The organism is Amycolatopsis sp. WAC 04197 (genome assembly GCF_003947475.1).
Classification (GTDB): Bacteria; Actinomycetota; Actinomycetes; order Mycobacteriales; family Pseudonocardiaceae; genus Amycolatopsis; species Amycolatopsis japonica.
The window spans coordinates 280,795-396,137 of record NZ_QHJK01000008.1; the positions used below are offsets into that span (position 1 = coordinate 280,795).

The 115,343-nt window shown below is 69.5% G+C and carries 96 protein-coding genes and 2 tRNA genes (1 of these 98 running past the window's edge); 36 read left to right on the forward strand and 62 right to left on the reverse strand.

The features are described 5' to 3' along the window. Positions 1-998, reverse strand: the 5' portion of a protein-coding gene (locus DMC64_RS28360; RefSeq protein ID WP_199755143.1) for an amino acid permease. 379 nt of this gene lie to the left of the window's left edge; the window shows 998 of its 1,377 coding nt (coding positions 1-998); its start codon is at positions 996-998; the stop codon falls past the left edge of the window. Positions 999-1,192: 194 nt separating this feature from the next. Further along, on the reverse strand, positions 1,193-2,080 hold the full coding sequence (locus DMC64_RS28365) for a LysR family transcriptional regulator (RefSeq protein ID WP_125735995.1): 888 nt from the start codon (positions 2,078-2,080) through the stop codon (positions 1,193-1,195). 72 nt (positions 2,081-2,152) lie between these two features. Here DMC64_RS28365 and DMC64_RS28370 point away from each other — a divergent pair, with 72 nt between their 5' ends. Further along, positions 2,153-3,148, forward strand: coding sequence for a YeiH family protein (locus DMC64_RS28370; protein ID WP_125735996.1), 996 nt, complete (start codon positions 2,153-2,155; stop codon positions 3,146-3,148). On the opposite strand, the gene DMC64_RS28375 is transcribed toward DMC64_RS28370, so the two are convergent. From DMC64_RS28375 to xsc, 3 genes are all read right to left on the reverse strand, one after another. After that, positions 3,126-4,118, reverse strand: a complete 993-nt coding sequence (locus tag DMC64_RS28375; RefSeq protein WP_125735997.1) for a phosphotransacetylase — start codon at positions 4,116-4,118, stop codon at positions 3,126-3,128. The two genes, DMC64_RS28370 and DMC64_RS28375, sit on opposite strands and share 23 nt — an antisense overlap. Before the next feature lie 70 nt (positions 4,119-4,188). After that, a complete protein-coding gene (locus DMC64_RS28380) occupies positions 4,189-5,553 on the reverse strand; it encodes an aspartate aminotransferase family protein (RefSeq protein ID WP_125735998.1) in 1,365 nt (454 codons plus the stop codon). A gap of 313 nt (positions 5,554-5,866) precedes the next feature. Further along, positions 5,867-7,675, reverse strand: a complete 1,809-nt coding sequence (gene xsc, locus DMC64_RS28385; protein WP_125735999.1) for a sulfoacetaldehyde acetyltransferase — start codon at positions 7,673-7,675, stop codon at positions 5,867-5,869. A gap of 144 nt (positions 7,676-7,819) precedes the next feature. Here xsc and DMC64_RS28390 point away from each other — a divergent pair, with 144 nt between their 5' ends. Genes DMC64_RS28390 through DMC64_RS28400 form a run of 3 tightly spaced genes read left to right on the forward strand, consistent with a single transcriptional unit; the run spans position 7,820 to position 11,247 of the window. Next, the gene (locus tag DMC64_RS28390; protein ID WP_125736000.1) at positions 7,820-8,620 is read left to right on the forward strand and encodes an IclR family transcriptional regulator; all 801 of its coding nucleotides are present in this window, start codon (positions 7,820-7,822) and stop codon (positions 8,618-8,620) included. A 9-nt stretch (positions 8,621-8,629) separates the two neighbouring features. Continuing rightward, positions 8,630-9,562: an AAA family ATPase gene (locus tag DMC64_RS28395; RefSeq protein WP_125736001.1), complete on the forward strand. Its 933-nt coding sequence runs from the start codon at positions 8,630-8,632 to the stop codon at positions 9,560-9,562. Then, entirely contained in the window at positions 9,559-11,247 is a 1,689-nt protein-coding gene (locus tag DMC64_RS28400) for a cobalt chelatase (RefSeq protein ID WP_125736002.1), read from the forward strand. Before DMC64_RS28395 ends, DMC64_RS28400 begins: the two co-directional genes overlap by 4 nt. Here the strand turns inward: DMC64_RS28400 and DMC64_RS28405 are convergent. Beyond that, positions 11,230-11,427 carry an Rv0909 family putative TA system antitoxin gene (locus DMC64_RS28405; protein ID WP_125736003.1) on the reverse strand — a complete coding sequence of 66 codons (198 nt, stop codon included), beginning with the start codon at positions 11,425-11,427 and terminating at the stop codon, positions 11,230-11,232. The two genes, DMC64_RS28400 and DMC64_RS28405, sit on opposite strands and share 18 nt — an antisense overlap. Before the next feature lie 309 nt (positions 11,428-11,736). Between DMC64_RS28405 and DMC64_RS28410 the strand changes: the two genes are divergently transcribed. Continuing rightward, positions 11,737-12,342 (forward strand): OmpA family protein, encoded by a 606-nt coding sequence (locus DMC64_RS28410; protein WP_233629843.1) that lies wholly within the window; start codon positions 11,737-11,739, stop codon positions 12,340-12,342. After that, a complete protein-coding gene (locus tag DMC64_RS28415) occupies positions 12,339-13,577 on the forward strand; it encodes a polysaccharide pyruvyl transferase family protein (protein WP_125736004.1) in 1,239 nt (412 codons plus the stop codon). The genes DMC64_RS28410 and DMC64_RS28415 overlap by 4 nt, the downstream gene beginning before the upstream one ends. Positions 13,578-13,717: 140 nt before the next feature. Here DMC64_RS28415 and DMC64_RS28420 read toward each other — a convergent pair whose 3' ends face one another. The 5 genes from DMC64_RS28420 to ald form a co-directional block, all read right to left on the reverse strand. Continuing rightward, a complete protein-coding gene (locus tag DMC64_RS28420; RefSeq protein ID WP_125736005.1) occupies positions 13,718-15,157 on the reverse strand; it encodes a sodium:solute symporter in 1,440 nt (479 codons plus the stop codon). Further along, positions 15,157-15,369: a DUF3311 domain-containing protein gene (locus tag DMC64_RS28425; protein WP_125736006.1), complete on the reverse strand. Its 213-nt coding sequence runs from the start codon at positions 15,367-15,369 to the stop codon at positions 15,157-15,159. The genes DMC64_RS28420 and DMC64_RS28425 overlap by 1 nt, the downstream gene beginning before the upstream one ends. Beyond that, complete coding sequence (locus DMC64_RS28430) at positions 15,366-17,012, reverse strand: amidohydrolase (protein ID WP_125736007.1); 1,647 nt, start codon at positions 17,010-17,012, stop codon at positions 15,366-15,368. The genes DMC64_RS28425 and DMC64_RS28430 overlap by 4 nt, the downstream gene beginning before the upstream one ends. A 104-nt stretch (positions 17,013-17,116) precedes the next feature. Next, positions 17,117-18,577, reverse strand: a complete 1,461-nt coding sequence (locus DMC64_RS28435; RefSeq protein WP_125736008.1) for a PLP-dependent aminotransferase family protein — start codon at positions 18,575-18,577, stop codon at positions 17,117-17,119. 64 nt (positions 18,578-18,641) lie between these two features. Continuing rightward, complete coding sequence (ald, locus tag DMC64_RS28440) at positions 18,642-19,757, reverse strand: alanine dehydrogenase (protein WP_125736009.1); 1,116 nt, start codon at positions 19,755-19,757, stop codon at positions 18,642-18,644. Positions 19,758-19,935: 178 nt separating this feature from the next. On the opposite strand from ald, the gene DMC64_RS28445 reads away from it, so the two are divergent. Genes DMC64_RS28445 through DMC64_RS28455 form a run of 3 tightly spaced genes read left to right on the forward strand, consistent with a single transcriptional unit; the run spans position 19,936 to position 22,226 of the window. Continuing rightward, a complete protein-coding gene (locus tag DMC64_RS28445) occupies positions 19,936-20,646 on the forward strand; it encodes a sulfite exporter TauE/SafE family protein (protein ID WP_233629844.1) in 711 nt (236 codons plus the stop codon). Between the two features lie 27 nt (positions 20,647-20,673). Then, positions 20,674-21,534, forward strand: coding sequence for a sensor histidine kinase (locus DMC64_RS28450; RefSeq protein WP_233629845.1), 861 nt, complete (start codon positions 20,674-20,676; stop codon positions 21,532-21,534). Beyond that, positions 21,531-22,226, forward strand: a complete 696-nt coding sequence (locus DMC64_RS28455; protein WP_125736011.1) for a response regulator transcription factor — start codon at positions 21,531-21,533, stop codon at positions 22,224-22,226. Before DMC64_RS28450 ends, DMC64_RS28455 begins: the two co-directional genes overlap by 4 nt. On the opposite strand, the gene DMC64_RS28460 is transcribed toward DMC64_RS28455, so the two are convergent. From DMC64_RS28460 to DMC64_RS28470, 3 genes are read right to left on the reverse strand one after another with little or no spacing between them, the layout of a single operon-like run. Beyond that, positions 22,201-22,806 (reverse strand): hypothetical protein, encoded by a 606-nt coding sequence (locus DMC64_RS28460; protein ID WP_125736012.1) that lies wholly within the window; start codon positions 22,804-22,806, stop codon positions 22,201-22,203. The genes DMC64_RS28455 and DMC64_RS28460 overlap by 26 nt on opposite strands. Then, positions 22,803-23,519 carry an ABC transporter permease gene (locus DMC64_RS28465; RefSeq protein ID WP_125736013.1) on the reverse strand — a complete coding sequence of 239 codons (717 nt, stop codon included), beginning with the start codon at positions 23,517-23,519 and terminating at the stop codon, positions 22,803-22,805. The genes DMC64_RS28460 and DMC64_RS28465 overlap by 4 nt, the downstream gene beginning before the upstream one ends. After that, the gene (locus DMC64_RS28470; RefSeq protein WP_125736014.1) at positions 23,516-24,220 is read right to left on the reverse strand and encodes an ABC transporter ATP-binding protein; all 705 of its coding nucleotides are present in this window, start codon (positions 24,218-24,220) and stop codon (positions 23,516-23,518) included. The genes DMC64_RS28465 and DMC64_RS28470 overlap by 4 nt, the downstream gene beginning before the upstream one ends. A 229-nt stretch (positions 24,221-24,449) precedes the next feature. On the opposite strand from DMC64_RS28470, the gene eno reads away from it, so the two are divergent. The 3 genes from eno to DMC64_RS28485 all read left to right on the forward strand — a co-directional run bounded on the left by eno (position 24,450) and on the right by DMC64_RS28485 (position 27,449). Next, positions 24,450-25,733: a phosphopyruvate hydratase gene (gene eno / locus DMC64_RS28475; RefSeq protein WP_125736015.1), complete on the forward strand. Its 1,284-nt coding sequence runs from the start codon at positions 24,450-24,452 to the stop codon at positions 25,731-25,733. Positions 25,734-25,815: 82 nt separating this feature from the next. Continuing rightward, positions 25,816-26,337, forward strand: coding sequence for a MarR family winged helix-turn-helix transcriptional regulator (locus tag DMC64_RS28480; protein ID WP_125736016.1), 522 nt, complete (start codon positions 25,816-25,818; stop codon positions 26,335-26,337). Positions 26,338-26,348: 11 nt separating this feature from the next. Then, positions 26,349-27,449: a cytochrome P450 gene (locus tag DMC64_RS28485; protein WP_125736017.1), complete on the forward strand. Its 1,101-nt coding sequence runs from the start codon at positions 26,349-26,351 to the stop codon at positions 27,447-27,449. A gap of 205 nt (positions 27,450-27,654) precedes the next feature. Here the strand turns inward: DMC64_RS28485 and DMC64_RS28490 are convergent, their stop codons facing one another. From DMC64_RS28490 to DMC64_RS28530, 9 genes are read right to left on the reverse strand one after another with little or no spacing between them, the layout of a single operon-like run. Continuing rightward, a complete protein-coding gene (locus DMC64_RS28490) occupies positions 27,655-29,124 on the reverse strand; it encodes an isochorismatase family protein (protein WP_125736018.1) in 1,470 nt (489 codons plus the stop codon). Continuing rightward, positions 29,111-29,743, reverse strand: coding sequence for an SRPBCC family protein (locus DMC64_RS28495; RefSeq protein ID WP_125736019.1), 633 nt, complete (start codon positions 29,741-29,743; stop codon positions 29,111-29,113). Before DMC64_RS28495 ends, DMC64_RS28490 begins: the two co-directional genes overlap by 14 nt. After that, on the reverse strand, positions 29,740-30,240 hold the full coding sequence (locus tag DMC64_RS28500; RefSeq protein WP_038512183.1) for a (2Fe-2S)-binding protein: 501 nt from the start codon (positions 30,238-30,240) through the stop codon (positions 29,740-29,742). Before DMC64_RS28500 ends, DMC64_RS28495 begins: the two co-directional genes overlap by 4 nt. Next, entirely contained in the window at positions 30,237-32,642 is a 2,406-nt protein-coding gene (locus DMC64_RS28505; protein ID WP_125736020.1) for a xanthine dehydrogenase family protein molybdopterin-binding subunit, read from the reverse strand. The genes DMC64_RS28500 and DMC64_RS28505 overlap by 4 nt, the downstream gene beginning before the upstream one ends. After that, entirely contained in the window at positions 32,639-33,505 is an 867-nt protein-coding gene (locus tag DMC64_RS28510) for a xanthine dehydrogenase family protein subunit M (RefSeq protein ID WP_125736021.1), read from the reverse strand. Before DMC64_RS28510 ends, DMC64_RS28505 begins: the two co-directional genes overlap by 4 nt. Further along, a complete protein-coding gene (locus tag DMC64_RS28515) occupies positions 33,502-34,890 on the reverse strand; it encodes an MFS transporter (protein ID WP_125736022.1) in 1,389 nt (462 codons plus the stop codon). The genes DMC64_RS28510 and DMC64_RS28515 overlap by 4 nt, the downstream gene beginning before the upstream one ends. A 34-nt stretch (positions 34,891-34,924) precedes the next feature. Further along, positions 34,925-36,196, reverse strand: a complete 1,272-nt coding sequence (locus DMC64_RS28520; RefSeq protein WP_125736023.1) for an FAD-dependent monooxygenase — start codon at positions 36,194-36,196, stop codon at positions 34,925-34,927. After that, positions 36,174-36,971, reverse strand: coding sequence for an aspartate/glutamate racemase family protein (locus DMC64_RS28525; RefSeq protein ID WP_125736024.1), 798 nt, complete (start codon positions 36,969-36,971; stop codon positions 36,174-36,176). The genes DMC64_RS28520 and DMC64_RS28525 overlap by 23 nt, the downstream gene beginning before the upstream one ends. Next, positions 36,968-38,014: a hypothetical protein gene (locus DMC64_RS28530; RefSeq protein WP_016335108.1), complete on the reverse strand. Its 1,047-nt coding sequence runs from the start codon at positions 38,012-38,014 to the stop codon at positions 36,968-36,970. The genes DMC64_RS28525 and DMC64_RS28530 overlap by 4 nt, the downstream gene beginning before the upstream one ends. A gap of 196 nt (positions 38,015-38,210) precedes the next feature. Here DMC64_RS28530 and DMC64_RS28535 point away from each other — a divergent pair, with 196 nt between their 5' ends. Beyond that, positions 38,211-38,711 carry a MarR family winged helix-turn-helix transcriptional regulator gene (locus tag DMC64_RS28535; protein ID WP_125736025.1) on the forward strand — a complete coding sequence of 167 codons (501 nt, stop codon included), beginning with the start codon at positions 38,211-38,213 and terminating at the stop codon, positions 38,709-38,711. 78 nt (positions 38,712-38,789) lie between these two features. Here DMC64_RS28535 and bluB read toward each other — a convergent pair whose 3' ends face one another. Further along, on the reverse strand, positions 38,790-39,449 hold the full coding sequence (gene bluB, locus DMC64_RS28540) for a 5,6-dimethylbenzimidazole synthase (protein WP_125736026.1): 660 nt from the start codon (positions 39,447-39,449) through the stop codon (positions 38,790-38,792). A gap of 172 nt (positions 39,450-39,621) precedes the next feature. On the opposite strand from bluB, the gene DMC64_RS28545 reads away from it, so the two are divergent. Further along, the gene (locus DMC64_RS28545; protein ID WP_125736027.1) at positions 39,622-42,564 is read left to right on the forward strand and encodes a BTAD domain-containing putative transcriptional regulator; all 2,943 of its coding nucleotides are present in this window, start codon (positions 39,622-39,624) and stop codon (positions 42,562-42,564) included. Here DMC64_RS28545 and DMC64_RS43690 read toward each other — a convergent pair whose 3' ends face one another. The 3 genes from DMC64_RS43690 to DMC64_RS28560 all read right to left on the reverse strand — a co-directional run bounded on the left by DMC64_RS43690 (position 42,565) and on the right by DMC64_RS28560 (position 45,281). Then, positions 42,565-43,983, reverse strand: a complete 1,419-nt coding sequence (locus DMC64_RS43690; protein WP_158634268.1) for a hypothetical protein — start codon at positions 43,981-43,983, stop codon at positions 42,565-42,567. It abuts the gene before it with no gap. After that, positions 43,980-44,318, reverse strand: a complete 339-nt coding sequence (locus DMC64_RS28555) for a type VII secretion target (protein ID WP_125736028.1) — start codon at positions 44,316-44,318, stop codon at positions 43,980-43,982. Before DMC64_RS28555 ends, DMC64_RS43690 begins: the two co-directional genes overlap by 4 nt. Positions 44,319-44,417: 99 nt before the next feature. Further along, positions 44,418-45,281, reverse strand: coding sequence for an alpha/beta fold hydrolase (locus DMC64_RS28560; RefSeq protein ID WP_125736029.1), 864 nt, complete (start codon positions 45,279-45,281; stop codon positions 44,418-44,420). A 98-nt stretch (positions 45,282-45,379) separates the two neighbouring features. Between DMC64_RS28560 and DMC64_RS28565 the strand changes: the two genes are divergently transcribed. Then, the gene (locus DMC64_RS28565) at positions 45,380-45,781 is read left to right on the forward strand and encodes a helix-turn-helix domain-containing protein (RefSeq protein ID WP_125736030.1); all 402 of its coding nucleotides are present in this window, start codon (positions 45,380-45,382) and stop codon (positions 45,779-45,781) included. Here DMC64_RS28565 and DMC64_RS28570 read toward each other — a convergent pair. Both DMC64_RS28570 and DMC64_RS28575 read right to left on the reverse strand, forming a co-directional pair. Beyond that, positions 45,763-46,188: a hypothetical protein gene (locus DMC64_RS28570; protein ID WP_233629846.1), complete on the reverse strand. Its 426-nt coding sequence runs from the start codon at positions 46,186-46,188 to the stop codon at positions 45,763-45,765. The genes DMC64_RS28565 and DMC64_RS28570 overlap by 19 nt on opposite strands. After that, positions 46,185-47,408, reverse strand: a complete 1,224-nt coding sequence (locus DMC64_RS28575) for a hypothetical protein (protein ID WP_125736031.1) — start codon at positions 47,406-47,408, stop codon at positions 46,185-46,187. The genes DMC64_RS28570 and DMC64_RS28575 overlap by 4 nt, the downstream gene beginning before the upstream one ends. A 208-nt stretch (positions 47,409-47,616) precedes the next feature. On the opposite strand from DMC64_RS28575, the gene DMC64_RS28580 reads away from it, so the two are divergent. After that, complete coding sequence (locus tag DMC64_RS28580) at positions 47,617-48,252, forward strand: DUF1345 domain-containing protein (protein ID WP_125736032.1); 636 nt, start codon at positions 47,617-47,619, stop codon at positions 48,250-48,252. 226 nt (positions 48,253-48,478) lie between these two features. Here the strand turns inward: DMC64_RS28580 and DMC64_RS28585 are convergent, their stop codons facing one another. Continuing rightward, a complete protein-coding gene (locus tag DMC64_RS28585; protein ID WP_125736033.1) occupies positions 48,479-50,902 on the reverse strand; it encodes a glucan 1,4-alpha-glucosidase in 2,424 nt (807 codons plus the stop codon). Positions 50,903-51,008: 106 nt separating this feature from the next. Continuing rightward, positions 51,009-51,599, reverse strand: coding sequence for a TetR/AcrR family transcriptional regulator (locus tag DMC64_RS28590; protein WP_199755127.1), 591 nt, complete (start codon positions 51,597-51,599; stop codon positions 51,009-51,011). 99 nt (positions 51,600-51,698) lie between these two features. Here DMC64_RS28590 and DMC64_RS28595 point away from each other — a divergent pair, with 99 nt between their 5' ends. Further along, positions 51,699-52,139 (forward strand): DUF6463 family protein, encoded by a 441-nt coding sequence (locus DMC64_RS28595; protein ID WP_125736035.1) that lies wholly within the window; start codon positions 51,699-51,701, stop codon positions 52,137-52,139. Here DMC64_RS28595 and DMC64_RS28600 read toward each other — a convergent pair. Together DMC64_RS28600 and DMC64_RS28605 are read right to left on the reverse strand one after the other, a co-directional pair. Then, positions 52,117-55,431 (reverse strand): DUF6801 domain-containing protein, encoded by a 3,315-nt coding sequence (locus DMC64_RS28600; RefSeq protein WP_233629847.1) that lies wholly within the window; start codon positions 55,429-55,431, stop codon positions 52,117-52,119. The two genes, DMC64_RS28595 and DMC64_RS28600, sit on opposite strands and share 23 nt — an antisense overlap. 566 nt (positions 55,432-55,997) lie before the next feature. After that, on the reverse strand, positions 55,998-56,873 hold the full coding sequence (locus tag DMC64_RS28605; RefSeq protein WP_125736259.1) for an aminoglycoside phosphotransferase family protein: 876 nt from the start codon (positions 56,871-56,873) through the stop codon (positions 55,998-56,000). A gap of 214 nt (positions 56,874-57,087) precedes the next feature. Between DMC64_RS28605 and DMC64_RS28610 the strand changes: the two genes are divergently transcribed. After that, positions 57,088-57,861, forward strand: coding sequence for a hypothetical protein (locus DMC64_RS28610; RefSeq protein WP_125736036.1), 774 nt, complete (start codon positions 57,088-57,090; stop codon positions 57,859-57,861). 89 nt (positions 57,862-57,950) lie between these two features. On the opposite strand, the gene DMC64_RS28615 is transcribed toward DMC64_RS28610, so the two are convergent. Next, on the reverse strand, positions 57,951-59,075 hold the full coding sequence (locus DMC64_RS28615; RefSeq protein WP_125736260.1) for an HAF repeat-containing protein: 1,125 nt from the start codon (positions 59,073-59,075) through the stop codon (positions 57,951-57,953). A gap of 457 nt (positions 59,076-59,532) precedes the next feature. Continuing rightward, on the reverse strand, positions 59,533-62,982 hold the full coding sequence (locus DMC64_RS28620) for an indolepyruvate ferredoxin oxidoreductase family protein (protein WP_125736037.1): 3,450 nt from the start codon (positions 62,980-62,982) through the stop codon (positions 59,533-59,535). Positions 62,983-63,144: 162 nt separating this feature from the next. On the opposite strand from DMC64_RS28620, the gene DMC64_RS28625 reads away from it, so the two are divergent. Beyond that, positions 63,145-63,609: an Lrp/AsnC family transcriptional regulator gene (locus DMC64_RS28625; protein ID WP_125736038.1), complete on the forward strand. Its 465-nt coding sequence runs from the start codon at positions 63,145-63,147 to the stop codon at positions 63,607-63,609. 61 nt (positions 63,610-63,670) lie between these two features. On the opposite strand, the gene DMC64_RS28630 is transcribed toward DMC64_RS28625, so the two are convergent. Then, positions 63,671-64,639 carry a YafY family protein gene (locus tag DMC64_RS28630; protein WP_233629848.1) on the reverse strand — a complete coding sequence of 323 codons (969 nt, stop codon included), beginning with the start codon at positions 64,637-64,639 and terminating at the stop codon, positions 63,671-63,673. 57 nt (positions 64,640-64,696) lie between these two features. On the opposite strand from DMC64_RS28630, the gene DMC64_RS28635 reads away from it, so the two are divergent. Beyond that, the gene (locus tag DMC64_RS28635) at positions 64,697-67,045 is read left to right on the forward strand and encodes an excinuclease ABC subunit UvrA (RefSeq protein ID WP_233629849.1); all 2,349 of its coding nucleotides are present in this window, start codon (positions 64,697-64,699) and stop codon (positions 67,043-67,045) included. Between the two features lie 63 nt (positions 67,046-67,108). Here the strand turns inward: DMC64_RS28635 and DMC64_RS28640 are convergent, their stop codons facing one another. The 3 genes from DMC64_RS28640 to DMC64_RS28650 form a co-directional block, all read right to left on the reverse strand. Further along, a complete protein-coding gene (locus tag DMC64_RS28640) occupies positions 67,109-67,483 on the reverse strand; it encodes a hypothetical protein (RefSeq protein ID WP_125736039.1) in 375 nt (124 codons plus the stop codon). 225 nt (positions 67,484-67,708) lie between these two features. After that, on the reverse strand, positions 67,709-68,491 hold the full coding sequence (yidC, locus tag DMC64_RS28645) for a membrane protein insertase YidC (RefSeq protein WP_125736040.1): 783 nt from the start codon (positions 68,489-68,491) through the stop codon (positions 67,709-67,711). Positions 68,492-68,559: 68 nt separating this feature from the next. Further along, on the reverse strand, positions 68,560-68,916 hold the full coding sequence (locus tag DMC64_RS28650; RefSeq protein ID WP_016335128.1) for a DUF6412 domain-containing protein: 357 nt from the start codon (positions 68,914-68,916) through the stop codon (positions 68,560-68,562). A gap of 63 nt (positions 68,917-68,979) precedes the next feature. Between DMC64_RS28650 and DMC64_RS28655 the strand changes: the two genes are divergently transcribed. The 3 genes from DMC64_RS28655 (at position 68,980) to DMC64_RS28665 (ending at position 72,812) form a co-directional block, all read left to right on the forward strand. Continuing rightward, positions 68,980-70,599 (forward strand): ABC-F family ATP-binding cassette domain-containing protein, encoded by a 1,620-nt coding sequence (locus DMC64_RS28655; protein ID WP_125736041.1) that lies wholly within the window; start codon positions 68,980-68,982, stop codon positions 70,597-70,599. A gap of 108 nt (positions 70,600-70,707) precedes the next feature. Beyond that, positions 70,708-71,721: a YdcF family protein gene (locus tag DMC64_RS28660; RefSeq protein ID WP_081975836.1), complete on the forward strand. Its 1,014-nt coding sequence runs from the start codon at positions 70,708-70,710 to the stop codon at positions 71,719-71,721. A 272-nt stretch (positions 71,722-71,993) separates the two neighbouring features. Continuing rightward, complete coding sequence (locus DMC64_RS28665; protein ID WP_125736042.1) at positions 71,994-72,812, forward strand: class I SAM-dependent methyltransferase; 819 nt, start codon at positions 71,994-71,996, stop codon at positions 72,810-72,812. A gap of 4 nt (positions 72,813-72,816) precedes the next feature. Here DMC64_RS28665 and DMC64_RS28670 read toward each other — a convergent pair whose 3' ends face one another. Next, on the reverse strand, positions 72,817-74,418 hold the full coding sequence (locus DMC64_RS28670) for an ABC-F family ATP-binding cassette domain-containing protein (protein ID WP_125736043.1): 1,602 nt from the start codon (positions 74,416-74,418) through the stop codon (positions 72,817-72,819). Between the two features lie 370 nt (positions 74,419-74,788). On the opposite strand from DMC64_RS28670, the gene DMC64_RS28675 reads away from it, so the two are divergent. Then, a complete protein-coding gene (locus DMC64_RS28675) occupies positions 74,789-75,592 on the forward strand; it encodes a DUF2382 domain-containing protein (protein WP_125736044.1) in 804 nt (267 codons plus the stop codon). 21 nt (positions 75,593-75,613) lie between these two features. Here the strand turns inward: DMC64_RS28675 and DMC64_RS28680 are convergent, their stop codons facing one another. From DMC64_RS28680 to DMC64_RS28720, 8 genes are all read right to left on the reverse strand, one after another. Continuing rightward, on the reverse strand, positions 75,614-77,281 hold the full coding sequence (locus DMC64_RS28680) for a serine/threonine-protein kinase (RefSeq protein ID WP_125736045.1): 1,668 nt from the start codon (positions 77,279-77,281) through the stop codon (positions 75,614-75,616). Then, positions 77,278-78,066 (reverse strand): hypothetical protein, encoded by a 789-nt coding sequence (locus DMC64_RS28685; protein ID WP_125736046.1) that lies wholly within the window; start codon positions 78,064-78,066, stop codon positions 77,278-77,280. Before DMC64_RS28685 ends, DMC64_RS28680 begins: the two co-directional genes overlap by 4 nt. A gap of 171 nt (positions 78,067-78,237) precedes the next feature. Next, on the reverse strand, positions 78,238-78,900 hold the full coding sequence (locus tag DMC64_RS28690) for a hypothetical protein (RefSeq protein WP_233629850.1): 663 nt from the start codon (positions 78,898-78,900) through the stop codon (positions 78,238-78,240). 143 nt (positions 78,901-79,043) lie between these two features. Then, entirely contained in the window at positions 79,044-79,481 is a 438-nt protein-coding gene (locus DMC64_RS28700) for a response regulator (RefSeq protein WP_038512078.1), read from the reverse strand. Continuing rightward, entirely contained in the window at positions 79,478-81,004 is a 1,527-nt protein-coding gene (locus DMC64_RS28705) for an ATP-binding protein (protein WP_125736047.1), read from the reverse strand. Before DMC64_RS28705 ends, DMC64_RS28700 begins: the two co-directional genes overlap by 4 nt. Then, positions 81,001-82,224 (reverse strand): PP2C family protein-serine/threonine phosphatase, encoded by a 1,224-nt coding sequence (locus DMC64_RS28710; protein WP_125736048.1) that lies wholly within the window; start codon positions 82,222-82,224, stop codon positions 81,001-81,003. Before DMC64_RS28710 ends, DMC64_RS28705 begins: the two co-directional genes overlap by 4 nt. A gap of 256 nt (positions 82,225-82,480) precedes the next feature. Next, on the reverse strand, positions 82,481-83,464 hold the full coding sequence (locus tag DMC64_RS28715) for a TerC/Alx family metal homeostasis membrane protein (protein ID WP_125736049.1): 984 nt from the start codon (positions 83,462-83,464) through the stop codon (positions 82,481-82,483). Between the two features lie 159 nt (positions 83,465-83,623). Then, the gene (locus DMC64_RS28720; RefSeq protein WP_125736050.1) at positions 83,624-84,427 is read right to left on the reverse strand and encodes an LLM class flavin-dependent oxidoreductase; all 804 of its coding nucleotides are present in this window, start codon (positions 84,425-84,427) and stop codon (positions 83,624-83,626) included. A 136-nt stretch (positions 84,428-84,563) separates the two neighbouring features. Here DMC64_RS28720 and DMC64_RS28725 point away from each other — a divergent pair, with 136 nt between their 5' ends. Together DMC64_RS28725 and DMC64_RS28730 are read left to right on the forward strand one after the other, a co-directional pair. Then, positions 84,564-85,118: a hypothetical protein gene (locus DMC64_RS28725; protein ID WP_125736051.1), complete on the forward strand. Its 555-nt coding sequence runs from the start codon at positions 84,564-84,566 to the stop codon at positions 85,116-85,118. Between the two features lie 122 nt (positions 85,119-85,240). Next, positions 85,241-85,681, forward strand: coding sequence for an SRPBCC domain-containing protein (locus tag DMC64_RS28730; protein WP_125736052.1), 441 nt, complete (start codon positions 85,241-85,243; stop codon positions 85,679-85,681). Here the strand turns inward: DMC64_RS28730 and DMC64_RS28735 are convergent. The 5 genes from DMC64_RS28735 to DMC64_RS28755 are packed head-to-tail and all read right to left on the reverse strand — an operon-like array spanning position 85,647 to position 89,568. Continuing rightward, positions 85,647-86,078, reverse strand: a complete 432-nt coding sequence (locus DMC64_RS28735; protein ID WP_125736053.1) for a MarR family winged helix-turn-helix transcriptional regulator — start codon at positions 86,076-86,078, stop codon at positions 85,647-85,649. The genes DMC64_RS28730 and DMC64_RS28735 overlap by 35 nt on opposite strands. Then, positions 86,075-86,449, reverse strand: coding sequence for a hypothetical protein (locus DMC64_RS28740; RefSeq protein ID WP_125736054.1), 375 nt, complete (start codon positions 86,447-86,449; stop codon positions 86,075-86,077). Before DMC64_RS28740 ends, DMC64_RS28735 begins: the two co-directional genes overlap by 4 nt. 28 nt (positions 86,450-86,477) lie before the next feature. After that, a complete protein-coding gene (locus tag DMC64_RS28745) occupies positions 86,478-87,704 on the reverse strand; it encodes a glycosyltransferase (RefSeq protein WP_125736055.1) in 1,227 nt (408 codons plus the stop codon). Beyond that, the gene (locus DMC64_RS28750) at positions 87,701-88,534 is read right to left on the reverse strand and encodes an SDR family NAD(P)-dependent oxidoreductase (RefSeq protein ID WP_125736056.1); all 834 of its coding nucleotides are present in this window, start codon (positions 88,532-88,534) and stop codon (positions 87,701-87,703) included. Before DMC64_RS28750 ends, DMC64_RS28745 begins: the two co-directional genes overlap by 4 nt. Further along, complete coding sequence (locus DMC64_RS28755; RefSeq protein ID WP_199755129.1) at positions 88,531-89,568, reverse strand: alpha/beta hydrolase family protein; 1,038 nt, start codon at positions 89,566-89,568, stop codon at positions 88,531-88,533. Before DMC64_RS28755 ends, DMC64_RS28750 begins: the two co-directional genes overlap by 4 nt. A 447-nt stretch (positions 89,569-90,015) precedes the next feature. On the opposite strand from DMC64_RS28755, the gene DMC64_RS28760 reads away from it, so the two are divergent. The 6 genes from DMC64_RS28760 to shbA all read left to right on the forward strand — a co-directional run bounded on the left by DMC64_RS28760 (position 90,016) and on the right by shbA (position 99,461). Next, positions 90,016-90,675 carry a hypothetical protein gene (locus tag DMC64_RS28760; RefSeq protein WP_125736057.1) on the forward strand — a complete coding sequence of 220 codons (660 nt, stop codon included), beginning with the start codon at positions 90,016-90,018 and terminating at the stop codon, positions 90,673-90,675. A gap of 38 nt (positions 90,676-90,713) precedes the next feature. Beyond that, positions 90,714-92,450: a fatty acyl-AMP ligase gene (locus tag DMC64_RS28765; protein WP_199755130.1), complete on the forward strand. Its 1,737-nt coding sequence runs from the start codon at positions 90,714-90,716 to the stop codon at positions 92,448-92,450. Beyond that, positions 92,447-96,643, forward strand: a complete 4,197-nt coding sequence (locus DMC64_RS28770; RefSeq protein WP_125736058.1) for a type I polyketide synthase — start codon at positions 92,447-92,449, stop codon at positions 96,641-96,643. Before DMC64_RS28765 ends, DMC64_RS28770 begins: the two co-directional genes overlap by 4 nt. Next, the gene (locus tag DMC64_RS28775; RefSeq protein WP_125736059.1) at positions 96,640-98,133 is read left to right on the forward strand and encodes an MFS transporter; all 1,494 of its coding nucleotides are present in this window, start codon (positions 96,640-96,642) and stop codon (positions 98,131-98,133) included. Before DMC64_RS28770 ends, DMC64_RS28775 begins: the two co-directional genes overlap by 4 nt. Positions 98,134-98,206: 73 nt before the next feature. Next, complete coding sequence (locus tag DMC64_RS28780; protein ID WP_125736060.1) at positions 98,207-98,731, forward strand: RNA polymerase sigma factor; 525 nt, start codon at positions 98,207-98,209, stop codon at positions 98,729-98,731. Between the two features lie 157 nt (positions 98,732-98,888). Then, entirely contained in the window at positions 98,889-99,461 is a 573-nt protein-coding gene (gene shbA, locus DMC64_RS28785; protein ID WP_125736267.1) for an RNA polymerase sigma factor ShbA, read from the forward strand. A 20-nt stretch (positions 99,462-99,481) separates the two neighbouring features. Here the strand turns inward: shbA and DMC64_RS28790 are convergent, their stop codons facing one another. Then, positions 99,482-99,901: a VOC family protein gene (locus tag DMC64_RS28790; RefSeq protein ID WP_125736061.1), complete on the reverse strand. Its 420-nt coding sequence runs from the start codon at positions 99,899-99,901 to the stop codon at positions 99,482-99,484. 88 nt (positions 99,902-99,989) lie between these two features. Between DMC64_RS28790 and DMC64_RS28795 the strand changes: the two genes are divergently transcribed. Next, complete coding sequence (locus DMC64_RS28795) at positions 99,990-100,574, forward strand: TetR/AcrR family transcriptional regulator (RefSeq protein ID WP_125736062.1); 585 nt, start codon at positions 99,990-99,992, stop codon at positions 100,572-100,574. Positions 100,575-100,733: 159 nt separating this feature from the next. Here DMC64_RS28795 and DMC64_RS28800 read toward each other — a convergent pair. The 7 genes from DMC64_RS28800 to DMC64_RS28830 form a co-directional block, all read right to left on the reverse strand. Further along, positions 100,734-100,805, reverse strand: a tRNA-Val gene (locus DMC64_RS28800). 36 nt (positions 100,806-100,841) lie between these two features. Further along, positions 100,842-100,916, reverse strand: a tRNA-Val gene (locus DMC64_RS28805). A 79-nt stretch (positions 100,917-100,995) separates the two neighbouring features. Beyond that, positions 100,996-102,840: a serine/threonine-protein kinase gene (locus DMC64_RS28810; RefSeq protein ID WP_125736063.1), complete on the reverse strand. Its 1,845-nt coding sequence runs from the start codon at positions 102,838-102,840 to the stop codon at positions 100,996-100,998. Positions 102,841-102,849: 9 nt separating this feature from the next. Further along, complete coding sequence (locus DMC64_RS28815; RefSeq protein WP_125736064.1) at positions 102,850-104,730, reverse strand: serine/threonine-protein kinase; 1,881 nt, start codon at positions 104,728-104,730, stop codon at positions 102,850-102,852. 49 nt (positions 104,731-104,779) lie between these two features. Continuing rightward, on the reverse strand, positions 104,780-107,002 hold the full coding sequence (locus DMC64_RS28820) for a cation-translocating P-type ATPase (RefSeq protein ID WP_125736065.1): 2,223 nt from the start codon (positions 107,000-107,002) through the stop codon (positions 104,780-104,782). Between the two features lie 506 nt (positions 107,003-107,508). After that, the gene (locus DMC64_RS28825) at positions 107,509-108,630 is read right to left on the reverse strand and encodes a DUF6801 domain-containing protein (RefSeq protein WP_125736066.1); all 1,122 of its coding nucleotides are present in this window, start codon (positions 108,628-108,630) and stop codon (positions 107,509-107,511) included. 64 nt (positions 108,631-108,694) lie between these two features. Further along, positions 108,695-109,927, reverse strand: a complete 1,233-nt coding sequence (locus DMC64_RS28830; RefSeq protein ID WP_037339451.1) for a DUF6801 domain-containing protein — start codon at positions 109,925-109,927, stop codon at positions 108,695-108,697. Positions 109,928-110,413: 486 nt separating this feature from the next. On the opposite strand from DMC64_RS28830, the gene DMC64_RS28835 reads away from it, so the two are divergent. Continuing rightward, positions 110,414-110,986 carry a hypothetical protein gene (locus tag DMC64_RS28835; protein ID WP_125736067.1) on the forward strand — a complete coding sequence of 191 codons (573 nt, stop codon included), beginning with the start codon at positions 110,414-110,416 and terminating at the stop codon, positions 110,984-110,986. A gap of 36 nt (positions 110,987-111,022) precedes the next feature. After that, entirely contained in the window at positions 111,023-112,240 is a 1,218-nt protein-coding gene (locus DMC64_RS28840; RefSeq protein WP_125736068.1) for a lipase family protein, read from the forward strand. Between the two features lie 167 nt (positions 112,241-112,407). On the opposite strand, the gene DMC64_RS28845 is transcribed toward DMC64_RS28840, so the two are convergent. After that, positions 112,408-113,604 carry a CdaR family transcriptional regulator gene (locus tag DMC64_RS28845; RefSeq protein ID WP_125736069.1) on the reverse strand — a complete coding sequence of 399 codons (1,197 nt, stop codon included), beginning with the start codon at positions 113,602-113,604 and terminating at the stop codon, positions 112,408-112,410. A 314-nt stretch (positions 113,605-113,918) separates the two neighbouring features. Between DMC64_RS28845 and DMC64_RS28850 the strand changes: the two genes are divergently transcribed. Further along, positions 113,919-115,130, forward strand: a complete 1,212-nt coding sequence (locus tag DMC64_RS28850) for a helix-turn-helix domain-containing protein (protein WP_125736070.1) — start codon at positions 113,919-113,921, stop codon at positions 115,128-115,130. Positions 115,131-115,343: the final 213 nt, after the last annotated feature.

The following is a 115,343-nucleotide window of genomic DNA, read 5'->3' on the forward strand; positions in this document are numbered from 1 at the left end:
TAGGCGGCGATGACGGAGACGTAGCCGATCACCGTCCCGGCCAGGATCGCGCGCCTCGGCACGCCGCTGCCGGAAAGGCGGGTGAACGCCTTCGGCGCGTCGCCGTTGCTGGTCAGCGCGAACAACATCCGCGACGAGGTGTACAGGGCCGAGTTCAGGCACGAGAGCACCGCGGTCAGGACGATCGCGTTCATGATCGTCGCCACGGCCGGGATGCCGAGCACATCCAGCACCGCCGCGTACGGGCTGACCGCGGTCGCCGGATCGTCCCAGGACTTGATCGCGACGACGAGGAACACGGAACCGACGTAGAACAGCACCACGCGGAAGATGATCGAGCGCATGGCCTTCGCGACCGCCTTCTGCGGCTCCGCGGATTCGGCGGCGGCGATGGTGACGATCTCCGCGCCGGTGTAGAACCCGATGCACGGCACCACCGCCGCGAGTACCGCGCCGATCCCGAGTGGCGCGAACCCGCCGTGGGACACCAGATTCGTCACGCCGCCGTTGGCACCCGGCCAGAAACCGAACAGATACAGGGCACCGACGACCAGGAACACGACGATCGCGACGACCTTGATCGACGAGAACCAGTACTCGAACTCGCCGTAGGACCGCGCCGAGACCATATTGGTACCGGTGAGGATCAGCAGCAGGCCGAGACTGAGCACCCACAGTGGCACGTCGGGTACCCACAGCTGCAGGATCCGGCCGCCCGCGACGGCTTCGACCGCCACGACGATGACGAAGAAGTACCAGTACATCCAGCCGACGGCGAAGCCCGCGCGGTTGCCGAGCGCCTCCCTGGCGTAGACGTAGAACGACCCGAGCGCGGGTTTGGCGATCGTCATCTCCGCGAGCATGCGCATGATGAGCACGGTGATCAGACCGGCGATGAGGAACGAGACCACCGCCGCCGGGCCCGCCGATTGGATGACCACGCCACTGCCGACGAACAGCCCGGCGCCGATGACGCCGCCGAGGGCGATCAGGTTCATATGTCGCTGTTTGAGCCCTGGTTTCAGGCCGCTGCTCTGTGCGGGACCGGACGTTGAAGTCACGTCTCCTCCTTCTCGCACGCACCGCCGGAGCGGTGGCGCTGGGAGCTCCATTGTGGTTCCGGTCACCGTAGGAACAAGTCGGGCCAGGGGCGAGTGCCAGTTACGATGTGGGAAAGGGGTCCAGATCACTCTCAGGACGAATGGCGCACGGCCAAGGCCAGCAGTTCCGCCGCCGGGCCGGTGAGGCGCCGCCCCTCCGGCCAGACCGCGTGCAGCACCCGTCCGAAGTCGACACCGTCCACCGCGACGGGCACGAGCTCGTGGTCCGCGACGTCCAGGGCGCTGATCACCGCGGGCCCGGCGCCCGCGACCACGGCACTGCGGACGGCGGAGGCGGAACCCAGTTCCAGCAACGGTTTCACCGGTCCCGCGCCGGCCATGCGCAACGCGATGTCGACGGTCTCCCTGGTTCCGGAGCCGCGTTCCCGCACCACGAGCGGCGTGGCCGCCAGCTCCGCCGGCGTCAGGGGACGGCGTCCGCGCGCCCAAGGATGGGTGCGGGCGACCACGACCACGAGATGGTCCACGCCGACCTTCCGCGACGTGAGCCCGGTGAAGGGGCCGGGTGATTCGACGAAGCCGATGTCGGCCTTGCCCTCGCGGGCCAATCCGGCGACCCGATCCGAATTCGTGACCTCCAGACCGAGGTGGAGTCCGGGGTGCGCGCGGTTGAGTTCGCCGATCCAGCGCGGGACCAGATGCTCGGCCGGCGTCATGCTCGCCGCGATCCGGAGCCCGGTCTCGTGCCGGTTCCGCAGGGCTTCGGCGCCGTCGAGCAGTCCGTCGAGTTCGGCGAGCACGCGCCGCGCCCAGCCCGCGATCACCCGGCCGTCCGGGGTGAGCGCGGAACCGCGACGAGTCCGGTCCACCAGCACCAGACCCAGCCTCCGTTCCACAAAGGACAGACGCTTGCCCGCCGACGGCCGCGTCATCCCGAGTGCGACGGCGGCCTGACCGATGCTGCCCAGTTCACCGACGAGGACGAGCAGGCGCAAGGAGTCCAGCTCCGGTGCGGTCATAGCCAAAGTGCATGAGCTATCCGCCGTTCTCCCGGCTACCGGCGCCGTCCTTTCCGGACGACGCTCGTCGGTATGAGCACCATGTCTGCGCGGCGAACGAAGCCGCACCTCACCGGTCTGGCCGTCACCGCCCTCGGTGTGGGCGTCGCGTACCTGCTGAGCACCGCCGTTCCCGTGTTGAGCGCGCTCACCCTCGCGGTCGTGCTCGGGGTGCTCGCCGGGTCGTTGCCGGTGCTCTCGGACGGAACCCGGCAAGCGATCGCGAAGGTGACGAAGAAGCTCCTGCGTGCCGGTGTCGTCCTTCTCGGTCTGCAACTCGCGCTCCCTTCGGTGCTTTCCCTCGGCCCCGGCACGCTGCTCGCGGTGGTGCTGACGGTCGGCCTCACGTTCCTCGGCACGATCGGGCTCGGCAGGCTGATCGGTGTCCCGCGTGGACTCGCGATGCTGGTCGCGACCGGTTTCTCGATCTGTGGCGCGTCGGCGATCGCGGCGATGGAAGGGGTCGTCGAACGCGAGGACTCCGACGTCGCGACCGCGGTCGCACTGGTCACCTTCTACGGCGGTCTGGCGATCGCGGCCGTCCCGCTCATCGGCGGCTGGCTGGGGATGGACGCGTTGCGGATCGGCGGCTGGGCCGGCTTGGGCGTGCACGAGGTCGCCCAGGTCGTCGCGGCCGCCACCCCGGCCGGGACCGCCGCCGTCGCGGTCGCCGTGGTGGTGAAGCTGAGTCGTGTCGTCCTCCTGGCGCCGATGGTCGCCGCGGTGAGCGTGCACGAACGGCGGCGCCGCCCGTCCGCCGCCGGGAAGCGCGCCCCGCTGGTCCCGCTGTTCGTCCTCGGTTTCCTGGCGATGGTGGTGGTGCGGAGCACCGGGATCCTGCCCGGCGTGGCCCTCGACGTCGCCAAGGTCGTCTGCACCCTGCTGCTGGCCGGAGCGCTCTTCGGGCTGGGCTGCGCGGTCCGGATCGGCACGCTGGTCCGCACCGGTGGCCGGGCGCTGCTGCTCGGCCTGCTCTCCACGCTGCTCGTCGGCACCATCGCCTACGTCACCCTCGCGCTGCTCGGCTAGCTTGAACGGCGGTCAAGAGGGCGAGCGTCTCGATGTCGGACGCCGAGCACCCGCGCGAGAGGTCGTTGAGCGGCGCCGCGAGGCCCTGGAGGATCGGGCCGAGCGCGACGGCACCGCCGAGCCGTTCGGCGATCTTGTAGCCGATGTTGCCCGCGTCCAGATTCGGGAACACGAGTACGTTCGCGCGGCCGGCGACCGCGGAACCGGGCGCCTTGGCCGCCGCGATCGACGCCACCAGCGCGGCGTCGAACTGCAGTTCACCATCCACCGGAAGACCGGGTTCGCGCTGCCGCACCAGCGAAGTCGCCTCGCGGACGACCGCGACCCGCTGATGGTCGGCACTCCCCTGCGTGCTGAACGACAGCATGGCGACGACGGGGTCCTCACCGGTCAGACCGCGGTGGGTCTCCGCGGCGGCGAGGGCGATGTCCGCCAGCTGCGCCGCGCCCGGTTCAGGCACCACCGCGCAGTCCGAAAAGGTCAGCCGTCGTCCGTCCGGGAGCAGCAACAGGAAGCAACTGCTCAATGTGGACACACCCGGAGCGAGGCCGACGACCCGCAGCCCCGCGCGCAGGACGTCGGCGGTCGGCCGGGTCGCCCCCGCGACACAGGCGTCCACCTTGCCTGCTCGCAGGGCGGCGGCCGCCACGAACACCGGATCGCGCCGGGCGGCGGCGAGTTTTTCCGGGTGCCGCGCGAATCCCGCCGCGAGCGCGGCTTCGGTCCGTTCGTCGGCAAGGGCTTCCGCGACGTCCACGATCAAGTCGTCCGTGGCCCCTGCCGCGCGCAGGCGCGCCCCGTCGCCGAACAGCAACGGCAGTACGACACCTTCGTCCCGGAGCGCCAGCGCGGCACGCACGGCGCGGTCGTCGTCGCCGTCCGGCAAGGCGACGCGGAGATTCCGGCCGCGCAAGGCCTTCCGCCATCCGTCGAGCGTCGCGTCCGGCGTGACCTCGGTGGTCAGGCTCATCGAAGTACCTCCACGTACGAAGCGGGGGCCGCCGGAAGACGGCGACCCCCACCGGGTGAAAAGGGCTGGTTCAGGGCTGGACGGCCTTCTCGACGTCGTTGAGCATCGCGTCGACGCCGTGCAGCAGTTCGGTGAGCACCTCGCGGTCGGCGACCAGCGGCGGGGAGATCATCAGCATCGTCGCGCCGCGATCGTCGCCGCGGAGGATGACCCCCGTGCGCCGGAACGCCTCCGGAAGCACCTCTCGAAGCACCTTCAGCGATTCCGCGTCGGTCAGCTCCCGGCCGCTGTCGCGGTCGGCCATCAGCTCGATGGCGTAGAAGAACCCGGTGCCGCGGACGTCCTTGACGCAGCGGTGCGCGGACTTGAGGGAGTTCAGCGCGGCGAACAGCTCCGGGCCCTCGGTGAGGACGTTGCCGAGCACGTTCTCGTCCCGCATCGCGGTGAGGTTCGCGACCGCGACGGCGGTGGCGACGGGATGCCCGCCCCACGTGGCGCCGTGGGTGAAGACGCCGCCCTTCGGCGAGTCGTACAGCTCGGTGACCAGCTTCTCGCGCACGATCACCCCGCCGAGCGGCGCGTACCCCGACGTCGATCCCTTGGCGAAGGTGATCAGATCCGGCACGACGCCGGTGAGCCCGTGCCCGAACCAGTGCCCGAGCCTGCCGAACGAGCAGATGACCTCGTCCGAGACGAGCAGGATGCCGTACTTGTCGCACAGCGCGCGCAAAGCGGGCCAGTACCCCTTCGGCGGGACCAGCGCGCCGCGCCCGTTCTGCACCGGCTCGGCGAACAGCGCCGCGATCGTCTCCGGCCCTTCTTCGAGGATGACCCGCTCGATCGCCGCGACACAGTCCAATTCGGACGCCGGGCCGCAGTCTCCCAGCAGGCCCAACGTGTTCGGCACATGGCGGACGCCAGGCATGAGCGGGCCGAACGGTTCCTTGATCTTCGCCAGGCCGGTCACCGAGAGGGCGCCGATGGTGGTGCCGTGATAGGCCATGTCGCGGCTGATGATCTTCGTCCGCTCGGGCTGCCCCTGGCTGCGGTGATACTGCCGGGCGAATTTGAGCGCGGTTTCGACCGCCTCCGAGCCGGAGTTGACGAAGAACGTCGTCCCGAGATCGCCCGGCGCCAGCTCGGCCAGCAGCGTGGCGGCCTCGATGGCGGGCGTATGCGCCGAGCCCCAGTTGCTCGCGTAGGCCAGGGTGCCGACCTGGTCGGCAGCGGCCGCGGCGATGTCGGCCCGTCCGTGGCCCATGTTGACGCAGAAGAGCCCGGCGAGCCCGTCGAGATGACGGCGTCCTTCGGTGTCGATCAGGTAGCTTCCCTCGCCGCGTACGAACACCGGGAAATCCGAGGCCCAGGTGTCCTTGCGGGTGAAGTGCGGGCCGAGATGCCGTCGAGCCTGCGCTCGCAGCTGGGTGACGTCCACCGGAGACCTCCTTCGAGACACGAGTCTGTGCTTTGACTTTCGCAACCCGGCTGGCACCGGCCCAGCACCAGAGCGGCGACGTTCGATGGGTCCAGTTGGTCGTGAGTGGCGGCGCCACTCACGTGATCGAAGACGGAACTCACGTGATCAGAGGCGAAACACACGAGTGCGGCCTCCAATCACGCGAGTCACGTCTCTGATCACGCGAGTCACGCCTTCGCTCACGCCCAACTCGACCGACGCCACCAGCGCGTGAAGGCCCCCTTCCCGCGGCTGAGCCGAGGGAAGGGGGCCTTCACGCGCAAACCGAGGCCTACACGTAGTCCTTGTACTTCTCCAGGAACCGCACCGGCTTCGACAGCGCGTCGCGGCGGAACGGGTCGCCCAGCTCGCGGGTGCACATGATCTCGACGACGGTGGTCTTGCCCTCGTTCATCTGCGCCTCGACGGCGCGTTGCAACGCGGGGCCGACCTCGTCGAGCTTCTCCACGACGACGCCTTCCGCGCCCATCGCCTTGGCGATCCCCGCGAAGCTCTCGCTCTCCAGCTCGCCCGCGACGAACCGGCGGTTGTAGAAGTCGACCTGGTTCTTCTTCTCCGCGCCCCACTGCCGGTTGTGGAACACCACCGCGGTGACCGGGATGTCATGGCGCACCGCGGTCATGATCTCGCCCATGCTCATCCCCCACGCGCCGTCGCCGGCGTAGGAGATCGCGGGCCGGTCGGGCGCCGCGGCCTTGGCGCCGATGATGGTCGGCAGCGCGTAGCCGCAGTTGCCGAAACTCATCGGCGCGAAGAAGCTGCGCGGCTCCTCGAAGCGCAGATAGCTGTTCGCGACCGAGTTGATGTTGCCGATGTCGGTCGACACCATCACCCGCGGCGGCATGGCCTTCTCCAGTTCCCGCAACACTTCCCGCGGGTGCAGCCAGTTGCCCTCCTCGCCTTCCTGCTCCGCGATCATGTCGAGGCTGAACGGGTCGGTCTCGTGCGTCCAGGCGTCGAGCTCGGCCTCCCACGCGTCCTTCTCCGCCTTGATCTTCGCCGCGCGAGCGTCCTTTGTGGAGTCGCAGGCCAGCGTCCGGTCCGCCAGCCGCTTGGTCAGCGCGACCGCCGCGTCCTTGGCGTCACCGCAGATGCCGACGGTGATCTTCTTGACCAGGCCGAGCATCTTGTGGTCGGCGTCGATCTGGATGATCTTCGCGTCCTTGGGCCAGTAGTCCATGCCGTGCTGCGGCAAGGTGCCGAACGGGCCGAGCCGCGAACCGAGCGCGATCACGACGTCCGCCTGCGAAATGAGCTTCATCGCGGCCTTGGAACCCTGGTACCCCAGCGGCCCGCACCACTGCGGGTGACTCGCCGGGAACGAGTCGTTGTGCAGGTAGCTGTTCACCACCGGCGCGCCGAGCCGTTCGGCGAGCGCCTTGCACTCCTCGACGCCGTCGGCCATCACGACGCCGCCGCCGGAGATGATCACCGGGAACTCCGCCGTGGCCAGCAGCGCGGCGGCCTCGTCGAGGCTCCGTTCGCCGCCGGGGCCGCGGTCGAGCCGGGCGGGTTCCGGGATCTCGGCCTCGATCTCGCCGTAGAAGAAGTCGCGCGGGATGTTGAGCTGCGTCGGGCCGAGTTCCGAATGGGCGCGGTCGAAGCAGCGGCCGGTGTACTCGGCCATCCGCTTCGGGTTGTTGACGTGCCCCTGGTACTTGGTGAACTCCTGGAACATCGGCAGCTGGTTGGCCTCCTGGAAGCCACCGAGACCGGTGCCCATCGTGCCCGCTTCCGGCGTCACGATGACGACCGGGCTGTGCGCCCAGTACGCGGCCGCGATCGCGGTCACGCAGTTGCTGATACCGGGGCCGTTCTGCCCGATGACGACACCGTGCCTGCCGCTCACCCGGGCGTAGCCGTCGGCCATGTGCCCGGCGCCCTGTTCGTGCACCACCGGTACCAGCCGGATCCCCGCCGGCGCGAAGATGTCCATCGCGTCCATGAACGCCGACCCCATGATGCCGAAGATGTCGGTGACGCCGTTCGCCACGAGCGTCTCGACGAAGGCCTCGGACGGGGTCATCTTCTTCCGGCCGCTGACGACCACGCGGCCGTCACCCGTCTTCCGTTCCGTCATGTTCCGCTCCTTCGACAGGCGAGATTTACAAAAATCGGTACGTGGCGTTCCTGAAATCAGGATGCAACCGACGATAGGACGCAGTCGCCCCAGCGTCAACGTTAGATTCTGGAAACCGAGACTCCTTGTGCTACTTTTCGGAACATGGAGCTGCTTCGCGAACCCGATCCGATCAACGGGGACACGCCGACCATGCGGCTGTTCTCCCTGCTCGAGCTGATCGCCGCCAAGGATCAGCTGGTCTCCCTGCAGGGTCTCGTCGAGGAGACCGGCCTGCCGAAACCGACCCTGCACCGCATGCTGCAACAGCTCGAAGGCGCGGGTCTGCTGATCCGGCAGGCCGACGGACGCCACTACGGCACCGGTCACCGGCTGCGACGGCTCGCGGAGAACCTGCTCCTCAACGCCACCCACCACGGCGCCCGGCACGCCGTCCTGCGTCACCTCGTCGACGAACTCGGCGAGAGCTGCAACGTGACCACGTTGTCCGGCAACGAGATCGTGTACCTCGACCGGGTCGAGACGCCGGAGCCGCTGCGGTTCTATCTCCGGCCGGGCTCGCGGGTGCCGATCCACTGCTCGGCCAGCGGCAAGATGATCCTCGCGCAGATGAGCCCATCGCAGCGGAGGAAGCTGCTCGCGCACGCGCCGCTCAAGCGGTACACCGACAAGACCATCACCGACCTCGACGTGCTCGAGGCCGAGTTCACCCGCGTCCGCCGGGACGGGTTCGCCCTCGACGACGAGGAGTTCCTGCCCGGTCTGGTGTGCGTCGCGGTCCTCGTGCCGGGGCGCGCCAACCTCTGCGTCGCCGTGCAGGCGCCGGTCATGCGGCTGACGCCGGACAAGGCCCTGCAGACGCTCCCTGCGCTTCAGCGCGCGGCCGAGGCGATCAGCAGCGTCGACACCGAGGGCGGGTCCGAACCGGAAAGTGTTCCGTCGTAAGGAGTTCTCATGATCCCCGAGCTTCGGCTCCCGGTACGTGACGTCTTCGGCATCGATTCGGATCTCGTCGTCGGCGCGTTCCGCGAACGTACCGAGCACGTCCCCGAGGTCGACGAGGCGTACCGCTTCAACCCGGACGTGACGCTGGCGCTGCTCGCCGGGTTCACCCGCGACCGCCGCGTGCTGGTGCAGGGGCTGCACGGCACCGGGAAGTCGACCCATATCGAACAGGTCGCCGCGCGGCTCAATTGGCCGTGCGTGCGGGTCAACCTGGACGGTCACCTCAACCGCCTCGACCTCGTCGGCCGCGACGCGGTCGTGCTGCGCGAAGGCAAGCAGGTCACCGAGTTCCAGGAGGGCATCCTCCCGTGGGCGTTGCAGCGGCCGGTCGCGCTGGTGCTCGACGAGTACGACGCGGGCCGCCCGGACGTGATGTTCGTGCTGCAACGGGTCCTCGAACGCGACGGCAAGTTCACCCTCACAGACCAGAACCGGGTGCTGCGGCCGCATCCGTCGTTCCGGTTGTTCGCCACCGCCAACACGGTCGGGCTGGGCAACCTCAACGGGCTCTACCACGGCGCGCAGCGGCTGAACCACGCGCAGATCGACCGCTGGAACATCGTGGCGTCGCTGAACTACCTGCCCGCCACCGAGGAGATCGCGATCGTGCGGGCCAGGGTGCCCGGCATCCCGGAAACCCTCGCGGCGTCCCTGGTCGCGGTCGCCGCGTTGACCCGCAAGGGTTTCCAGGCCGGTGATCTGTCCACTTTGATGTCCCCGCGCACGGTGATCACCTGGGCGGAGAACATCGAGATCTTCGGTGATCCGGCGACGGCCTTCCGGTTGTCCTTCGTGAACAAATGCGACGAAGCCGAGCGCGACATGGTGGCGGAGTACTTCCAGCGCTGCTTCGACGACGAGCTCCACCTGCTCTCGGCATGACCGCCGGGCAGGCGGAAGCCCGGCGCCGCAACCAGGTCGAGGAACTGTGCGCGGCCGCGGTCCGGGCACTCAGCGGCGACCCGGCCCTGCATTTCCGGGCGCGGCGGCTGCATCGGGGACGCGAGCCGCTTCCCCTGCACGCGCCGCATCTGCGTCAGTCCGCCGACGACGATCTGATGTCGTCCCGCGGGATCGCGGACGGGATCGCCTTGCGTCTCACCACCTCGGACGCCGCACTACACCGCTACCTGAGCCCGAGCGATCCGGCCGAGCGCGGGATTTTCGAGCTGCTGGAACAGTTCCGCGTCGAGTCGCTCCCGCCCGCGGACATGCCGGGCATGCGCCGGAACCTGCGACTGCGTCATCTGCGCTGGTCACTGGAGTTCCACCGGTCCGGGCTGACCGAGACCGCGCGTGGACTGCTCCTGTACACCGTCGCGCAGATCTGCCGGTCGCGGATCACCGGTGAACCGGTGGTCGAGGAGACCGAGGATCTCATCGAGGCGACCAGATTCGCGCTGGCGCCTTCGCTCGGTCACGACCTCGCCGGGCTTCGACGGCACCGGACGGACCAAAAGGCGTTCGCCGAACACGCGCTGGCGATCGCCCGGACGACCGGCGTCCTGCTCGCCGGCGCCGAGCAGGACGCCGAGAACGAGGGTGATCCCACCGACCCGCGGTTCAGCCTCGTGATCGACTTCGACAAGAGCCACGGCGAACAGATTCCCGTCGCGACCGCGGGCACCAGCCGGACGTTGGGTGAATCCGGTGCGGCGTACCGGGTCCACACCACCGCGTATGACCGTGAACAGCGGGCGTCGGAGCTGGTCCGCCCCGCGATGCTCGCCGAACTCCGCGAGCGGCTCGATCGGCGCGTCGGCAGGCAGGGTGTCGGACCGGGACGGCTGGCACGCGACCTCAAGGCGGTGCTCGCCGAACCGGCGCGCGACGGCTGGGACGGCGCGCAGGAGGAAGGCCTCCTCGACGGCCGGACCCTGGCGCAGCTGATCAGTTCCCCCACGGAGCGGAGGATCTTCCGCACCGAGCGGATCGAACCGGTGGCGGACACACTCGTGACGTTCCTGATCGACTGCTCGGGTTCGATGACCGCGCACGCGGAACCCGTCGCCGCGCTGGTCGACCTCTTCACGCGCTCGATCGAACTCGCCGGGGCGACCTGCGAAGTGCTCGGGTTCACCACCGGCGCCTGGAACGGGGGCAGGCCGAGGCGGGACTGGATCCGGGCCGGACGCCCACGGCATCCCGGCAGGCTCAACGAACGACTCCACCTCGTGTTCAAGGCCGCCGAGACGCCGTGGCGCCGGGCACGCCCCGATCTCGCCGCGCTGCTGAAAGCCGATCTGTTCCGCGAAGGGATCGACGGTGAGGCGGTGGCCTGGGCCTGCGCCCGGATGCGCGCGCGCCCCGAAGCACGCCGGATCCTGCTCGTCCTCTCCGACGGCAGCCCCATGGACAGCGCGACGAACCTGGCGAACGATCCGCACTACCTGGACGAGCATCTGCGGGAAACGGTGCTGCGGGAGGAAAGCACCGTCGAGATCCGTGGGGTCGGCGTCGGCCTCGACCTCAGCCCCTTCTACCGCCGCTCGCGAGTGCTCGACACTTCGGTCACGTCCGGGTACGCGCCGTTCCGGGACGTCCTCGGATTACTGGCCCTGCGGTGAATCCTGCTGGCCCTCGTTCTGCTGCTCGCCACCGGACTCACCGAGGTAGTCCTTCGCCTTGTCGGCGGCCGAGTCGATCTTGTCGGAGTGTTCACCGAAGCTGGACTTCGCGAAATCGGCGGCCTTGTCGACGTGCTCCCCGCTCACCTTGTCCTTCATGCCTTCGAAGTCGATACCCATGAGAACTCCTCACTTTTCGGTACGCCGTCGATCCGGCGCCTGACTTCCATCAAAGTGCATTCGCCTCGCGGGGCAACTCGGGGGCGACGGGTGGGTGAGTCCGGCGCGATTTCCTTCGACCAGGTAAGGAAAATCCGCCTCGACCGGGAAGAGACGACGCTCACGGTCGCTCACTCGGGTGGACTTGCCGATCTCTTCACCGGCCCATGGCTGTAACGAGTTTCCTGGTCGAAGCGATTTATCCGCGCTTCGGCCGCGGACGACGTCCGAGGGACGCACTCGCTCGCGGTTGGCGCTTTTAGTCCTTTCGTGTTCGTATCCCTGGCGTCAGCCAATGCGGAGACGGCCAAAGGGAGTTCGAACTTCATGCGCAGGACAATTGCCCGAACGGTGACGGGCGTGGCGATCGTGGCCGGCCTCGTGGCCGCGTGCGGCTCCGAAGGCGAAAACGGTGCGGCTGGGTCTTCTGGCACGAATGGAACCGCTTCGAGTGCGGCGGGCGCGCCGTCCTCCGGCGCCGACGCTTCGGCCTCGTCGGGAGCGGCTACCGGTGACGCGGGCCAGGCCGGCGGCGAGGCGGCCCAGAAGGTGACCGCCGCGATCCAGCAGGCGCTGCAGCAGTCACCGATCACCTTTACCACGGAAAGTGCGGAACTGTCCGAAAAGAGCAAATCGGCCCTCGGTGAAATCGCCAAGGCCATGCAGGGCAACGACGTCAAGATCGCCGTCGCCACGCACGCGGGTTACCCCGACGCGGAAAAGTCCAAGGCCCTTTCCGAAAAGCGGGCGGAAGCGATCGCCGCCGCGCTCGAAGGGGCGGGCGTGGCCAAGGACCGCGTCAAGACCGAGGCGACCGGCAACGAAAAGGCGCAGGGCGACAAGGCGTTGGACACGCAGATCACCGTCGCGCAGTGACCTTCGACGGAAGCGCGGGCGGGGGAAACGAATCCCCCGCCCGCGCGTCGCGTCCCCGCCGTCGCCACTATCTGATCGGCCCGAGCGGTTTCCCGAATTTCGGCGACGAGCTGATCGCGGCGACCTGGCTCCGGTATCTGGCACGGACCGAGCCGGAGGCGGACGTCTGGCTCGACACCCACTCGCCGGGGCCCGCGCAACTGCTGCTGAACGATCTGCACCCGCGCCTCCGGTGCACGGACACCTTGTGGCGGCTGTGCGGTGAAGCGCCGTCGGACGATCCGTGGGAAGTCGCGAACTGGGTGCAGTCGGCGGTGAACGACCCCGGGCTCGCGCCACGCTGGGACGCGGGCATCGACCTGCTCGGCCGGACCGACGTGCTGCACCTGATCGGCGGCGGCTACCTCAACGCGTTGTGGCCGCGGCACATCGGACTGCTCGCGGGCGCCGCGGCCGCCGCCCGGCGGTCAGGGGCCCGCACCGCCATGACCGGGCAGGGACTGACGCCGTTCCCGCCCGGCGCCACCGATCTCCTCCGCTCGCTCGCCGACCGTTTCGACGTCGTCGACGTCCGCGACGATCCGTCGGCCGAACTGCTGCCCGGGGTCGTCCGCACGTGCGACGACGTCTTCCTGGAACCACCCGAGCAGAGACCCGCCGCGCAGGCGCGCGAATTCGTGCTGTGCGTCCAATCCGACATCGGCGCCTTCGAGCCGTCCGTGCTGGCCGCCCAGGTGCTGGGTTTGTTGCGGGCTTGGGACGTCCACCCCGAGCAACTCGCCGTCGTCGAAGGGATTCCCCGCGTCGACCGCGCCGTTCCGGCGCTGCTGGAACACGAGCTCGCCGGTGCCGAATTCCACCCGTTCCGCGACATCTGGCGTCACGGCCTGCCGCTGGCGCCCGGGCAGACCTGGATCTCCAGCCGCTACCACCTGCATCTCGTCGCCGCCGCGGCCGGCGCGAGCGGTCTCGCGTTCAGCGTGTCGCGCGGGTACTACACGACCAAGCATCGCAGCCTCATCGACCTCGGTTCGGGTTGGACGTCGTTCGACGCCGAGGAGGGCGGAACCCCGGACCGGCCGACCGGTACCGGGTTCCCGCCCCACGTCCTCAGGCGGTGCCGCGACCTGAAACGTTCGGTCGCGACGGCGGTGTACGGGAGTCAAGTGATCGAAGAGGTCCGGCCCGCGACGCGGCGCCTCGCCCTGCGCTCGTGGCGCACCCGGTCAAGCTAACCGGATCACGCGTGATTGGAGCCGGAACTCGCGTGATTCCGGGCGGAACTCGCGTGATTGGAGGCGCATCACCCGCGAGGCGAGAGTTCCGCCGCCAATCACGCGAGTTCGGTCCTCGATCACGCGAGTTCCGTCTCTGGTCACGTGCTGAGTGACGGGACCGCCTCGGCGGCCGGGGCACTCTCGGCCGATCGCGCCACCGGCGCCCGCGCCACGTCCGGTTTCACCAGGCTCCAGACCACCACCACGGCCAGGTTCACCCCGAGCGACACCAGACCCGCGTTGAACCCGCCGAAAGTCGCGCCGGTGACGTACAGGGCGATCGCGGTCAGCACCCCGGCGATCATCCCGGCGGCGACCGCGGCCGTCCGCACCCGGCGCACGAAGAGGATCGCGAGCCAGCCGGGGACGACCTGGGCCAGCAGGTTGTAGGTCAGGTTCAGGATCGTGAGCATCAACGTCGACGCGACGAGGGTCAGGACCGCCGCCAGCACCAGGAAACTCGCCACCGCGACGACCGTCCACCGTCGTTGCGCCGCCGCCGGGACGTTCGGCGCGATGTTGCGGCAGACCATGCCGCCGATGGTGAGCGCGGTCGCCGCGAGCACCAGCACACCGGAGAGCGCGGCGCCGGCGGCGACGAGCCCGAGCAGCCAATCGGGCAGCAAACCCTTGGCCGTCACCATGAACACCGTGTTCGGGTTCTTCAGGTCCGGATGCGCGCGCACGCCGTAGTACGCGGCCAGCACGAGGAACGGGTAGATCAGCATGTACATCGGCATCCACACGGTCGAGCTCTTCACCGCGCGTTCGGAGCGGGCCGGGAACACGTACGCGCCACCGAAGCCGAGGTAGAACACGATGCTCTGAAAGAGGATCGTCGTCATCGCGAAGGTCAGTTCCGAGCCGCCCATGGTGGTCTGCGCCGCGCTGAGCACCTCGGGTCCGCTGACCTTCGCGGTGCCGCCGGCGGCGATCACGACCGCCACCCCGACGAGCACGACGCCGAGCAGCATGAAGAGATCCTTGAGGATCGAAACGAACGCGGGCGACCGTACGCCGGAGACGGCGATGTAGACGAACGCCACGATGCCCGCCAGCACCACGCACTGCACCGGATCCAGCCGCAGCCCCAGATTGCTCAGCACCACCTGGAGCCCGATGAACTGGTACTGCCCCCACGGGACCAGCGCGATCAGCATCGTCACGCAGGTGATCAGCTCGAGCCGCCTGCTGCCGAAATGCCGTCCGAACACGTCGGGCACGGTCATCGCGTCGTACCGTTTCGCCGCCCGCCACACCAGCGGGGCCAGGAAGTAGCCCAGCGAGTACGCGAGCAGGATGTAGCCGAGGAACCAGATCCCGTAGCTCGCGCCGTGCGCGTAGATCCCGCTCGGGAAGCCGATCATCGTCCCGATGCTGTACACCTCGCCGACCGCGAGGAAGTACACCAGCCACGCCGGGAACGACCGGCCGCCGACGAGGAATTCCGAGATCCCGCCGCCCCGGGTGGACCGACCCGCCCACACCGCGAGCCCGATCGAGCCCGCCATCACCACCGCCACGATCGCGATCAGCATCAGTCGTCCTCCGGGTAGTGGGCGCGGTCGAAGAAACGCCAGCTGATCCACAGGCACAGCGTGGTCAGCGGGCAGCAGCAGAACACCCAGAAGAACAGCACCGGGATGCCCAGCACCGACGCCGTCGATCCGGACAGGAGCAGAATTCCCGCCAGCAGGGCGAAAGCGGGGACGAGAAGTCCTATGAGGACACTCGGCCAGCTGCGGATCATCGTCGTGCTCCCGTCGTGTCGCGCCGCCAGACGATCTCGCCGCCGCTGACGGTGGCGTCCACGGTCAGCTCACGGATCCGGTCGGGGTCGACCGTGGTGGGATCGCCGGACAGCACCGCGAGATCGGCGAGTTTCCCGATCTCCAGGCTGCCTTTGACGTCTTCCTCGCCCGCGAGATACGCGGCGTCGATCGTGTAACCGCGCAACGCGGCGTCGACGTCCACGGCCTGTTCGGCGCCGAGTACCTTGCCCTGCCTGGTGATCCGGCGCACCGCGCACCAGATCCCCTCCAGCGGCGGCACCGGCGTCACCGGGGTGTCCGAATGCAGTCCGAAATGGATTCCGCGCGAGCGGGCCGAGACCAGCGGGCTGATCCGCCGCGCCCGCTCGGGCCCGAGGAAGACGTCGCGATGCCGGTCTCCCCAGTAGTAGACGTGCTTGATGAAGAACGACGCGAGGACGTCGTGGGCGGCCATCCGGTCAAGCTGGTCTTCGCGTACCGTCTGGCAGTGCTCGATCCGGTGCCGCCTGCCGGTGCCCCGCGGCGAGCCCAGCCGGGAGTAGCCGTCGATGATCGCGTCGATCGCCGCGTCCCCGTTGCCGTGCACGGCGACCTGCCAGCCCGCCGCGTCGAGCGCGGCGATCCGGCGGCCGAGGTCGGCGGGTTCGAGCAGCATCATGCCGTGCTCGTCCGGAGCGCAGGTGTAACCCTCCGCGAGACAGCCGGTCTTGCCCTGGATCGAGCCGTCCGCGACGATCTTCACCCCCGTCATCGCGAACTTGTCGTCCACCTGGGCTTCCGGCGCTTCCGGCCGGCCTTCGCCGAGACCTGGCAGCAGACCGTCGAACAGGTAGCCGCGCACCCGGACCCGCAGCTTCCCGGCGCGCCTCAGCAGCGCGTACGCCTCCAGTTCCGCCGCTCCGCCGATGAGCCCGATACCGGTGTCGTGCACGGAGGTCACGCCGTTGGCGAGGTACTCCTCGTCCGCCAGCAGGAGGGCATCGGCCAGTTCGCCCGCGCTTTGCCCGGGCAGCCGGGACGTGACGAGGAAGGCCGCCGTCTCCACGAGCACACCGGTCGGCTCCCCACGGGCGTCGCGCACGATGAGCCCGCCGGGCGGGTCTGGGGTCTCGGCGGTGATCCCGACCTCGCGGAGGGCGAGCGAGTTCGCGGTGCAGAAATGGCCGGAAACATGGGTCAGCACCACGGGATTGCGGCCGGAGACGGGGTCGAGGTCCGCGCGGGTCGGATGACGGCCGTCCGCGAGCAGCGTGTCGTCGTACCGGAAACCCCGGATCCACTCCCCCGGGCCCAGCTCCTTCGCCGCTTGCGCGACCCGGCCCACGATGTCGGCGATGGTGTCGTTGGGCGGGCTGCCGGCGTCGACCGGCGCGGCCAGCGTCATCCCGAAGAACGCCGGATGGTTGTGGGATTCGACGAAACCGGGGATCACCGTGCGCTCGGCCAGATCGAGCACGGTGGTCTCCGGGCCGATCAGCCGGGAGATCTCCCGTTCCGAACCCAGCGCGGTGATCCGGCCGCCGCTCGCGGCCAGCGCGCGCACCCGTCTCCCCGCCGCGTCCAGGGTGAGCACGGTGCCACCGAGCGCGACGAAATCGGCTTCTCGAACGAACTCCACCACACGGACCTCCTGGCGACGTGTCCTGGCTCACGAGCGATCCCCAGACACTGCGGCACGTCTGGCCGCCTGAACAGGTCCAGAACGGTCCGGCGCGGTGGTACCAGTTACGCGATCAGGTCGCGGCAGGCCTCACCGAGCAGACGGATACCAGGGTCGATGTCACGCAGGGGGACGGCCGCGAACCCGATCCGGAAATGGTTCTTCGGCGGATCGTCCCCGACGAAGAAGATGTCACCGGGCTCGATCAGGACGCCGTCGCGCTCGGCCCGTTCCATCAGCGCCCGGCAGTCCAGTTCGGACGGTCCGGTCATCCAGAGACTGACCCCGCCCGGCGGATACGCCGTCTGCGTCCATGGCAGGTGTTCGGTGACCGCGGCGCAGGTCGCCTCCCATTTCCGCATCAGTTTCGTGCGGTACCGGCGAAGGGAGCGGTGGTACTCGCCGCTGTCGATGAGCAACGCCAGCGCCCGCTGGAGATGACCTGGCGGATGCCGCAGCACGTACCGCCGGATCTCCCGCAGCTCGCGAACCAGTTCGCGCGGGCCGACCAGGTATCCCAGCCGCAGGCCGGGCGAGAGGAACTTGGAGAAGGTGCCGAGGTAGATCGCGTCACCGGTGCCGTCGAGCGCCTTGAGCGCGGGCGTGGGGCTGCCGTGGTACCGGAATTCGCTGTCGTAGTCGTCCTCGACGAGCACCGTGCCCGCACTCGCGGCGAGGCTGAGCAGCCGTCGTCGGCGGCCGATGCTCAACGTCGCGTTCGTCGGGTGGTGGTGGCTCGGGGTGAGATACAGGAGATCGACGCCGTCGAGCGTGTCCGGCGGGCGCAGGCCGCTCTGATCGACGTCGACGCCGCGCAGCCCGGCGCCGGTGCGCAGGAAGATGTGCCGGGCGTCGAGGTAGCCCGGGTTCTCCATCGCCACGACGCTGTCCGGCCCGAGCAGCGCGCGGCCGAGCAGGTCGAGGCCCTGCTGCGAGCCGACGGTGATCAGGACCTCCGACGGGTCGGCCTCGATCCCCCGCGCGGTGAGCAGCTGACGGCAGATCAGGTCGACCAGCATCGGGTCGTCGGAGCCGACGCTGTCCTGCAGGCTCGGGAACACGTGCGGCCGGTACAGCGCGTCGCGCAGGCAGCGGGTCCATGACCGCGCGGGAAAGGCGGTGACATCCACCTGACCGGCGAGGAACGGGTACGGATAGGTGTGCCAGTCCGGTCGTTTCTCGATATGCGGCACCCCGGCGTCGGGATACCGGCGTACCCGCGCGCTCCAGTCGATGGCCGGGCTGGTGCCGCGTTCCTGCACCGCGCAGTGCGGGCGCATCTCGGCGTTGATGAACAGCCCGCTGCGCTCGCGGCTCTCCACGAACCCCTCGGCGACCAGCTCCTGGTAGGCGAGGTTGATGGTGTTGCGGGAAACGCTGAGTTCGGCGGCCAGCTCCCGCGAGCTCGGCAGCCGGTGCGCCGGATCGAACGTGCCGATCGCGATGCCGTGTTCGATGGCGCGCCGCACCTGCCGGTAGAGCGGCTCGGCGGACGTCCGGTCGATTTCGATCAACGTTCGCGGCAACGGCACCTCCCTTTCGGCGACGGGCCGGGATCTGAACCTAACTCCGGATCCCCGCCCGCACCACCTAGCCGAGCACGTCGTCGAGCGAAACGGAGCCGATTCCGAGCGCCTCGCCGACCGGCGCGGACGTCAGCCTGCCGTCCACCGTGCTGACCCCGCCGCGCAGCTCCGGGCACCGCGCGACGGCGCCGGACAGACCGTGGTTCGCCAGCTCCAGCGCGTACGGCAGCGTGACGTTCGTCAGCGCGTATGTCGAGGTGTGCGGGACGGCGCCGGGCATGTTGGCGACGCAGTAGAACACCGAGTTGTGCACCTCGAACGTCGGCTCGGCGTGCGTCGTCGGGCGCGTGTCCTCGAAACAGCCACCCTGGTCGACAGAGATGTCGACGAGCACGCTGCCCGGCTTCATGCGGGACACGAGATCGTTCGACACCAGGCTCGGCGCCTTGGCACCGGGCACGAGCACCGCGCCGATCACGAGGTCGGCTTCGAGCACCGCCTCTTCGATCGAGTACGCGTTGGCCGCGGCGGTGCGGATCCGGCCCTGGTACATCCGGTCGGCGGCACGGAGCTTGTCGACGTTCTTGTCGAACAGGACGACATCGGCCCAGGTCCCGGCCGCGCCGGCGACCGCGTTCATCCCCGCGACACCGGCGCCGAGTACAACCACGCGCGCCGGGGCCACCCCGGAGACACCGCCGATGAGCACCCCGCGCCCGCCGTTGGCGCGCATGAGCGTCTGCGCGCCGACCTGCGGGGCCAGCCGTCCGGCGACCTCGCTCATCGGGAACAGCAGGGGCAGCGACCCGTTCGGCAGCTGCACCGTCTCGTACGCCACCGACGTCGTGCCCGCGTCCAGCAGCGCCCGCGTGCACGGCTCGCTCGCGGCGAGGTGCAGGTAGGTGAACAGCAGCTGATCGCGGCGCAGGCGGTGGTACTCCTCGGCGATCGGCTCCTTGACCTTGAGCACGAGGTCTCCGGTCGCCCAGACGTCGTCGGCGCTGTCGAGCACCTTCGCGCCGGCGGCGGCGTAGTCCTCGTCGCGCACGGAGGACCCTTCGCCCGCTCCGCGCTCGACGAACACCTCGTGCCCGGCCGAAGTGAACTCGTGCACGCCCGCGGGCGTCACCGCGACCCGGTACTCGTGGTTCTTGACTTCACGAGGGACACCGATCTTCATCTCACGCTCCCGTCTGTTCCAAAGGCAGTGACGCTGAGCGTGCGGCACGGCTGGAACGGCCAGAAGTGCCAGAACCCGCGCGTTCGACGGGTCCAGTTCGCCGCTCATAGCCCTGGGCTATGACGTCTTCGCCAAGCGACGGCTACCGCCACTCCGCACCCGGATCCACAATGGACTCGTGGGAACCCTGGCCATGACCTCGCTCGCGGCGGCGGCCGGGGTCGTCGCCCAGCGCCTTTCCGGGATGGGGCTTTCCCTGCTGTGCGTACCGTTCCTGGCGCTGGCGCTGGGCCCGCTCGACGCCGTCCGGCTCACCCTGCTGCTCGGCTTCCCGGTCTATCTCGCGGTCGCGATCACCCATTGGCGGGCGATCAGGTGGACGCAGGTCGCGTGGCTGACGGTGCCCGCGGTGGTGTTCACCCCGGTCGTCGCGCTCGTCGTCCGCGACGTCCCGGCACGGCCGCTCCTGCTCGCCGCGGGCGGCTGCTGTGTCCTCGCCGTCGGTGTGCTGGCGAGCGGTGTCACCAGCAGACGGCTGGCGGGCAGAACGGCCGCCGTCGGCGCGGGCGTGCTGAGCGCGGCGATGAACTCCGTCGCCGGGCTTTCCGGTCCCGCCGTGGCGGTGTACGGGGCGAGCGCGGGCTGGGGCGCGGACGAGACCCGCGGCACGCTGTCGATCTACTTCTTCCTGCTCGGCCTGGTCGCGTTGCCCAGTCTCGGCTGGGTGGAGGTGCCCGCGAGCGTGCTCCTCGCGGTCGCGTTCGCCGCACTCGCCGGCGATCTGCTGGGTCGGGCGCTGAGCCGCCGGGTCGGCGAACGGGCCGTCCGCTGGTCCGTCCTGCTGCTTTCGGCGGCGGGTGGCGCGCTGACGCTGGCGCACGCGGCCTGAGCACCGCCGGTAATACGATGGCCGGTGATGACACCGCCGGACCGCCCCGAGTGGCGATCGCGTGCGTGGCTGGTCGCCTCGGCGGTGCTGGTCGTGGCCGCGGTCGCGCTGCTGGCCGTCGGCGCGAACGGGCCCGGCGCGGTCGTCGTGCCGATTCTCGTCGTGGCCACGGCCATCGGCGTGACGACGTGGACGGTGGTCCGCGCGCGCAAGCGGCGCCTCGACTACGAAGCCCGCCTCACCGGCTGGGCGGCCGAGCACGCCACGCAACACGAGCGGCTCCGGATCGCCCGGGAACTCCACGACATCGTTTCCCACGGCCTCGGCGTGATCACGTTACGCGCCAGTGCGGCACGGCGGGTTCAAGGAGAAGTCCGGGAAGCGGAGCGCGAACAGGCGCTCGTCGACATCGAGCGGACGAGCCGGGACGCGGTCACCGAACTCCGGCGCATGCTGGCCGTGCTTCGCGACCCTGACGATCGCGGCGCGCCGCTGCGGCCCGTGCTGAACCTGTCGGATCTTCCCGCCATCGTCGAGGCCGTCCGCCCGCTGGGCCTCGAACCGCGACTGGACGTCGGTGAACTCGGGGACGTTTCCCCTGGGATACAAGCGACTGTCTGCGAGATCGTCCGCGAAGCCGTCGCGAACACCGCGCGCTACGCCGGACCGACGATCGCCCGCGTAGAGCTACGGCGCGAGGGCGACACGATCGTCGTGACCGTCGAGGACGACGGGCCGCGAAGTGCCTGGTCCCCCGCCGCCGGTGCCGGCCACGGCCTGGCCGGACTTCGGGAGCGTGCCGAGATCCTCGGCGGCGAGCTGCACGCGGCACCGGCCGGAACCGGATTCCGCCTCATCGCTCGACTTCCGGACGGAGCACGCCGGTGACCGAACAGCCACCGATCCGGGTCCTGCTCGCCGACGATCAGCGGCTGCTGCGGCACAGCCTGGCGATCATCATCGACGCCACTCCGGACATGGTCGTCGTCGGACAGGCAGAGGACGGCATCCAAGCGGTGGAAATGGCGCGGCGGCTGAGCCCGGACGTCGTGCTGATGGACATCCGCATGCCCGGCCAGGACGGGATCGTGGCCACCCAGGAGATCGGCGCCTGCCCCGGCCTGGCCGGGACCAGGATCCTCGTGCTGAGCATGTTCGAATTGGACGAGTACGTCTACGGCGCGCTCCGCGCGGGAGCCAGCGGTTTCCTGCTCAAGGACACCGAACCGGACGAGCTTCTCGCCGCCGTCCGCCGGACGCACACCGGCGAATCCCTGTTCGCGCCCGCCATCCTCACCCGGCTGATAGCGCACTACGTCACGACGCCGCCGCACCGCAGCCCGCCCCCGCCTGCCGGGCTGACCCAGCGGGAGATCGAGATCCTCACCTTCGTCGGCCGTGGGCTGTCCAACACCGAGATCGCCGAGACGCTGATCATCTCCGTCAAGACGGTCAAGACGCATATCAGCCGGCTCCTGAGCAAGCTTTCGGCCCGCGACCGCGCTCAGCTGGTGATCACGGCGTACGACCTGGGACTGGTGGCCCCGCGCGCGGTCAAGCGTCCCGCCGGTGGAACGTGATCGCGGAGATCCCCACCGCGACGAGCGCCCAGCCCAGCACGACGGCCGAGCCGCCGAGTGAGCGCACGTCGTGGCTCGCGGCGTCGGGCAGGTAGTCCGCGAACGTGGCCCGATCCCGGAGAAGCGGGCCCACGATGAAGTAATACCCGAGCAGCCCGGCCACCGCCGGGACACTCCACCGCACGACCGTCGCGACGGCGGCCGAAAAGACCGTGGTGAACGCGAGGTAGGCGCTCGCTCCCACCACGTCGGACCACGGTCCACCGGCCAGCGCGGTCAGGACGGCCGCCGGAACGGCCACGACCAGGAGTGCGGCCATTTTGGCCAGCTGCAGGGTGATCCGGCGGGGCATGGCGGTCAGGGTCCGGTGGAGCTGACCCCCGCTGTACTCCGACGTCACCGCGACGACGCCGAGGACGAGGAACCCGGCTTGGGTGTAGCCGACGGGTGAGACGCCCTGTCGCGCGAACGCGGTCGCCAGGATCGCCGAAACCGCCAAGGTGCCGAACAGGGTGAAGGACGTGGCCGGCAGGCTGAGCAGTTTGAGGATCTCGGCCCGGATCGCCCGGCCGCCCGTCACGCGTCCCTCCCGCGGAAAGCCAGGAAGCCCGCGGCGAGCAGCGCCGCGACCCAGGCCGTCATCACCAGGCCCCCGGTGACCGGAGAGAGCCGGACGGGCAGCTCCACCCGCTCGATGAACATGCGGAATCCGGCCAGGTCGGGGAAGAACGCGGCCAGCGGCGTGAGTTTCGTGAGCAGGTAGGTGACCGTGACCACCGACGTGTTCAGGATCAGCACGGTGAGCGGCAGGATTCCGTTGCGTGTCAACAACGTCAGGCCGGACGCGAGCAGGGCGGTCAGCACCCAGTAGAGGACGACTCCGGGCAGGCGCCCGAAATCGCTCACGCCCAGCGCTTCGACGATCGTGAGGGTGACGGCCGACGAAACCGCCGCCAGAGCCGCGACCACGGTGACCATCGCCGCCAGCTTCGTGATCAGCAATCGCCACCGGGACGGCACGACCGTGAGGCTCGTGGTGATCTGCCGTCCGCCACCGGCGTTCTCCCCTTCGGTGGTGTATTCGCTGCTCACCGCGACGACGCCCAGGATGATCGCGCCCACCACGCCGAACGCGAGTTCCTGGAACCCGAGGTCCACGTTGCCGCCGCGCCTGGCCGCCGCCCTCGCGTTGAGGAACGTCAGAGCCGCCGGAAGCAGTACGCCGATCGCGACCGCGGTCCAGACCGACGGCAGCGAGGTGAGCTTGCGCAGTTCTCCCCGATAGACCCTCATCGCGCCGCCCCCGTGGTGAGCGCGAAGAAGGCGTCCTCCAGGCTTCGGTGCCCGCCGACGACTTCCGTGAGTGTTCCCCGCGCGACGATCCTGCCGCGGTCGATGACCACGACGTCGTCGACCGTCTCCGACAGTTCTCCCATGAGATGACTCGAAAGCAGGACGGTCCGCCCGGCCGCGGCCCGCGCGCGGAGGAAACCGCGGATCCAGCGGATGCCCTCCGGATCGAGGCCGTTGACCGGTTCGTCGAGCACCAACACCTCGGGATCACCCAGCAGTGCCGCGGCCAGGGCCAGCCGCCGCCCCATCCCCAGCGAGTAGCCGCGGACGCGTTTGCCCGCGGCGGCGGACAGTCCGACCTCCGCGAGGACCTCGTCCACCCTGCCGCGCGGGATGCCGCCCGCCGCGGCGACCCAGTTCAGATGAGCCCGGCCGGTGCGCGAGCGATGTGCTCCCGAGCCGTCGAGTACGGCGCCGACCTTGCGCAGGGGGTCGCGCAGCGCGGCGAACGGGACGCCGTCGATCAGCGCGGTTCCCGACGTCGGCCGGTCCAGCCCGAGCAGGATCCGCAGGGTCGATGATTTCCCGGCACCGTTGGGCCCGAGGAAGCCGGTCACGCGGCCCGGACGCGCTTCGAAACCGACGTCGGAAAGGATCGTCGCCGATCCTCGTCGTTTGGTGAGCCGGTCGAACTGGATCATCAGGTCTTCTTCCCGTCGAGCTTGATCACGTCGCTCGCCAGTCCATCCCGCCGGGGCATCCGCACGCGTCGGACCGAGGACCGATCTTGGCTGGTGCGAGTGGGCCCTGGGTCCTATGTCATGACCTGAATTGCCTGGTCAGAGATCGGGATCGATTCAGGGATTCTCTGCTAGCCTCGCGGACGTCCCGCTGCTCACCGGGGGCGGCGCGACCAGGCAAGGAGTGCACATGACCGCGATCATCCGCGTCCACGGTCGTCAGATCCTCGACAGCCGGGGCAACCCGACCGTCGAGGTCGACGTCGAACTCGCGGACGGCTCGCTCGGACGGGCCGCCGTGCCGTCGGGCGCCTCCACCGGCACCAAGGAAGCCGTCGAACTGCGCGACGGCGACAAGACCCGTTTCCACGGCAAGGGTGTCCGCAAAGCCGTCGACGCCGTCAACACCGAGATCGCCGAGGCGGTCGCAGGGCTCGACGCCGAAGCTCAGGCCGACGTCGACCGCGCGCTCATCGCTCTCGACGGCACCGCGAACAAGGCTCGGCTCGGCGCCAACGCCACCCTCGGCGTCTCGCTGGCCGTGGCGAAGGCCGCCGCGGCCGCCAAGCGACTTCCGTTGTACCGCTACGTCGGTGGCGTGTTCGCACATCTGCTTCCGATGCCGATGATGAACATCATCAACGGCGGAGCGCACGCGGACAACCCGATCGACTTCCAGGAGTTCATGATCGGCCCGCTCGGCGCGGAGACCTTCGCCGACGCCGTCCGCATGGGCTCGGAGGTGTTCCACACCCTGCGCGCTTCGCTGCGCAAAGCCGGGCACGGCACCAACGTCGGCGACGAAGGCGGCTTCGCGCCGAACCTCAGCTCCGCCGACGAAGCGCTCGAGTTCGTGCTGCGTGCCATCGAGCAGTCCGGCTACACCCCCGGCGAGGACATCGCCCTGCTGCTCGACCCGGCCGCGTCCGAGTTCTACACCGACGGCGTCTACGACTACACCGGTGAGGGACGCAAACGCAGCGTCGAGGAGCACGTGGCCTACCTCGCCGACCTGACGTCGCGCTACCCCATCGTGTCCATTGAGGACGGTGTCGCCCAGGACGACTTCACCGGCTGGAAGCAGCTCACCGACACCATCGGCGACCGTGTCCAGCTCGTCGGCGACGATGTCTTCTGCACCAACGTGAATCTGCTCAACGACGGTATCGAGCGGGGCATCGGGAACTCGATCCTGGTGAAGGTCAACCAGATCGGGACGCTCACCGAAACCCTCACCACGGTCGAGACCGCGCACAAGGCCGGCTACTCCGTGGTGATGTCGCACCGCTCCGGCGAAACCGAGGACACCACCATCGCCGACCTCGCCGTCGCCACCAACTGCGGTCAGATCAAGACCGGCTCGCTGTCGCGCTCCGACCGCACGGCCAAGTACAACCAGCTCATCCGCATCGAAGAGGAACTCGGCACCGAGGCCCGCTACGCCGGTTCCACCACGCTCAGCGGCCGCCGCTGACGAACCGGCCGGGGTGGCGGCACTCGCCGTCACCCCGGAGGCACCTGGCGAGATACATCGTTTTAGATGTATCGTTTCCGATATGAAAGCCGGTGAGCTGTACCTGCTCGGCAAGCACCTGATGGAGCTGGCGTCCCAGGGCATGCGCGACGACGCCGATCCCGAGGTGCCGGAGATCTATCTCGTGCTGATCTCGGTGGTCGTCGAAGCACCGGGTCTGTCGATCAGCGAGCTGACCGCGCGCACCGGTTTCGCGCAGAGCCACGTCTCCGCCGCCGTCGCCAAGCTGCGTGAGCGGGGCGCCCTGCGCACGCATCCGGATCCGGCCGACCGCCGCCGCACCTTGGTCTCCCCGGTCGACGGTCTGGTCACGGCGGTCGCACAGCGCCAGCAGCGTGACGCAGAGCAGGTTCTCGCGGCGGCGCTCACCGAACTCGATCCGGACGAGGATTCGGCCGCGGAACGCGCGGCGCGCCTGGTCCGGGCGGCGGACGAGCTGTACCGCCTGCTCACCGCCCGCGCCCTCAAGGTGGGCGGGGACCCCGCCGCGCTGATGCCGCTGCACTCGCTGGCCGAAGAGGTGACCGGCAAACCGAAGAAATAGGGGGAAAGCAAATGGACTACCAGTTCACGGCGGCCAAACTCGAGGAGCCCGTGAGCCGCGTGCGTCTCGCGACCGGCGAGGACGCCTGGCTCGTCACCCGCTACGACGACATCCGTGCCCTGCTCACCGATCCGCGATTCCGCGTCTGGCTGCCCGGAGTTCCCGAGACCGGCGCCGACGCTCTGCTCTTCACCATGAACGGCCCCGACCACGCGCGGCTCAGGCGCATCGCTGGCAAGGCACTCACCCCGCGCCGGGTGGAGTTCCTGCGGCCGCGCGTCGAAGCGATCGCGGAAGACCTGGTCGCGAAGCTGCTCGCATCGGGTCGGCCCGCGGAAGTCCTTGAGGGATACGCGATCCCGTTCGCCCTCTCGGTGCTGAACGAACTCCTCGGTGTTCCGCCGTCGGCTCGTGACGCGCTGCGGAGCTGGGCGGACGGCATGCTCGCGGTGTTCACCGCGCCGAGCTACGAGGAGATGACCGAGTCCTCCCGGAAGCTGGGTGACTACCTCGCGGAACTCGTCGAGGCGAAACGCCGCGCGCCCGGCGAAGACCTCCTGACCGGCCTGTTGCAGGCCCGGGACGACGACGGCGACGCGCTGCGGCCGGACGAGGTCACCCAACTCGCCTTCGCGATCCTTCTCGGCGGATACGTCCCGCCCGCGAACGCGTTGGCCCAGATCGTGCTGCGACTGGCGGCCGACCCCGAACTGCCCCGCGATCCCGCGCCGATCGAGGAATTCCTTCGCCAGGATCAAGGTTCCGCCGCCGACCAGGGACGGGTCGCGGTCGAAGACGCCGACGTCGGCGGGGTGCCGATCCGCGCGGGCGAGTTCGTCCTCGCCTCCCTGCAGGCGGGCAACCACGACCCCCGGCGGTTTCCCGAACCGGAGCGAGTCGATCCCCTTCGCACGCAAGGACATCTGACGTTCGGCCACGGACCGCACCACTGCCTCGGCGCGGCACTGGCCCGCCTGCAACTGCGGACCGGTGTCGCCGCGCTTTTGGCCGCCGCCCCGGGACTGCGCCTCGCGGTACCGCTCGAAGAAGTCGCCTGGCGGCGGATGTTCCTGACGCTCCGCGGTCCGGTCGCGGTGCCGATCGACTGGTGATCACCTGTACAGCGCCGACAGCTCGCGTGATCGGCGGGACGGCGCGTGTGATCAGACGGAGGACACGCGTGACTGGATGGACGACACCCGCGCGAAGGGGTTTCGCCGCGAGTCGTCCGTCTGAACACGCGTGCCGTCCGTCCAGTCACGTGTGTCGTCCGTCCAGTCACGTGTGTCGTCCGTCCAGTCACCCGAGGTACTGCGGCTACAGCAGTTTCCGCAACGCCTCCCGCAGCGCCGAGAGAGCAGCCTCCGGCTCGTCCCAGAAGATCATGTGCCCCGCCTCCGGGATCTCGACGAACTCCGCCGACGGATTCCGCTCAACCGCTTCAGCCGCCCCGGCGGAGGTGACGACCGGACTCGCACCGCCGTACAGGAAGAACGTCGGAGCGGGCACCTTCGGCCAGTCGTCGAAGAAGTCCTCGGATTCGAACCCGGCGTGCGTGGCGACGATCGCGTCGCGGGAACACGAAGCCAGCCAGCGGGCGCGCAATTCCTGTTCCCGACGCGGCCATCGTGGCCAGGATCGGGCTACTTCGTCGGCGTCGGTCCCCCGGCGGGCCTGGTCGAGTTGCCCGAGGAACGCGTCGAGAGTGGTCGGATACGGTGCCCGCCCGGGACCGCTCAGCGGCGGATCGGCCAGCACCGTGCCCCGGAACGGCCGGGTGGTGGCGGCCCGGGCCGCGATCCGCGCACCCATCGAGTGTCCGAAAAGGATCGGATCGCGCAGCCCGAGCCCGTCCACGACAGCGTCGACGTCCGCGGCGTAACTCGTCAGGTCGAACTCCGCGCCGTCATCGGACAACCCGCGGCCACGGACGTCGAGCACGAGCGGGCGCACGAGATCGGTGAGTTCCCGTGCCACGAAGTCCATCGTGACCGCGGGGCTGGTGATCCCCGGCAGCACGAGCACCGGGACGCCGTCGGCGGGACCGTAGTCGAGTACGTGCAGGCGGACCGAACCCGACGTCACCCAGCGGCTGGTCGCCGGAACGTCGCCGAGATCCGCCAAGGCGGGTTGACCGAGCGTGCGGCGATCCAGCTCCGCGAGATACGTCAGGGCCTCGTCGAGGTCGACGACGTCCGCGTATTTCGCTTGCAGGTCGAACAAAGCGGCATCGTGGGGTCCGGCGGCGCGGTCACCACAGGCGTCCCGGACGACGAGGGTGTCGAAGCCGGACTGGACGGCATCGACGGCGGTCGCGCGGACACATCCCGAAGTCGTCGCGCCGCAAACGACGACGGTGTCGGTGCCGAGGCTCGTGAGGAGCGTGGCCAACGACGTCCCGTGGAACGCCGACGCGCCCTTCTTCAGGATGAGATGGTCGCCTTCACGCTGTTCGAGCCGCGGATCGAGGGCGACCGCTTCGCTGTCTTCGCGGAGCGCCCGCATCCCGGGCGCTTTCCGGAGCCACGCGACGGCGTCGCCGTCCGCCTCGGCCGGTGTGTAACTGATCGCGGTGTAGATCACCGGCACGTTCCGTCGCCGGGCTTCGGCGACGAGGGCGGCGGTCGCGGTCACTTCGGCGGTGAGATCGGCGCCGGACGGGAACGCGGGTTCGGTGAAGCCCCGCGTCAGGTCGACCACGACCAGCGCCGGACGCGATCCGCGCGGCACGCTCGCCCCGAAACCGGCCCGGTCGTACACGCGGTCGAGACTTTCATCGACGGGCACGCTGCAACTCCTTGATCAGTTTGTCCTGGGTGCGGATCCGGCCCAGCAGCCAGCCCTGGAACAGTCCGAGCGCCGCGGCGGCCGCGATCACGCCGTAGCGTTTGACGCCCTCCGGAAGCACCATGGCGAGACCGTCGACGGCCTCCGGCACCGGCGCGGGAGCGACCGCGACGGGCCCCGCCCGCAGCTGGTCGGCGAGATTGCGCGCGAACTGGTCGAGCAGCCGGGTGGAGACGGCGCCGATCGCGCCCTTGCCGAATTGGGCGAGCTTGCCGCGGATCGACAGATCGGTGCGCAGTTCGATGGTGGCGCCGCCGGGTGCCTCGCGCACGGTCAGCGTCACGTCGGCTTCGGCGTCGCCGTTGCCGTGGGCGTCCGCTCCCCTGGCCACCAGCCGCAGGCTGCGGTCGGCCTCGGTGACGTCGGTGAACCGCACCGTGCCCGAGTAGGCGGCGGTGATCGGGCCGACCTTGACCTTGACGCGGCCGAGATAGGCGTCGTCCTGCCGTCCGTCGAGGGTCGCGCCGGGCAGGCAGCCCGCCACCCGTTCGACGTCGTTGATCAAGGCGAAGACCTCGTCGGGTCCGGCCGGTACGGACAGCTGGTTCTCCAGGATCACGCTGTCGCCTCCTTCTCCTTGGCGTGGCATCGACGGGTCGCGGTCGCCTCGATCGCGTCCACGATCGTCTGATAACCGGTGCAGCGGCACAGATTCGCCGAGACGGCCTCGCGGATCTCCTCGCGGCCGGCGTCCGGCCGCTGGGCCAGAAATCCTTCGGCCAGCATGAGGAATCCGGGGGTGCAGAAGCCGCACTGAAGGCCGTGGTGCTCGCTGAAAGACCGCTGCAGATCGGAAAGTTCGCCGTCGCGCCCCAGTGATTCGACCGTGCGGATCTCAGCCGACTCCGCCTGCACGGCGAACATCAGGCACGCCCGCACCGGTTCGCCGTCGACGAGGACGGTGCACGCGCCGCACACGCCGTGTTCGCAGCCGACATGGGTGCCGGTGAGCCCGAGGTCGTGCCGCAGCACGTCGAGCAGGGTCTTGCGCGGCTCGACGAGGGCTTCGTGCGTCTCGCCGTTGACGTTCAGGTCGATCAGGTGCCGGTCGCTCATGATGGAACGCTCATTTCCTTGTGGACCCCCGCGTCGAGCGCGGCGAGCACGGTCTGCGGATGCACCGGGGTCACGTCGAGTTCGACTCCCGTGTGGCGCAACGCGTCGTTGATCGCGTTCAGCACCGCGGCGGGCGCGCCGATGGTGCCGCCCTCCCCCGCCCCTTTCGCGCCGTTTTCCGTGAACGCGCAAGGGGTTTCGAGATGGGTGACGGTGATGTCCGGGATCTCCGTCGCCGTCGGCACCAGGTAGTCGATGAAGCTCGCTGCCGACGGTTCCCCGTTGCCCGCATAGGTGATCTCCTCGAACAACGCGCCGGCGATACCTTGCGCGATCCCGCCGCGGCACTGGCCGTCGACGACCTGTGGGTGGATCACCACCCCGCAGTCCTCGACGCACGCGTAGCGCAGGATCTTGATCTGGCCGGTGCCAGGATCGGCTTCGACGACCACGGCGTGCGTGGCGTTCGAGAAGGTGCCGTCGCCGGGCACGTCGAAGCTCGCCGTGGCCGTCAGCGTCGGCTCGACGTCCTTGGGCAGCAGGTGACTGCGCAGGTACGCCACGTCGGCGATTTCCTCGAACGACGCGCGGCGCTCCGGGTTGTCGATCTGGACGACGCCGCCGTCACCGTCGAGGCGAACGTTGTCGGGACTCGTCTCGAGCAGATGCGCGGCGATCTTGCACAGCAGTTCCCCGAGTTTCCCGGCGGCGAGGGACACCGCAGAGCCACCGATCGTCACCGAGCGGGAAGCGAACGTCCCCCAGCCGTAGGCGATGCGCTCGGTGTCGCCCTGACGCAGTTTGACCTGGTCGAGGTGCAGCCCGAGCCGGTCGGCCACGATCTGCGCCAGCGTCGTCTCGTGCGACTGGCCGTGGTTCATGGTCCCGCTGGTGACCACGACGGAGCCGGTGGTGTCCATCCGGATCTCGGAGATGTCGAAACCGGGGACCACGGCCATCTTCCGTTTGGCGAAGGCACCCGAGCCGTATCCGGTCCGCTCGGAGAAACAGCAGTAGCCGATGCCGATGTGCCTGCCCTCGGCGGCGGCGCGCTCCCGGATCTCGTACCAGCCCTCGTCCCGGATCGCCGCCTCGGCGAGTTCGAGCGATTCGCGGTAGGTGCCGGGGTCGTAGGTGATGGCGTTGACGCCGGTGTACGGGAACTGCGTGATCACGTTGCGCCGCCGGATCTCGACCGGATCGAGGCCGAGTTCCCGCGCCGCGCGTTCCATGATCCGCTCGATCGCCATCACGTACTGCGGACGGCTGACCCCGCGATACGGCGCAGTCGGCGCCTTGTTGCTCGCGATGGCTCGGGCACGGACGCGATACTCGGGCACCTGGTACACGCTCGGCATCTCGGCCGACGCCATCAGCGGCTCGATCCCCGCCGTGAACGGGTAGCAGGAGTAGGCGCCCATGTCGCAGACGACGTCGACGTCCAGCGCGGTGATCCGCCCGTCCTCGTCGAACGCCGCCAGCGTGCGATAACGCTGTTCCCTGGCAAGGAATCCGGCAGTGAGCGCCTCGCGCCGGTCTTCGATCCACTTCACCGGCCGGTTCAGCCGCCGGGCCGCCGCCGCGACCGCGATCTCCTCGCGGCCGACGACGCATTTCTGGCCGAAGCCGCCGCCCATGTCCGGGACGGTGACCCGCACGGTGCGTTCGGGGACCCGCAGCGAACGGGCCATCGCCGTGCGCACCTGATGCGGCACCTGCGTGCACATCTGGACGAGCAACTGGTCGTCGTGGTCGTCCCAGGACGCCACGACTCCCCGGGTTTCGAGCGGGAGCGCGTTCTGCCGCCCGCTCTTCGTGACGACCTCGACCACGCGGCCGCCGCCCGCGCGGGCCGCCTCGAACGCCGCGTCGACACCGGGCGTGTCGAACATCGACACGTCGACGAGCACGTTGCCCGGCGCCTCGTCGTGCACGAGCGGAGCGCCCTCGGCGAACGCCGACTCCTCCGACACGATCGCCCCGAGCGGCTCGTAGTCCACCACCGCGGCCTCGACACCGTCCTCGGCGCTGTACGGATCGCGGGCGACGACCAGCGCCACCGGTTCGCCGGTGAACCGCACCTTCTCCCTGGCCAGGATCGGCATCGCGGTCGGCGAGAACTCCTCGGGCGGACGGTCGAGCAACGCGACGATGTCCCCGAGCCCCAGGTCTTCCGCCGTATACGCGGCGACCACTCCTTCGACCGCCAAGGTGGCCGACAGGTCGATCCCGGCGAGCTTGCCGTGCGCGACCGTCGAACGGACGAAGGCCGCGTGCAGCATTCCGGGCAGCTGGATGTCGTCGACGAACCGGCCGCGGCCGGTGAGCAGGCGGGGATCCTCGCGCCGGGGCACGGACGCGCCGACCCAGCGGCCGTGGCGCCCGTCGAACCGTGCGGTCATCGCGTTTCTCCTTTCTCCCAGGCCTCGTGCAGCGCCTGGGTGACGAGCGTGCGCGCCAGCCGTCGGCGGTAGGCCGCGCTGCCCGCCGCGTCGTCGGGCGGCTCGATCGCCGCGGCGGCGGCAGCCCCGCACGCGGCGAACAGCTCCGGCCCGGGAACGCCGCCGTCGAGTAGCGCTTCGGCTTCGGGCACCCGGACGGGCGCGGGGGCGACGCCGCCGAGCACGACGCGGCCCCCGTGCTCCGCGTCGATGCTCACCGCGGCGTCGACGATCGCGAAATCGCCGTGACGGCGGGCGAATTCGGTCAGCGCGGCCCGGGGCGACGGCCGCGTGAAACGCACCGCGGTCACGACCTCGTCCGGTTCGACGGCGGTGGTGTAGAAGCCGTGGAACATCTCCTCGGCCGGGATCTCCCTGGGGCCGCGCGGCCCTTCGGCGACGATCACCGCGTCGAGCAGGAGGGCGAGCAGGCACCATTCCGCGGTCGCGTCACCGTGGACGACGCTGCCCGCCACCGTGCCGCGGGACCGGATCGGCAGATGCCCCACCCATCGCATCGCGCGGGAGAGCACGTCGAAATCCGGTCCCAGCTCGGCGAGCTCGACCGCCCGATGGGTGACCAGCGCGCCGATGGTGAGGCTGGAACCGTTGCGCCGGAAGGAGTTCAGCGTCGGGTCCCGGCGCAACGGTCCCAGATCCACCAGCGCCGTGGGGCGGGCGAGCCGGAAGTTCATCATCGGCATCAGGCTCTGGCCGCCGGCGATGAGTTTCGGATCCTCGCCCGCCGCGGCTAGTTCGCCGAGCAGGCCGACGGCGTCGGTGACGTCGTGGGCCCGGTGGTACCGGAACGCGGCGGGCTTCACAGAGCCGTCCTGGTCTCGGCGGGTGCCTCGACCGGGTCGACGATCCGGTCGAGTTCGCGGCCGCGGGTCTCCGGCGCGCCCACCTTCATGAACACGACCGCGGCCACCACGAGCACACCCAGCACGGTGAAGGTGAGCGGCAACCCGAGCACCGGCCACAGCACGCTACCGAACAGCAGCGGCGCGAAACCGGTGATCGCCCGGCTCGACGACGACGCCCAGCCGAACCCCGAAGCCCGGAGTTCCGTCGGGTAGAGCTCGGAGACGTAGGCGTACATCACCGGGATGACCACCAGCGCGAACAGGCCGAACGCGCCGATCGCCACCACCGCCGCGGCAGGCGTGTCGAGCAGCAGGGAGAACACCACCAGCGACAGCGCGGTGAGCGGCCCGGCGACCATGATGATCCGCTTGCGGCCGACCTTGTCGACCAGGAGCACGGCCACCGCGACGCCGACGATGCCGGTCGCGTTCATCAGCGCGGTCGACGCGAAGGCGGCGATCTCGCCGAATCCCTGCGCCCGCAGGATCGACGGCATCCAGCTGAGCGCGGCGTAGTAGACCAGCATGACGCTGATGAACAGCGACCACGCGACCGCCGTGATTCTCGGGTTGAACGCCCACACCCGGCGCAGCTGATCGAACGCGGCCGCGACCGCGCCGCCGCGGGTGTCCTCGACCACCGCGGGCGGGACCGAGTACGGCTCCGGTGTCGCTCCCGTGCGGCGCACGAGGTCGTCGATCACGGCTCGCGCCTCCGCCTCGCGGCCCTTGCGCACCAGGTACAGCGGCGATTCCGGAACGCCACGCCGCACCCAGAACAGCAACAGCGCGGGCAGGATCATCAAGACCAGCATCCAGCGCCAGTTCCCCTGGACCGGGAGCAGCAGCGTCGCGGTGACGGCGGCCAGCGTGGTCCCGATCGGCCACCAGCCGTCCATCGCGGACAGCACCCGGCCGCGTTGCTTGCGCGGGGAGAACTCGCTGACGATCGCGTAGTCCACCGGGATACAGCCGCCGAGTCCGATCCCCGCCAGGAAACGCAGCGCCAGGAACGTCTCCACGTTCGGCGCGAGCGCGCCCAGCACGGAGAACAGCGCGAACAGCAGCAGCGTGACACTGAACGCCCGTTTCCGGCCGATCCGGTCCGCGATCGTGCCCCAGACGACCGCGCCGACGGCCATGCCGATCAGGTTCGCGGTGGCCACCAGGCCCTTCCCGCCGGCGGACAAGCCGAATTCCGTTCCGACGAGCGGGGTGAGGAATCCGTTCAGCGCGACGTCCCAGGCATCGAACATGTAGCCCAGCCCGCCGATGAGGAAGATCTTTCCCTGCACGCTCCATCGCCAGGGCAGATCCTGGACGATCTGATCACCAGTACGCATGAACCACTCCGATGCGATTGCCGGCCAGCGCGCCTCAGCGGGCGAACTGGTAGTGGATGGACTCGGTGTCGGGGTCGGTGAGCGGGCTGCCGTTCCACAGCCAGTCGTAGGACACGTCGGATTCGCCGTCGAAGCGCCGTAGCTTCTCGTCCCGTTCACGCTGTTCGGGACCGTCGGGCAGGTGATAGAAGTCCATGTTCTGCAGCGAGGCGTCCTGGACCATGCCCGCGTGCTTGGCACGCCGGTCCACGTAACGGACCAGGGCGTTGTCGATCCCGTCGCGGGTGACACGTCCCAGCTCCTCGGCCAGCACCGCGGCGTCTTCCATCGCCTGGGAGGCGCCCTGCGCCTGGTACGGCAGCATCGCGTGGCACGCGTCGCCGAGCAGGGCGACCCGGCCGTCGACCCAGACCGGGTCACGGCGGCGGCGGTACATCGCCCACACCGAGACGTCCTCGTCCTTCGCCTTCGCCAGCATCGTCGGAACCCGATCGTCCCAGTCGTGGTACTCCGCGGCGAGTTCGGCGGCGGTCGCCGGTCCGCTCCAGTCCTTCTCCACCGTTTCGGTGCACGGCACGATCGCGACCACGTTGAGGTACTCCCCGCCGCGGATCATGTAGTGCACCAGGTGTTTGTTGGGGCCGTACCAGATCGTGGAGTGGTACCGGTCGGACAGGAAGCGGGTGGCGGGATCCTGTGCGATCAGGTCGCCGGAGATCAGCGCCCGGTACGCCATCTCGCCGGAGAACGCGAGGGTGTCGTCGAAGCCGGCGAGATCGCGCACCGAAGACCGGATGCCGTCCGCCCCGATGACGAGGTCGCCGGTGAATCGGCGTCCGTCGGCGGCGATCACGGCGGGCCGGTCCGGCACCGTCCGGTCGAGGTCGACCACCCGCGCGCCGGTCGCCACCCGCACCACCGGACCGATGCCGTCGGGATCCAGGCAGGCGTCGAGCAGGACTCCGTGCAGGTCGGCGCGGTGGTAGTGCCAGTAGGGCGCGCCGTACTGGTCGGTCACCCGCCTGCCGAGCTCCAGCTGGGCGATGATGCTCCCGTCGGCCCAGCGACGGCGCACCTGGTCCTGCGGCTCGGTCCGCACCCGCTCCAGCCGGGCGCGCAGCCCGAGGCCGATGAGGATCCGGCTGGCGTTCGGCGCGGTCTGGATCCCCGCGCCGATCTCGCCCAGTGCCGGGGCGGCCTCGACCACGGTGACGCGCAGACCCCGCTGCCGCAAGGACAACGCGGCGCAGAGCCCACCGAGCCCGCCACCGACGACAACGACCTCAAACGACTGACTCGCGGCCATGCCCGCCTCCCGTCTTCGTCAACGCTTCCGCGCCACTGAGCAACCTCCCGGCGCCGGGCACCGTGGGTTCGACACCGAGTTCCGTCAGGATCCGGAACGTCGTGGCCGTCGCCGCGGACAGGACCGGGATCCCGATCTCGTCCTCCACCGGCTGGATCGCGGGCAGCGACGGCATCTGCACACAGGCGGACAGCACCAGGGTGTCCACATCGGACAGATTCAGCCTGCGGTGGTGTTCCCGCAGCCCGGCGGGATCCAGCCGCGCCACGGCGAGGTTGTCCGGCACCTCCAGCGAAAGGGCGTCGGCGACCTCGAATCCGGCGTCCTCGATGTAGTCCGCCACCGCCTTGGTCAGCGGCTTCATGTACGGCGTGATGATCGCGACCTTGCGGGCACCGAGCGCTTGGAGCCCGGACAGCAGCGCACCGGCGCTGGAGACGACCGGCGCTTCGCAGCCCTCCTCACGCAGCACGCGCGTGATGTCGTCTTCGGCGGTGCAGTGGTAGCCGGGTCCCTGGGCCATGATCGCCACGAGGCACGCGGTGGCGACGACGCCGGGCTTGGCGTCGGCGAGTTCGGCCGCGGCGCGTCCGGCCTGGGCGTTCATCGCCCGCAGCTGTTCGGGTTCGACGTGCCGCATCCGGGCCCGCGCGGAATGGAAGACGAACCGGTCCCCCGGCTCGGCCTCCTCCCTGGCGCGCAGCATCCGCGGCAGCTCGGTCTCCATCGTGAGATTCGAGCTGGGAACGATCATCCCGATGTGGTGGTCGGTCATCGGCGGGCCGCCGGACGCATCTCGGCGACGGTCAGCTCGCCGTTGTCGACGATCAGTTCGTCGTCCAGGTAAAGGGAATTGCCGCGCATCGGGATGTCGAAGTGGCAAGGCGTGTCGTTCGGGCCGCCGAGTTCGTTGTTGGGGCCGATGGAGAACATGACGTTGCCGTAGAAACTCCGCAGTTCCATGCCCATCCCGCCGGGGAACTGGGTCAGGCCGTGCCAGTGCGCGCGCTCGTCGAGGCCCCAGCCCACGTGGCTCATGCCGTAGCCGCGGGGATCGTCGAAACTCTCGATGTAGGAACGCAGCAGATCCGCGTCGAGCCCGGACGATCCGGCTCCGCCGCGGATGTCCCGGATGAAGCCCTGTTCGATGGTGATCTCGACCGGGGTCTGTACGTAGGTGTTGAACGGCAACAGAACGTCGCCCGGCGACAGCACGATCTTCCCGTCGACACCGTCGTCGGCGCCGCCGGTGAACACGAAGGCCGCCGGCCAGTGGTCCCAGCGGCCGGGCGTGTCGGTGTAGCCGTATTCGGACAACGTCGGGTACACGCCGAGCTGATACGTGACGTCGGTACCCGCCGGGCTGGTGATGCGCATCGTGCCTGCCTTGGCCAGGAGCTCCGCGCCGATCTCCACGCGCTCGCGCAGTTCCTTCGTCGGCATGAGCCGGGCCAGCAGCTCGGGTGGTTCGACGGCGGTGAGGATCCGGGTGCCCGCGTCCTGAATGGCGAACTGTTCCTTGCTGAACAACAGGAACGTGCAGTCGACCACCATGTCGACGCTCTTGAGCGCCTCCACGGCCAACGGGATGTTCCCGAGCCCCGAGTCGCCCACCGCCCACGCGCCCGCCGCGCTGACCGGCGAGGGCAACCGCATGTGGTAGGCCGAAGCGCCGAGCTGCTGCGCGGCCCACAAGAAGGCGTCGGCGTACTCCGCCCGCTCACCACCGCGGGTCAGCACCACCACGGTCTCGCCCTCGTGCACCCCCGAGAACGTCAGCTGGCGCAAACAGATGTCGTTGAACAGGTTCCGGTCCATCGCCGACCACCTCCATATTGATCCGAGCACGTACTATCCGGATACGGAAGACCGGGCTTCATACGAACACGTACTATCCGGATACGCAAGAGGTGACAGCGGACGGATCTCGGCGGCCTTCCCGTGAGCGACCGTCCGGACACGTAGGATCACCGCGGGGGCCCGGGCAGCGGGTTGGAGCCGACAAGGAGTAGCGATGGGTGAATCGGCGCGTACGGGCAGGCTCAGGGGCGACACGCCGGCCGTCACTCCCGCGCCACCCTCCGACCTGCTGGCGGCCCCCGGCTACGGCGCCCGGCGGCTGTACCAGGCATACCTCGCCGCGTGGAACCGTCACGTGGACCCGGTGCTGACCGGTCCGCAGTTCGCGGTCCTGTCCGCGGTCCGCGCCTACCCGGAGAGCGACCAGAGTTCGCTCGCGGGCGCGGTCGCCCTCGACACGTCGACGATGGCCGACCTGTGCCGCAGGCTGGAGCGGCGCGGGCTCATCCGGCGCGTCGAATCCCCGCACGACGCGCGGCGCAAACTGCTTTCGCTCACCGACGAGGGCAAGTCGGTCTTGAGCCAGGTCAACCGCCGTGCCCGCAGGTTGGACAAGGCGCTCCTCGACGGCGACGACGACATCGACATGGCCGCGCTGCTCAACGCCCTCGGCGCGCGCTGGGAGCGGATCGCCGAGGTCGACAAGCTGCGCTGACCCTCTCGCGCGGCGCTCCCCCAGGCGTCATGTCCGTGAAGGCCTCCTTGAGGGACTCTGGGTCCCTCAAGGAGGCCTTCACGGACCGCTCACCTGCCCCTTCGAGTACTGGTCGTAGTGCAGCACCGCGTCGAGCGGGAGACGTTCCCGCCAGCCATGCCGTTCCAGATCGGGCACCGTCGGCAGATCGCGCACCGGGCCGACGCACAGCCACGCCACCGGGCGCACGTGTTCGGGCAGCCCGACCAGGTCACGCAAGAACTCTTCGCGGTAGAAGCTGACCCAGCCGACGCCGAGCCCTTCGGCGGTCGCCGCCAGCCAGAGGTTCTGGATGGCCAGGCACACCGAGTACAGGCCGGCGTCGGCGATCGCGTGCCGCCCCAGGACGTCCGGCGCACCGCGCGACGGGTCGTAGCCGACCACGATGCCCGCGGAAGACGCCACGATCCCTTCGATCTTGATCGGCGCGAAGACACGGGCCCTCTCTGCATCCAGCCCCCCTTCGAAGACTTCGCGTTCGACGAGCACATGTTCACGGAACCTCTTGCGAAGGTCCATATCGGACACGACGACGAAATCCCATGGCTGGGACAGGCCGACGCTCGGTGCCGCGTGCGCCGCGCTCAGCACGCGACGCAGGACCTCCGCCGGAATCGGCTCTCCGGTGAACTCACCCCTGGTGTCCCGGCGGCGGAAGATGGTCTCGTACAACGAACGGTCGTCTGCGTCACGCTTCATGAGTCGTGATCATGCCTGACCACCACCGTTAGCCACCAACAGGGTATCGATTCTTTCCGTTCCTTTCCCTTGCGATAAAAGGATTTCTGTTCAGCTTGTCCCGAAAGATGTTGTGGTGACCGAAATACCGGTTCTACCATTCTTCCGGGCGGGAGGATTGCGAGGGGATCACGTGGATTTCCGGTTACTGGGGCCGGTCCGGCTGCAGGTGCGCGGGCAGGCCGTCGCCATCGGCGAGCCGCGCAGGCAGGCCGTACTCGCCGTGCTGTTGCTCGAAGCGGGCCGAACCGTCGGCGTCGATCTGCTGATAGACCGGGTCTGGGGCGAGTCGCCGCCGGGGCAGGTGCGCCGTTCCCTGCAGGCGCACATCACACGGATCCGGCGCGCGCTGGAACAGGCCGATCCCGGTGGCGCGCGGGTGGCCAGGGATCCCGGTGGCTACCGCCTCGTCGCCCGGCCCGAACAGGTCGACGTCTTCCGGTTCCGGCGCCTGCTCCGCGAGCACCCGGCGGACGTCACCAAGCTGAGCGCGGCACTCGAACTCTGGGAAGGGGAGCCGCTCGCCGGGCTGCGCGGAGACTGGGCCGAACGCACCCGCCGCACGCTCCGTCAGGAGTACACGGCGGCTATCGTCGCTTGGGCCGACGCCAAGATCCGCGACGGCGACGCGGCGGCGACGCTCACCCGCCTGACCGAACTCACCGACGAGAATCCGTTGCAGGAGCCCGCCGCGGCGGCCTTGATGCGGGCGCTGTACGCCGTGGGCCGCGGCGCCGACGCGCTCACCCACTACGAGCGGATTCTTCGCGCACTGCGGGAAGAACTGGGCGCGGATCCCGGACCGGAGCTCGCCGCCGTGCACGAGGCCGTGCTCCGCCACGACCTGCCGACGGCGACCGCTGCGCCTGCCCCCGTGCCCGCCCAGCTGCCCGCCGACGTCGCGGCGTTCACCGGCCGGGCCGACGTGCTGGCCGAACTGGACCGGCTCGCCGACGGCACCGGCGAGGAACCGGTCCTCGTCTGCCTCACCGGTACGGCCGGGGCGGGCAAGACCGCGACCGCCGTGCACTGGGGCCACCGGGTCCGCGACCGCTTTCCCGACGGGCAGCTGTACCTGGATCTGTGCGGCTACGCCCCCGGCGAGCCGATGTCCTCGGCCGACGCGCTGGCCGCCCTCCTGTCCGCGCTGCTGCCCGAAGGCACGCGGATGCCGCCGGGGCAGGCGGAACGCGCCGCCCGGTTCCGCACCGAGGTGGCGGGCAGGCGGATGCTCCTCCTGCTGGACAACGCGGCGACGCTCGAACAGATCCGGCCCCTGCTCCCCGGCACGCACACCTGCGCCGTGGTGGTCACCAGCCGCGACTCACTCGCCGGGCTGGTCGCGCTCCACGGCGCCCACCGGGTCGACGTCGACCGGTTGTCCGAGGCCGACTCGGCCGACCTGCTCCGGCGGCTGATCGGCACCCGGGTCGACACCGAACCCGAGGCCACCGCCGAACTGGCCGAACGGTGTGTCCGGCTGCCGCTCACCCTGCGCCTGGCGGCCGAACTCGCCGTGTCCCGGCCCGCCACCCCGTTGTCGCGGCTGGTCGGCGAACTGCGGGCCGCCCAGCAGACGTTGAAGCTGCTCAGTTCCGGCGGTGATCAGCGAGCCGCGGTGCGAGCGGTGTTCTCGTGGTCGCTGCGGCAACTCAGCGAAGACACCATCCGCGCCTTCGCCCTCCTCGGCAGGCATCCGGCGCCCGTGTTCGACTCGTACGCCTTGGCCGCGTTGACCGGGCGCTCGTTCGACGAGGCCAGGGCCGCGCTGGACGCTCTCGCCCGCGCGCATCTGGTCCACCCCGCCGGTGTCGACCGCTACGGCATGCACGACCTGCTGAAGGCGTACGCCGCGGAGATCGAGGGCGACGAGCCCGCGGCGCTCGACCGGCTCTACGACTACTACCTCGCCACCATCGCGACGGCGATGGATCGCCTCTACCCCGCCGAAGCGAACCGGCGGCCCTCGGTCGCTTCACCGGAGTGCGCGACGCCCGCGTTCGACGACGCCGACAGCGCCCGGGACTGGCTGGACGCCGAACTGCCGACCGTCCAGGCGCTGGCCCCGGCCGGGAGACCCGAACACGCCGTGACACTGTCCGCGCTGCTGTTCCGCTACCTCGACGGACGTCACGAGACGGCGGCGCTGGCCGTCCACGGTCACGCCATCAAGGCCGCCCGCGCCATCGGTGACCGCGCCGCCGAAGCGGACGCGCTGGTCGCCGCCGGTGGCCTCCACATGCAAGCGGGCCGAGCCGAGTCCGCCGCCGCGGACATGTGGGCGGCGTACGCCTTGTTCGGCGAGGCCGGGAATCCGCTCGGCCAGGCACGCGCACTGGGCAACGTCGGAATGATCGAGGAGAGCGCCGGGTACTACCGCAAGGCCGCCGACTACTACACCCGCGCGCTGGCCCTGTTCCACCGTCTCGGCGACCTGACCGGTCAGGCGCATCAGCTCACCCGGCTCGGCACCGTCGAAGCCCGGATCGACCGCCGGGAAGAGGGATTCGAGCATCTTCGGCAGGCGATGGCGCTGCATCGGGAAGCGGGCCACCGATTCGGCGAGGCCTGGGTGAAGATCGGTCTCGGGGAGCTCGCCGCGAACGACGGCGGACACGCCGATTCCTGCCGTCTGCACGCCGAAGCCGCGGCCTTGTTCGGCAGGCTCGGTCATCGGGGCAGCGAGGCATGGGCCATCGACGGCCTCGGACGGGCCGAAGCGCTGGACGGCCGTCCGGTCGACGCGGCCGCCCACCACCGTCAGGCGCTCGACCTGTTCCGGCGGCACGGCGGACGCGACGGCGAATCGTGGGCGCTCAACGGACTCGGCGAAGCCTGCCTGGCCTGTGGCTACCCGGACACGGCCGGCGCGAACCACGCCGAAGCCCTGGAAGTGGCGACCCGGTACGGCTGCCACGAGCAGGTCGCGCGCGCCCACCGGGGACTCGCGCGAGTCGCCTCCGACCCGGAAACCGTCCGCGACCACTACGAACGCGCGATCGCCCGCTACGCCGAGCTGGGTCTTCCCGCCGCGGAGTGCACCAAGACGGAACTCGCGGGTTCGAACGGGTCGTGATCAGGGGACTTCGTAGAACTTGTCGTAGTGACCCGGCGCGTAATAGAACTTGCCGTTGTCGTCCATGACGATGCGATCCGGCTTCGGCCGCTGGTTCTCCGGCAACGGTTTCCCGTTGAAGTCCGTGTACTGGTCGGCGTCCCGGATGGGTTTGTTGTCGTACCGCGGCGTCGGGTGGACATCGAACTCGTAGTACTTGCCGTCGTACGGTTTCGTCGGCTTCCCGTCCGGGCCGAACGGCTGATCGGCGTGATTCTTGCCGTCGCTCGTCTTGCCGTTGTGCGGCAACCGGCCCTCGTTCCCGACCTTGCCGCCCGCCTGGCCGTGGTTCCCGTAGATCCTGCCGCCCCAGGTCGAGCCGGGACCGGGGGTGGGCTTGTTCCCCAAGCCCAGCGAGTTGAGCTTGTTGTCGTCCACGCCGTTGTGCCAGGCGCCGAACTGGCCGCTGTCCTTGTGGTCGCGGATCCACTGTTTCATCTTGATCGCCGCGTCCTTCTGCGCCTGGGTCAGCTCGTCGAACTTCCCGAGGTTCGGGGAAAGCCCGGGCGGCTGCTCGGGTTGCGGTTTGGAATTCTTCCCCTTGCCGCCGCCTCCGCCGCGCGTGCCGCTGTACTCGCCGCCGCCCGGTTTCGGGCCGCGGGGTTTCCCCGCCGGGCCGGTCTTGCCCGTGTCGATCTTGCGGAGCGCCTTCTCCGCCTCGGCGAAGATGTTCTTCGCCTTCTTCATCAACGGCGCGAGCGCGCTCATCGCCTTGACCAGTTTGGTGACGACGGTGGCGATCTTGGAGGCGGTCTTCGCGATGGCGGCGGTGACCTGGGGCAGCACCCAGGTCATGCCGAGGCCGAGCGTCGCCAGTACCTGCAGGGCCCAGCTGATCAGCCTGCCGATCAGTTCGGCGATGGTGTCACGGACGAGGGTGCGGACCGCGGTGACCACCTCCCCGCCGATCTTGGTGCCGGACGCCGCGCCGCCGGCGGCCTGCTGGCAGGCGCCGATCAGCGCCGCGACGTCCGCTCCGCGCGTGCGATAGGCGTCGCCCGCGGCACCGGCCCAGTTCGCGGTTTCGGCGACGACCATCGCGTCCAGGTCGGCACTGATCGAGCCGAGTTCGACGGCCACGTTCTGCCAGGTTTCGGCGTGCGCGGTGATCTCGTCCGGTGCTCCGGCGAGGGCATCGAGCGCCTCCTTCAGCGGACCGACGTGCTCCATCAGCCAGCCGACCCCGGCGGCGAGGATGGTGCCGAACGGATCGAGGGCGGCGGACACCGCGTCCATGGCGGTACCGACCGCGCCGACGGCGACGGACGCCCAGTCACCGCTTTCGATGGCCGCCTTGAGCTCGGTCGCGGACTCGAGCAAGGGAACGCCGGACACCGCGGTGGTGGAATCCTTCGGTGTGGCGACGAGCGGGTTGGTCATCGCTGCGCCTTCTCCTTCGGCGTCGCCGGGATCGCGGCCTCGTACTGCTTGAACATCTCGACACCGGCGGTGTCCTGCTCGGTGTAGGACCGTTCGGCCGTACGGAGGTTCGCGGCGGTCGCCTTCACGCCGTCGATCGCGGCCTTGATCGAGTCGATCGTCTTCTCCTCCGCCGGATTGATGAACGGCGGGACGAAGGCGCAGATCAGACCGTAGGCCTCGTCCGACATCGCCGCGGTGTTGGCCGCCGACAGCACGGTGCCCAACCGCTCGGCGATCCCGTCGACATTGGCCGCGTGCTTGCCGATTTCGGCCGGTACGACCTGAAAACTCATCTGCCATCCCTTCGAGGGGCCGGAGCGTCAACGCGGACACGATGCCAGCCGTCCGCCGCCCGTGTCCGCGCTCTGTGCGGACAGACAACGTTCCTTGCCCTAACGGGCACGATCCACTGTGGACACACGTCGGCCGTCGGCGACGAACGGCGTCAGCAGGCGGAGCAATTCGCCGGGTTTGTCCAGCGGGATGATGTGGCCGCAGTCCGGCAGCAGATGAGCGGTGAGGTCGTCGGTGACGGGACGCAGTTGCCGTTCCAGCGCACGGCCCACGGGATGCGCGCCGATCGCCATCGTGGGCACGGTGAGACGGTGTGTCGCGACCGCCTCAGCGATCTGGCGCGCGCTGACCGGCATGGCGCGGTAGTAGGAAAAGGCGCAGCGCAGGGCTTCCCCACCTGTGTAGGCGTCGACGAAGGCGTCGCGGATCTCCGGCGCCACACCACGTCCGAGAGTGCCCGAGGCGAGAAACCAGTCGACGTACTCCGCCTCGTGTCCGATGAGGACCGTTTCGCCCAGCCCGGGAACGGAGTGGAAGCCGAACCACCACGGCGGGCCACCGGCGAGGAAGTCCTCAGCACCGGGCAGCGAACCCACCAGCGACTCCATCAGGACGAGCCGTCGCACCAGATCCGGCCGCCGCAGGGCGAGCAGGAAGGCGACCGGCGTGCCGGCGTCGATGGCGACCACCGCCGCACTGGGTTCGCCCAGCGCGGCGAGAAGGCTCTCGACGTCCGAGGCCAGCGTGCTCGCGTCGTAGCCTTCGGCGGCACGGGTGCTGTCGCCGAAGCCGCGCAGATCCGGGGCGATGACCCGGTGGTGCTCGGCGAGCGGGCCGATGATCTCGCTCCAGAGCCGCCAGGTGTGCGGGAACCCGTGCAGCAGGAGAACCGCGGGTCCGTTGCCCGCGACGGCCACGTTGACCTGGATGCCGTTGACGGTGATCCGCCGTGATGAGGGCACGTCGCCTCCGTTGTGGTTACCATTGGTTACCAGAAAACCGTAGGTAACTCCGGCGATGCCGCCAAGACGGCACTTTCGACACAGGTGGTGAGCTCCAGGTGACCACACGGCGCGGCGATCTCTTCGACCCCGAATGCCCTACTCGCCGTCTGCTGGAGCGCATCGGGACGAAATGGACGTCGATGGCGGTCAAGGTCCTCGCGGAGGCGGCTCCGCACGAGGTGCGGTTCGCCGAGCTGCGGCGCCGCATCCCCGGGGTGTCCCAGAAAATGCTGTCGGTGACCTTGCACAGCCTGGTCCGCGACGGCCTCGTCGTCCGCCGGGTGGAGCCCACCGTGCCGCCCCGGGTGCACTACGGGCTGACCGACCTGGGCCTGTCACTGGACGTCCCGCTGGCTGCGCTCCGGAACTGGGCCGAAGAGCACATGTCACGGATCGACGAGGCGAACGCGATCAGCGACGCGGCGGATGACACCTCGGCTCAGAGTGGCTCCAGATAGGAGCGGCCGGACCAGTCGTCGTCCTCGTCGTCGTCGCGGGCCCGCCGGGAAGGGGCGGGCGTGCCTTGTGCCAGCGCGGCCAGCTCTTCCAGCTCGGCGACCTCGTCGTCCACGTCCAAAGTGGCCAGTTCGCCGACCTGTCGTTCCAGGGAGGGCAAGGCTTCCGCGGCGAGGCGTTGCCGCTCCTCGGCGGGCAGCGCGTCGACGAGCTTCCACCAACCCTGCGCGTCCCGGACGAATTCGTCCAGGAGCGGGCCGTGGGCCAGCAGTTCGTGCGGCCGCCGTCGCCCGGCGAGCACCTCGCCGGCGAAATCCCCGGCGGCGCCGCCGGTCGCCGCCAGCAACCGCATCATTGTCTGCCGTGCCCGCTCCCCCTGCTCGGAATCGAACGGACCGTGTCCCGTCACAACAACACCCGCTTGCCCTTGGCGGGACATTCGGCGTCCCGGTGCTCGTAGTCCTCCGGCCACTGCGGCGGTTCACCCATCGCGATGGTGGCTTGCAGCAGTTCGTCGAGGGTCTTCTGCCCCGCGAACGAATGCGCCAGCCCGAGCGCGGCGCTGATCAGCGTCTGGATGGCACCGACGACCTCGTCGAAGGACAGGATCAGGTGGATGATGTCCCGTACCTCGCGGTCCTCCACGATTTTCGCGATCTTGCCGCCGCGACCGATCTCGTCCAGCAGCTCGCTGATCACGTCCACCACCCGGAGCCCCCGTTCCAGCCCGAGTTTCCTGCCTTTGGTGAGGATCATCAGCACGATGTCGATCGTCGAGCTGTAGCCGTGCCGGATCTCCTGCATCAGGTGGTACGCGAGCTTCGCCAGCGCCTGGATCGCGCGGCACGCGCCGCGGAAGTACTGCGCGAGCTGCAGCACACAGGCCCGGTAGGCGGCCAGCCAGTTCTTCGCCCGATCGGCGGCTTCCCCCGCCCACACCTCCTGGATCCCGAACCGGCCCTGGTCGATGTTCGCCGCGATGTTCTCCAGGCCCGTCGCGGCGTCGTTGTAGAGCACCGCCTGTTCCTGCAGCACGGTCCAGTCGCCGACGAGCAGGTCCGCGATCATGGTGATGAAGTCCTTGTCGGATCCGGTGAGGATCTTGATCACCTCGGCGACGTCGCCCAGCGACCCGCCGAGGTCGAGCAGTTCCTGCCGCTCCTGCTCGGCCTTCACCGGCCACCAGGCCGGGTCGCTGACCGCCTCCGGATCGGGGCCGCCGTAGCCCACCGGGACGGCGTCGCGGAACGACGCGGCCCCCACCGGATCACGCACCTCGTCCGCCGGGATCCGCGCGGCGTCCGGCTCCGGGTTGAGCCGGTCCAGCAACTCCGCCGCCCGCGCGTCCACCACGCCGTACCAGTGCGCCACGCAGCGCAGTTCGTGCCCGCCGCTCGCGGCGAGATCGGCCGCGAACCTCGACTGGCTCAATGCCGTGCGCTGCCATAGGTCCAATTTCGGCCACGCCGCGGCGAGGAAGCCCTCACCGCGTTCGGTGTCGAACCCCGCCCCGGCGCCGAGCAGCCGGTCGAACCACTGGCGATAGCTGTCGGCACCCGCGCCCGCCCGCAGGACCAGGTCGCCGAGCGCGCGTACCGCGGCCGGTTCGACCGAGAACCCCTGCCCCATTCGTCCCCCTCGTACTCCGGACACATCCCCTTCACCACCACTGAAGTTTGACATATTGCCGCGAAATGTCACATCGCTGGAATGGAGTACCACCGACGCGCTGCGAAACAGGCCCTGGTGCGACACTGGCCCTCGACTCGGGCGAAAGGGGACGGCACTGTCTCGGCAAACGGCTCGGATCTGGTTGCCCGAGCGGCGCCGGAGCGGCTTGAGCCTCGCGTTCGCGCTGCTCGTCGCCGCGTTGGCGCTCGCGTTCGGCGACGACGTGCTTTCACTCGCCTCGGTGGACGGCGGCGTCCTGGTTCTTCTCGCCTACCTCATCGGCTATCTCGTCGTGACGGTGGCCGCGTTCGGCGCGGCGACCTCGGAACAGATCCAGGACTGGGCGTACCGGGAGCGCCGCGGCACGTTCGTGCAGCGCTACGTCTTCGGGACGGCGCCAGGGCCGGGAGTGTCGATCTTCATCGCCGCGGCCGCGCTCGCGGTGGCGGTCGTGTGGATGCCCGGCCTGGGCGGCGAGAGCCTGCCCGCGGGCATGCGCGTGGGAGTGGCGGTGGCCCTGGTCGTCGTCGCGTGGATCTGTGTCCTCGTGTCCTTCGCGATCGCCTACCACGCGGACAACGTGGTCGAAGAGGGCAAGGCGATGCGGTTCCCCGACGAGGGAACCGCCGAGTGGTCCGACTACATCTACTTCGCGGTGTCCGTGATGACGACGTTCGGCACGACCGACGTGGACGTCGTCTCCCGCGAGATGCGCAGGACGGTGACGACGCACGCGATCATCGCCTTCGTGTTCAACACCGTGACCGTGGCGGCGGTCGTGTCCGCCTTGAACAGCGGCTGAAGTACATGAAGGCAACGCGTGAAGGTCCCCTTCCCTCGGCTGAGCCGAGGGAAGGGGACCTTCACGCGCGATCGCTGTGCCTACCGTGGTTACTGGTGCACCTGCGGCGATCCGGAGGGTCGTGAAGGCCCCCTTCACTACCCTCAAGGTAGGCAAGGAGGCCTTCACGGACTACGACCCGACTGCCGCCACCATCTTGGCGCCAAGCGCCTTACCACTCACGACGTCAGGGGCGCCAGGTGTCGTTCAACGCCAGCGTGCAGCCACTCGAAGCGCTACCGGCCCGATTGGCACCCGATTCCCAGACGACGGCGCCACCCTCCTTGCGGATGTACTTGTACTGGAACGCGGCCCCCTTCGGCAGCGTGACCTTACCCGTCCACAAAGGATAGTTGGCGGACGAAAGCGGCACGGCGTTCGCCGGGTTCCACGCACCGAGTTCGGCACGGTCGCCGACGACGAAGATGTTCTGGCCCCACGAAGTCGTGGCGTTCACCGTGAACTGCGCCGAAACGCCGGAGCACGCCGCACTGTACCGCTGCTTCACCACGGACGGCGTCTCGACCGGGGCACCGGCGTCGATCGAGTGTGCCAGCCGGACGAACTGCGCCATCGACCACGCCAGCGGTGTCGCCGCACCGGTGCCTTCGCCGAAGGTGAAGCCCGCGGCGCTCGGCCGGTCCCAAACCTGTTCCGGGATCAGGAAACCGGCGTTCGCCGAGGCCGCCATGGTCGCCAGATGCGTCGTCGCCGAGCGGCCGTTGGCCAGTTCGTATTCGCCGCGTTCACCGGTGAGCAGCGGCCACAGCCGTCCGACGCCGGCGCCGGTGTAGGGGCCTCCGGACGCCGTCTCGCCGTAGCCGTCGTGGTTGTACCGGTACCACATCGGGCCGTTCGGGGTGTCGACCTTCAGGGTGGAGTCCACTTCGGACAGTGAGGCGGCGACGTCGGGATCGGCCGCCGGTTTCACGCCGAGGCGGACGAGGTCCAGGAAGCCCGCGTCGATGATGGCGCGCTCGTCGTGGTTGCCGCCGCCGTTCTGCAGGAAGACGTTCTGGCCGTCGTTCGGATTGCCGTTTCCGTCGATCCGGTGGAAGTACCGGCCGTCGCCGAGCGGGCCGGAAGTGGTGAACGTCCACGCGCTGACCTGCGCCTGCCACTGGTCGGCGAGCTGGCGATAACGCGCGGCGCTCGTGGTGTCCCCGTTGCGTTCGGCTATGTCGGCGGCGCAGATCAGGCCGGCGATCTCCGCGGCGATGGTGGACGGCGAGTAGCCGCCGTTCTCCTCCCAGCGTTCCTGCGGCGTGGAGGGGCCGCGTGCGAAGAGGAAGTCCGCGGACTTCTTCACCTTCGCCCACATCCCCGCGTCGAACCGGCCCAGCTGCCACGCGAGCACGATCGGGAAGGCGACCTCGTCCATCTGCAGGCTGGTCCAGCAGTTGGTGCCGTCGAGCCGGGTGTTCTGCGGGAAGGAACCGTCCGCCCGCTGCTGCACGGTGAACAGGTAGTCGACCGACCGGTTGGCCGCCGCCGAGTCGCCGGCCGCGATCTGCGCGGTCGAGACCTGATAGAGGTCACGAGACCAGACGGCGTGGTATCCGCAGTCCCCCGTGCCGTTCGCGTCTTTCGCCTCGCCCCACGGATTGGTGAGCGATGCGACGTTCGCCCCGGGGTAGGTCTTGTCCTCGTGGGCTTTGAGGGTCATCAGCGCGACGTTGTACTGCGTGGTCAGCCCGGCGCCCGAGATCGACCGGGGTACCGCGGCCAGCGACGAGAGATAGCCGTTCCAGCCGGACCGGTACGCGGTGTCCGCCGCCGCGAAGCCACCCGCGAGCGAGGCCGACGCGTTCGCCGACGCGGCACCGCGATCACTCCCGAAACCGACCGCGAGCGTGAAGGTCGTGTCGGTCCCCACGGGAATCTGCCCCAGCTGCACCAGGTTCCCCGGCGTCGAGGCCGAGTCGTATTGCGCGCCGAGGACGTGGTCGCCGCTCAGGTCGACGTAACCGTCGCTCGCGGTCCCGCTGTAGCCGCTGGTCGCCTTGACGAAACCGGTGGAGGCGGCCAACGCGCTCGACACCGGCCCGTCCGAAGCGACCAGCTGCCCGCCGGCCGTGGCGCCCGTGTCCCCCATACCGCTGTTGTTCAGGGACGGGTTGTACAGCGCGTACAACTGCAGCGGACCGCCGCTGAGCACCTCGAACCTGGTCTGGATCAGCACGGTGGACCGCGCGGGGTCGGCGGTGTGGGTCTTGGTGATGCGATACCGGCCGTTGGTGGCGGTGTTGATCTGCCGGTAGCTCAGCGAACGCGGATCGGTGAGCACGAGCTGTTTGGTGGTGTGATCGCGTTCCAGCTGCGTGAAACCGGCGCCGTCGGACACCACGTACTGCAGGTCCTGCACGTTGGCGGTGTCCACGGTCGGGTAATAGATCTCGTGGTTGATGCCCTGGCCGAGGGTGAACCACACCTTCGACGCGGCCCCGGCGGCGGTACCGAAACCTTCCTTGCCCCCGGTCGTCCAGGCCGCCCCGGTACCCGGTGCGCCCGGCGCGTCCGCCAAGGGCGCGGCGCTCACCGGCGTGGCGGCCAGGAGTGCCGGCACGGTCAACAGCGCGACTATCGCGCGATGCCGCTTCGGTGACTTCATGAGGGTCCTTCCCACAGGCTTCATCGACGGCAGGATTTGTTGTTAGCGGCAACTTATTACCTGAACCGTCGCGCCCGGCAGGGCCGATCGGAGTAACCCGGACCAGTTACGCCGGTGGTCCGGTGAATCGGCTGGGATCACTCGGCGGACCATCGAGGATGAGGTCGGCTGCGCGAGCAAGGACCTGCACACGGGTCTGTCCCGGGTGGTCAGCGGCGAGAAAGTGGTTGCCGATCGCCGCACAGAAGGCGAGTAGCGCCCGGGCTTCGACCTCGTCGGGGTCGTCGCAAAACGTCGCGATCCCGTCGCGGGCCAGTTGCATCCGTCGGTTGTCCACGCGCCGCAGACGTTCGGCCACGGCCTCGTCGCGGCGAGCCCAGTCACGCACGGCCAAATCGATGGGCAGCAGCCGGCCGCCGGAGAAGGTGAGCCGACCGGCCAGCCGGACCTTGTCCCGCGCGTCGCACCCCTCCCGCTCGACACGAGCGAGGACCTCGTCGACGCTTTCGTACTCCCAGGCGTCCAGCATCGCCTCCAGCAGAGCAGCGCGATCGGCGAAGTAGCCGTAGAACCCGCCCTTGGTCACGCCGAGCGCCTTGGCGAGCGCCTCGACGCGCACCGCGTCCACCCCGCCCTCCGCCAGCGCCCGCAGACCTTCTTCGACCCACTTCTCCCGCGGTGTGCGCAATGCGCCCATGCCGTGGCCCACCTCACCTCTCCACTAGTTGTACGCCACCGTATAACCGGCCTAGCCTGCCTTTATACGCAACCGTATAACACGATCTGGGGAGTGGACATGATCAAATGGGCGGGTTGGCTCATGACCCTGTTCGGCGCGGCCCACACCTTGGGCGCCCTCACGGTGATGAAGGCCGCCGGTCACGCCGGCACCTGGTTCAGCGGAGCCCTGTGGCGAGACGATCTCGCCGCCATGAGCCCCGCGAACAGCGCCTTCTGGCTCAGCGCGGCCAGTTTCGGTGTGCCGCTCGTCCTGGTCGGCCTGACCGTGCTCTGGCTGGAGCGGCGCGGCATCACCCCTCCCCTGTTCCTCGCCTGGACGCTGGGGATCTGGACCCTGCTGATCGCCGCGGTCCTCCTGTTCACCCCTTGGCCGATCCTCCTGGTCGCGACCGCGCTCCTGCTGGCCGGAATCCGGCGCAGCGAACCGGCCCCGCCGCGGGATGCGACGGGGCCGGATCAGGTGGTGCGCGGGATCAGCCGACCGGACGCGGCTTGAGGTTCACCTCCACCGTGTTGCCGGGGCCGGAGGTGACACCGGTGATGATGTCGTTGAGGAACCCACAGCCCTGCAGCGGCGGCAGGGTGTAGGAGCCGGTGAGCTTGCCACCGGCCAGCGGGTCGAAGCCCGCCTTCGACTGCAGCGGGATCTGAGCCGGCGTCTTCGTCTGGCACTTCGCGCTCGCCGAGACCGGGAAGCCGAAGACGCTGATCCGCGGCAGCTTGACCGTCACCGCCGAGGTCGACTTGAGCACGCCGTCGGCCAGCGTGCCGGTGGTCTTGCCCGCCGACGCGAACTCGATCTTCGCGTTGACCGGGACGAAGCCCCAGAGCGTGAGGTTCGCGCTCGTCGGGTTCAGCGTCAGGTCGGCCTCGAAGGTCCCGTTCGCCAGGCTGATCGCGGCGTTGATGCCACCGCGCAGGTCGATCGGGCCGGAGAGCTTCTTCAGCTGCGTCTTGCCGGTCAGGTCGTAGCTGTACTTGACGACCGGGGACGTGTTCGGCTTGGTCTTCGCCGTGACCGGCGCGCTGGCGGCCGACTTGTTCCCCGCGGCGTCCTTCGCCACCACGGTGAAGGTGTACTCCGTGTCGGCCGTGAGACCGTCCACAGTGGCCGAAGTCCCCGCCACCGACTTCACCAGCGTGGTGCCGTTGAAGACGTCATAGCCGGTGACACCGACGTTGTCCGTCGCCGCGTCCCAAGCGAGGCTCACGCTGGTCTGCGTGGTGCCGGTGGACCGCGGGTTACCCGGTACGCCGGGAGCCACCGTGTCCGGCGCGGCCTGCGTCCGAACGGTGACGGCGGCGCTCGGGGTCGACGTGTTGCCCGCGGCGTCCTTCGCCACCACGGTGAACGAGTACTCCGTGTCCGCCGTGAGACCGTCCACAGTGGCCGAAGTCCCCGCCACCGACTTCACCAGCGTGGTGCCGTTGAAGACGTCATAGCCGGTGACACCGACGTTGTCCGTCGCGGCGTTCCATTCGAGGTTCACGCTGGTCTGCGTGGTCCCGGTGGAACGCGGGTTGCCCGGCGCGGCGGGAGCCTGCGTGTCCGGCGCGGCCTGCGTCCGAGCAGTGGCGGCGGCGCTGGGAGCCGACACGTTGCCCGCGGCATCCTTCGCCACCACGGTGAACGAGTACTCCGTGTCCGGCGCGAGACCGTCCACAGTGGCCGAAGTCCCCGCCACCGACTTCACCAAGGTGCCGCCGTTGAAGACGTCATAGCCGACGACACCGACGTTGTCGCTCGACGCGGTCCAGGACAGCGCGACGCTGGACTGGGTGACGTCGGTCGTGGCGAGACCGGCCGGAACGCTGGGCGCTTCGGTGTCCGGAGCGGTGGCGGTCCGGGCGGTCACCGGCGCGCTGGGCTCCGACTTGTTCCCGGCCGCGTCCTTGGCCACCACGGTGAAGGTGTACTCGGTGTCGGCGGCGAGACCGTCGACGGTGGCGCTGGTTTCGGTCACCGACTTCACCAGCGTGGCGCCGTTGTAGACGTCGTAACCGGTGACGCCGACGTTGTCACTCGACGCGTCCCACGCCAGGCCGACGCTGGAGGCGGAGGTACCGGTCGAACGCGGGTTGCCGGGCGCACCCGGAGCCTGCGTGTCGGGCGCCGCCTGCGTCCGCACCGTGACAGCGGCACTCGCCGCCGACGGGTTGCCCGCGGCGTCCTTCGCCACCACGGTGAACGAGTACTCGGTGTCGGCCGTCAGACCGTCGATCGTGGCCTGAGGTTCCGTGACCGACTTGACGACCTCGGTGCCCTTCAAGACGTCGTAGCCGGTGACACCGACGTTGTCACTCGAAGCGTCCCAGGCCAGCGTCACACTGGTTTGGGTGGTTCCGGTCGAGTGCACGTTCGCGGGCGTCGTCGGCGCCTGCGTGTCCGGGGCCTTCGCGGTCCGGGCGATCGTGGGCGCGGTGGCGGGCGAGATGTTGCCGGCCGCGTCCTTCGCCTTGACGGTGAAGGAATACTCCGTGTCCGGGGTGAGACCGTCGACCGTGGCCGAGGTGCCGGTCACGGACTTGACGAGATTCGCGCCCGAGTAGACGTCGTACCCGGTCACGGCGACGTTGTCGGTGGCGGCACCCCAGGACAGCGCGACACTGTTCTGGGTCATGTCACCGACGGTCACGGCGCCGGGAGCCGACGGCGCGGTCGTGTCCGCCGCCGCGGTGACGGTGAAGGTGTGCAGCACGTTGGCCTGGCCGCTCGCGGGGGTGCAGTCCGCGACGAACGTGCCGAGGCCGGTCTCCGCACCGGAGGCGGTCAGCGGCGTCATGGTCAGCACCAGGTCGTGCACCGACAGCGTGGCCGTCCCCGGCTGGTCGAACCGCAGCGACGGCGCGGAACCGGTCGCGTTGATCACCAGGTCGTTGCCCTTGGGCGGGATGGGTTGCTGCGGAACCGCGGTCGGCACGCCGACGGCGAGATGCCCCTGCGGGCTCGAGACCAGCGAGGTGGCCAGCGCCGATCCCTTGATGGTCTCGGCGCCGACGAGCCGAAGCCCTTCGGTCGCGGTCGAGCCCGCGTTGGAGACCGCCGTGATGTCGATCTTGGGGGTGAACTGGCCCACCGGGATCGAGTTCGGCAGCGTGGCGTTGATGTCGACCGTGACGTCCTGGTTGCCGATCAACGGGAACGGGCAGCTGTAGACCTGCTTCAGCGGCGGGTGGTTCCCCGAGCCGACAACGGCTTCCGGGGTGACCGGCGAACCGGTCACCGTGTAGGTCTGCAGGACGGTCTCGGCCCCCGCCGCCAGCGTGCAGTCCGAAGTGAAGGTGCCGAGACCGGTTTCGGTGCCGTCGGCCTTGAGCGGGGTCATCACCAGCTGCAGGTTGTTCACGGCGAGCGTCGCGGTGCCGGGCTGATCGAACCTCAGCGCGGGCGCGCTGCCCGTGGCGTTCACGACGAGGTCGTTGCCCGCCGGCGGGATCGGCTGCTTCGGCACGTCGGAATCGACCTTCACCGTCATCGTGCCCTGGCTGCCGGGCATCGTCACGGTGGAGGTCGCCTTCGCGGTGCCCTTGATGGACTCGGCGCCGACGAGACGAAGGCCTTCCGTCGCCGTCTTGCCCGCGTTGGACACGGCGGTGATCTCGATGGCGGGAGTCAGTTTCCCGGTCTCGATCGTCGAAGGTTGCGTGGTCTTGATGGTGACCGAGACGTTCTGATTGCCGATCAACGGGAACGGGCACGAGTAATTCTGCGTGAGCTCACCCGGAGCCGCGGCACTGGTGCCCGAGCCGATCGCGAGACCCAGTGCCACCAAGGCCGCCGTGCTCACGACGGCGATGCCCCCGGCCAGTCTTCGACTACGTCTTCTGTGTTTCACAGGTCCCTCTCCAACACATAGACCACACCCGCCGAAACCATCGGACAAACGATTAATGGCCGCTTTCGCGGGCCCTTCCCAGCGGGCGCGTGTGCACATTTACGGGTATGCCACAGGGAATTAACACACCCGCAAGGCTCGGCAGGCAAGGAAAATCACAGAGCCCGCGCGACCATTCTTCGTCTTTGTCATACGCGGTCGATTCGCCGTTCGCGAATCTGTCAGCCGCGCCCCCAAAACGTCCCCCACCACCCCCGCGAGGGTGGTTACTGGCCAACAGGGCCGCGATCGGGTCGGCCTACTTGCCGCGCCAGGGCGGGACCCAGCCGAGGCGTTTGCAGACCGTGTCGAGGTCGGCGTCGGTCAGGCTCCGGCGATCCGAGAGGTTCGCCGAGCGCGGCCCGAGGATCTGCATCCGGTCGACCGCGGTACCCGGGTCGCCGATGTCCTTGCGGACCTCGATCAGGAAGTCCGCGTAGAGGCGGAACTGGATGTCCGGCGGTGCCGCCCGGCGAGTGTCACTCGGCGATCGCGGCCAAGACGCGGCGCGCGTTCACCGCTTCCTCGTCGACGCGGTCCCGCGTCCGCGCGCGGGTGATCAAGGCCTTCCACAGCGCCCACCCACGGCCACGCTCCCATTCGGAATCGTCGACCGGAAGACGCTCGCGGAACGCGCGCCTGCCGTCGGCGGTCAGCGACGTCCAGGCGATCGCCAAGTCGCAGGACGGATCCCCGACGCCACAGGTGCCGAAATCGATGACGGCCGCCAGTCCCCCGCCGTCGAGCAGGAGATTCCCCGGCGCGAAGTCGCCGTGGAACCAGCGATCCGTTCCGTCCCAAGGGCTGTCCAGCGCGGTCTTCCAGATCTCGCGCGCCTGGCCCGTGTCGATGTCGCCGTCCAATTCCGCGAGCGCGCGCTCGGTCTGCTCGTCGTAGGTGCGCAGGGTGGCGCCCCGGAACCAGTTGTGCTTGCCGGGTCGCGGGCCGCCCGTGGTGTCGATGGTCCGCAACGCCGCCAGGAAACCGGCGAGGTCGAGGGCGAACCGAACCGGGTCGGAGATACGAGCGGGACTCGCGGGCTCGCCGTCGAGCCATCGGTAGACCGACCACTCGAAGGGATAGCCCGCGCCAGGACACCCCTTCGCCAGCGGAACCGGGATGGGCACCGGCAACCGGGGAGCGAGCAACGGGAGCCAGCGCTGTTCCTTGTCCACCGCCAAGGCGTACTCGGCGGCGCTCGGCAGCCGTGCCACCATGTCGCCGCCGATCCGGAAAGTCCTGTTGTCCCAACCGGATTCGGCGACCGGGCGGACCGGTAGACCGGCCCAATCCGGGAACTGCTCGCTCAGCAGCGCGCGCACCTGCGGCGCGTCCACGGTGATGCGCCGGGGCATCGGGCCCAGGTCCGGCGTAGCGCTCTTCGGTCGACGGGAATCCACACTCCGAGTCTCGTCGTGCCGTCCAGTGGATATTCGGCGGACTTCCGGCGCGGGGTCGGGCAGGCTGAAGTCCGTGCGAGAAATTCGACGCGAGGTCACCGCTGTCGCAGGTACGAAGGCGCTGGTCTGGATCGGAGAAACACTCCACCACGTGTCACCGGATTCCACGTTGTTCGGCGAGTACTGCGAAACCTTCGACACGATGGCGATCTCTCCCCGCCGCGACCTGCTCGCGCTGATGACCGATACCGGCACGACCGGGCTGCTGGTCTCGCCGGACGGCCGTCCGATCCGCGAGCTCACCCGCAGCGGTTACAAGGCCGATGCCTACCGCTATCCGCTGGTGTTGTGCACCCTGCCCGACGGCAGGACGGGTTTGATCCACTGTCCCGACAAGTACAACCGGCTCGAAGTCGAGGTCGCCGCTACCGGCGAGCGTCTCACCGACGGATCCGAGCGTGAGCCGAGCGACTTCTTCCATTCGCGCTTGGCGGTCTCGCCGGACGGCCGGTACTTGCTCAGTGCTGGCTGGGTCTGGCAGCCCTGGTACGGCTTGGCGGTCTACGACCTGGAGAAGGCGCTGGCCGACCCTACGTCGGCGAAGACATCGCGATCAGCACGTCCACGGAGGAAAACCACCATGCTGGCCCGATGGTCGCTAGCCGACCGGTCGTTCGTCTGGCGTAGTCAGCTGGACCGGCCCGCAGGCGATGTCGTTCCCTTCGCCGGTGATTTCCTTGCCCTGTATGACCATCCGCGCCTCTACGATGGGGCCACCGGAGACCTGATCGCCGCCTGGCCCGACCTCCCGACCGGTCACGCGGAAGGCCCGATCGTGTCTGCCAGGTCCTTCTCGGGCCCCAGACGCGTCGCCGTGGACGAAATCCGGCGACGCTTCGCGGTGACCGATGGAGAACGGACCACGGTCGTCCACCTCGGCTGACCGGCCGGGCTGCCGATATCCGGTGTCGCGAAAGCCACTTTCGGGACATCTGACGTCTCGAAAGTGGCTTTCGCGACGCAGATCTGCCTCTAGCCGAGGGTCCAGTACACCGCGTGCGATTTCCCGGCCGCGTTCGAAGCGGTTCCGACGACGCGGCCGTTGTCCGTGATCCGGTAACCCTGGCCGCGGGTGCCGCCGGGCAGCGTCCCGAGCTGCCTGCGTTCCCCGTCGCGGAACCAGACCGTCGCCTTGCTCCGGAAAGTGCCCACCACGGTGCCTTGCGAGTCGACCGCTTCGGCGTCGGCGCCGAGGCCGTCGTCAGGCAACGCGATGACGTCGCCGTCGAGATCCCACAGCAGGGCCGATCGGCGCGGCGGGTTGAGATAGCCGCTGCCGACCACGTAACCCGTGGAGCCGATCCCATAGATCCACACCGAGTACGGGCTTGGCCAGTCCAGGGGATGGATCACGCCGTCCCGATCCCATTTCGCCGGGATCGGCGGCCCGCTGCTGGTCTCCCGCAGGACACCGGCGGCCACTCCGCCCTTGTTGATCCGGCTCGCCCCGCTGCTCACCCCTTGCGGCGCCAGCTCGGTGATCGGCCCGCCGTTCACCCACCGCGCGGCCTGGTTCGCCGCGGAGCGGACGGCACTGCCGACGATGATGGTGCCGTCACCGGAGATGCCCTCGGCCATGCTCCAGGTCTCGCCGGGCAACGTGCCGAGGTCGGTGGCCGTGCCATCGGGATCCCAGCGGAACCCGTGGTACTGCTCGGCCGGCGTCAGCCAGGCCCCGACGACGACGTCGGTGTCGCTGATCGCCCACGCGGTGGCGTTGTGATAGCCGGGCGGAAGCTGCAGCAAAGTCGCCTGACCCGCGGCGTCCCAGCGAGCGGGCACGGCGGTGGTCGCGGTCAGCACGTAGCCCGCGGACACCCCGAAGCTGTTGATGTCGCGCACCTGCCCCTCGGTGCCTCCCGGCGTGGGCAGCGCCATGATCTGGCCGTTGGCGTCCCAGCGAACCGGATGGCTGCGCTTCGGGGTCGGGCCCGTGCGCGACAGCCCCACCATCTCCCCCGCCTCGTTGACCGCGAGGACCGTGCTCTCGTCGTCTCCCGGCAACGTGCCGAGGTCCACCGGCCCCGTCGTGGTGGCCCGCGCGGTCCCCGTCACCGCGCCGGTGACCACGGCGAGAGCCGCCACCAGAGTGAACATCCGTCTTCGCGCGACAGGCACACGATTCCTCTTCACGATGACTCCCCAATCCCGATCAGTGGTGTGGATGTGCGGACCCCGAAGCGACACTAATGCACTCACTTCACGAATCGCGCACGTTCCACACGAACAGCCGACCGGGACCGCCGCACAGCGGAAACTCTTGACAGCAGCCAATTTTGACGGTCGCGCGTATCTGTCGACGAAAACCCGGCACATTCTTGACACAAGAAGCGCGGACGATGCGGAAAAGCCGTCAGGAAAGACAATCGGGCCGCGGCATTGGTACGTTCGGCAGTATCCTCGGCGACGCGTCTGTTCTTCTCCGCCGGGGCCGGGGCGACCATCGGCCGCGACGCCGACCGGATGCGGTATCGACGGCGCGGGCGCCGGCGTGCCGCGATGCCGGAACCCACCTCCGTCCTGGATCGGCTACCGGAGTACGCGAACTGACGCGTCAGGTGTTCGCGCCGAGCCGGTCCGCCCGGACGAGATCGGCCAGGAGCGCGGCCTGTTCCCGGTGGTATGCCTCGACGTTCGCCAGTTTGACGTCCTCGTAGCCACGGACCAGATCGGGCAGCTCGGCCAAGGCCAGCAGCCTTCCGCGATCGGCGTCCTCGGTGCCGAAAGCGGTGAGGATCGTCTCCCGGTACTGCCCGACGAGCTCCCGCTCCACCTTCCGGACGTGTGCCTTGCCGAACGGGTCCCAGCGGGTGCCGCGCAGCTTCCGCGCGGCGCGCAGCGCGACGAACACCGGGCGGAACTTCGGGCCCAGCGCGATCTTCCGCTTCATGCCCATCGCGCGCAGGAAGGGCGGGTGGAGGCGGTAGGCGTACCGGCTCCCGACGCCGAACTCCTCCTCGATCCCGGCGAGCACGGCGGGATCGAGCGACAGCCGCGCGACCTCGTACTCGTCCTTGTAGGCCATCAGTTTGTGCAGATTCCGCGCCACCGCTTCGGTGATGGCGGTCGAATCCCCTTCCAGGACCCGGACACGCTCGACGAACTCGGCGTACTCCCTCGCGTAGCGCGCGTTCTGGTACCGGACGAGTTCGGGGACGCGGATGTCCAGCAGCCGCGCGAGTTCCGAACCCGGTTCGGCGTGCACGAGCGCGCGGGCACGCAGGGCGGCCGCCGACGGAGTGGGGCTCGCGGCGACGGCGGCCGGGGCGACCACGGCGTGCAGCGCGTCGGGATCGGCGACGAGCTGCCTGCCGCGCCGGAACGCCTGGAGGTTGCCCGCGACGGCGACCCCGTTGAGTTCGATCGCGCGTTCCAGGCTGGCCGCGTCCAGCGGGATGGCGCCGGTCTGGTGCGCCGCGCCGAGCTGGAGGATGTTGGCGAACTGGTCGTCGTCGAACAGGATCTCCGCCAGTTCCCGCGCGTCGAGCGCCACCGTCCGCGCCGCGTTGTCCGAGATCGCCCCGCGCACGGCGGCGGCATCGGGGAAGGACACCGTGGTGTCGACGACCATCCGGCCGGTCGGCACCTCGGTCGTGGAGACCACGGCCGTGGTCCGGCCGGAGTCCGCCACCGACAGATGCGCCGGATCCGCGCCGACGAGGACGTCGCAGGCCAGGTAGAGGTCGCATTCGCCGGCCGCGAGTTTCGGAGCCTGCGGCGTCGGTTCGGCGGTGATTTTCAGATCCGAGACGACGGCGCCGCCCTTCTGCGCGAGCCCGGTCTGGTCCAGTGTCCGGACCTGCTTGCCTTCGAGCACGGCGGCCGTGGCGAGGATCTGCGCGACGGTGACCACGCCGGTCCCCCCGACCCCGGTGATGCGCACGGTGAAGTCGGTGCCGGAGGTCTCGGGAGCGGGCAGTTCGGCCGCGGTGATCTCCCCGGCCTTCCGCCGGTGTTTGCGGCCGGTGGGCACCACCGTCATGAACGAGGGGCAGTCGCCGGCCAGGCAGGAGTAGTCCACGTTGCACGACGACTGGTGGATCGTGGTCTTGCGGCCGAACTCGGTGCTGACCGGTTGTACCGACAGGCAGTTCGACTTCTCGCCGCAGTCGCCGCAGCCCTCGCACACCCGCTCGTTGATCACGACCTTGGTCGCCGGGGTCTCCAGTTTGCCGCGACGGCGTTTACGGCGTTTCTCGGCGGCGCATTCCTGGTCGTGGATCAGCACCGTCACCCCGGGAACGCGGGCCAGTTCCTCTTGGGTGCTCAGCAGTTCGTCACGGTGCCGGACCTCGACGCCGTCCGGCATCCGGACGCCGCGGAGCCGCTTCGGCTCGTCACTGGTGATGACCACCTTCGCGACGCCTTCGACGAGGAGCAGCGACGCCAGCCGTTCCACCGACAGGCCGCCGACGGCGTCCTGCCCGCCGGTCATCGCGACCGTCGCGTTGTAGAGGATCTTGTAGGTGATGTTCACCCCGGCGGCCACCGCCGCCCGGACCGCGAGGCTGCCGGAGTGGGTGAACGTGCCGTCGCCGATGTTCTGCACGAAATGCGAGGCGTCGACGAACGGCTCCATTCCGAGCCACTGCGCGCCCTCGCCGCCCATCTGGGTCAGGCCGACGACGTCCCCGACCTGTTCCGGCTCCATGAACAGCGCCATGGCGTGGCAGCCGATGCCGCCACCGACCAACGTGCCCTCGGGCACCTTGGTCGAAGAGTTGTGCGGGCAGCCGGAACAGAAATACGGCGTCCTGGTCAGCAGCGGCACGGAAATGCGCTCACGGCGGCGCTGCCGCCGCCACGCGGTCACGGACGGGATCTCGTGGTGCTCGCTCAGCCGGGTGGCCAGCGCCCTCGCGATGGCGTCCGGGTCGAGCTCGCCGAGTTCGGTGCACAGCGTGCGGCCGTCCGGGCCGGTCTTGCCGTACACGGCGGGAGCGCCGGCGGTGCCGTACAGGATTTCCTTGATCGCCGATTCGACGAAGGAGCGCTTCTCCTCCACCACGACGATTTCGTCGAGTCCATCGGCGAAGCGGCGCACGATCGACGGTTCGAGCGGGTGGATGACGCCGAGCTTGAGGATCCGGATCCCGTTCCGGGACAACGCGTCGGCGTCCAAGCCGAGCAACCGCAGCGCCTGCATCAAGTCCAAATAGGACTTTCCGGCGGTGACGATGCCGACGCGGTCCGCCGGTCCTTCCTGGACGATCCGGTTGATCCCGCTCGCGCGCACGTATTCGACGGCCAGCGGCAGACGTTCGGTGTACAGGCTGCGTTCGAGCGCCATCAACGTGGTGCCGAGGAGCCGGGTGCTGGGCTTGTGCCGGTACGCGGGCAGCGCCAGCTCGGGCGCCGTCCAGGTCGGCCGGACGTGCGCGGTGCTCGCGGCGTCGGCCACGTTCGCCACGAGTTTCATCGACGACCACAGCCCGCTCGCCCTGGACAGCTCCACCGCGTGCAGCCCGAAGTCCAGCACGTCCTGGGAGTCGGACGGGAAGAACACCGGCATGGCCAGATCGGCCAGCGCGAGCTCGGAGGCGCACGGCACCGACGAGGATTTGGCGTTCGGATCGTCGCCGACCAGTGCCACCGCGCCGCCCGCCGGGTCGGTCCCCGCGAGGTTGGCGTGCCGCAGCGCGTCCGTCGCCCGGTCGAGACCGGGTGCCTTGCCGTACCAGAACCCGGTGACCCCGCCGCGCGACGAGCCGACCGACGCGGTGAGCTGGCTGCCCATCACCGCGGTCGCGGCGAGCTCTTCGTTCAGGCCGGGACGGTGCACGACGTCGTGCTTTTCGAGCAGGTGGGAGCGGCGGCCGAGTTCGAGGTCGTAGCCGGCCAGCGGCGATCCCTCGTAGCCGGAGACGAACACGGCGGGGGACGCCCCGGCGGCGCGGTCGTGCCGCACCCGGTCGAACAGCATCCGGACCAAGGCCTGGACACCGCTGAGGTAGACGGTGCCGTCCTCCCGCAGATACCGGTCCTCCAACGTGAACTGCTCCACCAGACCTGCCTCCTTCGGCACCCCCGCGTGACGTCACGACAGGAGACCCGACCGCGCGGGCCGTCGCAACAGGCGGCAGTCTATTGGCACCCGGCACGCAAAAAATCCGGCCCATCTTCTCCGCTGGCCGATATCCGTTGCGTCTGCGTACCATCCTGGCTCATGGCGGACCAGCTCATCGACGAGACCGATCGCGAGATCCTCGAACTGCTGCGGGAGGACGCTCGGCGCACCCTGGGCGACATCGGGGCCCGCGTCACGCTGTCCACCGCGGCGGTCAAACGCCGGATCGACCGCATGCAGGAGAACGGCGTCATCGTCGGCTACACCGTCCAGATCGACCACGCCAAACTCGGCTGGGGCATCGAGGCGTTCACCGAACTGCGGTTCACCGGGACCACCAAGGTCGGCGAGATCGTCCGCACCACCACCCGGATGCCCGAGGCCCAGGCGGTGTTCACCATCGCGGGCGACCCCGACGCGCTCGTCTGGCTGCGGGTGCGGGACATGGGCCACCTGCAGCGCACCATCGACGAGATCCGGCGGCATCACCAGGTGACGGGTACGAAGACGCTGATGGTGCTGGAGTCCTGGACGCGCGGTCAGCAGTGGCCTCAGCCCTCTTGAGTGGCGGCCCAGAAGTACCTGAAGGCCCCCTTCCTGTACCTAGGCGCAAGGAAGGGGGCCTTCATGTACTTGGCAAGCGAGCGGCGCCCCGCAGCAGCCGCTCCCCCGTCCGCACCAGGTACTCGGCGAATTCCGCCGGTTCCTCCACCGTGAACCCGATATCCGTGAGCGTCAGAACCACCGCCAGCCACTCGAACGAATCGACGTACGCGACGTATCGGCACCTGTCCTCCCCAAGAGCCTCGAAGCTCCCGTCGACCCGGTGAAGCCGGGCCGCGGCCTCGTCCGCGCCGACGTCGAGGGTCAGCGTGATCCGGAGGGATTTCGGGCTGTGGAAGCGTTCCTGGAGATGCGCCGCGACATCCTCCACGGGGAGCGGACGCGGCTCGAACGCCACCTCGGTCATCGACGGCGCGCCGATCCGGTCGAGCCGGAAGCTCCGCCAATCGCGTCTGCCGAGGTCCCAGGCGTAGAGATACCACCGCCTGCCGAGCTGGACGAGCCGCATCGGCTCGACCGTCCGCGACGACGGGCCGTCCTTGCCCGTGTACGCGAACTCGAGGCACCGCCGAGCCGCGATCGCCGCGGCGAGGACGTTCAGGACGTCTTGGGCGACTCGCGGCCGTTCGCCGGTTCCGAACTCGACCGCGGCGAGCATTTCGTCGGTCCGCCGTCGCAGTGCCGACGGCAGCACACGCCGGAGTTTCGCGGCGGCACGGTCGGCCGATTCGGCGGTCAGGTCCACGCCGGTTCCACCCGCGGCGGCGAGTCGCAGGCCGAGCACGGTGGCGATCGCCTCGTCGTGTTCCAGCATCAGCGGCGGCAGCGCGGTGCCCGCGACCAGTCGATAGTTGCCTCCCGGACCGCGGCTGCTCTCCACGGGATAGCCCAGGCCGCGCAGGTGGTCGATGTCCCGGCGCAGGGTGCGCGGCGGGACGTCCATGGCCGTCGCGAGTTCGGCGGCGGGCCAAGCCCGGCCGGATTGCAGGAGCGACAGCAGCCGCAGCATCCGTTCCCGTGGTTCCGTCACGACACCTCCCGCTAGTTGTGGCCGTAATCCGGCCACAACTCATCGTAGCCTCGGTTCATGGCGAAAGTTCAAGCTGACCGAGGCCGGTGGATCACCGTGGAAGGAGCCCGGACGCACAACCTCCGCGACATCTCGGTGCGGGTGCCGAAACACCGGCTGACGGTGTTCACCGGCGTATCGGGCTCCGGGAAGTCGTCGCTCGCGTTCGACACCATCGCGGCCGAAGCCGAGCGCCTGGTCACCGGCACCTATCCCGCCTTCGTCCGGAACCGGCTCCCCCAGCATCCGCCCGCCGACGTCGACCGGATCGACGGCCTCGTCTTCACCACGATCGTCGATCAGCGCCGGTTCACCGGCAACGCGCGGTCCACCGTGGGCACGGCGAGCGACATCGCGCCGCTGCTGCGCCTCCTGTTCTCCCGCCTCGGAAAGCCGGGCGCCGGGTTCTCGCCCGCCTACTCGTTCAACGATCCGGCCGGGATGTGCCCGCGCTGCGAAGGGCTCGGCACGGTCGACGACATCGACCTCGACCGGCTGCTCGACCGCTCGCGAAGCCTGCGCGAAGGCGCCGTGCGGTTCCCGACGTTCGCACCCGGGACCTACCGCTGGAAACGGCTCGTCCATTCCGGACTCGTCGATCCCGACGTCCCGTTAGGACGGTTACCGGCGGCGAAGCTCGAGACCCTGCTGTACGCCGAAGCACTCCCCCTCGACGACCCCGGCTCCGAATACCCCAAGCACGGCCTGTTCGACGGCATAGTCCCGCGCTTGCGGGATTCGTACCTGCGCAAGACGCCGTCGCGCCTCACGGCCGAGGAACAGGAAGGACTGGCCGGAGTCGTCACCCGCGGCGTCTGCCCGGAGTGCTCGGGAACCCGCCTTTCCGAGGCGGCACGCGGAAGCCTGATCGACGGGCGGTCCATCGCGGACTGGTCCGCCATGCCGGTCGGCGAGCTGCGTGACGTCGTCGCGGCCGTGCGCGATCCGTCGGTGGCCCCGCTGTCACAGGCGATCCGGGAACGCCTCGACGCGCTGGATTCCGTCGGTCTCGGCTACCTCAGCCTGTCGAGGGAGTCGCGGACGTTGTCCGGCGGTGAGGCCCAGCGCGTCAAGATCGTCCGCCATCTCGGCAGCGCGCTCAGCGACGTCTGCTACGTGTTCGACGAACCCAGCACGGGCCTGCACCCGCACGACGTGCACCGCCTGCTCGAACTGCTGGCCAGGCTCCGCGACGCGCACAACACGATCCTCGTGGTCGAACACCATCCCGCGGTCATCGCGGCCGCCGACCACGTCATCGACCTCGGGCCCGCCGGAGGCGACGGCGGCGGACGCGTCCAGTTCGAGGGCGGCCCCGGCGAACTCCTCACGACCGGTACCGAAACCGGACGGATCCTCGGTGTCCCGCTTCGCTTCCGCGAGCGGACCCGCGTCGCGCGAGGTGCCGTGACGATCTCCGGCGCCCGCAGCCACAACCTCCGTGACGTCACCGTCGACGTGCCGCTCGGCGTCCTGACCGTCGTTTCGGGGGTCGCCGGCTCCGGCAAGAGCACCCTGATCACCGGCGAACTCCCCCGGCGGCATCCCGATTTCGTCGTCGTCGAACAGGCTCCGCTGCGTGGTGGCATCCGGTCGACGCCCGCCACGGTGCTCGGTATCGCCGAGCCCATCCGCGAAACCTTCGGGAAGGCCACGGGGAAACATCCGTCGTGGTTCAGCGCGAACGGCCGCGGGGCCTGCCCGGTCTGCAAGGGAAAAGGCGTCATCATCACGGACCTGGCCTTCCTCGACGACGTCCAGACCGCTTGCGACGCCTGTGGCGGCACCCGGTTCAACCCGGACGCGCTCGCCGCGCGCCTGCACGGCCGGACCATCTCCGACGTGCTGGTGATGAACCCGGCGGACGTCGCCGCGCTGTTCGGCGAGCGGTCCCCCATCGGGCAGCGGTCGCGCTGGCTGGACCGCGTCGGGCTCGGCTACCTGACGATCGGGCAAAGCCTCGACACCTTGTCGGGCGGCGAAAGGCAACGGCTGCTGCTCGCCAGGCACCTCGCCGACGCCGGCCCCGCGCACGAACTGCGCCTGATCCTCGACGAACCCACGGCCGGACTGCACGGCAGCGACGTCGACCGGTTGCTCGCGCTCTTCGACGAACTCGTCGACGGTGGCGCGACCCTCGTCCTGATCGAACACGACCAGCGGGTGATCGCGCACGCCGACCATGTCATCGACATCGGACCGGGCGCGGGTGCCGAAGGCGGGACGGTGGTGTTCGAGGGCACGCCGTCGGCTTTGGCCGAGGACTCCGCGTCCCTCACCGGACGTCATCTGCGAACGCGTTCCCGGCGCCGGACGGCGCCGGGAACACCCACCCGCCCGGGAACAGTTCCCGGGCGAGCGCGATGATTCCCCATCGGGCTTTGCCCGACACGCCGGTACCGAACAGTTCTTGGTCCTGTTTCGCGTGATCTAGCCGACAAGTTCGCAGGCCTTGTCGGCCTTCATCGCCTGATCGAGGCCTGGCACGTCGCCGGTCTTGACCTCGGGTACATGCGTGACCAGATCGGCCCCGCTCAGATTGAGGGCGGCCTTGGCGTATTCGACGCCGCCTCGGGGCAGCAGGGTGCGGAACTCGGTCACCTTCCCCTGGAGCTTCCGATAGAACGCCAGCTCGCCTGCGGCCAGTTTATCGGCGTCCTGAGCGATCTTCGGGAGCTTCTCGAGCCCGGTGATCGCCGCGGTCAGCGCGGTGTCCAGCTTCTTCAGCGACTCCTCGGCCTTCGGCAGGTCCGCGGCTGTCTCGATGTCGTAGCCCTTGGCCATGCTGTAGACGATCAGCCGCATGTCCTTGACCGCGCCGCAGTATCCGCCCGCCCAGGAGACCAGTGCGGGATCCGGGCCGGTCGGAGACGGCGGGGGTGCGGGTTTCGGTTCCGGTTCCGGCGGATTCGTGGCTCAGCCCGCGAGCAGGCAGCCGACGGCGAGCGCCACGGTCACTCGGATACGCGCTCTCGTCTGGCTCTTCATCCGGCAGAGGGTAAAGCCGTCCGACGGGACCGGTCCCGACGATCAAGTCGCTCGCGACGCCTCCTCCCGGTCGACGACCTTGGTGAGGAAGTGCTGCTGCCCCAGCGTCCACACGTTGGTGGCCAGGAAGTACAGCAGCACCCCGATCGGTACCGGGAAGAACGATCCCGAGACCAGCATGCCGACCGGCGCCAGGTACATCATCAGCTTGGTGATCCCGGCCGTCTCCGGAGCGGACTGCCGCGCGAGTCCCGACCGCATCGAGAGGAACGTGGCCAGGCTCGCGATCAGCATCAGCGGCACACCGACGGCGATCATGTGGACGTGGTCCGTGCCGAACGCCGCCAGTTCCGCCGCGGGTTGCGAAAGCCAGTTGCCGAGCTTCGCGCCGAACAGGTCCGCGTTCAGGAACGACTGCACACCGGAGTGGTCGAAGACGTGGTTCGAGGCGGCGCCCGGGGTGAAATCGCGCAGGACCCAGTACAGCGACAGGAACACCGGGAGCTGGATCAGCGCCGGGAGACAGCCGCCCAGCGGGTTGGAGCCGCTTTCGGCGTGCAGTTTCCGTACCTCTTCCGCCATCCGCTGGCGATCTTTGCCGTATTTCTCCTTGATCCGCCGCATTTCCGGGGCGAGCGCCTGCATGCGGCGGCCCGCGCGCAACGCGCTGAGCGCGGGTTTGACCAGCAGGAGACGCAGCGTGAAGACGAGGAACACGATGGACAGCACCCAGGCGACGCCCGAGTCGGGACTCGACACGGCACCGAAGACCTTGTGCCAGAACCAGAGAATGGCGGAAACGGGGTACAGAAAGAAATCGAACATGACCAGGTCACTCCGTCGGTCGAAGGTATGCGGGCAGGAGTGACTGCCGCACCTTCGGACGAGAAAGGTCAGGCAGTCGCGATGCCCGGTGACGGAGCCCTGGGCCGGACGCGGCCGCGCGCGTCGGGATCGCGCAGGCTCAGGAACAGCTGCGCGCGTTCGCGCAGGCTGATGGCGCGCACCCGCATCGCGGCGGCCGCCGGTTCCAGGCGGAAATGCACCGCGAGCGCGAGCAGGACGGCGGCGAGGGACGCGGTCAGGGCGGCGGCCAGCCCGAGCGGGTTCGCGACCGCCACCGACGCCGTCAGCGCGGTGGCCAGGCTCAGCGGGTTGATCCCGCCGACGACCGGGAGCACGACGAACAACTCGGGCAGGAACAGCGCAAGCATCAGCTTGAGCCGCACGCCGAAGTAGGTTCGCTCCACGTCGCCGACACTACCGGAGATATTGCGTTGCGTGATCGCCGAGTGCGCGGGCAGTCTGTCGAAATGGGTCACGTGGAAGTCGCGCATGTCGATTACCACCTGCCCGACGGACGACTTCTCCTCGACGATGTCTCGTTCCGGGTCGGGGAGGGCAGCGTCTGCGCGCTCGTCGGCGCCAACGGGGCGGGCAAGACGACGTTGCTGCGGCTCATCTCCGGGGAACTCTCCCCCAGCGAGGGCTCGGTGACCATCAGCGGCGGGCTCGGGGTGATGCCCCAGTTCGTCGGGTCGGTACGCGACGAACGGACCGTGCGGGACCTGCTCGTCTCGGTGTCGCCGGACGCGCTCCGCGCCGCCGCGCGTGCCGTCGACGAGACCGAGCTCGCCTTGATGGAACGCGACGACGAAGCGAACCAGATGGCGTACGCGCAGGCGCTCGGCGACTGGGGTGACGCTCGCGGCTACGAAGCCGAAGTCGTCTGGGACAAGTGCACGACGGCGGCGCTCAACCTGCCGTACGAGAAGGCGCGCTGGCGCGAGGTGCGCACGCTCTCCGGCGGCGAACAGAAACGACTGGTGCTGGAGGCGCTGCTCCTCGGCGGATCCGGCGTCCTCCTGCTCGACGAGCCGGACAACTACCTCGACGTCCCCGGCAAGCAGTGGCTGGAAGAACGGCTGCGTGAGACCCAGAAGACCGTACTGTTCGTTTCGCACGACCGGGAACTCCTCGCGCGAGCGGCGAAGAAGATCATCAGCGTCGAGCCCGGGCCCGCCGGCGGCGATGTCTGGGTGCACGGCGGCGGTTTCGACACCTATCACCAGGCGCGTGCGGAACGGTTCGAACGGTTCGAGGAACTCCGCCGCCGGTGGGACGAAAAGCACGCCCAGCTCAAGAAACTCGTCGCCGACATGCGCCAGTACGCCGCGCGCAGCGACGAGATGGCTTCGCGCTACCACGCCGCGCAGACGCGGCTGCGCAAATTCGAGGAGGCCGGAGCGCCTGCCGCTCCCCCGCGCGAGCAGAAGATCACCATGCGCCTGCGCGGCGGCCGGACCGGGGTTCGCGCCGTCACCTGCGAAGGGCTCGACCTCAGCGGCCTGATGAAACCCTTCGATCTGGAGGTCTTCTACGGCGAACGGGTCGCGGTACTCGGCTCGAACGGCTCCGGAAAGTCGCATTTCCTGCGGCTGCTGGCCGGTGAGGACGTCGCGCACGACGGACGCTGGAAGCGCGGCGCCCGCGTCGTCCCCGGCCATTTCGCGCAGACGCACGCCCATCCCGAACTGCTCGGGCAGACGCTCGTCGACATCCTCTGGACCGGCTACGCGCGAAGCCGGGGGCCGGCGATGAACGTCCTGCGCCGTTACGAACTCGACGGGCAGGGCGATCAGCGGTTCGAGAAGCTGTCCGGCGGGCAGCAGGCGCGGTTCCAGATCCTGCTGCTGGAGATCGGCGGCGCCACCATCCTGCTGCTCGACGAACCGACCGACAACCTCGACCTCGCTTCGGCGGAAGCGCTGCAACAGGCGCTGGAAGCGTACGAGGGCACCACTGTCGCGGTGACACACGACCGCTGGTTCGCGCGCTCCTTCGATCGGTACCTCGTGTTCGGCTCGGACGGGCAGGTGCGGGAAACGACGGAACCGGTGTGGGACGAACGGCCAGTACAACGCGCGCGCTGACTCACTCGGGTCAGTGAAGGCGACACACCAACGGGAAGTGCGTTCGGCGGGTCCGTCGTGTGTTTGAATGCCGCCGCGTGTCCGCATCGTCCCAAGGCTGGAGTTCCCGTGGAGGCCGCTGCCATCCCCTTCGCCATCGCGGCCCTGTGCTGCGCGGCGTTCCTGGTGAGCTTCCTGCGCGACCGGCGCCGGTTGCGGAACGGCTTCTACCTGTTCTTCGCGCTCCTCTTCCTCGGCGTGACGTTCATCGCGCTGCTCGCCTCGGTTTCGCCCGAAGCGGCGGGTTTCGTCGCGGTCGGTGTGATCCTGCTGATCATCCCGACGGTCCTCGCGCTGACGGTCTTCCTGATCTGCAACGGGATCACCATGCTCCGCCGGGAAGGACGCAGGCTCGCCAACGTCCTTTCGCTGCTGGCGGGGCTCGGCATCTGCGCGCTGATCGTCTTCAACGCCACCGTCACGCAACTGGCCTGGGAGCCCCTCGACATCGTCCGGGGCATCCTGAACGGGCTGGTCGTCTACTTCTCGTTCCTGTTCGTCTGCTTCCTCCTGTACTCGATCGTCTACGGCCGCATCCGCACCGAGAAGGGCGTGGATTTCGTGGTCGTGCTGGGTTCGGGGCTGCTGGACGGTCACCGCGTCCCGCCGCTGCTGGCCGGGCGCCTGAACCGCGCCCGGCGCGTGATCGACGCCGAAGCCCGCCGCGGCGGCGAACCGATGGTGGTCACCTCGGGCGGGCAGGGACCCGACGAGGACCTGCCCGAGTCCCACGCCATGGCCGGGTATCTGGTCGAGAACGGCGTGCCGAGGGAGCGGATCCTGCTCGAGGACCGGTCGCGGACGACCTTCGAGAACCTCACCTTCAGCGACGAGATCATGCGGCAGCGGAAGGCGGACTACCGCTGCACGGTCGTCACGAACAACTTCCACGTGCTCCGCGCCGCCCTCATCGCCCGCCGCGCGAAGGTGAACGGCCAGGTCATCGGGTCGCCGACGGCGTGGTACTTCTGGCCGAGCGCCACCATCCGCGAATTCGTCGCCATCGTGGTGGAGCACAAGTACAAGAACCTGGTGGTGTGCGGGCTGATCGTGCTTTCGCAGGTTTCCCGCGCCTTCTCGTAAGACCGCACTCACGTGATCGAAGCCGGAACTCCCGTGATCAGAGGCGGAACACGCGAGTGCGGCCTCCAATCACGCGAGTCACGTCTCTGATCACGCGAGTCACGCCTTCGCTCACGCCACGCCGTGCGCCCGGTCCACTCATGAGACGCATCCCCCACACGGCAGAAATTTGACACGCCGGGCCGAGTTCCCGCCGTCACCACTCAAGCCCGCATGACAAATCCCCGCCATCCGTTTGACAACATCGTTTTCGCCGGGCCATCGTCCTGCGCATGAGCGCTTACACCCGGCAGGCGATGGCGCGGCTGTTCGACCGGACGGCGGAGACCTACGACGCCCTCGGGGTCGACTTCTTCGGCACGTTCGCCGGAGAACTGCTCGACCGGGTCGCGCTCGTCCCCGGCGAGCGGGTGCTGGACGTCGGCTGCGGGCGGGGCGCGGTGCTGTTCCCGGCGGCCGAACGGGTCGGCGCGGGCGGATCGGTGCTGGGGATCGACCTGTCCGCGGAAATGGTCGAGCGCACCGCGAAAGACGTCGAGGATCGCGGCGTCAACGCCTCGGTTTCCCTTATGGACGCCCAAGAACCGACGTTGCCCGACGCAGCCTTCGACGTGGTCCTCGCGTCGTTCGTGGTTTTCTTCCTGCCCGATCCGGTCGCCGGGCTGCGGTCTTGGCATCGCCTCCTCGCGCCCGGCGGCCGCATGGGCGTGACGACGTTCGGCGCCGACGATCCGCGCTGGGCCGCCGTGCGTGAGGTGTTCAAACCGTTCGTACCGCCGGAGCTGGCCTGGACGCTGGCCATCAGGTCGGGGCTGTTCGCCACTCTCGAAGGTTTCGGCCAGGCCGTGGAGTCGGCGGGCTTCACCGGTGTCACGTCCGTGGAACGCGTCTATCCGGTGAAGTTCGCCGACCCCGGGCACTGGATCACCTGGTCCTGGTCGCACGGCCAGCGGATGTTCTGGGAGCTGATCCCGGAAGACCGCCTCGACGCCGTACGCCAGGCCGTGCTCGCGGAGCTCGAACCGCTTCGCGAGCCCGACGGGAGCGTGGTGCTGGCGCAGACCGTGCGCTACACCCTCGCCCACGCTTGACGGCTCACAACGCGAGCCTCGGCCAGGACGCCGTGTCCCGCGAAAGCTGCCGGTCGTGCGTCGCGATCACCACCGCGGCCGGTGTCGTCCCGAGCGCGACGGTCAGCTCGTCGACGAGCGTGGCGGACAGGTGGTTGGTCGGTTCGTCCAGCAGCACGACATGCGGGCGACCGGCCAGTACGAGCGCCAGGTCCAGCCGGCGCCGGGCGCCGACCGACAGTTCGGCCACCGGCCGGTTGCGGTCGTAACCGCCGAGCAGGCCCAGTTCGCCCAGCCCCGGACCGGAGATCCCCGACCTGGCGAGCCGTTCGTCGTACAGCTCCATCGCCGTCCGCCTGCCCGGCAGGTCGGATTCCTGTCCCAGCAGCCCGATCCTCGCCGATCGGGAGCGTGTGACCGTGCCCGTGTCCGGTTCCAGTTCTCCGGCCAGCACGCTCAGGAGCGTCGATTTTCCCGCTCCGTTGGGGCCGGTGACCACCAGCCGGTCGCCGCTTTCCAGCGCCACGTCGACCGGACGCGCCAGCCGTCCGGCCACCGTGATCCCGGTGGCATGGAGCAGGACCGCGCCGCCATGTGACGGCAAGTCCGGCATGGAGAACCGGGCGGGTGGCGGCGGGACGGCCACCACGTGCCCGGCCAGTTCCTCCTGCCGCCGGTGGACCGCGCGGACCAGCCCGGGCGCGCGGGTGGCACGCACATGCCTGCCGGTGCCCTTGGGCGGACGCCAGTTGTCCCGCAACCGGTTCCGGGCGGCGGACAGGTCGTCGGCCAGCCGTTGCCGTTCGGCGATCTGCTCGGCGTGCTCGGACTCCCAGCGGGCGCGTTCGGCTCGGCGGGCCTCGACATGACTCGCGTACCCGCCGCCGTGGACGCGCGGCCTGCCGTCGCTCGACGGATCGAGGTCGATCACCGTCGTGGCGACGTCCGCGAGCAACGCCCGGTCATGGCTGACCAGCACGACCACACCCGGGTACGCGCGCAACCGCTCGGTGAGGTGTTCGAGGCCCGCCGCGTCGAGATGGTTCGTCGGTTCGTCGAGCAGCAGGACCGGATGCCCGGCGCCGAGCAGGCACGCCAGCCGGACCCGGTGGCGCTGCCCGACCGAGAGTGTCCCGAGTGGACGGTCGCGGTCGTCCACGGCGTTCAAGGCCGCCAACGACACTTCGACGCGCCTGTCCGCGTCCCACGCGTCGAGGGCTTCGGCCTGTTCCAACGCGGCGGCGAAAACGTCGTCCGCGCCCGGAAGACCCTCGCTGAGTGCTTCGGTGGCGGCCTCGAGGCGACTCAGCGCATCGCGGACGGCGGCTAGTTCGAGGTCGATCAGCGCGCCGACGGTGTCGGCCGCGCCGAGCGGGATCTGCTGATCGGCGACGCCGACCGAACCCGAGCGATGCACCTCGCCGCGATCAGCGGCCAGGTCACCGGCGAGCACCCGGAGAAGAGTGGTCTTGCCGCGACCGTTCTCCCCGACGATGGCGACCCGGTCGCCTGCCGCGGCGACGAGATCGACGCCGGAGAGCACGGGCCGTCCTCCGAAGGAGAGGTGGACGCCGGACAGGCGGACGTGCGCCGCGCGCACAGGCGCGGGCGAGAGAGGGGATGACATGAAGGAACTGCCTCCGGTGAAGGTGATGAGCAGGAAGAACGAACTCCGGTACCGCGGCTCGCGGTACCGGTGGAGGCGTCGTTCCTCAGAGGAACAGCAGTTGCTGCATCACGCTCACGAGGGTAGGACACGGCCGGAAGCCCCCGCATCCGATTTTCGGAACCACACGTTCGCGCCATCCCCCAGGCATGCTCGCCACGACCCGGACACCCGCTTCCACCTGCGACTACGTCCCGCTCCTAGCCCGCGAGCAGCGCTTCAAACCACCACTTTCCGGGGTCACCCACAGGTGCACCACGACGGTTGCCATGATCACCGGCCCGGCCGACGGTGGGCTTCTCAGCAGCATCTTTCGAGAGGAGCAGGACCGATGGCGAAGACCATGCAGCCGCAGGAACTCATCGACAGTGCCGTGGTCGACCCGACCGGCAACAAGCTCGGGAAGGTGGGCAACGTCTACCTCGCCGACGCGACGCGCCAGCCGGAATGGATCACCGTCAAAACGGGCCTGTTCGGCACCAAGGAGAGTTTCGTCCCGCTCTCGGGAGCGCACGCCGACAAGGAAGGCGTGCACGTCCGCGTCGACAAGGACGCGGTCACCGACGCGCCCCGGATCGAGGCCGACGGCCACTTGTCCGCGGAGGAGAGCGCGCAGCTGTACCGGCATTACGGGCTCCCGATGCCGCGGACGTCGCCGGACGGCCGGATGGACGACCGGACGCAGGGCCGGGGCGACACCGGCCGCGACAAGGCGGGCATGGACCCGGGCACGCGTGCGGATTCCGGCCGGAAGGACCGGGACGCCGAGCGCACGATGACGCGGTCCGAGGAACGGCTGAACGTCGGCACCGAGCAGGTCGAGACCGGCCATGTCCGGCTGCGCAAGTACGTCGTCACCGAGGAGCAGCAGGTCACCGTCCCGGTCAGCCACGAGGAGGTCCGGATCGAACGGGAGCCGATCACGAAGCCGGGCGGTGAGCGGGCCGAGATCGCCGAGGACGAACAGGAAGTCGTGCTGCACGCCGAGAAACCGGTGGTGGACAAGGAAACCGTCGCGGTCGAGCGGGCGAGGCTCAAGACCGAGACCGTCACCGAGGACCAGACGATCTCGGGCAAGGTCCGCAAGGAGCAGTTCGAGGTCACCGACGACGAGGGCAAGCACCGCAAGTCGTGACCGGGAGCGGGCCGCCCGGGTTCAGCGCATGCGCCGGACGCAGGCGGCCGCGACCACGAAACCGGTCGCCACGGCACCCACGATCGCGCAACCGACGCCGAAGAGGACCGCGGGCTCGTGCACTCTCAGCACCGAGACGCACAGCCACGCCGTCGCGCCGAACAGCAGGCCGAGCACCGGCCCGCCGACGAGCGCGCCCCGCCAGCGGTGTCCATTGCGGATGGTCCGCAGCCCGGATTCCAAGTACGCCAAGGCGAACAGGGCGAGGATCAGGCTGCCCGCGCCGAGCGCGCTCGCGAGCGGATGCTGTTCGGTGACGACGGTGAAGGTCCGCGGCACGCCGTCCGCGGTCAGGGTCGCGGTGACGGCGCCGCCGGCGATCCACCGGGTGAGACCGGGAAAGGCGAGATCGGCACGGAAGCCCTCGCCCTCGGGTTTCGGGACCGCCGACGCGGAACCGAGCGGGATCCCGGCGGCGGAAAGGGCGAGGGTGACCTGGCCGGGGTTCCCCTCCCCCGTCACCGCGAACGTCTTGCTGAGGTCGAGGGGCGCCGACGAGGCCGCGACGCCGTCGATCTTCAGCGTCGTGGCCTCGTGCGGCAACCGTTCCGGCGTGAGCAGGGTGAGCACCACGAGCACGATCGCGGCGACGGCCGCGGCCAGCCGGAACCAGAGCACCGAGCCCGGACGTTTCCCCGGTTCGAGTTCCGCGCGGGTCGCCGACAGCGTCGGATCCGGTGCGGGACGCCGGACCGGCCGGGTCGGCCCGTCTCCGGCGGGCACCGCCGCGCCGATCGCGGAGATCACTCTCGGGGTGAGATGCCGCACCGGCACGCGAGAGCGTTCGAGCCAGCCCGGCCCGTACACGGCGGTGGCGGCGGAGGCGAGGTCGGCGGCGAAGGTCTCCGCGTCGCGGTACCTGGAGTCGAGTTCGCGCGAAAGGCTGCGCATGACGACCCCGGCGAGCGGTGACGGCACGCCGTCGATCGGGCGCGGATCGGTGAACATGTGCTGGCGCATCATGCTGATCGCGCCACGGGTGTTGTCGAACGGCAGCTTCCCGGACAGCAGTTCGTAGAGCACCGTGCCCGCCGAGTAGACGTCCGCCGCCGGGCTCAGCGCGTTGCCCATCGCCTGCTCGGGCGCGATGTAGGCGGGTGTGCCGAGGACTTCGCCGCCGTGCGTGACAAGGGTGGCACCCTCGCTGATCACCTTCGCGATGCCGAAGTCGGCCACCTTCATCACGCCTTGCGTGGTGAAGAGCAGGTTCTTCGGTTTGACGTCGAGATGCAGCACGCCCGCTTCGTGCGCCGCGTGGAGCCCGGCGAGCATCGCCAGCCCGATCGCGCAGGCCTGTTCCCCGCCGATCTCGCCACTGTGGAACCGGCTGTGCACCGTGCCGCCGTCGAGCCGTTCCATCACCATCAGATGCTCACGGCCGGTGCGCACGTAGTCGTACACGGGCACGATGTGCGGATGGTCGAGGCTGGCCAGCACGCGCGCTTCGCGGTCGAAGAGCTCGCTGCTGACGGCGTGGTTCAGCACGTCCCATGGCAGCTGTTTGATGGCGACGTCGCGCCGCAGCGAACGGTGGACGCCGGCGAAGACGACCCCCATCCCGCCCTGGCCGATCGCGGGCCCGATCTCGTACTGCGGCAGCGCGGCGACGACCTCGGCGGGTGCGCTCATCGGTTGAATTCCTTGGTGCCGTCGGGAAAGCGGACCGTCTCGTCGCCGCCGGGGCCCGGCGCGGGATGCGGGGTCAGGTAGCCGAGCAGGAACGCGATCACGGCGGCACCGAGGACCACCGGGATCTCGATCGCCGGCTCCGGCGGGACGAGCCGCAGCACCGACAGCGAGACGACGGCGACGAGCCCGGTGCCGAATCCGGCAGGCAGGAAACGCAGGCCGCGCCGCCACCGGTTGGCGGGAAGTCGGTGGCGGGCGAGCGCGAGCAGGGCGGTCAGCCACGCCAACACGGTCAGCACGAGCATCGCGAGCCCGAAAGCGCCGTAGACGGACCAGAAGGATCCGCGGATGTCCGCCACGGTGGTCGCCTCGCCGAGCGTGCCGCGCTGCGCGTCGAGCAGTTCGACCGTCGACGGGAGCAGCCCGATCGCCTGACCGGAGAGATCCGCCATGTCCAGCACGAAGGTCCTGGTGACCCGGCTGTGCGCGGGGACCTCGAACGGCGCCGTGGTGTCGTAGGCGAAGAAGGTCAGGGCCAGCGCCACCCCGGAAACCCGGACGCTGCGGACCTTGACCGAGGTCCCACCACTGTTGGTGGCCGTGACGGTGAGCTCGACCTGTTTCGCCGGGTCGATCATGACCGTGGCGTTGGCGATCGGCCGGTCGTCGAGGGTGACCGCCAGGTCGAGCCTGCCGTCGAGGACATCGTCCGCATCGGCCGGTGGTGAGCCCAAGAGGACCGCGCACAGCCCCAACGCAACCCCTGCCGCGATGACACGTCCCATTTTGCGCATCCCCTGTTTTCCTCGGCCGACTGGTCCGGAATGCTACAGCGAGTACTTACAGGAGAGGGACGTCCCAATGCGTATCGTGGTTCGCCTGATATTCGGCACCGTGACCGGGTTGTTGTTCCTGCTTTCCCAGGTGGGGACGGGAAACGCGCAGCAGTCCCCTTATCAGTCCACGGTTGGTTTGAAACCTTCGAGCGGACCCGCCGGGAGTTCTTTCACCATTTCCTGGAATTTCTCCCCGTGCAAAGGACCTATTTCTTTCACGTGGGAAGGAACGGCCATCACGTCGGTCGGTGCCCCCAGCGGACAGGTCGGGGCGACCGTTCCGGGCAACGCGACACCCGGTGGCCACACCGTCACCGGCACCTGCACGAACGCACGGACCGGCGGGCCGCTGACCGGGAACGCGACCTTCCGCGTGACCGGGACCGTGACCACGGCGCCGCCGACGACGAAGGTGCCTCCGACGACGAAGCCGTCGGTCCCGGTGACCACCCCGACCAGACCGGGAACGACCACCACGCCGACCACTCCGGTCACCACGACGACGCCGCCGCCGACCACGACGCCACCGTCCACAACGGACACTCCCCCGCCGCCGACGGACGTCCCGTCGACGAGCACCACCCCGCCGGGCCCGAACGACCTGGTCCTCGACCGGCCGAGCGTGCAGCCCGGCGACGCGCTGTCCGCGACGGGCAAGGGCTGCATCCCCGGCGAGCGCGTCACGCGACGTCGGACGGAGAACGCGTCGGTGGCGCCTACGCCGACGGCACCGGCGCCTTCACCGCGGCCGTCGAGTTCACCCGGATCGAGGCGGGCAGGCACACCGTCGTCGCGGACTGCGGCGTGCGGCTGACCGGCGCCGTCGAGCAGGTGGTGACCAGTTCATCCGGCGGGCACAGCGGCACCCTGGTGGTGCTGGTGTTCTTCGTGCTGGCCGGGATCACCGTGATCCGTTTCCCCTGAGCTCAGCGGGGAAGCTTCACCACGGTGACGAAGAAGTTGTCGATCTGGCGTACCACGTCGATGAACCGGTCGAAGTCGACCGGCTTGGTGACATAGGCGTTGGCGTGCAGGTCGTAGCTGCGGAGGATGTCCTCTTCGGCCTCGGAGGTGGTGAGCACGACGACCGGGATGGTGCGCAGCTCCGGCGACGCCTTGACCTCGCTGAGCACCTCGCGGCCGTCCTTGCGGGGCAGGTTCAGGTCGAGCAGGATCAGCCCCGGACGTTCCGCGTCCTCGAACGGCGCTTCCCTGCGCAGGAACTGCAAGGCCTGCTCGCCGTCGGAGACGACCGAGAGGGTGTTGCGGATCTTGTGGTGCTCGAACGCCTCCTGCGTCATGAGGACGTCGCCGGGGTCGTCTTCGACGAGCAGGATGTGGATCGGCTCCAAGGACTCGGTCATGCTTGCTCGTTTCCTTCGTCGGGGTTCTGGGTCGCGGGCAGGGTGAAGCAGAACCGGGTCCCCGACGGCACACTGGTGTCGAGCCAGATCCTCCCGCCGTGGTGTTCGACGATCTTGCGGCACAGGGCCAGCCCGATCCCCGTACCCGGGTATTCGCCGCGGCCGTGCAGCCGCTGGAAGATCACGAAGATCCGCTCGGCGTACTCGTCGCTGATGCCGATCCCGTTGTCGGTGACGGAGAACCGCCAGTCCTCGCCGTCCCGCTCCGCGGAGATCTCGATCTCCGGCGGCTCCTCGCCGCGGAACTTGATCGCGTTGCCGACGAGGTTCTGGAAGACCGCCGTCAGCAGGGATTTCTCCCCGTGTACAGCGGGAAGCTCGCCGTGGGTGACCCGGGCGCCGGACTCGGCGACCGCGTCTTCGAGGTTGCCCAGCGCGGCGTCCAGCAGGTCTCCGGACTCCAGCAGGACACTTTCCCCCGGGCGGCGACCGACGCGGGAGAAGGCGAGCAGATCGTTGATCAGCGCCTGCATCCGTTTCGCGCCGTCGACGGCGAAACCGATGTACTGGTCCCCGCGTTCGTCCAGTTTTCCCTGGTACCGCTTCTGGAGCAGCTGGCAGAAACTGGCCACCTTGCGCAGCGGCTCCTGGAGGTCGTGCGACGCGACGTAGGCGAACTGCTCCAGGTCCGAGTTCGACCGCTCCAGCTCACGGGTCCGGGTCACGATCAGTTCCTGCGCCCGCTCCAGCAGCGCGACCTCGTCGAGGATCCGCGAGCGCAGCGACTCCACATCGGACGCCAGCTCCCGCATCTCCTTCGGACCGGAGCCGCGGACCTCGCGATGGACGTCGGTCTGCGCGACATCCCGGACCTCGGTGGCCAGCTGACGGATCGGCTTGATCAGTTTCCGGTGCAGGACAAGGAAGACCAGCGCGAACGCGGCACAGAGCAGCACAGCGATCACGATGAGCATGGCCCGCAGGACCTCGGCGGCGGCCGACAGGTCTTCCCGCGCGTCCAGCCGGTCGGCCTCCAGGCGGTTCTGCAACACGCTCAGGGCCGCGCGGACCTGGTCGAACAGCGGTTTGCTCGCGTCCACCTGTGCGCCGGTGGCCGGTGCCCCGGCGAGCACGGGTTCGATGACCGTGTTCCGCCACGTCGCGGCGGCGCTCAGCACCCGGTCCAGATCGGCACCGATCGCGGTACCGGAGACTGCACCGAGCCGCCGCAACTCGGCGACGGCCGCGTCCTGGGCCCTCAGTCCGTCCCGGTACGGCTCCAGGAACTCGGGACGTCCGGCCAGGATGTAGCCGCGGACACCGGTCTCCTGGTTCAGCATCGCCGTCGAGAGCGAGGTGGACTGCAGCACCTGCGGACCGGTGACGTCCAGCAGCCTGGCGCGCGAATCGGTGAGGTTCGTCAAGGCCAGGGCGCCGGCCACGATCGCGCTCCCGAGCAGCAGACCGGCGATCACCCCGGACAACACCGCCCAGCGGCTGATCGACCAAACGGGCTTCGTCACGACTGCTCACCGGAATCGAACGTGAGCAACGCCAGCGCGACGTCGTCGTCCAGCGGACCGCCGTGCAGGACGTCCATCTCGCTGATCAGATGATCGAGCGCCGCGGCGGAACCACCCTCGGCGTCCAGGCTGTTCAGCGCGGCGGCGGCCATCCGTTCGAGCCCGACCCGTTCGCCGCTGCCTTCGACCCGTCCTTCGAAAAGGCCGTCGGTGTACAGCAGCAGTGACCATCGCGGTCCCATCGGCACCGTCAGCTCTCGCCATCCCGCACCCGGCGCCACGCCGAGCGGCGGGCCGAGTTTTTCCCTGGACAGCAGCCTGCCGCCCGAGTCGTCGACCAAAAGCGGCTGCGGATGCCCGGCCAGTGCCATCTTCAGCGAGCGGCGGTCCGGAGCGACCGTGATCATGCAGACGGTGGCGAACAGCGGCCCCAATGCCTCGTGCCGCAGCATTTCCTCCACCAACGCCAGTGTTCCCGCCATCGGCAGCCCGGCGAGCACGACCGAACGCCACGCGATCCGCAGCGCGACACCGAGCGCCGCTTCGTCCGGACCGTGTCCGCACACGTCCCCGATGACCAGCTGCAGGGTGCCGTCGGGGAGTTCGACGGCGTCGTAGAAGTCGCCGCCCAGCAAGGCCCCGTTCCGGCCGGGCCGGTATCGCACCGCGAGCCCGAGCCGGGGATCGGTCACCAGCGGGGTCGGCAGCAGGCCGCGTTCGAGGCGCGCGTTCTCCCTCGCCAGCAACTGATGCTGCAGGAGTTGCTGCTCGATGCGTTCGGCACGGCTGCGTTCCCAGGAATACCGGAGGGTCCGCGCCAGAAGCCTGCCGTCGACATGCTGTTTGACCAGGTAGTCCTGGGCACCCGCGCCCAGCGCCGCCACCCCGGTGGCCTCGTCCTCCTGGCCGGTCAGGACGATCACCGCAGTCGACGGCGCGTGCTGCCGGAGCCTGGTCAGACCGGTCAGGCCCGTCGCGTCCGGAAGCTGGAGATCCAGGAGCACACAGTCGGCGGTGATCGGCCGCGCAAGTGCCCGTTGGAGCGTCGTCACCCTGTCGAGGACGACCTGCTCCAGGTTTTCGACGGCGTCCGCGAGCATCTCTTCGACCAGGAGCGCGTCGCCGTCGTCGTCCTCGACCAGCAGGACATGCAACCGGGTCGGCTGAGTGGAAGGTCTACGGGGCGGGGACTGCTCGCCGTGACGCACGGCGTTGGACACGGACAGCCACCTTTCCTCACCGGCTTTTCCGGCGTGCGAACAGAAGACGGCTGTCTTCTCAACCACCGGGAGCGTACCGGCCGTACGGGACATGCCGCCGGTGCGGACCACCGACACGCCAGGTTTCCCACGGTCAGGGACCGCGTGGCGGCCGGGGCGGACGCATCGCCGCACCCACCAGGACCAGCGCGGCCAGGAAGAGGGCGGCGACCGCCAGATCGATCAGGAAGCCGACGACGAGTCCGGTGATCATCGCTCACTCCTGAGCCGTCCGGGCGGCTTCGCGACGGCGTGCGTACAGGCTGGTGAACGAGACCGTGACGAGGACGGCGATGATCACGCCCAGCGAGGCCGGGGTCGGGACCTGCGGCACCGACGGCCAGATCCCGTGAGCCCAGTGCAGGACCAGCTTCACGCCGATGAAGGCGAGGATGATCGCGAGGCCGTGGTTCAGGTGGACCAGCTTCGCGAGCGCCGAGTGGAGCACGAAGTACAAGGCACGCAAGCCCATCAGGGCGAAGGCGTTGGTGGCGAACACGAGGTACGGGTCTTCGGTGATGCCGTACACGGCGGGCACGGAATCGACCGCGAACACCACGTCGGTCGCGAAGACCGCGACGACCACGACCGCCAGCGGGGTGAGCGCGCGGCGTCCGTGTTCACGCACGGTCAGCCGGGTGCCGCGGTAGTCGTCCGTGACCGGCATCAGCTTGCGCAGCAACCGGACCGACCGCAGCTGCGAAAGGTCCAGCTCGCTCTGACCGCCGGACATGGCCTCGCGCAGGATCTTGACCGCCGAAGCGAACAGGATGACGCCGAAGACGAGGAACGCCCAGGTTCCCGCCGAAAGCATGGCGGCACCGGCCGCGATGAACACGCCGCGGAGCACCAGCGCGCCCACGATGCCGTACAGCAGCACACGTTGCTGCACCTCGGCCGGGACCGCGAAGGCGGCGAGCAGCAGCATGAAGACGAACAGGTTGTCGACCGACAGGGATTTCTCGACGACGAACCCGGTCATGAACTCGAGCGCCTGACCGCCGCCGAACTCGAGCCACAACCAGAGCCCGAACACCACCGGAAGCGCCAGGTAGAAGACCGACCAGCCGGCGGCCTCGCGCATCGAAACCTCGTGCGGACGCCGGGTCACCGCGAAATCGGCGACGAGCAGTGCCAGCAGCACGGCGATGCTGATCGCCCACAACGCCGGCGATCCCACGGTTGCCACGGACTCGGGCATGGAGCCTCCTCGAACTCGAAGTTCGAGGTCTCCTTCACCCCGGTGGGGCGGCCTCCCGGGGACATCGGCGGGATGTCCGTACTGACCGGGCAGGCTCTTGGGAAGTACTCCCCTCGTCGGTCCAGTATCGCATTTAGTAAAGAGATATTAAAGCGGGGGTCAAGCCGGACCCTCCCGCAAGACGCCGCGCACCGCGTCGACGGACAGGTCGTCCCAGGGGAATTCGGCCATCCACCAGGTCGCGCCCGCCCGTTCATAGGGCGCGAGATCCGTGCCCGCGGGCACCCCGATGGCGAAGTCGTACGGCCTCTCGTCGCCTTCGCGCAGCGCCGTGATCGTCTCGACCGCCTCGGCGAACTCGTCCGCGTGCGGCAGGTTCACCGGGAAGAACCCGTCGTACCGCGCGGCCCGGCGCATCGGCTTCGTCTTCCCCGGGAAACCGGCCAGCCACACGGGTACCGGACGCGCGGGACGAGGCAGGAAGGTGATGTCGTCGACCGTGTAGTGCACGCCGTGGTGCCGAACGGGCTCGCCGGACCAGGCAGCGGTGAGGATCTCGAGCGACTCGTCGAGCATCTCTGCGCGCTTGCGATCGTCCGGTTCGTCGCCGGTCCTCGAGAACTCCTCGCCGAAACGGTCGCTGCCGAGCCCCGCGCCGAGGATCAGCCGTCCGCCGCCCAACCGGTCCAACGTGGCCGTCTCGCGGGCGAGCTTGACCGGACGGCGGCGGGCCAGCGGCGTGACCATCGGGCCGAAGGCGAGATTCTCGGTGGCGGACGCGACGGCGGCGAGGGTGATCCACGGATCGGCGATCGCGCGCACCGGCTCGCGCCAGCGGACGTGGTCCCAGACGAACAAGCCGTGCCAGCCCGCTTCTTCGGCTTCGGCGGCGAGACGCGCGACGATCACCGGGTCGGCCAGGTCGTCGAAAATCGGCAGCCAGAGTGCTGAGCGCAGAGTCATGCCTGCGACCGTACGGACCGGCACCGACAGTCGGGGCGGTTTCCGACTCTTGGGGGTCGCGAGTCATCCTCGACGGACCAGGCGACGGCTAATCGTCGGGTGCCACCGAGATCGCCGATCCGGGTATCTTGAACCGATGTGGCTACCGTTCGTCACCGCTGCCGTCGGCTCGTTCTTCGGCTCCGTCGGCGGATTCCTCTCCGCACTGACGATGGCGAGAAGAGCCGAGCGGTACAAGACCACCACAGACCTGATGAACGAGTATTTTTCCATCGACTTCACGCATCACCGCGAGTCGCTTTTCCAGACGGGACGCCGACTGGTCGCCGGCGATGTGGACGTTGACGACATCGCTCTCGGCTTCTGGTTTCCCGGAGGCCTTTGCTACATCGGAGAAACCTATGCGTCACTCACGGAACATCAACATCTGACCGTCTATATCGGCTATATGGTGAGGCTCGCCGATTCAGTCAGCAGACGGCGAGTTGACTTGACGACCCTTCAAAACGGCCTTGGGACCGAACTGCTTTGGGAATACGGTCTAGTGAGCAAGGTGGCCCACGCGGCCACAAGGCAAGCTGACGAGGCCGGCGCGCCGGCACCCAGCTGGCCAGATTCGGTCAAGACGGTCCATGACTCCGTCTTGGCACCAAGGATCGCCAAGCAGCACCGGAATCGCCAGGAGAAGTGACCACCCTTGCTCGCCTGATACAGGTGGTGCGCGCAGCGATCGGCCCAGGTTGACAACCCCACTAGAGTTCAACCAGGGCATTGATTAACCTCTCGGTTGAATAACTGCGGAAGAGAACCACGATGACCGACCTGACGATCACCCGTCTCCTCGACGCGCCGCGCGAGCTCGTCTTCCGCGTGTGGACCGATCCGGACCATCTCGCCCGGTGGTGGGGCCCGGCCGGCTTCACCAGCAAGTCCTGCACCGTCAACCTCACCGAGGGCGGCAAGTGGCGCACCTGCATCAGCGACGGCGAGACCGTGCTGTGGATGTCAGGCGTCTACCACGAGATCGTCCCGCCGGAGCGGCTCGTCTTCAGCTTCGCCTGGGAGGAGCCGGAAGGCTTCCGCGGGCACGACACGCTCGTCACGGTCGACTTCTCCGACCTCGACGGCAAGACGGAAATGTCGTTCCACCAAGCGATCTTCGAGACCGTGGCGGAGCGCGACAGTCACGTCGAAGGCTGGCAGTCCTGCTTCGGCCGCCTCACGGAGCATGTAGCAGATGTGAGCGGTCGATGAGATCGCTCATGGCCCGCCGAAACTCGCTTCGCCGCTTCTCGCTCCATCCGTCGGTGAGCTGATCGAAAACCTGTTCCTGCCAGCGGTGGGCCTGGTCGAGCATGGCCCGGCCCGCCGCCGTCAGCGAAACCTCGCGACGGCGCCCATCGCTCCGCGAGGCCTCCATGGCCAGATGCCCCGCCTCGATCGCGGCCTTGACCAGCCGAGACGCGCCGCTCTGGTCGAGGCCGATCTCGACGGCGATCGCGTTCACCGTCGTCCCGGCCCCGCGCTCGGCGAGGGAGTGGGCCGCCTCGCAGACGAGGACGAGACGCCCCTGATCGGCGACGGCCGCCGTCCGGCGCGACCAGTGCCGGACGAAGGCGAACAGCGCCTGACCAGGACCTGGGGCGCTCATTCGGTCGCCGCCATCTCGCGGCAGAGGTACGCCAGTTCGAGCGCCGACTTCAGATCGGGCAGCCGGAGCGCCGCGGTGACCTTGCCGCCACCCACCCGGAACACGGTCGCCACCCGCGTCGGCCCCGCGCTTTCGGGCCAGGTCGCGTCCTCCTCCACCACCATCAGGCGATCGCTGACGGGATGCCACGATCGCGGTTTCAGCCTGATCCCCGACCGATCCACCCAGTCGGCGAACTGCGCGGACGTGATCGGCCCGGCGCCTTTCGGCCCGAGGACCACGACGGGATCCCCGACCGCGGCCGCCGATCGCCTCAGGTCGCCTGCGTTGACGCTCTCGTGCCACTCGTTGATCGCCATCTCGAGTTCCATGGCTCAACTATATGCGAAACGCATACATTTAGCCCACGGATCGCAGCACCTGCCGGGCCCTCGCGACCCCGTCCTCCTCCCGTAGCCGCGCCGCGACGTACTGCGCGCCGCGGCGGAACAGGAGGTTGCCGGACAGCTCCAGCAGCCGCGCGGTCAGCGAGTCCGCGGTCAGCTCCCGCAGTGGCAGTGGACGTGGCCCTGCCCCGAGCCGGAAAACCCGGTCGCCCCAGTAAGGCTGGTCGGAGAAGACCGGGCATACCAGTGAGGGAACGCCCGCGCGTAACGCCGCCGCGGTCGTGCCCGCGCCACCGTGGTGCACCACCGCCGCGGTGCGCGGGAACAGCCACGCGTGCGGAACGTCCCCGACGGTCAGCAGATCGTCGTCGCCGTCTGCGGCATCGGTACCGAGCAAGCCGCGCAACCCCACGCGGCGCAACGCCGTGCGGACGGTCGCGAACGTCCGTTCCGCCTCCGACGGCCGCATGCTGCCGAAACCGACGTACACCGGAGGCGGCCCGGACGCGAGGAAATCACGCAGGCGCGGATCCGGCCGCCAGGCGGCGGGCGCCTCGAGGAACCAGTAGCCGGTGACGTGGACCCGCGCGGGCCAGTCCTTCGGCCGGGGCACCACGGCGTCGGAAAACCCGCACAGCACCGGGGTTTCCGTTCGACGCGGCCCGCGCAAACCGGCCGAGGGCAGGCCGAGTGACCGCTCGCGCCATCGGTCCACCTCCGGCCGCAGCACCTGCCACGCGACGGTGTCGACGGCGCGGAAGCTCAGCCGCCTGCCGCACGGCCCGGTCTTGGCCGCCCACGGCACCAGCGGATGCGCGAAAGCCCCTGTCGGAATGCTGGGCTGGTAGTGCAGTTCGACGTCGGGAACGCCGAGCGACGCACCCAGATGCGCGCCGAGGAATCCCAGTGTCGGGGCGAGTACGAGGTCCGCTCCCGCCGATCCCTCGTGGACGTCGGCCAGCAGACGCTCCATCACCGGGGCCAGCGCGCCGCGCAACCCGCGCAGGAAGGTCGCGGACGTGCGCCCCTCCGTCCATTCGCGTCCGCCGTCCGAACCGAGGATCTCCGCGGGATCGGCCGAAAGCGGCGCGAAATCCAGGCCGTGCGAGGTCACCAGGGTCCGGAACCGTTCGGCCGCCAGCACCCGCACCCGATCGCCGTCGAGACCACGCCCCAAGGCGATGCACGGCTGGACGTCGCCCCGCGAGCCGGGAGCGACGATCACGACCAGCCGGCTCATCGTTTCGCCGCCGTCAGCCGGTAACGAAGCCGGAACGGCAGGTTCGCCAGCACTGCGGCGATCCGCGCGTCCCTGCCCACCAGATACCGCGGCGCGAAACGGCGTGCGGTCAGCGCGTGGACCACGACCCGCGCCGCCCGCTCGGGCGGCACCCCGTTCCGCGCGGACCGTTCCGCGCTGCGCTCGGCCTCGTCCAGTTGCGCCGCATACCTTTCCCGCGCGGCTTCCGGCAGTGCGGCACGCACCTCTTCGGCGGCGGCGCGGGCACGCGGCCAGATCGAGGTCGCGACGGCGCCGGGTTCGACGAGGACGACGCCGATCCCGGACGGGGCCAGCTCGGCGCGCAGGCTGTCGGTCAACCCGACCAAGGCGAACTTCGACGTGTGATATGACCCGACCATCGGCCCCGCGATCCGCCCGCCCATCGACCCGACCGTGACGACCCTGGCACCGGACGCGGCGCGCAGCGCGGGCAGCATCGCCTGCGTGACGGCCAGCTGACCGGTGACGTTGACCTCCAGTTGCTGCCGGAAATCGTCGAGCGGGACGTGTTCCAACGGTCCCGGCCGGGCCATCCCGGCGTTGTTCACCAGTCCACGCAACGGGCCCGCCGCCGCGACCTTCTCCCCGCACTCCGCGATCGACGCCGGATCCCGCAGATCCATCCGCAGCACGGTGACCGCCTCGCCGAAGGTCCGCGCGAGGTCCGTTTCATCCGCGTCGGTGCGGACACTGGCCCAGACGTGGGCGCCCCGCCGGACGAGTTCGGCCACGCAAGCCCGGCCGATCCCGCTCGACGCCCCGGTGACCACAAAGGACGGACGGGTCACGACGCCTCCCCCGCCTTCACCGGCGCGGCGAGGGCACGCAGCATCCGCGGCCACGTCTTGTGCAACTGGTCCTGCCAGTACGCCCAATGATGCGTGCCCGCACCGTAGAAGTCCGTCATGACCGGGACACCGAGCCGGTTCAGCCGGTCGGCCATCGCGGTGGTCTGCCCGGAGCAGAGGAATTCGAGCAGCATCGCGCCGGGCAGCACGTCGATCGGCAGCTTGCCGTCGAACGGCCCCGGGAGGCCGTTGCCCGTCGAGAGGTACAGCTCGGTGCCACGCAGGCGATCGGCGTTCACCAGCGGATCGTGCGCGTCCCAGCGCGACGCCTCACGACGGCGGTCGCCCCAGAGCGCTTCGGGGTCTTGCCGAGCCGAGGAGACGATCACACTGGTGAGCAGCTCGCCGTACGGGCCCGTGGGGTTGAGGTTGCCGCTGAACGACCCGGCGAACCTGAACACCCCCGGCCGCCGGGCGGCGAGTTCGACCGCGCCGTAGCCGCCGAGTGACAGCCCCGCCGCCACTCGGCGACCGTCTCCGCGATAGCCCCGATCGATCAGCTGCGGGATCTCGACGGCGGTGAAGGTCTCCCATTGATTGAGCACGACGTTCTTGCCGTAATTCCACCAGTCGGAAAAGAACCCCGCCGAACCGGAGCCCGGCATCACCACCAGCGCGCCGGAGTCGTCGGCGAGCTTCCGGATGTCGGTGTTGGCGGTCCAGCCGCGATAGTCCTGCAGCCGTGTCTCCCCGGCGAGCAGGTACACCGCCGGCCACTTCCGGTCCGGTTCGGCGGCCCAGCCCGACGGCAGGATCAGCCGGACCATCGCGTAGCTCCCGACGCCGACCGAGCGCACGGTGAGGTCCAGCATCCGCGGGTCACCGTCCACAGTGGTCTGGGCCACGACGTGCGAGCCGTCGTCGGCCCTGGCGTCCGGGACACCGCTCTCGGCCCGCGCCGGAGCCACGACGACGGCCGACAGCAGGCAGGTGACGGCCGCGACCGCCCACAGCCGCCTCGAAGTATTGCGCATACGTAATCCTTTGTCCCGGTCGTTCGACAGAATTCGAAAATGTGACGGCGATTACCCGAGAAAGAAAATCAGCGGTGGCGACACGTTAAGCGGACGGGCCGCTTCCGCGCAATTGTCCTGCCCACAATCCGGGAGGACAATATGAATGCCAGGGAAACAAGAAAACCATCGGCCTCCCCCAGTCGGGTGACCCATCACTCACGGACAGTGAGCAACTGTGGCACGGGAGTACCAGACCGGCTCGCATACCAGCGAAAAGTCCGGAAAACGCAGGTCACACCCAGTACACGAAGGACATTTACGTTCTCTTGATGCCTTCCGGTATTCGATTTCCCGTCGTAGCCTTCGTCGTGCCGCCCGGGTTCGGCGTTCCCCGACGCGACCCCGGCGCCCGCGTCCCACCGAAGGGACCACCCCTCCCCAAGGACCCTTCCGAAAGGGCTATTCATGGCTGCCCGAATTCGCGCTCTCGTCGTGTCCGCCGCCGCGGTCGCGACCATTTCCGGCACCCCCGGAGAATCGATTCAGGCCGCGCCCGCACCGCCTCCCCCCGTGGTTCCGGAGGCCGCCCTGCTGCCACCGGAAACCGTCCCGCACGCGTCCGCGCGCGACGGTTTCGACGTGGCCTCGGCACTGTCCACGTCGGACCGTCGAGAGAGCAGGGTCGACGTCGGTGGTTGCGAAAACGTCGTCCACGGCAGGCTGGTCGGCGACGGCGCGGCCGGCCAGGGCTTCCAGTCCCCGGTCCCCGGCGGCCAGGTCTCCGAACTGGTCGCCCGCATGACGAACCCACCCGATCTGGCGGCCTGGGCCGCGCAGGCCGGGCGGTGCTCGAAGGTGACGGTCGACGACGCGGCCGGTACCGCGGTGTCGACCGTCACCGTCCACCCGGCTCCCCTCGTGCCGGGCGCGAAAACCCTTTCCTACGAACAACTCCTGACGCTCCCCGGGCAGCCCCCCGAGCTGCCGGGACTGCGTCTGCGCACCGTCGCCATCGCCGCCGACGACGTGCTGGTCGTGCTTCGTGACGCCGGGACCACCGGCCTCGATCTCGACGCGCTCGCCGTCGACGCCTGGCGGCACGCCGCCGGTCCGCTCGGCCGCTGAACCCCCCGCACCACCCGCCGATCCCCCGAGGAGACGTCATGTCCCTGGCCCCCGAAAACCTGCCCGCCACGGCCGGCCCCACCCTCCCCGACTGCCTGCGGCATTGGGCGGACACCGACGGCGACCGGCCGGCGGTCACCTTCACCGACTTCGCGACCGATCGCGCCGGGCGACGGCGGACGCTGACGTGGAAACAACTCAAGGACCGTGTCGACGCCGTCGCGAGCGCGCTGCCCGTCCGGGCAGGCGACCGGGTGGCGATCCTGTGCCCGCAGAGCGCCGAGTACGTCGTCGCCTTCCTCGGCGCGATCACCGCGGGCGCGATCGCCGTGCCGCTGTTCGATCCCGGGCTGCCCGGGCACGCCGGACGGCTCGCCGCGGTGCTGACCGACTGCTCCCCCACCGCGGTGATCACCACCGCCGCGGCCGAGGACGCCGTCCGCGAGTTCCTGGCCGGCCTGCCCGGCGGCGAGCACGTCACGGTCGTCGCGGCCGACAAGACGGGGCCCGTCCGCGCCTGGCCCGCCCCGGCCCCGGCGCCGGACGACGTGGCGTACCTGCAGTACACCTCCGGTTCGACACGCAGCCCGGCCGGCGTGGTGCTGACCCACGAGAACGTGCTCGCCAACGTCCGCCAGGCGGTCCACGGGCTCGGGATCGCACCGACGGGGACCACGGTGTCGTGGCTGCCGCTGTTCCACGACATGGGTCTCGTCCTCGGTTTGATCACACCGCTGGCGATAGGCATGCGATCGGTGCTGATGGATCCGCTGGCCTTCATCGAGCGTCCGGTGCGCTGGCTGGAACTGCTCGGCGACCACAACGGGAGCTGGAGCGCCGCCCCGAACTTCGCCTTCCACTACGCAGCGAGCCGGGTGCGCGACGAGGATCGCGCCAAGCTCCGTCTCGACCGGGTCGCCGCGATCGTCAACGGCGCCGAGCCGATCAACCCCGGCGTGCTCGACCGGTTCCACGAAACCTTCGCCGAAGCCGGATACACCCCGGACAAGACGAGGCCCGCGTACGGGCTGGCCGAAGCGACCGTGTTCGTCACCACCGGCCCCGGCGTTCCGCCGCGGGTCACCACGTTCGACCGCGCCGCGCTGGGCGCCGGAACGGCACGACCGTCGGACGACGGTCTCAAGCTGGTCGCCTGCGGTGTCCCGGTGGGTCAGCGAGTCGCGCTGGTCGATCCCGAGACTGGCGTCGCGCTGAAGGACGGTTCGGTCGGCGAGATCTGGGTCCACGGCCCCAACGTCGGCACCGGCTACTGGCAGAAACCCTTGGAGAGCACCGAAACCTTCGGTGCCAGGCTGACCGGCGACCACGAGGGGCTGCCGGCCGGCCCTTGGTTGCGCACCGGTGACCTCGGCGTCCGGTACGACGGCGAGGTCTACATCGCGGGCCGGATCAAGGATCTGCTCATCGTCGACGGCCGCAACCACTACCCGCAGGACGTCGAAGCGACGGCGGCCTCGGCCGACCGTGACATCCGCCCCGGCAGTGTCGCCGCGTTCGCCGTCGAAGGCACCGACACCGAAGCCGCCGTCATCGTCGCCGAGCACCGCGGCCACAGCGCGCTGACCACCGAGGACGAGCGGGCGCTCGCCGCGGCGGTCCGGCGGCTCGTTTCCGACGCGCACGGCCTCGCGCTGCGCGACGTCGTGCTCGTCCCGGCGGGCCTGGTCCCGCGGACCTCCAGCGGCAAGATCGCGCGGAGCGCCTGCCGCGACCGTTACCTCGCCGGCGATTACGGAAAGGCCTTGGTGCGATGAGAAACCCGTCGTTCGACACCCCCACGCTGCGCCGCTGGCTGCTCGACACCGTCGCCGGGCACACCGGCGTCGACGCGGCCAGGCTCGAAGCCGACCGCCCGCTCAGCGACTACGGCCTGTCCTCCCGCCAGGCCGTCGGTATCGCCGCCGACCTCGAAGACCTGCTCGGCACCCCGCTCCCGGCCACCCTGCTGTGGGAGAGCCCGACCATCGACCACCTGGCCCGCTCGCTCACCGGCGGCACCGAGCCCGAACCCGAACAGCCGGGCACGGACCGTCGCCGGACCGATCCGATTGCCGTCGTCGGCCTCGGCTGCCGCTGGCCGGGCGCGGACGGCCTCGACGAATTCTGGGAATTGCTGCGCAGTGGCCGCGACGCCGTCCGGACCGCGCCGCCGGGCCGGTGGAGCGCCGACGCGGCCCCGATCGTCGGCGGATTCCTCGACGACGTGGCCGGGTTCGACGCGGACCACTTCGGCATCACCCCGCGCGAAGCGTCCACAATGGACCCGCAACAGCGGATGCTCCTGGAAGTCGCGTGGGCCGCGCTGGAACACGCCGGAATCGCCCCGGCTTCCCTGCGCGGCAGCCGGACCGGCGTGTTCACCGGGATCTCGACACACGACTACGGCCACCTCACGATGGCGGAGGGCGGCGTGGATCTGTGGACCGCCACCGGTGCGGCCGGGAGCATCGCGGCCAACCGGCTCTCCTACGTCTACGACCTGCGCGGGCCGAGTATGGCGGTGGACACCGCCTGCTCCTCGTCACTGGTCGCGGTGCACCACGCGGTGCGTGCGCTGCGCGATGGCGAGGCGGATCTGGCGTTGGCGGGCGGGGTGAACCTCATGCTGCTTCCCGGACCGACGGCCGCGTTCGCCGCGGCGGGGCTGCTCGCCGCGAATGGCCGGTGCAAGACGTTCGCCGCGGACGCGGACGGCATCGCGCGTGCCGAGGGCTGCGGTGTCGTCGTGCTCAAACGGCTGGCGGACGCCGAGTACGACGGGGACCGGGTGCTGGCGGTGATCCGCTCCACCGCGGTCAACTCCGACGGCCGGTCACAGGGTATGGCGGCGCCGAATCCCGTTGCACAGCAGGACATGCTGCGCACGGCGTACCACGGCGCCCGGCTCGACCCGTCCACTGTGGACTACGTCGAGGCGCACGGCACCGGCACGTTGCTCGGCGACCCGATCGAGGCCCGCTCACTCGGCGCCGTACTCGGCAAGGACCGCCCCGCCGACGCACCCCTGCTGATCGGCTCGGTGAAGACGAACATCGCGCACGCCGAGGCGGCCGCGGGGATCGCCGGGCTGATCAAGGTCGTCCTCGCGATGACCCGGGACGAACTGCCGCCTCAGCTGCATTTCACCGCGCCCAACCCGCATATCCCGTTCGACGACCTGCGCCTGAAGGTGGTGACCGAACCGACGCCGTGGCCGCGCCGGTCCGGGCGGGCCACGGCGGGCGTGTCCGCGTTCGGTTTCGGCGGGACCAACGCGCACGTCGTCCTCGAACAGGCGCCGCCGCCGGAGCCGGTCCCGGACCGCGGCGACGTCCGCATCGGACTGCTGTCCGCCCGCACCCACGACCGCCTCACCGAACGGGCGACGCAGCTGGCGAACTGGCTGGAAGCCACACCGTCGCTGTCCCTGGCCGACGTAACCCACACGCTCGCCCGCCGCGACAACGGCGGTCCGCACCGAGCGGCCGTCGTCGCCGGGGGCACGGCCGAGCTGGCCGGGCTGCTGCGCGCCGTCGGCTCCGGCGCCGATCCGCTGCCCGCGGGCGCGGTCACCGGCACCACCCGGAGCACCGACGGGCCGGTGTTCGTGTTTTCCGGCCACGGCTCGCAGTGGCCGGGTATGGGGCAGGGGCTGCTGGCCGCCGAACCCGCGTTCGCCGCCCAGGTCGACAAGCTCCACGACCTGTTCACCGAGCACACCGGCCGCTCGCTGCGCGCCCTGCTCACCAGCGGGGATCCCCTGTCCCTGCCCGAAACGCAGACAGCCATCTTCGGCACGCAGATCGCGCTCGCCGCCCAGTGGGAGGCACTCGGGGTCCGGCCCGCGGCCGTCGTCGGGCACTCCCTCGGCTCCGCGGCGGCCGCCGTGGTGAGCGGCGTGCTCACCCCCGACGAGGCCGTCCACCTGGTCGCGACCCGGGCCCGGCTCCTGGGCACCATCGGGCCGGGTGGCGCGATGGCGGCGGTCGAACTGGCGCCCGAAGAGCTGGACCTGTACCCGGACATCGAACTCGCCGTCGAATCCGCGCCGGGGCAGCTGACCGTGGCCGGGGACGCGGTCGTGCTCGATCTGCTCGTGGCGGAACTCGAAGCGGCCGGGCTGCGGGCGCGGTTGCTGCCGGTCGAGGTCGCCGGCCACTCCGCCCGCGTCGACCCGGTACTGCCCGCGCTCCGGGAGGCGCTCGTCGAACTGGGCGGCCGTCGTCCCACGGTTCCTTGGTACGACACGGTTCTGACCGATCCGCGGGAGCTGCCGGACTTCGACGCCGGGTACTGGGCCACGCATCTGCGTCGTCCGGTGCGGTTCCGGCAGGCCGTGGCAGCCGCCGCCGCGGACGGGCACCGCGTATTCCTCGAAGTGTCACCGCATCCGATCCTGCGGGGTTCGGTGGCGAGGACGCTCGAAGCCGAGGGCATCGACGACGCGCTCGTCACCGGGACCTTGCGCCGGGGCCAGGACGAGGTCCGCGCACTGGGCGCCGCCGCGGCCGAGCTGTACTGCGCGGGCACCCGGATCACCACCGCCGATCCGGACGACGGGGCCCGGCTGGTCGACGTCCCGCCGATGCCGTGGCGGCACGAACGGCACTGGTACACGACAACCGAAGAGGCGCCGTCTTTCGCTGCCCGCACCCCGGAGCCCGACCCGGTGCGCAGTCGTGGAGGCGACCGGCTCACCGAGATCGTCGCCGCCGTGATGGGGCTGCGTGCCGACCGCCTCGACGCCCATGTCCCGCTGGTGGAACTCGGACTGGATTCCCTGATGGCGAACCGGATCCGCGAGGCCGTCCGCCGGGAGTTCGGCACCGAACCCGACTCGGCGGCCGTGCTCCGGGGCGCCACGCTCGCCGATCTCAGCCGCGATCTCGCGCCCCGCGAGAACGAGGAACCGCTGCCGTCGCGCGGTCGCGCCTGGGACGCGGCGGACCGGCTGGTGCTGCGCCTGTGGCAGGAACACACCGGCACCGAAGCGGCCGGAACACACGTCCGGCTGACCGAGACGGCTACACCGGACCGGCTGGCCGAGTTGCTCGCCAAGGGGCTCGGCGCCGAACTCGCCACGCCTGTCGACGCCGCCGAACTCCGCCGGCACGACACCCTCGCGGCCATCGCCGACGTCGCCCGCGCGGTCCTCGACACGCGAGAAGAACGGGGGCCGGTGCACGTCCTCTCTCCCGGCGAGCCCGGAGTCGCGCCGCTGCTGCTGTTCCACCCTGGCGGCAGCACGTGCACCGTGTACCGGCCGCTGCTGGAGCGGCTGCCCGCCGGTGTGCCGTGCATCGGGTTCGAACGCGTTCCCGGTGTCAGCATCGAGGAACGGGTCGAGCAGTTGCTGCCGTTGGTGCGGGAACAACGTCGCGACCGGCCGTACCGGCTGGCGGGCTGGTCGTTCGGCGGGGCACTGGCGTACGGGGTCGCCGCGCGGCTCGCCGATGAGGGCGAGGAGGTCGAGTTCGTCGCGCTGATCGACACGATGCTCCCGCTTCCGGAGCCGGACCTCGATGCGAGGGCGTCGTCGGCCCGGCGGTTCCTGCGCTTCACCGGATACGTCGAGGGGACCTACGGCCGAGAAGTGCGGCTCGGCCACGAGGAGCTCGCACCGCTGCCCGAAGAGGAGCAGATCGAGCTGACCATGCGGCGGGTCGCCGAAGCTGGCTTGCTCAGCCCCGGCGTCCTCCGGCACCAGCGTCAGTCCTTTTTGGACACACTGGCGGCCGAACGCGGCACGCCCCGTCGCTACGACGGGCGCGTCGTGCTCTACCGGGCGACCGAGCAGTACGCGGCCGGGCTGGCGATGGAACCCCGGTATTCGCGCACGGATCTCGCGGCGGGCTGGGCGGAGCTGTGCCCGGAGCTGGAGATCGTGCCGGTCGAGGCGCATCACCTGTCGGTGGTCGACCCGCCCCACGTCGATGTCGTGGCGAGGCATCTGACGGGACTCCTGTGACCACGGCCCGGGCCGAGCGAGCGGTCGACCGCGCCTGGCCGCTTTTGGCAGTACTCGGCGCCGGGCTCTTCCTCGTGGCGGTCGACGCGACCGTGCTGCACGTCGCGTTGCCCGACCTCGTCCGGCAGCTGCGGCCGGGCGCGGCGGCTCAGGTGTGGATCGTGGCGATCTACCCGCTGACCGCCGCGCCCCTGCTGCTGCCGTTCGGCACCCTCGGCGACCGGTACGGGCGGCGGCGCGTACTGGTCGCCGGGTACGTCGTGTTCGGGATCGCGTCGCTCGGTTGCGCGTTCGCGCCGAACGTCCCGGTGCTGCTGGGCTGTCGCGCATTGCTCGGCTGCGGCGGCGCGATGATCATGCCGGTGACGATGTCGCTGCTCCGCGAACTGTTCCCGGACCAGCGGCGTCGTCGCACGGCGATCGCGGTGTGCAGCGGGATCGCGGGCACCGGCTCGGTGTTCGGGCCGATCCTCGGCGGCGTGCTCGTCGAGGCGTGGGGCTGGCGGGCCACGTTCCTGCTGAATCCGCCGGTGATCCTGGTGGCGGTCGTCCTGGCGATGCGGTGGCTCCCCCGGAACCCACCCGGGCGGCGTCCGTGGGACGCGGTCAGTGCGGCGCTCGCGGCGGGCGGTGTCCTCGGGATCGCTTTCGCCGTCGGGCATCCGGGCACCTGGACCACGGCCGTCGCCTCGGGCGTGACCGGGTGTGTCCTCATCGGACTGTTCCTGCGCCGCCAGCGCCGGACCGATCCACCGCTGCTGGATCTCGCCCTGTTCCGGCGGCCGGGCGTACGGGCCGCGGTCGGCGGGGTGCTGCTGGTGATGAGCACACTCGTCGGGCTCGGGCTGTTGTTCGCCCAATACCTGCAGGTGGTGCTCGGCCTTTCGCCCACGGCTGCGGCGGGCCGGCTGCTCCTCGTATTGGGCGCGTCAGCTGTCGGAAGCGTCGTGACCCCGTCCCTGCTGGGACGCTTCGGCAACGCCCGGGTCCGGACGGCGGGGTTCGCGGCGGCGGCGGTCTCGTTGCTGGTCCCGGCGGCGGGTCCGGCCGCGCTGACTTCGCCGGTGCTGCTGGGTGCCGGGCTGACCGGGCTGGGCCTGGGGATGGCGCTCGCGCTCACGTCGAGCACCGACACCCTGCTTTCGGCGACGTCGGCGGACCAGGCTGGCGGTGCCGCGGCGGTGGAGAAGACCGGCTACGAACTGGGCGCCGGTTTCGGGACGACGGTGTTCGGTTCCCTTGCCGCCGCCGTGTACGCGGGGCACCTGACCGTACCGGCGGGCGTGCCGGAACCGGCGCGAGCGCTGGCGTTGTCAGGCCCGGCTCAGGCGGAGGCGGCCGCATCAGGCCTCACGTCGCATTTAGCCGACGAACTGCTCGACGCCGCGAAAGCCGCCTGCACCACGGGGCTTCAGGTGTCGGCGGCCGTCGCTTGTGCGGCGTTCGTGGTGGCCGTGCTCTCCGCCAAAATTCACAACCGCGCGTCCTGACGTTGCACGAACGAGCACTCTCGCTGCACCTACTGGTGAGATACGACCGTAGGGGAGGGAGTGGTGATGTTCGGTGAACGAGTACTCGGACTTCGACGAGTTCTTCAAGCACGACTTCGCACAGCTGGTGGGATTCCTGTGCAAGGCGGGCTTCGATCTCGAGACCGCGAAGGACGCCGCCGCGGATGCGATGGTCCAAGCCTTGGAACGCTGGAGCAGTCTTGACCACCCACGTGCTTGGGTGCGCAAGGCCGCACCCCGGATCGCCAGAGCGCAGCTACAGCGAACAGAAGAGGGTGTACGCCGCGCGGTCAAGGGTGATTGGTCTCAGCCTCTGGATCGAGAGACCGAGCGATTGATCTCCTTTCTGGAGGAGACGGCATGGGTCGCGAGCTTGGTGAATCAACTTCCGACGCGGCAGCGTGACGTCATCGTTTGGGCACTCGACGGTTTCTCACCGACACAGATCGCTGATCACCTAGGACTGTCGACCGTGACAGTCAGATCCAACCTTCGCCACGCCCGCAAACGACTTGAGCGGCTCTATGGGCAACAGAGACCGGCACAGGACCTGACAGAAGGAGGCAACAGTGACTGATACCCGCAACGTGCCGACCTGGCTGTCCCAGGCCAGTGATGCCTTCAATGACTCCCTCAGTCGTAGCGTGGATCTCGACAAGACCTTGGCACAGGTCAAAAGTCGCGCGTTGACGCGCCAGTTGATCGCCGCAGGTCAAACGAGCCCCGTATCGAAGGTGCCTAGCCGCGGCGACGTCGAAAGGATCCCGGTCGCCGCTGCTGTTGAGGGTGATCCTCAAGCGGTCGAGCGGTTGCTGGCGGCCATCCGTCCTTTGGTAGTGCGGTACTGCCGCGCTCGGGTTGGCAGGCAGGAGCGTTCGTTCGCTTCCGCAGACGACGTTGCTCAGGAGGTGTGTCTCGCGGTGCTCACGGCATTGCCTTCGTACCGTGATCAGGGCCGCCCGTTCCTGGCCTTCGTCTACGGGATCGCCCAGCACAAGGTGGCCGACGCGCATCGCGCCGCGGCCCGCAACCGCGCCGAACCGGTCGCCGAAGTCCCCGACGAGGTCGAGGGCGGCGTCGGTCCCGAGCAGCGTGCTCTCCAAGGCGAGCTGAACGAGCGCATGTCGCAGCTGCTGCGCGTCCTTCCCGACAAACAGCGTGAGATCGTGGTCCTGCGGGTTGTCGTGGGATTGTCCGCCGAAGAGACGGCAGAGGCCGTGGGGTCCACCCCCGGCGCCGTCCGGGTGGCCCAGCATCGCGCCCTCGCGCGCCTACGTAAGGTTCTGGCCGCTGAGGAGGTGATCTGAGCAACCACCGGGCTTCCTGGTCAGCTCGGGCGCGCCTCGTCGGTGAACTGCCCGGCGAACTCCCCGGTCGGCGGGATCTCCTGGATCACGTCGATCAGGACGCCGTTGGGGTCGGCGACGATGAAGTGCCGCTGCCCGAACTCCTCGCTGCGCAGGGAAAGCGCCTCGGGGAGCCCGGCCTCTCCGACCAGCCGCCGGTACTCGGCGTCGACGTCTTCGACCTCGAAGTTCAGCAACAGTCCCTGCACGGGTTTGCCCGCCCCGCCGGGAATGGTGTCGTGCCCCGGGGCGAGGATCGCGAGCTCCCACTCACCACGTTTCAGGCTGACGTACCAGTCGGCCTCGAAGGTGAGCTCAAAGCCGAAGTGATCGCGGTAGAAGTCCCGTGTCTCGGCGATCTTCTCGGTCATGAGAACGGGATAGAAGCTGGTCAGACGCATGGTGCCGCCTTGTCTCGTGAACAATACCGACCGTCGGTTTGTTTTATCGAAGTTAGCCAACCGACGGTCGGTATGTCAAGATCCGGGCATGGCCCGCACGAAACAGCAGCAGCGCGAAGAGACGATGGAGGCGTTGACCGCCACGGCCCGGCGGCTGTTCGCCGAGCACGGGTACGGCAAGGTCGGCCTGGAGACCATCGCGCAGACCGCCGGCGTCAGCAAAGGCGCGCTCTACCACCACTTCAGCAGCAAGGCGGAACTGTTCCGGCACGTACTCGGCGTCGTGCAGCACGACGTCGGCGAGCAGATCGCGCGGGCCGCGGACGCCGCGCCGGACTCGTGGGCCGGACTGCTCGCCGGCTGCCGCGCGTTCCTCGCCGCCGCGACCGATCCGGAGACCCAGCAGATCATGCTGCTGGACGGTCCGTCGGTGGTCGGCTGGCAGGACTGGCGCGAACTGGACGCGGAGTCGTCCGCCCGGCACCTCGCCGAAGCCCTGACCGGCCTGATGACCGAGGGTGTCCTGGCGAAGCGCCCCGTCGAACCGTTGGTACGCCTGCTTTCCGGCGCGATGAACGAGGCCGCCGTCTGGCTCGCCCACTCCCCCGACCCGAAGGCCGACCTCGCCGCGACCATGGACACCCTGACACCGATGATCGAAGCGCTCCGCTGAGCCGAACTCGCGTGATTAGAGGCGTAACTCGCGTGATTGGGGCCGGATCACCGAGTTCGGCGTCCAATCACGCGAGTTACGGCTTCAATCACGCGAGTCACGTGTTCGGGCACAACGCGAAAAGGCCCCACCCGGTGCCGGGTGGGGCCTTCACTGCGGTGGGCGATACTGGGATCGAACCAGTGACCTCTTCGGTGTGAACGAAGCGCTCTCCCCCTGAGCTAATCGCCCGTGGTACGAACTTCGGTCCACCGGAGGAAGCGAACCTGGTGCGCGATACTGGGATTGAACCAGTGACCTCTTCCGTGTCAGGGAAGCGCTCTCCCGCTGAGCTAAACGCGCGTGGTGTTTCGTTCGTACTGGCGATAGCTTAGCGGACCCCGTTTTCGGGGCCTCACAGGGGGTTACCTATTCGCGAAGCTCAGGGTTTCGGCAGGCGGGACGCGATCGAGCCCGCGATCTCCTTCGCCCGGCCGCAAGGGCTTCCGCTCCCCTCGCGCGCCAGGAGCCGGACGGCGACGTGTTCGACCTCGCGGTCGGGCAGCGGCCGATGCTGCCACGTGACCGCGCAGTTCGAGCCGCCGAACTCCCGCAGGTCACCGGTGACACCGCTGCCGAGGTCGACCGGCGACCCCTCCGGCGCGTAGGCGCCTCGCTGCAGCTCGACGGTCAGCGTGTCCCCACCGCCCACCCACTCGCAGATCCGCAACGTCCGCGGGGCGGGCTGCATGTTGGGCATGGCCTTGCCGAGCACCGCGGGGTCGGCGACCGCGCACGGGTCGAGCGGCAGGATGCTGGCCGGGTCGCCGGCGCGATCGACCTCGTGTGTGCGCAGCCGGGTGAGCGCGGCGCTCAGCATGTCGTCGGCGGCCTTGCAGGGATCGCCTTCCCGCCCCGGACGGGAGACGACGACGCCGAGCCGCCGGTCCGACGGCAGCTGCACGACCGAATCGCAGCCGCCGCTGATCGTGCTGCGCAGCAACGGCAGCCCTTCGGCCGTGCGGTCCGTCCGTTCGACGCTGCTGGTGCTCACCCCTTCGCCGAGCCGGAGTTCGAAGCTGACGCCCTTGAGTCCGGTGTACTTGCAGCGCGCCGGGTAGATCGGGCTCGTTTCCGGTTTCAGCGTGCCGAATTCCTGCACGAACCGGCCCGCGAGCACCCTGCACGGATCCACCAGCCGCAGACGTTCCGTGGCGAGCGCATCGTTCGCCGACAACGAGGTGACCCCGGGATTCTCGGGTTTGGCGTGCTCGGCGATGGCGAGCCCGAGCGCGACCATCCCGCCCACGATGAGCAGGACGACCGCGGCGAGCGAGCCGAACAGGATCTTCTTCGTCCGCGGCGCCATCTTCTTGGGCGGCGGCCGCCAGATCGGCAGCGGAAGGGCCAGCACCGAACGCACCTCGGTGTCCTGCTGCCGGATCCGGGCGTGCACGGCCGCCGGCCAAGGCGCCCCACCGGGCGGCACGGGGCCGAGGAAGTCCAGGATCTGTTCCGGGGTCGGCCGTCGCGCGGGATCCTTGGCCAGGCACGGCTCGGCGAGCTGCCGGATCTCGTCCGGGACCGCGCTGAAATCCGCTGCGCCGTGCACGACGTTATACAGCGTTTGCGGTGCGGTCGGGCCGGTGAACGGGCCGCGGCCGGTCGCGGCCATGACCAGGATCGCGCCGAGGGAGAACACGTCGCTCGCGCCGGTGATCTGCCCGCTGCCCGCCTGTTCCGGGGACATGAACGCGGGCGAGCCGATGATCGCGCCCGTCCCGGTGAGGTCCTGCGCCTCCTCCGCCACCCGCGCGATGCCGAAGTCGATCACCCTCGGCCCGTCACTCGTCAGGATGATGTTGCTGGGCTTGAGGTCCCGGTGGATCAGTCCGGCACGGTGGATCTCGGTCAGCGCCGCGGCGAGTCCGGACGCCAGCAGCCGCACCGACTCGGCGGGCAGCGGTCCGGCCGCGTCCACGGCCTCCTTCAAGGACGGTCCCGTGACGAAGACCGAGGCGAGCCACGGGGTTTCCGCTTCCGCGTCGGCGTCCATGACCGCGGCCGTGTAGGCGCCGGAGACCAGCCGCGACGTGGCGACCTCGCGTCGGAACCGCTCACGGAAACGCGGGTCGTGCGCGAACTGGGCGTGCAGCTGTTTGACCGCGACGAGCCTGCCGTCCGGAGCGAGGCCGAGCACGACGCGGCCCATCCCGCCTTCGCCGAGTTCGGCGATGATCCGGTACGGGCCGATCTGCCGGGGTTCGCCGGGGTTCAACGGTTTCACTGACCAGCCCTAGGGTTTCGGAAGTTTCTGCAGCAGCACCCCGGCGAACGCCTTGGCCTTCTCGCAGGCTTCGTCGGCGGTCATCTTCGTACCACTGGTCCCGACGGTGAGCTCGACGTTCTCGCCGTCTCGGTCGCTGACGGACCGATGCTGCCAGGTCAGCGAACAGGTGGAACGGGCGACGCCGTCGTCCTTCTTCGCCAGGTACAGCTTGGCACCGCCGAGATCCAGGGTGGCGGTCTCCGTGTAGTACGAATCCTTAGACTGAGACGGCGGGTACGCCCGCACCAGGCTCAGCCGGACGCTGCCCGCCGCGTCGTACCGGCACTGGTGCAGATGTTCGCGGATCGTTTCGACGACCGGGCCGATCAGCCGGTCCGTCGTCACGGGGCCGACCAGCGCGCACGGGTCCAGCGGCGCCAGCGTCCCGGCGGGAAGCTCGCGTTCCTGGCCGCCTGCCCGGATTCGTTTCACCGCGTCGGCGAGCGCGGCCTTCACCACCGAACACGCGGCGTCCTTTGTGGACATCGAGTTGACATCGACGGTGAGCTTCGTGTTCGGCAGGCCGGAGACCGGGACGGCGACCGCACACGCGTCGTCGGACCCCTTGACCCGCAATGGAAGTCCTTCCAGCTCGCCGCCCGCTTCACCTTCGACGAGGTCGCCACCGACCGCGAGCTCCAGCCACTTGCCCGCGGGCGAAGAGTACGTGCACGAATCGAACTGTATGTCGATCTTGGTGCTGAGCTTGCCGAACCCGGGCACGTCGCGTCCGTTCAGGACCTTGCACAGGTCGACCCGGCGCAGGTTGTCCGGGCCGAGCGGGTCCTGGTTGACCGGGGTGGCGATCGGCTCGTCCGGTTGCGGCGGCGAACTCGGCGCGACGGCCGCCGGCGGCGGATCGTCGCAGTTCAGGGAGACCGCCGCGACGACGCCGGCGAGCAGCACGACGGCGCCCGCGGCGAGCCCGGCGTACAGGCCACGCCGGGATCGCTTCGACGGTGGCGGGTTCAGCAGCCGCTGGACCTCGGCGTGTTGCGTCGCGATGAGGTGCGACACCACCGGTGGCCACGGGCTGGTGACCGGCGGGATCGGGCCCAGCCGCTCCAGCACCCAGGCCGGGGACGGCCGGTCCGCCGGGTTCTTCGCCAGGCACGGCTCGACGATCTGCCGCAGCTCGGGCGCGAGATGCCGCAGATCGGGGTGGACGTGGACGACGTTGTACAAGGTGTGCGGGGTGGACGTCCCGGTGAAGGGATTCGCTCCGGTCGCGGCCATCACCAGCAGCGCGCCGAACGAGAACATGTCGCTCGCCGGGGTCAGCGGCTTGCCCTCGGCCTGTTCCGGTGACATGAACCCGGGCGAACCGATGACGGCGCCGGTATGCGTGAGTTCGGAGTCGCCTTCGACGGCACGGGCGATGCCGAAGTCGATCACCCGGGGGCCGTCGCCGGTGAGGATGACGTTGCTCGGCTTCAGGTCGCGGTGGATCAACCCGGCCCGATGGATGTCGCCGAGCGCCAGCGCGAGCCCCGCGGCGAGATGCCGGACCGCCATCGGCGGCAGCGGACCGCCGGCGGAGACGGCCTCGGACAAGGCCGGTCCCGGCACGAACACCGAGGCCAGCCACGGTGTCGGCGCGTTCGGGTCGGCGTCCATGACCGGCGCGGTGTACGCGCCGGACACCAGGCGCGAGGTTTCGACCTCCCGGCGGAATCGCTCGCGGAAGCCGGGGTCGTGCGCGAAACCGGGGTGGACCTGCTTGATCGCGACCAGGCGCCCGTCGGACGAGGTCCCGAGCAGCACCCGGCCCATCCCGCCCTCGCCGAGCGCGGCGAACACCCGGTAGCGCCCCACGCCGGTGGGTTCGCCGGTGTTCAACGGCTTCACGAAGGCCCCCTTGTCCCGAGGGGCGATGGTACAAAACCACCCGCAAGTGTCACGCGGCGCGTCGGTCCGCCCGGCCGAAGTCCTTGAGCCGGAGGCTGTTGGACACGACGAGCACCGAGGACAGCGACATCGCCGCCCCGGCGATCAGCGGGTTCAGCAGTCCCAGCGCGGCCAGCGGGATCGCGGCGACGTTGTACCCGAACGCCCAGAGCAGGTTCCCCCGGATGATCCGCAGCGTGCGGTCGGCGAGCCGGATGGCGTCGGGGACCACGCGCAGGTCTTCGCGGACCAGCACCATGTCGGCGGAGCGGACCGCGATGTCGCTGCCCTGTGCCATCGCCATGCCGAGATCCGCGGTGGCCAGCGCCGGACCGTCGTTGATCCCGTCGCCGACCATCGCGACCCGCGCTCCCCCGGCCCGCAGTTCCTCGATGACCGCGGCCTTCTCCGCGGGCAGCACTCCGGCACGCACGTCGGAGACGCCGATCTCGTCCGCGACCACGCGGGCGGCGGTTTCGTTGTCGCCGGTCAGCAGCACGGTCCGCAGGCCGAGCGCGTGCAGGGCGTCGACGGCGGCCCGCGCCGACGGCTTCACGACGTCCCGGACCTCCAGGTGCCCGGCGATCCGGCCGTCCACCGCGACGAGGATCGCCGTCGCGCCGTCCGCCGCCGTGAAGTCGCAGGGGATCCCTCGATCGGCGAACAGCCGCGCGTTGCCGACGAGGACGTCTTGCCCCTCGACCTCGCCTTGGGCGCCGAGCCCGGGCAGCGCGGTGAAGCGTTCGACCGGGGGCAGGTCCGGCAGCCCGGCCCGCGCCGCGGTCACCACGGCCGCCGCGATGGCGTGTTCCGAACCGGCCTCCACCGCCCCGGCGAACCGCAGCAACTCGCCGGTGGTGAACCCGTCTGCGGGACGGCAAGAGGTGACGGTCATCTTCCCGGTGGTGACGGTGCCGGTCTTGTCCAGTACGACGGTGTCCACCGTCCGGCTCGCCTCGAGCGCGTCCGGGCCCTTGATGAGGATGCCGAGCTGGGCGCCGCGGCCGACCCCGGCCATCAGCGCGGTCGGCGTCGCGAGCCCGAGCGCGCACGGGCAGGCGATGATGAGGACGGCGACGGCCGCCGCGAACCCGTCGCGTGCGGGTGCCCCGCCGAGCAGCCAGACCGCGAGCGTCAGCGCGGCCACGCCGAGCACGGCGGGGACGAACACCGCGCAGATCCGGTCGACCAGACGCTGCACCGCGGCCTTGCGGGCCTGGGCGCGTTCCGCGAGCGCGGTCATCTGGGCCAGCTGGGTATGCGTGCCGACCGCGGTCGCGCGGACGACGAGCCTGCCGTCCCGGTTCACCGATGCGCCGATGACCCGGTCCCCGGTGGCGACCTCCGCGGGCACCGGTTCACCGGTCACCGCGCTGACATCCACAGTGGACAGTCCGTTGTGGACCACGCCATCGGCGGCGACGGACTCCCCCGGCTTGACCACGAACAGGTCACCGACGGTCAGCTCGCCGATCGGGACCATCCGCTCGGCGCCGTCCCTCAGGACTCGGACGTCCTTGGCGGCCAAGGCGTCCAGCGCGGCCAGCAGTCCGGCGGCGCTGCGCCGGGACCGGCTCTCGAAGTACCGGCCCGCGAGCAGGAAGGTGGTCACTCCGGCGGCGACGTCGAGATAGATCGCGTCGGCGCCGGCCGCGGTGGGGCCGAAGCCGATCCAGTAGCCGGGTTCGCTGCCGCCCGCGAAGGCGGACCAGGCCGACCACGCGAACGACGAGAGCACCCCCAGAGACACCAGAGTGTCCATACTGGACGAACGATGACGGAGGTTCCGCAGCGTGGCCCGGTGGAACGGCAGCGCGGACCAGAACACCACGGGCACGGCCAACGCGAGGCACAGCAGCTCCCAGCCGGGGAACCGCAGCCGCGGCACCAGGGCGAGTGTGATCGAGAGGTTTCCCAGCGGGATCGCCAGCAACGCGGCGACGACCAGCCGTCGCCGGAGATCCCGGACCCTGGAGAACCCGAGGTCCGGATCCTCGTCGCCGCGGATCTCCGCCGTGTAGCCGGATTTACGGACCCGCTCGATGAGCACGTCGTCGGCCAGCGTTTCGGGAACCTGCACGGTGGCACGCTCGGTCGCGTAGTTCACCGATGCGCGGACCCCGTCGAGTTTGTTCAGCGTGCGTTCCACCCGCGCCGAACAAGCGGCGCAGGTCATCCCCGACACGGTCAGTTCCACCGTGCGGACGGCGGACTCCGGCGCGGAAATCGTCATTTCGTGGCACTCCCAGGTTTCACCGATGGTTCCTCGGTGGTGGAACAGGTGTCCTGGTGGTGTCGCGAGGCAGATTACCGGCGGCGGGAACCGGACCCGCCGCCGGGCCGACTACTGCGATGGTGGTGGAAACAGGTGTCTCAGTCAGGCTTCGGTACAGGTGGTCGTGAGTGGCGTATCCCCAAGTACATGAAGGCCTCCTTGCCTACCCTGAAGTCGGTGCGCCCAATGTGGCATCGGAGACGCTCAGTGTCCCCAATGCCACATTGGGGCCACAAAGACGAATCCGCCTAGGAGGCATTAACGGGCTCGCGGCCCGCCACGTTCGCCCCATACGCACCAGCAGTCACACGTGCAGCGCGTGAAGGACTCCTTCCCTCGGCTGAGCCGAGGGAAGGAGTCCTTCACGCCATCCCCAAGTACATGAAGGCCCCCATCCTTGCGCCTAGGTACAGGAAGGGGGCATTCATGTACTTCAGCTGCGCCACTTACGACCAGCGCGACCACTAAGCCTGGCGTGGGGTCAGTGCAAGCTCGAAAGTGTTGCCGTCTCCCTGGAAGAGGGTGCTCACGTACGAGGTGAACGCGCCGCAGCCGGTCAGGGGCGCGAGCGAGTAGGTGCCGGCGAGCGCGCCGCCTTTCGCCATGGTGAAGCCGTCACCGGTGCGCAGTTCCGCCGTCGACGGGGCCGACGTCCGGCAGGACGGCCCGGTGCTGACCGGCATGCCGACGAGCGTGACGAGCGGGAGGACGGTGGTGAACCGGGGCCGCGCGACGAAACCGGTCCCGGCGAGGTCACCGCCCTGCGGTCCGTCGGCGACGAACTCCAGATCGGCCGTGCCCGGCAGGAAGCCGAACAGCCGGAAGTCTGTGTGCGCCTTGTCGAACACCGGGCCGCCGCTGAACACAGTGGCCGCGGTGGGGCTCAGGTCGAACGTGCCGGTGAGCGGCGCGGCGGCACCGAGGGCTTTGACGCCGGTCTTCCCTGCGACCGCGTACCGGTGCCCGGCGGGTTTGTCACCGAGTTCGAAGGAGAGCAGGACCGGGTCCTGGCCGGGGTCGAGCACGCAGTCGGAGGTGAACGAGCCGAGCCCGGTGAAGGAACCGTCGGCCTTCTTCGGGGTGAGACGGGTGGTGAAGTCGCCGACGGTGAGTGTCGTCTTGCCCGGTTTCGCCAGCGTGATGGTCGGGACGGAGCCGGTCGCCACCGTGCTGAACGAGCCGGACGGCGGCAGATCGGTCTTCGCGACGTTAAGCGGGAGACGCACGGGAAGCGGGTTCGCGTCGCCGTTGACCAGGGTCACGCCCGCCGCCGCGGTGCCTTCGATGGTGGTGGCGCCGACGAGGTTCAGCCCGCGGGCGGCCTTGTCCGGCACGGTCACGGTGATGGTCAGCCCGGAGGTGGTGAGCGTGCCGCCGGGCGCCGTCGGCACCTCGAAATCGGCCTTGATGTTCACGTCGAGCTTCTGCAGCCCGATCAGCGGGAACGGGCAGGTGAACGACAGTTTCTTGTCGACAGGCGTGCCCGCCGCCGCGCTGCGGACGGCGACGAACAGCAGGCAGCCGGCGGTGATCAGCACGATGAGGCCCGCCGCGAGCAGCATCCGGACGTTGGCACGAAAGGGCATGGTCGCCTTCCCGAAAACGGCACCGGTCCCCGTCGCGGGAGGCGACGGGGACCGGCTGCCTGATTTACTTCTTGGTGAGGTTCAGGTCCAGCGTGTTGCCGTCGCTCTTGGCGAACGCGCTGACCCAGTCGTTCAGCTGACCGCAGTTCTGCAGCGCGGACAGCGAGTAGGTGCCGGTGAGCTTCCCGCCCTTGAGCAGGTCGAAGTCCGGACCCGTGGTCATCTCGCTGGTGGACGGGCTGACCGTGCCGCACTTCGGGTCGGTGCTGATGGGGATCCCGAAGATCTGCACGCTCGGCAGGAACACGTTGAACTTGATGTGCGCCTTAAACCCGGTGCCGACGAGCTCACCGGTCTGCTTGCCGACCTGTTCGACCTTGATCTCCGAACGCCCGTCGATGAACCCGAACAGCTTGAACTGGGTGGACGACGGGTCGAGCTTCAGGTCACCGGTGAACGTCTTCGACGCGAGGTCCACGTCCGCGTCGAACCCACCGTTGATCGCGGCCGTGCTGCCGAGCGACTTCAGCGCGGTCTGTCCCTTGATGCCGAACGCGTACTTGAGTCCGCCGCCACCGGGGGTGGAGGTGGGCGGAGTCGTCGGCGTGGTCGGCGTCGTGGGGGTGGTGGGCGTGGTCGGGGTGGTGGGTGTGGTCGGCGTGGTCGTGCCGCCGCCCCCGTCACCGATCTTGATCGTGGCCAGGGTGTTGTTCTGGCCGGGATCCTGCGTGCAGGGCGCGTCGATCGTGCCGTCCGGCGTGATGCCGGTGACCGAACCGTCGGCCTTGCGCGGGGTGACCTTCAACTGCAGGTCGCCTACGGTGATCTTCGCCTCGCCGGGCTGGTTGAAGGTCAGCGAAGGCGTCTTGCCCGCCGCGTTGACCGTCATCTCGCCCGAGGTGGGGATGTTCTGCTTGGCGATGTCGTTCGGGACCTTGACCGGGAGGTTGAGCCCCGGCGCCGCCACGGTCGCCGCCGCGATGGCCTGGCCTTCCAGCGTGGTCGCACCGATCAGGTTGAGCCCGCTGACCGTGTCCGCGTTGATCGTGGAGACGGCCTTGATGTCGAACGTCCCGGTCGGCTGACCGGTCTTGACCGACAGCGGAAGATCGGTGTTGATCACCACCTTGAGCGACTGCGACCCCACGAGCGGCAGGTTGCAGTGATAGTTGAGCGGGAGCGAGATCGGATCGGCGACACTGGACTGTGCCCCGACCACGAGTACCGCGGTGGCAAGCCCCACGGCACCGGCAGCGGCGGCGGCGACCGCCTTCTTGGTTCCTCTACGGTGACTCACGATCGTCCTTCCGTGGTATCAACGATGATACGAAACGGCGTACAATTCCCCAGAGCAATGAATATCGGCCCGGGAGAATTCTCCGGGTAGCGACGATGTCTGACGGATCGCAACCGAACAGTAAACTAACGACGCGTCCGCACCGCTATCAAGTGCTTCCCCGGAAAAGTTGACGCGCCATCGGTAAATTGTCACGCTGGCACGGTACAACCGGGGTGTTCCTAGTAGCGACACATGGGTTTCCCCAGTTCAGAGCCGGATGAGGCCGTTCGCGGAACCGCTGACGAGGGTGACAATCACGGCCCGGAAAACTATCTCGCGCATGCCAATCCCCTTTTCCGGGCCACACCCTCCTTGCCTGCCGGAATCTTTCGTGAGTAACCTCGCGGTTCAGCAAGCCGGTCGCCGCCGACCATCGCGGAATCCCGCTCGTCGTGCCGCGGCAGGCCCTCTTTCGCCGAATTCGACGGGGAAACCATGAAAAGAATGCGCCGCACGGCAGCGCGAATCGCGTTCGCCACCGTCTCCGTGACCGCCGCGGCGGTCCTGCTGAGCGCCTGCGGGTCGGACGACCCGGCCGACGCGGGCAAGCACGCCGACCCGGCCGCGCTCGCATGGGTCGACAAGGTGTGCTCGGGCGTCGCGACGGGCTCGGCGAAACTGTCCCAGCCGCCGGCGTTCGACCCCGCCAATCCGCAGGCGACGAAAACCGCCATGGTGAGTTTCCTGAACTCGCTCTCCGCCGCGCTCGACGACATGGCGGGCGGGATCCGGAACGCCGGTGTGCCGCCGGTCCCGGATGGACAGTCCGCCGTGGACAAGGCCACCACCACACTCGGCGAGACCAAGTCGAAGGTGTCCGCCACCCTGACGCAGATGCAGGACGCGAAGGTCACCGACCAGGCGAGCCTGCAGAAGGTGGTCGCCGACGCGGACAGCACGATGAGCGGGCTGAGCGAGCCGGAAGGCCCGATCAAGCATCTGCGCACCAACCCGGAACTGGATCTCGCGTTCACCGAGTCCACGACCTGCCGCCAGGTCTACGGCGGCAACGCCTGATCCCCCGACCAGCCACCCCGCCCTGGAGGCCCGGCCGTGCCGACCCCGTTCCCCCGCCCGTCCCGCCGGACGCTCGCCGTCGCGCTGGCGATCGTCCTGTCCGCCGGTCTCCTGACCGTGCTGACCGGAAGCCCGGCGAGCTCCGCCGTCCCGGCGGCGTCCGACGACTCGTTCTACACCCCGCCGTCCCCGCTCCCGGCGGGCAAACCGGGTGACATCATCCGCTCGCGTATCTCGAAAGCCGGTCCGCGTAAGGATTCCGTCAACGCGTGGCAGGTCATGTACCTGTCGACGAACGCGCTCGGGCAGCCGGACGCGGTGACCGGGACCGTGCTGGTGCCGAAGAACGTGGACCCGGCGAAAGCGCCGATCGTCTCGTTCGCCGCCGGTACGCACGGTCCCGCGTTCACCTGCACACCGTCGAAGATGATCGACATCGGCGCGTTCTACGAGCAGTCCGGTCTCGACGACGCGCTCGACGCCGGGTACGCCGTCGCCCTCACCGACTACGAGGGCTACCGCCAAGATCCGAAGACGACCTACGTGGTCGGACGTTCGGAAGGCCCGGCGGTGATCGACGTCGTCCGCGCCGCGCAACGTCTGCCGGAGTCGAAACTGTCGGCCGACGCCAAGGTGCTCTTCCGCGGGTACTCACAGGGCGGTGGGGCCGCCGCCTGGGCCGGCGAACTGCAGCCCACCTACGCGCCGGAGCTGAACCTCGTCGGCGTCGCCGCCGGCGGTGTGCCCGCCGACCTCGTCCAGGTCACCCTGCAGCTCGACGGGAAGTTCGGTTTCGGTGTCTTCGCCTACGCCCTGATCGGCCTGGACAACGCCTACCCCGAACTGAAACTGGACTCGTTCCTCAGCGACAACGGCCGCGTGAAGCTGGCCGAGATGCAGAAGAGCGCGTGCACGTTCGAACTGCTCACCACCTACGCGAACAACAAGATCGCCGACTACACGACCAGCGCCGGGTATGTGCGTCCGGAATGGGTGAAGCGCCTCAACGAGAACAAGCTCGGCGGCACTCCCCCGAAGGTCCCGGTGTTCCTCTACCACGCCACCCAGGACCAGCTCGTGCAGTTCGCCCAGGCCGACGCGTTGCACAAGGCCTACTGCGCCGCCGGGGTCAAGACGACCTGGAAGACCTTCGAGACCGACCACATCACGGCGGTCTACACCGGGAACGCCGACGTGCTCGCGTTCCTCAAGGACCGGGTCGCGGGCGCTCCGGCCACGTCGAACTGCGCCTGACGCACCGTGTCCTATGCACCTACTGGTCCGAAGTCCGTGAAGGCCTCCTTGAGGGACTCTGGGTCCCTCAAGGAGGCCTTCACGGACTGGACACAAGGCGCGGCCGGAGCCGGTCCCGTGCCGTCCATCCAGTTACGTGACCCAGCGTCCTTTGTGGACAGGAGCCGTCAGACGTCGGCGGGCCGCAGCCGTTCCGCGCGCAAGGCCAGCTCGATCCGCAGCCGCTGATCAGGATCGTCCAGCCGCTCGCCGAACAGCTCGGAAAGCCGCCGCAGCCGCGCCCGCACCGTCTGCGGGTGCACCGCGAGCTGCCGGGCGATCTCGGGCGCGCTTCCCCGCGTCTGCACCTGCGTGAGCAGGGTCGCGGACAGCTCGTCGTGCTGACGCGGCGCCAGCCCCGACAGCGGTTCCAGCGCCTCGCCGGCCAGCCGGTCGAGCAGGAACTCGTCGGCGAGCAACAGCAGCGTGGTGATGTGCTCCTCGCACCACAGCACCGGGCCGACCGTGGTGATCATGCCCCGCTGGGCGAGCTCGGACGCGCGGCGCGCGATGCGGTACGACTCGGCGGCCTGCGCGGTCGGAACGGACACCCCGACCGTCGCCGTCCAGCCGGACGGCAGCTCCCGCAGACCGCTCAGGTCGGCTTCGGGGCAGGCCACCAGCGCGTCGGGCACGTCGGAGACGAGATCGACGGGAACCGCCGAGGGCAGCAGACCGGCCGGGAACGAGGGCGCCCCGGGTGCCGCGGTGAAGACGACCGCCGTGATCCGCTCCGGGATCCGCCAGCCGATGGCGACGGCGAGCGCCCCCGCGTCGGCCTGGCTGTACCCGGTGCCGCCGGCCAGTAGCCGGAACAACCGCGCCCGCTGCTCCGCGGGGCCCGTCGCCTCCGCCTGTGCGGCGTTGTAGCCGTCGGCCAGCGCCATCGTCACCTCGACGACGTCGCCGAAGAGGCATTCGGCCGCTCCATAGAGGACGTCACCGGGCAGCTGGAGCTGGCGGCCGATCGAAGCGATCGAACGCCACAGCACCCGGCTCGAGACCCTGAACGCCGCCTGCGCGGCTTCCCGGCTGAGTCCTTGATGGAACGCGATGCGGCCCTGTGCGCGGAAATCGGCCAGGAGGTCGTTCTGCAGCAGTTCGGGGACGCCGACCCGGTCGATGGCGCGTTCGATACTGCGCCTGGTCAGCTCGACGGCCGCCGCGCGGGCCTCGCCGTCACTGAACACCTCGGCGCATTCACCGATCTCGGACACCACGCCTTCGACGCAGTGCCGGGCGATCGCCGGGATGCGCGGGCGGACGGCGTCGCCGAGTTCCCTCGGCAGGCGTGCCCACAGGGCGCCGACGGGCTGCCAGCTCACGTGTGCGATCCCCCGTTGAGAAGTAGGCCGACGATTACGGGCACCAATTCCCTTTCGTCCGCGCGCCACCGGCGCACTCGAATGCACGGAGCGTAGAACCGCCGACACATCCGTGTCAAAAGACGTCACACCGAAACGCCCGTCCGTTGTCACCTCGGTGAGCCCCGCGACTTTCCGTTGCAAATTCAACGTCACATTCGGGGTACAGGCCGTCCGCCGATCCAGTACAAACGGCCCCGCACCGTTCCCGTCGATCCGACGTGGTTATGCAAACGGATTCATGTTTCTCTCCCCGGTTCGAAGAAAATCAAAGGGTGGTCTTGGTGGTCGAGTACCGCGGTTTCGGCATGCTGGCGACGTTGCCGCGTTCGCTCGGCGAAGAACTGCGTCCGTATACCGGGCACGCCGCGGCCGCCATGGTCAAACAGGTGCAGCGGTCGGTCACCGCGTATTCGCAGCCGCTGCGCGGTGTCTTCGGCCGCGTCCTGGTCGTCTCGTGCGAACGGGCGGTGCGGCATTACGTGGACTGCATCGGCGATCCGGACCTCCCCCACGACCGCTGGATCGACTTCTACCGCATGCGCGGGCGGATGGAGTTCGCCGAGGGCCGGAGCCTGGAACCGTTGCACGACAGCGTGACCGTCGGCGCGCGGGCGGCATGGCGGGCGATGCGGCCCATCGTGCGGGGGCTCGGCGTCGGCCTCGACGTCATCGCGCTCGCGGCGGAGTCCGTCTTCGTCTACGTCGACGAACTCTGCGCCACGACGATCGAGGGTTACCAGCAGGCGGAAGCGAGGGCGGCGGGGGCGATCCCGCTCCGGCGGCGACGGCTGCTGGAGCTGATCGCCCAGGCGCCGGAAGGCTCGGCGTGCAGTATCGCCAGCCTGGCCGACGGCGCGGGCTGGCGGGTTCCGCGCGCCGCCGCGATGGTCGCGCTGCAGCGCGCCGCGGGTGCGCCCGCCTTTCCGGCCCATCTCCTCGACGACACCGTGCTGGCCGACCTCGACGCCGCGGAGCCGTATCTGCTCACCGCGGATCCCGACACCGACCTCGCCCCGCTGAAGGACGCGCTGGACGGCTGGCGGGTGGCGGTCTCCCCCGTCGTACCGCTCGTCGACGCCCCTGCCGCGCTCCGCACCGCCCGCCGCGCGCTCCTGCTGACCGGCGAGGACGCGCCCGGCCCGGTCATCTGGTGCCGGGACCACCTCGCCACGCTGTGGCTGCTCGCCGAAGACTTCCTCGGCGCCGAACTCGCCAAGCAGAGCCTCGACCCGTTCACCTCGCTGAGCGAGAAACAACAGGAACGGCTCAGCGACACCCTGTTGGTATGGCTGGAAACCCGTGGCGGGGCACCGGAGATCGCGCAGCGGCTCGGCGTGCACCCGCAGACCGTGCGAAACCGCCTCCGTCAGCTGGAGGATCTGTTCGGCGACCGCCTCAAGGACGCCGACGACCGGTTGAACATGCAGCTCGCCCTGCGCGCGCAACGCCTCATGCGCGCTCACCGCCGCGACGAAGGGACCTGATCCGCCGCACTCGCCGTTCCGGTGGCCGCACTGTGGGGAGTACCCAGCGGAGGCCGCGGCGGGCGTGCTTCGCCCTCGGCTGGTCGACGTGGAAGTCAGCCCGGCAGGCCATCGCATTTCTCCCCGTGGTGACGGGTGTTTACCGACGCTTTCCTGAATACCGGGACGGTGGGAAAATGTCGATGCGCAATAGGCCGTCGTCCCCGCTTTTGG

What these genes read in the sequence shown, in the direction of transcription:
- DMC64_RS28365 (WP_125735995.1), bottom strand. Translation starts at nt 2,080, where the DNA reads ATGACCGCACCGGAGCTGGACTCCTTGCGCCTGCTCGTCCTCGTCGGT.
- DMC64_RS28370 (WP_125735996.1), top strand. Translation starts at nt 2,153, where the DNA reads ATGAGCACCATGTCTGCGCGGCGAACGAAGCCGCACCTCACCGGTCTG.
- DMC64_RS28375 (WP_125735997.1), bottom strand. Translation starts at nt 4,118, where the DNA reads ATGAGCCTGACCACCGAGGTCACGCCGGACGCGACGCTCGACGGATGG.
- xsc (WP_125735999.1), bottom strand. Translation starts at nt 7,675, where the DNA reads ATGACGGAACGGAAGACGGGTGACGGCCGCGTGGTCGTCAGCGGCCGG.
- DMC64_RS28390 (WP_125736000.1), top strand. Translation starts at nt 7,820, where the DNA reads ATGGAGCTGCTTCGCGAACCCGATCCGATCAACGGGGACACGCCGACC.
- DMC64_RS28395 (WP_125736001.1), top strand. Translation starts at nt 8,630, where the DNA reads ATGATCCCCGAGCTTCGGCTCCCGGTACGTGACGTCTTCGGCATCGAT.
- DMC64_RS28400 (WP_125736002.1), top strand. Translation starts at nt 9,559, where the DNA reads ATGACCGCCGGGCAGGCGGAAGCCCGGCGCCGCAACCAGGTCGAGGAA.
- DMC64_RS28405 (WP_125736003.1), bottom strand. Translation starts at nt 11,427, where the DNA reads ATGGGTATCGACTTCGAAGGCATGAAGGACAAGGTGAGCGGGGAGCAC.
- DMC64_RS28420 (WP_125736005.1), bottom strand. Translation starts at nt 15,157, where the DNA reads ATGCTGATCGCGATCGTGGCGGTGGTGATGGCGGGCTCGATCGGGCTC.
- DMC64_RS28425 (WP_125736006.1), bottom strand. Translation starts at nt 15,369, where the DNA reads ATGATCCGCAGCTGGCCGAGTGTCCTCATAGGACTTCTCGTCCCCGCT.
- ald (WP_125736009.1), bottom strand. Translation starts at nt 19,757, where the DNA reads ATGAAGATCGGTGTCCCTCGTGAAGTCAAGAACCACGAGTACCGGGTC.
- DMC64_RS28450 (WP_233629845.1), top strand. Translation starts at nt 20,674, where the DNA reads ATGACACCGCCGGACCGCCCCGAGTGGCGATCGCGTGCGTGGCTGGTC.
- DMC64_RS28465 (WP_125736013.1), bottom strand. Translation starts at nt 23,519, where the DNA reads ATGAGGGTCTATCGGGGAGAACTGCGCAAGCTCACCTCGCTGCCGTCG.
- DMC64_RS28470 (WP_125736014.1), bottom strand. Translation starts at nt 24,220, where the DNA reads ATGATCCAGTTCGACCGGCTCACCAAACGACGAGGATCGGCGACGATC.
- eno (WP_125736015.1), top strand. Translation starts at nt 24,450, where the DNA reads ATGACCGCGATCATCCGCGTCCACGGTCGTCAGATCCTCGACAGCCGG.
- DMC64_RS28480 (WP_125736016.1), top strand. Translation starts at nt 25,816, where the DNA reads ATGAAAGCCGGTGAGCTGTACCTGCTCGGCAAGCACCTGATGGAGCTG.
- DMC64_RS28485 (WP_125736017.1), top strand. Translation starts at nt 26,349, where the DNA reads ATGGACTACCAGTTCACGGCGGCCAAACTCGAGGAGCCCGTGAGCCGC.
- DMC64_RS28500 (WP_038512183.1), bottom strand. Translation starts at nt 30,240, where the DNA reads ATGAGCGACCGGCACCTGATCGACCTGAACGTCAACGGCGAGACGCAC.
- DMC64_RS28505 (WP_125736020.1), bottom strand. Translation starts at nt 32,642, where the DNA reads ATGACCGCACGGTTCGACGGGCGCCACGGCCGCTGGGTCGGCGCGTCC.
- DMC64_RS28515 (WP_125736022.1), bottom strand. Translation starts at nt 34,890, where the DNA reads ATGCGTACTGGTGATCAGATCGTCCAGGATCTGCCCTGGCGATGGAGC.
- DMC64_RS28520 (WP_125736023.1), bottom strand. Translation starts at nt 36,196, where the DNA reads ATGGCCGCGAGTCAGTCGTTTGAGGTCGTTGTCGTCGGTGGCGGGCTC.
- DMC64_RS28525 (WP_125736024.1), bottom strand. Translation starts at nt 36,971, where the DNA reads ATGACCGACCACCACATCGGGATGATCGTTCCCAGCTCGAATCTCACG.
- DMC64_RS28530 (WP_016335108.1), bottom strand. Translation starts at nt 38,014, where the DNA reads ATGGACCGGAACCTGTTCAACGACATCTGTTTGCGCCAGCTGACGTTC.
- DMC64_RS28535 (WP_125736025.1), top strand. Translation starts at nt 38,211, where the DNA reads ATGGGTGAATCGGCGCGTACGGGCAGGCTCAGGGGCGACACGCCGGCC.
- bluB (WP_125736026.1), bottom strand. Translation starts at nt 39,449, where the DNA reads ATGAAGCGTGACGCAGACGACCGTTCGTTGTACGAGACCATCTTCCGC.
- DMC64_RS43690 (WP_158634268.1), bottom strand. Translation starts at nt 43,983, where the DNA reads ATGACCAACCCGCTCGTCGCCACACCGAAGGATTCCACCACCGCGGTG.
- DMC64_RS28555 (WP_125736028.1), bottom strand. Translation starts at nt 44,318, where the DNA reads ATGAGTTTTCAGGTCGTACCGGCCGAAATCGGCAAGCACGCGGCCAAT.
- DMC64_RS28575 (WP_125736031.1), bottom strand. Translation starts at nt 47,408, where the DNA reads ATGGGGCAGGGGTTCTCGGTCGAACCGGCCGCGGTACGCGCGCTCGGC.
- DMC64_RS28585 (WP_125736033.1), bottom strand. Translation starts at nt 50,902, where the DNA reads ATGAAGTCACCGAAGCGGCATCGCGCGATAGTCGCGCTGTTGACCGTG.
- DMC64_RS28590 (WP_199755127.1), bottom strand. Translation starts at nt 51,599, where the DNA reads ATGGGCGCATTGCGCACACCGCGGGAGAAGTGGGTCGAAGAAGGTCTG.
- DMC64_RS28595 (WP_125736035.1), top strand. Translation starts at nt 51,699, where the DNA reads ATGATCAAATGGGCGGGTTGGCTCATGACCCTGTTCGGCGCGGCCCAC.
- DMC64_RS28605 (WP_125736259.1), bottom strand. Translation starts at nt 56,873, where the DNA reads ATGCCCCGGCGCATCACCGTGGACGCGCCGCAGGTGCGCGCGCTGCTG.
- DMC64_RS28615 (WP_125736260.1), bottom strand. Translation starts at nt 59,075, where the DNA reads ATGTTCACTCTGGTGGCGGCTCTCGCCGTGGTCACCGGCGCGGTGACG.
- DMC64_RS28625 (WP_125736038.1), top strand. Translation starts at nt 63,145, where the DNA reads ATGGCGGACCAGCTCATCGACGAGACCGATCGCGAGATCCTCGAACTG.
- DMC64_RS28635 (WP_233629849.1), top strand. Translation starts at nt 64,697, where the DNA reads ATGGCGAAAGTTCAAGCTGACCGAGGCCGGTGGATCACCGTGGAAGGA.
- DMC64_RS28640 (WP_125736039.1), bottom strand. Translation starts at nt 67,483, where the DNA reads ATGCGGCTGATCGTCTACAGCATGGCCAAGGGCTACGACATCGAGACA.
- yidC (WP_125736040.1), bottom strand. Translation starts at nt 68,491, where the DNA reads ATGTTCGATTTCTTTCTGTACCCCGTTTCCGCCATTCTCTGGTTCTGG.
- DMC64_RS28655 (WP_125736041.1), top strand. Translation starts at nt 68,980, where the DNA reads ATGGGTCACGTGGAAGTCGCGCATGTCGATTACCACCTGCCCGACGGA.
- DMC64_RS28665 (WP_125736042.1), top strand. Translation starts at nt 71,994, where the DNA reads ATGAGCGCTTACACCCGGCAGGCGATGGCGCGGCTGTTCGACCGGACG.
- DMC64_RS28670 (WP_125736043.1), bottom strand. Translation starts at nt 74,418, where the DNA reads ATGTCATCCCCTCTCTCGCCCGCGCCTGTGCGCGCGGCGCACGTCCGC.
- DMC64_RS28675 (WP_125736044.1), top strand. Translation starts at nt 74,789, where the DNA reads ATGGCGAAGACCATGCAGCCGCAGGAACTCATCGACAGTGCCGTGGTC.
- DMC64_RS28680 (WP_125736045.1), bottom strand. Translation starts at nt 77,281, where the DNA reads ATGAGCGCACCCGCCGAGGTCGTCGCCGCGCTGCCGCAGTACGAGATC.
- DMC64_RS28685 (WP_125736046.1), bottom strand. Translation starts at nt 78,066, where the DNA reads ATGGGACGTGTCATCGCGGCAGGGGTTGCGTTGGGGCTGTGCGCGGTC.
- DMC64_RS28700 (WP_038512078.1), bottom strand. Translation starts at nt 79,481, where the DNA reads ATGACCGAGTCCTTGGAGCCGATCCACATCCTGCTCGTCGAAGACGAC.
- DMC64_RS28715 (WP_125736049.1), bottom strand. Translation starts at nt 83,464, where the DNA reads ATGCCCGAGTCCGTGGCAACCGTGGGATCGCCGGCGTTGTGGGCGATC.
- DMC64_RS28720 (WP_125736050.1), bottom strand. Translation starts at nt 84,427, where the DNA reads ATGACTCTGCGCTCAGCACTCTGGCTGCCGATTTTCGACGACCTGGCC.
- DMC64_RS28725 (WP_125736051.1), top strand. Translation starts at nt 84,564, where the DNA reads ATGTGGCTACCGTTCGTCACCGCTGCCGTCGGCTCGTTCTTCGGCTCC.
- DMC64_RS28730 (WP_125736052.1), top strand. Translation starts at nt 85,241, where the DNA reads ATGACCGACCTGACGATCACCCGTCTCCTCGACGCGCCGCGCGAGCTC.
- DMC64_RS28735 (WP_125736053.1), bottom strand. Translation starts at nt 86,078, where the DNA reads ATGAGCGCCCCAGGTCCTGGTCAGGCGCTGTTCGCCTTCGTCCGGCAC.
- DMC64_RS28740 (WP_125736054.1), bottom strand. Translation starts at nt 86,449, where the DNA reads ATGGAACTCGAGATGGCGATCAACGAGTGGCACGAGAGCGTCAACGCA.
- DMC64_RS28745 (WP_125736055.1), bottom strand. Translation starts at nt 87,704, where the DNA reads ATGAGCCGGCTGGTCGTGATCGTCGCTCCCGGCTCGCGGGGCGACGTC.
- DMC64_RS28755 (WP_199755129.1), bottom strand. Translation starts at nt 89,568, where the DNA reads ATGCGCAATACTTCGAGGCGGCTGTGGGCGGTCGCGGCCGTCACCTGC.
- DMC64_RS28760 (WP_125736057.1), top strand. Translation starts at nt 90,016, where the DNA reads ATGGCTGCCCGAATTCGCGCTCTCGTCGTGTCCGCCGCCGCGGTCGCG.
- DMC64_RS28765 (WP_199755130.1), top strand. Translation starts at nt 90,714, where the DNA reads ATGTCCCTGGCCCCCGAAAACCTGCCCGCCACGGCCGGCCCCACCCTC.
- DMC64_RS28770 (WP_125736058.1), top strand. Translation starts at nt 92,447, where the DNA reads ATGAGAAACCCGTCGTTCGACACCCCCACGCTGCGCCGCTGGCTGCTC.
- DMC64_RS28790 (WP_125736061.1), bottom strand. Translation starts at nt 99,901, where the DNA reads ATGCGTCTGACCAGCTTCTATCCCGTTCTCATGACCGAGAAGATCGCC.
- DMC64_RS28795 (WP_125736062.1), top strand. Translation starts at nt 99,990, where the DNA reads ATGGCCCGCACGAAACAGCAGCAGCGCGAAGAGACGATGGAGGCGTTG.
- DMC64_RS28820 (WP_125736065.1), bottom strand. Translation starts at nt 107,002, where the DNA reads ATGACGATTTCCGCGCCGGAGTCCGCCGTCCGCACGGTGGAACTGACC.
- DMC64_RS28825 (WP_125736066.1), bottom strand. Translation starts at nt 108,630, where the DNA reads ATGCCCTTTCGTGCCAACGTCCGGATGCTGCTCGCGGCGGGCCTCATC.
- DMC64_RS28835 (WP_125736067.1), top strand. Translation starts at nt 110,414, where the DNA reads ATGCGCCGCACGGCAGCGCGAATCGCGTTCGCCACCGTCTCCGTGACC.